Annotated in this window: 110 protein-coding genes; 56 read left to right on the forward strand and 54 right to left on the reverse strand. The window is 73.3% G+C overall.

The features are described from left to right. Positions 1–203: 203 nt before the first annotated feature. Together thrS and ACTJK8_RS20265 are read left to right on the forward strand one after the other, a co-directional pair. Positions 204–2,231, forward strand: a complete 2,028-nt coding sequence (gene thrS, locus ACTJK8_RS20260) for a threonine--tRNA ligase (RefSeq protein ID WP_012318903.1) — start codon at positions 204–206, stop codon at positions 2,229–2,231. Between the two features lie 289 nt (positions 2,232–2,520). After that, positions 2,521–3,591 (forward strand): sensor domain-containing diguanylate cyclase, encoded by a 1,071-nt coding sequence (locus ACTJK8_RS20265; RefSeq protein WP_012318902.1) that lies wholly within the window; start codon positions 2,521–2,523, stop codon positions 3,589–3,591. Here the strand turns inward: ACTJK8_RS20265 and ACTJK8_RS20270 are convergent. From ACTJK8_RS20270 to ACTJK8_RS20290, 5 genes are all read right to left on the reverse strand, one after another. Then, a complete protein-coding gene (locus ACTJK8_RS20270; protein ID WP_012318901.1) occupies positions 3,549–3,974 on the reverse strand; it encodes a hypothetical protein in 426 nt (141 codons plus the stop codon). The genes ACTJK8_RS20265 and ACTJK8_RS20270 overlap by 43 nt on opposite strands. An 85-nt stretch (positions 3,975–4,059) precedes the next feature. Then, a complete protein-coding gene (locus ACTJK8_RS20275) occupies positions 4,060–4,293 on the reverse strand; it encodes a DUF6894 family protein (RefSeq protein ID WP_012318900.1) in 234 nt (77 codons plus the stop codon). A 141-nt stretch (positions 4,294–4,434) separates the two neighbouring features. Further along, entirely contained in the window at positions 4,435–4,689 is a 255-nt protein-coding gene (locus ACTJK8_RS20280; RefSeq protein ID WP_012318899.1) for a hypothetical protein, read from the reverse strand. Between the two features lie 52 nt (positions 4,690–4,741). Next, entirely contained in the window at positions 4,742–4,927 is a 186-nt protein-coding gene (locus tag ACTJK8_RS20285) for a hypothetical protein (RefSeq protein ID WP_012318898.1), read from the reverse strand. Between the two features lie 34 nt (positions 4,928–4,961). Then, on the reverse strand, positions 4,962–5,213 hold the full coding sequence (locus ACTJK8_RS20290; protein ID WP_440762424.1) for a hypothetical protein: 252 nt from the start codon (positions 5,211–5,213) through the stop codon (positions 4,962–4,964). 273 nt (positions 5,214–5,486) lie between these two features. Here ACTJK8_RS20290 and ACTJK8_RS20295 point away from each other — a divergent pair, with 273 nt between their 5' ends. From ACTJK8_RS20295 to ACTJK8_RS20315, 5 genes are all read left to right on the forward strand, one after another. Next, positions 5,487–5,954 carry a MucR family transcriptional regulator gene (locus ACTJK8_RS20295; RefSeq protein WP_012318896.1) on the forward strand — a complete coding sequence of 156 codons (468 nt, stop codon included), beginning with the start codon at positions 5,487–5,489 and terminating at the stop codon, positions 5,952–5,954. Between the two features lie 255 nt (positions 5,955–6,209). Next, entirely contained in the window at positions 6,210–6,485 is a 276-nt protein-coding gene (locus ACTJK8_RS20300; protein WP_012318895.1) for a hypothetical protein, read from the forward strand. 118 nt (positions 6,486–6,603) lie between these two features. Continuing rightward, on the forward strand, positions 6,604–6,978 hold the full coding sequence (locus ACTJK8_RS20305; protein WP_012318894.1) for a hypothetical protein: 375 nt from the start codon (positions 6,604–6,606) through the stop codon (positions 6,976–6,978). A 285-nt stretch (positions 6,979–7,263) separates the two neighbouring features. After that, positions 7,264–7,446, forward strand: coding sequence for a hypothetical protein (locus tag ACTJK8_RS20310; RefSeq protein WP_012318893.1), 183 nt, complete (start codon positions 7,264–7,266; stop codon positions 7,444–7,446). Positions 7,447–7,688: 242 nt separating this feature from the next. Then, positions 7,689–7,988, forward strand: a complete 300-nt coding sequence (locus tag ACTJK8_RS20315; protein WP_012318892.1) for a PilZ domain-containing protein — start codon at positions 7,689–7,691, stop codon at positions 7,986–7,988. Between the two features lie 87 nt (positions 7,989–8,075). Here ACTJK8_RS20315 and ACTJK8_RS20320 read toward each other — a convergent pair whose 3' ends face one another. Beyond that, positions 8,076–8,294, reverse strand: a complete 219-nt coding sequence (locus tag ACTJK8_RS20320; protein WP_210383195.1) for a hypothetical protein — start codon at positions 8,292–8,294, stop codon at positions 8,076–8,078. 97 nt (positions 8,295–8,391) lie between these two features. Between ACTJK8_RS20320 and ACTJK8_RS20325 the strand changes: the two genes are divergently transcribed. From ACTJK8_RS20325 to ACTJK8_RS20335, 3 genes are all read left to right on the forward strand, one after another. Next, the gene (locus tag ACTJK8_RS20325) at positions 8,392–8,574 is read left to right on the forward strand and encodes a hypothetical protein (protein WP_012318890.1); all 183 of its coding nucleotides are present in this window, start codon (positions 8,392–8,394) and stop codon (positions 8,572–8,574) included. Between the two features lie 97 nt (positions 8,575–8,671). Continuing rightward, positions 8,672–9,160, forward strand: coding sequence for a phasin (locus tag ACTJK8_RS20330; RefSeq protein ID WP_024830294.1), 489 nt, complete (start codon positions 8,672–8,674; stop codon positions 9,158–9,160). Positions 9,161–9,266: 106 nt separating this feature from the next. Then, entirely contained in the window at positions 9,267–9,485 is a 219-nt protein-coding gene (locus ACTJK8_RS20335; RefSeq protein WP_274852435.1) for a hypothetical protein, read from the forward strand. 51 nt (positions 9,486–9,536) lie between these two features. Here ACTJK8_RS20335 and ACTJK8_RS20340 read toward each other — a convergent pair whose 3' ends face one another. Beyond that, complete coding sequence (locus ACTJK8_RS20340; RefSeq protein ID WP_012318887.1) at positions 9,537–9,788, reverse strand: hypothetical protein; 252 nt, start codon at positions 9,786–9,788, stop codon at positions 9,537–9,539. A 425-nt stretch (positions 9,789–10,213) separates the two neighbouring features. Between ACTJK8_RS20340 and ACTJK8_RS20345 the strand changes: the two genes are divergently transcribed. Then, complete coding sequence (locus ACTJK8_RS20345; protein WP_012318886.1) at positions 10,214–10,441, forward strand: hypothetical protein; 228 nt, start codon at positions 10,214–10,216, stop codon at positions 10,439–10,441. Between the two features lie 28 nt (positions 10,442–10,469). Here ACTJK8_RS20345 and ACTJK8_RS20350 read toward each other — a convergent pair whose 3' ends face one another. From ACTJK8_RS20350 to ACTJK8_RS20360, 3 genes are all read right to left on the reverse strand, one after another. Further along, a complete protein-coding gene (locus ACTJK8_RS20350; RefSeq protein WP_440762425.1) occupies positions 10,470–10,811 on the reverse strand; it encodes a hypothetical protein in 342 nt (113 codons plus the stop codon). 163 nt (positions 10,812–10,974) lie between these two features. Next, a complete protein-coding gene (locus tag ACTJK8_RS20355) occupies positions 10,975–11,223 on the reverse strand; it encodes a hypothetical protein (RefSeq protein WP_012318884.1) in 249 nt (82 codons plus the stop codon). A gap of 79 nt (positions 11,224–11,302) precedes the next feature. After that, the gene (locus ACTJK8_RS20360; protein WP_440762426.1) at positions 11,303–12,301 is read right to left on the reverse strand and encodes a hypothetical protein; all 999 of its coding nucleotides are present in this window, start codon (positions 12,299–12,301) and stop codon (positions 11,303–11,305) included. Between the two features lie 207 nt (positions 12,302–12,508). Here ACTJK8_RS20360 and ACTJK8_RS20365 point away from each other — a divergent pair, with 207 nt between their 5' ends. The 4 genes from ACTJK8_RS20365 to ACTJK8_RS20380 all read left to right on the forward strand — a co-directional run bounded on the left by ACTJK8_RS20365 (position 12,509) and on the right by ACTJK8_RS20380 (position 15,980). Further along, the gene (locus ACTJK8_RS20365) at positions 12,509–14,563 is read left to right on the forward strand and encodes a hypothetical protein (protein ID WP_440762427.1); all 2,055 of its coding nucleotides are present in this window, start codon (positions 12,509–12,511) and stop codon (positions 14,561–14,563) included. 85 nt (positions 14,564–14,648) lie between these two features. Beyond that, positions 14,649–14,918, forward strand: coding sequence for a hypothetical protein (locus tag ACTJK8_RS20370; protein ID WP_012318881.1), 270 nt, complete (start codon positions 14,649–14,651; stop codon positions 14,916–14,918). Positions 14,919–15,002: 84 nt separating this feature from the next. Then, positions 15,003–15,203: a hypothetical protein gene (locus ACTJK8_RS20375; protein WP_012318880.1), complete on the forward strand. Its 201-nt coding sequence runs from the start codon at positions 15,003–15,005 to the stop codon at positions 15,201–15,203. A 75-nt stretch (positions 15,204–15,278) separates the two neighbouring features. Continuing rightward, a complete protein-coding gene (locus ACTJK8_RS20380) occupies positions 15,279–15,980 on the forward strand; it encodes a YidB family protein (RefSeq protein ID WP_127991139.1) in 702 nt (233 codons plus the stop codon). Positions 15,981–16,250: 270 nt separating this feature from the next. Here ACTJK8_RS20380 and fabF read toward each other — a convergent pair whose 3' ends face one another. The 4 genes from fabF to fabD form a co-directional block, all read right to left on the reverse strand. Beyond that, positions 16,251–17,513, reverse strand: coding sequence for a beta-ketoacyl-ACP synthase II (fabF, locus tag ACTJK8_RS20385; protein ID WP_012318878.1), 1,263 nt, complete (start codon positions 17,511–17,513; stop codon positions 16,251–16,253). Positions 17,514–17,696: 183 nt separating this feature from the next. After that, positions 17,697–17,936 (reverse strand): acyl carrier protein, encoded by a 240-nt coding sequence (locus ACTJK8_RS20390; protein ID WP_007559070.1) that lies wholly within the window; start codon positions 17,934–17,936, stop codon positions 17,697–17,699. A gap of 332 nt (positions 17,937–18,268) precedes the next feature. After that, complete coding sequence (gene fabG / locus ACTJK8_RS20395; RefSeq protein ID WP_012318877.1) at positions 18,269–19,006, reverse strand: 3-oxoacyl-[acyl-carrier-protein] reductase; 738 nt, start codon at positions 19,004–19,006, stop codon at positions 18,269–18,271. A 30-nt stretch (positions 19,007–19,036) separates the two neighbouring features. Continuing rightward, positions 19,037–19,981 (reverse strand): ACP S-malonyltransferase, encoded by a 945-nt coding sequence (fabD, locus tag ACTJK8_RS20400; RefSeq protein WP_440762428.1) that lies wholly within the window; start codon positions 19,979–19,981, stop codon positions 19,037–19,039. Between the two features lie 342 nt (positions 19,982–20,323). Between fabD and rpoZ the strand changes: the two genes are divergently transcribed. The 3 genes from rpoZ to ACTJK8_RS20415 all read left to right on the forward strand — a co-directional run bounded on the left by rpoZ (position 20,324) and on the right by ACTJK8_RS20415 (position 24,205). Next, positions 20,324–20,734, forward strand: a complete 411-nt coding sequence (gene rpoZ / locus ACTJK8_RS20405) for a DNA-directed RNA polymerase subunit omega (RefSeq protein WP_010685409.1) — start codon at positions 20,324–20,326, stop codon at positions 20,732–20,734. A 205-nt stretch (positions 20,735–20,939) separates the two neighbouring features. Beyond that, complete coding sequence (locus tag ACTJK8_RS20410; RefSeq protein WP_012318875.1) at positions 20,940–23,201, forward strand: RelA/SpoT family protein; 2,262 nt, start codon at positions 20,940–20,942, stop codon at positions 23,199–23,201. A 362-nt stretch (positions 23,202–23,563) separates the two neighbouring features. Further along, a complete protein-coding gene (locus ACTJK8_RS20415) occupies positions 23,564–24,205 on the forward strand; it encodes a LabA-like NYN domain-containing protein (RefSeq protein ID WP_012318874.1) in 642 nt (213 codons plus the stop codon). Between the two features lie 4 nt (positions 24,206–24,209). Here the strand turns inward: ACTJK8_RS20415 and ACTJK8_RS20420 are convergent, their stop codons facing one another. The 3 genes from ACTJK8_RS20420 to dapA all read right to left on the reverse strand — a co-directional run bounded on the left by ACTJK8_RS20420 (position 24,210) and on the right by dapA (position 26,303). After that, a complete protein-coding gene (locus ACTJK8_RS20420) occupies positions 24,210–24,779 on the reverse strand; it encodes a peroxiredoxin (protein WP_029361152.1) in 570 nt (189 codons plus the stop codon). A 135-nt stretch (positions 24,780–24,914) separates the two neighbouring features. Further along, complete coding sequence (gene smpB, locus ACTJK8_RS20425) at positions 24,915–25,388, reverse strand: SsrA-binding protein SmpB (protein ID WP_012318872.1); 474 nt, start codon at positions 25,386–25,388, stop codon at positions 24,915–24,917. Between the two features lie 15 nt (positions 25,389–25,403). Beyond that, entirely contained in the window at positions 25,404–26,303 is a 900-nt protein-coding gene (gene dapA / locus ACTJK8_RS20430) for a 4-hydroxy-tetrahydrodipicolinate synthase (protein WP_024830302.1), read from the reverse strand. A 200-nt stretch (positions 26,304–26,503) separates the two neighbouring features. Here dapA and ACTJK8_RS20435 point away from each other — a divergent pair, with 200 nt between their 5' ends. Both ACTJK8_RS20435 and ACTJK8_RS20440 read left to right on the forward strand, forming a co-directional pair. Continuing rightward, entirely contained in the window at positions 26,504–28,870 is a 2,367-nt protein-coding gene (locus ACTJK8_RS20435) for a lytic transglycosylase domain-containing protein (RefSeq protein ID WP_059409884.1), read from the forward strand. Positions 28,871–29,167: 297 nt separating this feature from the next. Next, complete coding sequence (locus ACTJK8_RS20440) at positions 29,168–30,154, forward strand: catalase family peroxidase (protein ID WP_440762429.1); 987 nt, start codon at positions 29,168–29,170, stop codon at positions 30,152–30,154. A gap of 98 nt (positions 30,155–30,252) precedes the next feature. On the opposite strand, the gene ACTJK8_RS20445 is transcribed toward ACTJK8_RS20440, so the two are convergent. Both ACTJK8_RS20445 and ACTJK8_RS20450 read right to left on the reverse strand, forming a co-directional pair. Further along, positions 30,253–30,507 carry a hypothetical protein gene (locus tag ACTJK8_RS20445; RefSeq protein WP_012318868.1) on the reverse strand — a complete coding sequence of 85 codons (255 nt, stop codon included), beginning with the start codon at positions 30,505–30,507 and terminating at the stop codon, positions 30,253–30,255. Positions 30,508–30,592: 85 nt separating this feature from the next. After that, positions 30,593–31,171 carry a thermonuclease family protein gene (locus ACTJK8_RS20450; protein WP_012318867.1) on the reverse strand — a complete coding sequence of 193 codons (579 nt, stop codon included), beginning with the start codon at positions 31,169–31,171 and terminating at the stop codon, positions 30,593–30,595. Positions 31,172–31,283: 112 nt separating this feature from the next. Here ACTJK8_RS20450 and ACTJK8_RS20455 point away from each other — a divergent pair, with 112 nt between their 5' ends. Genes ACTJK8_RS20455 through ACTJK8_RS20465 form a run of 3 tightly spaced genes read left to right on the forward strand, consistent with a single transcriptional unit; the run spans position 31,284 to position 33,628 of the window. Then, on the forward strand, positions 31,284–31,607 hold the full coding sequence (locus tag ACTJK8_RS20455) for a PepSY domain-containing protein (protein ID WP_440762430.1): 324 nt from the start codon (positions 31,284–31,286) through the stop codon (positions 31,605–31,607). A 12-nt stretch (positions 31,608–31,619) separates the two neighbouring features. After that, a complete protein-coding gene (locus ACTJK8_RS20460) occupies positions 31,620–32,288 on the forward strand; it encodes a response regulator transcription factor (protein ID WP_116655554.1) in 669 nt (222 codons plus the stop codon). Next, positions 32,285–33,628, forward strand: coding sequence for an ATP-binding protein (locus ACTJK8_RS20465; RefSeq protein ID WP_440762431.1), 1,344 nt, complete (start codon positions 32,285–32,287; stop codon positions 33,626–33,628). The genes ACTJK8_RS20460 and ACTJK8_RS20465 overlap by 4 nt, the downstream gene beginning before the upstream one ends. A gap of 194 nt (positions 33,629–33,822) precedes the next feature. On the opposite strand, the gene cysC is transcribed toward ACTJK8_RS20465, so the two are convergent. The 7 genes from cysC to ACTJK8_RS20500 form a co-directional block, all read right to left on the reverse strand. Continuing rightward, complete coding sequence (gene cysC / locus ACTJK8_RS20470; RefSeq protein WP_127992835.1) at positions 33,823–34,491, reverse strand: adenylyl-sulfate kinase; 669 nt, start codon at positions 34,489–34,491, stop codon at positions 33,823–33,825. Positions 34,492–34,574: 83 nt separating this feature from the next. Beyond that, the gene (locus ACTJK8_RS20475; protein ID WP_440762432.1) at positions 34,575–35,696 is read right to left on the reverse strand and encodes a hypothetical protein; all 1,122 of its coding nucleotides are present in this window, start codon (positions 35,694–35,696) and stop codon (positions 34,575–34,577) included. A gap of 548 nt (positions 35,697–36,244) precedes the next feature. Continuing rightward, positions 36,245–36,949, reverse strand: coding sequence for a methionine biosynthesis protein MetW (gene metW / locus ACTJK8_RS20480; protein WP_058606767.1), 705 nt, complete (start codon positions 36,947–36,949; stop codon positions 36,245–36,247). A gap of 29 nt (positions 36,950–36,978) precedes the next feature. Continuing rightward, positions 36,979–38,184 carry a homoserine O-acetyltransferase MetX gene (gene metX, locus ACTJK8_RS20485; protein WP_020095220.1) on the reverse strand — a complete coding sequence of 402 codons (1,206 nt, stop codon included), beginning with the start codon at positions 38,182–38,184 and terminating at the stop codon, positions 36,979–36,981. A gap of 171 nt (positions 38,185–38,355) precedes the next feature. Beyond that, positions 38,356–38,535 (reverse strand): hypothetical protein, encoded by a 180-nt coding sequence (locus ACTJK8_RS20490; RefSeq protein ID WP_012318859.1) that lies wholly within the window; start codon positions 38,533–38,535, stop codon positions 38,356–38,358. Positions 38,536–38,631: 96 nt separating this feature from the next. Next, the gene (locus tag ACTJK8_RS20495) at positions 38,632–38,799 is read right to left on the reverse strand and encodes a hypothetical protein (protein ID WP_020095222.1); all 168 of its coding nucleotides are present in this window, start codon (positions 38,797–38,799) and stop codon (positions 38,632–38,634) included. A gap of 185 nt (positions 38,800–38,984) precedes the next feature. Continuing rightward, on the reverse strand, positions 38,985–39,281 hold the full coding sequence (locus tag ACTJK8_RS20500; protein ID WP_024830311.1) for a hypothetical protein: 297 nt from the start codon (positions 39,279–39,281) through the stop codon (positions 38,985–38,987). A 192-nt stretch (positions 39,282–39,473) separates the two neighbouring features. Between ACTJK8_RS20500 and ACTJK8_RS20505 the strand changes: the two genes are divergently transcribed. Further along, positions 39,474–40,589: a pyridoxal phosphate-dependent aminotransferase gene (locus tag ACTJK8_RS20505; protein ID WP_029359391.1), complete on the forward strand. Its 1,116-nt coding sequence runs from the start codon at positions 39,474–39,476 to the stop codon at positions 40,587–40,589. Further along, positions 40,582–41,523 carry a prephenate/arogenate dehydrogenase family protein gene (locus ACTJK8_RS20510; protein ID WP_012318855.1) on the forward strand — a complete coding sequence of 314 codons (942 nt, stop codon included), beginning with the start codon at positions 40,582–40,584 and terminating at the stop codon, positions 41,521–41,523. Before ACTJK8_RS20505 ends, ACTJK8_RS20510 begins: the two co-directional genes overlap by 8 nt. A 13-nt stretch (positions 41,524–41,536) precedes the next feature. Here the strand turns inward: ACTJK8_RS20510 and msrA are convergent, their stop codons facing one another. Further along, positions 41,537–42,277, reverse strand: coding sequence for a peptide-methionine (S)-S-oxide reductase MsrA (gene msrA / locus ACTJK8_RS20515; RefSeq protein WP_058606757.1), 741 nt, complete (start codon positions 42,275–42,277; stop codon positions 41,537–41,539). 161 nt (positions 42,278–42,438) lie between these two features. Between msrA and trpB the strand changes: the two genes are divergently transcribed. Continuing rightward, positions 42,439–43,680 (forward strand): tryptophan synthase subunit beta, encoded by a 1,242-nt coding sequence (trpB, locus tag ACTJK8_RS20520; RefSeq protein WP_012318853.1) that lies wholly within the window; start codon positions 42,439–42,441, stop codon positions 43,678–43,680. A gap of 63 nt (positions 43,681–43,743) precedes the next feature. Here the strand turns inward: trpB and ACTJK8_RS20525 are convergent, their stop codons facing one another. The 3 genes from ACTJK8_RS20525 to ACTJK8_RS20535 form a co-directional block, all read right to left on the reverse strand. Then, complete coding sequence (locus ACTJK8_RS20525; RefSeq protein WP_012318852.1) at positions 43,744–44,139, reverse strand: type II toxin-antitoxin system VapC family toxin; 396 nt, start codon at positions 44,137–44,139, stop codon at positions 43,744–43,746. Between the two features lie 11 nt (positions 44,140–44,150). Beyond that, complete coding sequence (locus ACTJK8_RS20530) at positions 44,151–44,393, reverse strand: type II toxin-antitoxin system VapB family antitoxin (protein WP_012318851.1); 243 nt, start codon at positions 44,391–44,393, stop codon at positions 44,151–44,153. A gap of 126 nt (positions 44,394–44,519) precedes the next feature. Further along, the gene (locus tag ACTJK8_RS20535; protein WP_051252308.1) at positions 44,520–44,831 is read right to left on the reverse strand and encodes a helix-hairpin-helix domain-containing protein; all 312 of its coding nucleotides are present in this window, start codon (positions 44,829–44,831) and stop codon (positions 44,520–44,522) included. Positions 44,832–45,217: 386 nt separating this feature from the next. Between ACTJK8_RS20535 and ACTJK8_RS20540 the strand changes: the two genes are divergently transcribed. Beyond that, positions 45,218–47,134: an ABC transporter ATP-binding protein gene (locus ACTJK8_RS20540; RefSeq protein ID WP_440762433.1), complete on the forward strand. Its 1,917-nt coding sequence runs from the start codon at positions 45,218–45,220 to the stop codon at positions 47,132–47,134. A gap of 118 nt (positions 47,135–47,252) precedes the next feature. Continuing rightward, complete coding sequence (locus tag ACTJK8_RS20545; protein WP_024830314.1) at positions 47,253–48,152, forward strand: cell envelope integrity EipB family protein; 900 nt, start codon at positions 47,253–47,255, stop codon at positions 48,150–48,152. A gap of 9 nt (positions 48,153–48,161) precedes the next feature. On the opposite strand, the gene ACTJK8_RS20550 is transcribed toward ACTJK8_RS20545, so the two are convergent. Then, positions 48,162–48,464, reverse strand: coding sequence for a DUF3572 domain-containing protein (locus tag ACTJK8_RS20550; RefSeq protein WP_306419171.1), 303 nt, complete (start codon positions 48,462–48,464; stop codon positions 48,162–48,164). Positions 48,465–48,538: 74 nt separating this feature from the next. Between ACTJK8_RS20550 and ACTJK8_RS20555 the strand changes: the two genes are divergently transcribed. The 5 genes from ACTJK8_RS20555 to ACTJK8_RS20575 all read left to right on the forward strand — a co-directional run bounded on the left by ACTJK8_RS20555 (position 48,539) and on the right by ACTJK8_RS20575 (position 53,662). Further along, positions 48,539–48,910, forward strand: a complete 372-nt coding sequence (locus ACTJK8_RS20555; RefSeq protein WP_012318846.1) for a response regulator — start codon at positions 48,539–48,541, stop codon at positions 48,908–48,910. 170 nt (positions 48,911–49,080) lie between these two features. Then, positions 49,081–50,454 carry a PleD family two-component system response regulator gene (locus tag ACTJK8_RS20560; RefSeq protein ID WP_012318845.1) on the forward strand — a complete coding sequence of 458 codons (1,374 nt, stop codon included), beginning with the start codon at positions 49,081–49,083 and terminating at the stop codon, positions 50,452–50,454. Between the two features lie 131 nt (positions 50,455–50,585). Then, the gene (locus tag ACTJK8_RS20565; RefSeq protein ID WP_029359389.1) at positions 50,586–51,806 is read left to right on the forward strand and encodes a DUF2252 family protein; all 1,221 of its coding nucleotides are present in this window, start codon (positions 50,586–50,588) and stop codon (positions 51,804–51,806) included. A gap of 165 nt (positions 51,807–51,971) precedes the next feature. Further along, positions 51,972–52,934, forward strand: a complete 963-nt coding sequence (locus ACTJK8_RS20570; protein WP_058606970.1) for an acetyl-CoA carboxylase carboxyltransferase subunit alpha — start codon at positions 51,972–51,974, stop codon at positions 52,932–52,934. After that, entirely contained in the window at positions 52,931–53,662 is a 732-nt protein-coding gene (locus tag ACTJK8_RS20575) for a DUF1796 family putative cysteine peptidase (protein WP_440762434.1), read from the forward strand. The genes ACTJK8_RS20570 and ACTJK8_RS20575 overlap by 4 nt, the downstream gene beginning before the upstream one ends. Before the next feature lie 72 nt (positions 53,663–53,734). Here the strand turns inward: ACTJK8_RS20575 and ACTJK8_RS20580 are convergent, their stop codons facing one another. Next, a complete protein-coding gene (locus tag ACTJK8_RS20580) occupies positions 53,735–53,986 on the reverse strand; it encodes a hypothetical protein (protein ID WP_053621358.1) in 252 nt (83 codons plus the stop codon). 464 nt (positions 53,987–54,450) lie between these two features. On the opposite strand from ACTJK8_RS20580, the gene ACTJK8_RS20585 reads away from it, so the two are divergent. Then, positions 54,451–55,965, forward strand: coding sequence for a L,D-transpeptidase family protein (locus tag ACTJK8_RS20585; RefSeq protein ID WP_440762435.1), 1,515 nt, complete (start codon positions 54,451–54,453; stop codon positions 55,963–55,965). A gap of 4 nt (positions 55,966–55,969) precedes the next feature. Here ACTJK8_RS20585 and ACTJK8_RS20590 read toward each other — a convergent pair whose 3' ends face one another. From ACTJK8_RS20590 to ACTJK8_RS20630, 9 genes are all read right to left on the reverse strand, one after another. Then, positions 55,970–56,143 (reverse strand): YqaE/Pmp3 family membrane protein, encoded by a 174-nt coding sequence (locus ACTJK8_RS20590; RefSeq protein ID WP_012318839.1) that lies wholly within the window; start codon positions 56,141–56,143, stop codon positions 55,970–55,972. Positions 56,144–56,256: 113 nt separating this feature from the next. Then, the gene (locus ACTJK8_RS20595; protein WP_440762436.1) at positions 56,257–57,873 is read right to left on the reverse strand and encodes a c-type cytochrome; all 1,617 of its coding nucleotides are present in this window, start codon (positions 57,871–57,873) and stop codon (positions 56,257–56,259) included. A gap of 21 nt (positions 57,874–57,894) precedes the next feature. Continuing rightward, on the reverse strand, positions 57,895–58,266 hold the full coding sequence (locus ACTJK8_RS20600) for a hypothetical protein (protein WP_012318837.1): 372 nt from the start codon (positions 58,264–58,266) through the stop codon (positions 57,895–57,897). Continuing rightward, complete coding sequence (locus ACTJK8_RS20605) at positions 58,266–58,763, reverse strand: TspO/MBR family protein (RefSeq protein ID WP_012318836.1); 498 nt, start codon at positions 58,761–58,763, stop codon at positions 58,266–58,268. Before ACTJK8_RS20605 ends, ACTJK8_RS20600 begins: the two co-directional genes overlap by 1 nt. Beyond that, positions 58,760–59,986, reverse strand: a complete 1,227-nt coding sequence (locus ACTJK8_RS20610; RefSeq protein WP_012318835.1) for a geranylgeranyl diphosphate reductase — start codon at positions 59,984–59,986, stop codon at positions 58,760–58,762. The genes ACTJK8_RS20605 and ACTJK8_RS20610 overlap by 4 nt, the downstream gene beginning before the upstream one ends. Before the next feature lie 4 nt (positions 59,987–59,990). Next, the gene (locus tag ACTJK8_RS20615) at positions 59,991–61,529 is read right to left on the reverse strand and encodes a BCD family MFS transporter (RefSeq protein ID WP_245297689.1); all 1,539 of its coding nucleotides are present in this window, start codon (positions 61,527–61,529) and stop codon (positions 59,991–59,993) included. Further along, positions 61,529–62,413 (reverse strand): chlorophyll synthase ChlG, encoded by an 885-nt coding sequence (gene chlG / locus ACTJK8_RS20620; RefSeq protein ID WP_012318833.1) that lies wholly within the window; start codon positions 62,411–62,413, stop codon positions 61,529–61,531. The genes ACTJK8_RS20615 and chlG overlap by 1 nt, the downstream gene beginning before the upstream one ends. Positions 62,414–62,795: 382 nt before the next feature. Further along, positions 62,796–64,241: a transcriptional regulator PpsR gene (gene ppsR, locus ACTJK8_RS20625; protein WP_012318832.1), complete on the reverse strand. Its 1,446-nt coding sequence runs from the start codon at positions 64,239–64,241 to the stop codon at positions 62,796–62,798. A gap of 29 nt (positions 64,242–64,270) precedes the next feature. Beyond that, entirely contained in the window at positions 64,271–65,161 is an 891-nt protein-coding gene (locus ACTJK8_RS20630) for a cobalamin B12-binding domain-containing protein (protein WP_043073611.1), read from the reverse strand. 317 nt (positions 65,162–65,478) lie between these two features. Here ACTJK8_RS20630 and bchF point away from each other — a divergent pair, with 317 nt between their 5' ends. The 16 genes from bchF to ACTJK8_RS20710 all read left to right on the forward strand — a co-directional run bounded on the left by bchF (position 65,479) and on the right by ACTJK8_RS20710 (position 83,956). Next, positions 65,479–65,985 (forward strand): 2-vinyl bacteriochlorophyllide hydratase, encoded by a 507-nt coding sequence (bchF, locus tag ACTJK8_RS20635; RefSeq protein WP_012318830.1) that lies wholly within the window; start codon positions 65,479–65,481, stop codon positions 65,983–65,985. Beyond that, on the forward strand, positions 65,982–67,256 hold the full coding sequence (locus tag ACTJK8_RS20640) for a ferredoxin:protochlorophyllide reductase (ATP-dependent) subunit N (protein WP_053621343.1): 1,275 nt from the start codon (positions 65,982–65,984) through the stop codon (positions 67,254–67,256). Before bchF ends, ACTJK8_RS20640 begins: the two co-directional genes overlap by 4 nt. A gap of 4 nt (positions 67,257–67,260) precedes the next feature. Beyond that, a complete protein-coding gene (gene bchB, locus ACTJK8_RS20645) occupies positions 67,261–68,859 on the forward strand; it encodes a ferredoxin:protochlorophyllide reductase (ATP-dependent) subunit B (RefSeq protein ID WP_024830327.1) in 1,599 nt (532 codons plus the stop codon). Continuing rightward, positions 68,834–72,538 (forward strand): magnesium chelatase subunit H, encoded by a 3,705-nt coding sequence (locus ACTJK8_RS20650; RefSeq protein ID WP_440762437.1) that lies wholly within the window; start codon positions 68,834–68,836, stop codon positions 72,536–72,538. Before bchB ends, ACTJK8_RS20650 begins: the two co-directional genes overlap by 26 nt. After that, a complete protein-coding gene (gene bchL / locus ACTJK8_RS20655) occupies positions 72,535–73,428 on the forward strand; it encodes a ferredoxin:protochlorophyllide reductase (ATP-dependent) iron-sulfur ATP-binding protein (RefSeq protein WP_024830329.1) in 894 nt (297 codons plus the stop codon). The genes ACTJK8_RS20650 and bchL overlap by 4 nt, the downstream gene beginning before the upstream one ends. Further along, entirely contained in the window at positions 73,428–74,183 is a 756-nt protein-coding gene (gene bchM / locus ACTJK8_RS20660; protein ID WP_012318825.1) for a magnesium protoporphyrin IX methyltransferase, read from the forward strand. The genes bchL and bchM overlap by 1 nt, the downstream gene beginning before the upstream one ends. Continuing rightward, entirely contained in the window at positions 74,180–75,607 is a 1,428-nt protein-coding gene (locus ACTJK8_RS20665; protein ID WP_012318824.1) for a BCD family MFS transporter, read from the forward strand. Before bchM ends, ACTJK8_RS20665 begins: the two co-directional genes overlap by 4 nt. Before the next feature lie 18 nt (positions 75,608–75,625). Further along, positions 75,626–76,405 carry a photosynthetic reaction center subunit H gene (gene puhA / locus ACTJK8_RS20670; protein ID WP_012318823.1) on the forward strand — a complete coding sequence of 260 codons (780 nt, stop codon included), beginning with the start codon at positions 75,626–75,628 and terminating at the stop codon, positions 76,403–76,405. Then, the gene (gene puhB / locus ACTJK8_RS20675; RefSeq protein ID WP_012318822.1) at positions 76,402–77,052 is read left to right on the forward strand and encodes a photosynthetic complex putative assembly protein PuhB; all 651 of its coding nucleotides are present in this window, start codon (positions 76,402–76,404) and stop codon (positions 77,050–77,052) included. Before puhA ends, puhB begins: the two co-directional genes overlap by 4 nt. An 11-nt stretch (positions 77,053–77,063) precedes the next feature. Then, positions 77,064–77,564: a photosynthetic complex assembly protein PuhC gene (gene puhC, locus ACTJK8_RS20680; RefSeq protein ID WP_012318821.1), complete on the forward strand. Its 501-nt coding sequence runs from the start codon at positions 77,064–77,066 to the stop codon at positions 77,562–77,564. Beyond that, entirely contained in the window at positions 77,564–77,860 is a 297-nt protein-coding gene (locus ACTJK8_RS20685; RefSeq protein WP_012318820.1) for a hypothetical protein, read from the forward strand. The genes puhC and ACTJK8_RS20685 overlap by 1 nt, the downstream gene beginning before the upstream one ends. Then, positions 77,857–78,945, forward strand: coding sequence for a magnesium-protoporphyrin IX monomethyl ester (oxidative) cyclase (gene acsF / locus ACTJK8_RS20690; protein ID WP_059409497.1), 1,089 nt, complete (start codon positions 77,857–77,859; stop codon positions 78,943–78,945). The genes ACTJK8_RS20685 and acsF overlap by 4 nt, the downstream gene beginning before the upstream one ends. A gap of 1 nt (position 78,946) precedes the next feature. Continuing rightward, positions 78,947–79,741 carry a putative photosynthetic complex assembly protein PuhE gene (gene puhE / locus ACTJK8_RS20695; RefSeq protein ID WP_440762438.1) on the forward strand — a complete coding sequence of 265 codons (795 nt, stop codon included), beginning with the start codon at positions 78,947–78,949 and terminating at the stop codon, positions 79,739–79,741. Between the two features lie 112 nt (positions 79,742–79,853). Then, positions 79,854–81,071, forward strand: a complete 1,218-nt coding sequence (hemA, locus tag ACTJK8_RS20700; RefSeq protein WP_440762439.1) for a 5-aminolevulinate synthase — start codon at positions 79,854–79,856, stop codon at positions 81,069–81,071. Positions 81,072–81,248: 177 nt separating this feature from the next. Then, positions 81,249–82,259, forward strand: coding sequence for a magnesium chelatase ATPase subunit I (bchI, locus tag ACTJK8_RS20705; RefSeq protein ID WP_440762440.1), 1,011 nt, complete (start codon positions 81,249–81,251; stop codon positions 82,257–82,259). Next, positions 82,256–83,956: a magnesium chelatase subunit D gene (locus ACTJK8_RS20710; RefSeq protein ID WP_029359373.1), complete on the forward strand. Its 1,701-nt coding sequence runs from the start codon at positions 82,256–82,258 to the stop codon at positions 83,954–83,956. The genes bchI and ACTJK8_RS20710 overlap by 4 nt, the downstream gene beginning before the upstream one ends. A 31-nt stretch (positions 83,957–83,987) precedes the next feature. Here ACTJK8_RS20710 and ACTJK8_RS20715 read toward each other — a convergent pair whose 3' ends face one another. Beyond that, positions 83,988–84,134, reverse strand: coding sequence for a hypothetical protein (locus ACTJK8_RS20715; protein WP_012318814.1), 147 nt, complete (start codon positions 84,132–84,134; stop codon positions 83,988–83,990). A gap of 210 nt (positions 84,135–84,344) precedes the next feature. Here ACTJK8_RS20715 and bchO point away from each other — a divergent pair, with 210 nt between their 5' ends. The 5 genes from bchO to ACTJK8_RS20740 all read left to right on the forward strand — a co-directional run bounded on the left by bchO (position 84,345) and on the right by ACTJK8_RS20740 (position 89,789). Beyond that, complete coding sequence (gene bchO, locus ACTJK8_RS20720) at positions 84,345–85,253, forward strand: alpha/beta fold hydrolase BchO (RefSeq protein WP_024830333.1); 909 nt, start codon at positions 84,345–84,347, stop codon at positions 85,251–85,253. Between the two features lie 101 nt (positions 85,254–85,354). Then, entirely contained in the window at positions 85,355–86,140 is a 786-nt protein-coding gene (locus tag ACTJK8_RS20725) for a gamma-glutamyl-gamma-aminobutyrate hydrolase family protein (protein WP_012318812.1), read from the forward strand. A 294-nt stretch (positions 86,141–86,434) separates the two neighbouring features. Next, entirely contained in the window at positions 86,435–87,187 is a 753-nt protein-coding gene (gene gntA, locus ACTJK8_RS20730) for a guanitoxin biosynthesis heme-dependent pre-guanitoxin N-hydroxylase GntA (RefSeq protein WP_024830335.1), read from the forward strand. A gap of 43 nt (positions 87,188–87,230) precedes the next feature. Then, positions 87,231–87,827, forward strand: coding sequence for a DUF1989 domain-containing protein (locus ACTJK8_RS20735; protein WP_012318810.1), 597 nt, complete (start codon positions 87,231–87,233; stop codon positions 87,825–87,827). Between the two features lie 222 nt (positions 87,828–88,049). After that, positions 88,050–89,789 (forward strand): methyl-accepting chemotaxis protein, encoded by a 1,740-nt coding sequence (locus ACTJK8_RS20740; protein ID WP_029359369.1) that lies wholly within the window; start codon positions 88,050–88,052, stop codon positions 89,787–89,789. A 102-nt stretch (positions 89,790–89,891) separates the two neighbouring features. Here the strand turns inward: ACTJK8_RS20740 and ACTJK8_RS20745 are convergent, their stop codons facing one another. The 3 genes from ACTJK8_RS20745 to ACTJK8_RS20755 form a co-directional block, all read right to left on the reverse strand. Beyond that, complete coding sequence (locus ACTJK8_RS20745; RefSeq protein WP_012318808.1) at positions 89,892–91,145, reverse strand: cytochrome P450; 1,254 nt, start codon at positions 91,143–91,145, stop codon at positions 89,892–89,894. A gap of 134 nt (positions 91,146–91,279) precedes the next feature. Beyond that, positions 91,280–92,551 (reverse strand): NAD(P)/FAD-dependent oxidoreductase, encoded by a 1,272-nt coding sequence (locus ACTJK8_RS20750; RefSeq protein WP_029361726.1) that lies wholly within the window; start codon positions 92,549–92,551, stop codon positions 91,280–91,282. After that, positions 92,551–92,796 (reverse strand): ferredoxin, encoded by a 246-nt coding sequence (locus ACTJK8_RS20755; RefSeq protein WP_012318806.1) that lies wholly within the window; start codon positions 92,794–92,796, stop codon positions 92,551–92,553. The genes ACTJK8_RS20750 and ACTJK8_RS20755 overlap by 1 nt, the downstream gene beginning before the upstream one ends. A 257-nt stretch (positions 92,797–93,053) precedes the next feature. On the opposite strand from ACTJK8_RS20755, the gene ACTJK8_RS20760 reads away from it, so the two are divergent. After that, positions 93,054–93,665: a hypothetical protein gene (locus ACTJK8_RS20760; RefSeq protein WP_076727728.1), complete on the forward strand. Its 612-nt coding sequence runs from the start codon at positions 93,054–93,056 to the stop codon at positions 93,663–93,665. On the opposite strand, the gene ACTJK8_RS20765 is transcribed toward ACTJK8_RS20760, so the two are convergent. The 9 genes from ACTJK8_RS20765 to ACTJK8_RS20805 all read right to left on the reverse strand — a co-directional run. Continuing rightward, positions 93,632–95,404, reverse strand: a complete 1,773-nt coding sequence (locus ACTJK8_RS20765; protein ID WP_440762441.1) for a class I adenylate-forming enzyme family protein — start codon at positions 95,402–95,404, stop codon at positions 93,632–93,634. The two genes, ACTJK8_RS20760 and ACTJK8_RS20765, sit on opposite strands and share 34 nt — an antisense overlap. After that, a complete protein-coding gene (locus tag ACTJK8_RS20770) occupies positions 95,401–96,171 on the reverse strand; it encodes an SDR family NAD(P)-dependent oxidoreductase (protein ID WP_440762442.1) in 771 nt (256 codons plus the stop codon). The genes ACTJK8_RS20765 and ACTJK8_RS20770 overlap by 4 nt, the downstream gene beginning before the upstream one ends. 148 nt (positions 96,172–96,319) lie before the next feature. After that, positions 96,320–97,096: an SDR family NAD(P)-dependent oxidoreductase gene (locus tag ACTJK8_RS20775; RefSeq protein ID WP_440762443.1), complete on the reverse strand. Its 777-nt coding sequence runs from the start codon at positions 97,094–97,096 to the stop codon at positions 96,320–96,322. A gap of 2 nt (positions 97,097–97,098) precedes the next feature. Beyond that, on the reverse strand, positions 97,099–98,157 hold the full coding sequence (locus ACTJK8_RS20780; protein ID WP_024830342.1) for a phosphotransferase family protein: 1,059 nt from the start codon (positions 98,155–98,157) through the stop codon (positions 97,099–97,101). Then, entirely contained in the window at positions 98,154–99,389 is a 1,236-nt protein-coding gene (locus ACTJK8_RS20785; RefSeq protein WP_440762444.1) for an acyl-CoA dehydrogenase family protein, read from the reverse strand. The genes ACTJK8_RS20780 and ACTJK8_RS20785 overlap by 4 nt, the downstream gene beginning before the upstream one ends. 296 nt (positions 99,390–99,685) lie before the next feature. After that, positions 99,686–101,191, reverse strand: a complete 1,506-nt coding sequence (locus ACTJK8_RS20790; protein WP_029361515.1) for an ATP-binding cassette domain-containing protein — start codon at positions 101,189–101,191, stop codon at positions 99,686–99,688. Then, entirely contained in the window at positions 101,188–102,108 is a 921-nt protein-coding gene (locus ACTJK8_RS20795) for a branched-chain amino acid ABC transporter permease (protein ID WP_012318798.1), read from the reverse strand. The genes ACTJK8_RS20790 and ACTJK8_RS20795 overlap by 4 nt, the downstream gene beginning before the upstream one ends. A gap of 257 nt (positions 102,109–102,365) precedes the next feature. Then, the gene (locus ACTJK8_RS20800) at positions 102,366–103,241 is read right to left on the reverse strand and encodes a branched-chain amino acid ABC transporter permease (RefSeq protein ID WP_012318797.1); all 876 of its coding nucleotides are present in this window, start codon (positions 103,239–103,241) and stop codon (positions 102,366–102,368) included. Positions 103,242–103,260: 19 nt separating this feature from the next. Further along, on the reverse strand, positions 103,261–104,371 hold a 1,111-nt coding region (locus ACTJK8_RS20805; protein WP_440762445.1), incomplete at its 5' end, for an ABC transporter substrate-binding protein.

Here is a 104,371-nt window from a genome sequence, read left to right on the forward strand (position 1 = left end):
CTCGTGCGGTCTCCCGGGCCATGCCCCCGGCGCCCAGGCGCGCGGGGACGATCACGCGCGTCGGAACGGCGGGCGGGGGCCAGGGATGCGTGGAGTTGCACCGCACCGTTGTTCCCTCGCCCGAGAAATCGGTCTACACGGCCGCTCCCTCGAAATCGCTTACCTGCCCCGTATGCAGGACTGAGCCCGGAGACGCGCGCACCATGCCGATCCTCACCTTCCCCGACGGCAACACGCGGGAGATCGCCGCCGGCACCACCGGCCGCGCCGTGGTCGAGGGCATCGCCAAGTCGCTGGCCAAGCGCACCGTCGCCATGGCGCTCGACGGCACGGTCGCCGACCTCGACGACCCGATCGACCGCGATGCCCGCATCGAGTTCCTGGACCGCACCGACCCGCGCAGCCTGGAGTTGATCCGGCACGACTGCGCGCACGTGCTCGCCGAGGCCGTGCAGGCGCTCTGGCCGGAGACGCAGGTCACGATCGGCCCGGTGATCGAGAACGGCTTCTACTACGACTTCCACCGCGAGACCCCGTTCACGCCCGAGGACTTCCCGAAGATCGAGGCGAAGATGCGCGAGATCATCGCGCGCGACGCGCCCTTCACCAAGGAGGTCTGGACGCGCGACGACGTGCGCGGCCTGTTCGCCGGCAAGGGTGAGGGCTTCAAGGTCGAGCTGGTCGACGCGATCCCGCCGGGCGAGGACCTGAAGATCTACCGCCAGGGCGACTGGTTCGACCTCTGCCGCGGCCCGCACATGACCTCGACCGGCAAGGTCGGCACGGCCTTCAAGCTGATGAAGGTCGCGGGCGCCTACTGGCGGGGTGATTCGAACAACCCGATGCTGACCCGCATCTACGGGACGGCCTGGGCGAACCAGGCCGACCTCGACGATTACCTGCACCGGCTGGAGGAGGCCGAGCGCCGCGACCACCGCCGGCTCGGCCGCGAGATGGACCTGTTCCACTTCCAGGAGGAGGGCCCGGGCGTCGTCTTCTGGCACGCCAAGGGCTGGACGATCTTCCAGGAGCTGATCGCCTACATGCGCCGGCGCCTGCGCGGCGACTACGCCGAGGTGAACGCCCCGCAGATCCTCGACAAGGCCCTGTGGGAGACCTCCGGCCACTGGGGGTGGTACCGGGAGAACATGTTCGCCGCGCAGTCCGCGGGCGAGGAGGCCGAGGACAAGCGCTGGTTCGCCCTCAAGCCGATGAACTGCCCGGGCCACGTGCAGATCTTCAAGCACGGCCTGAAATCCTACCGCGACCTGCCCCTGCGCATGGCCGAGTTCGGCATCGTCCACCGCTACGAGCCGTCCGGCGCCATGCACGGGCTGATGCGCGTGCGCGGCTTCACGCAGGACGACGCCCACGTCTTCTGCACCGAGGACCAGCTCGCCGACGAGTGCCTGAAGATCAACGACCTGATCCTCTCGACCTACGCGGATTTCGGCTTCGACCAGATCGTCGTGAAGCTCTCGACGCGGCCCGAGAAGCGCGTCGGCTCCGACGCCCTCTGGGACCACGCCGAGGACGTGATGACCCGCGTGCTGGCGCAGATCGAGGAGCAGTCCGGCGGGCGGATCCGGACCGCGGTCAACCCGGGGGAGGGCGCGTTCTACGGGCCCAAATTCGAGTACGTGCTGCGCGACGCCATCGGCCGCGACTGGCAGTGCGGGACCACGCAGGTGGATTTCAACCTGCCCGAGCGGTTCGGCGCCTTCTACATCGACGCCGACGGCGCCCGGAAGCCGCCCGTGATGGTCCACCGGGCGATCTGCGGCTCGATGGAGCGCTTCACCGGCATCCTGATCGAGCACTTCGCCGGGCACTTCCCCCTGTGGCTGGCGCCGGTCCAGGTCGTGGTGGCGACGATCACCGGCGAGGCCGACGCCTACGCCCGCGACGTCATCCGCACCCTGGAGCGCGCGGGCCTGCGGGTCGAGGCGGATCTGCGCAACGAGAAGATCAACTACAAGGTCCGCGAGCACTCGCTGGCCAAGGTGCCGGTGCTGCTGGCGCTCGGCCGCCGCGAGGCGGAGGAGCGGACGGTCTCGATCCGGCGGCTCGGCAGCCAGCAGACCCGCACGCTGCCGCTGACCGAGGCCGTGGCGGCCTTCGTGGAGGAGGCGACCGCGCCGGACATCCGCCGCGCCGAGGCGGTCGCCGCGACGGTCCCGACCAGCGACACGGTGCTCGACGCCCACCACGACCGGCACGACGCGCCCTGACGGGGCCTCCGGAAGACGTCGTCCCGGCGCCGCGCGGCGGCGCCCGGGACGACAGCGCGGATCCACCGCGTCGAGGCCGGGTTCGAGCCGGCGACCGACAGAGTTCGCGTGTCGGGATCGCGGTCTCAACTTGCGGATGGTCAATCTCGGCGTGGATCGCTCAACGCGCACAACTTTCGTCAAGGTTGGCGAAAGGAATCCCATTCTATGAAGGCCGGAGACTAATTTCCGAGCCGGCTCGATCCGGCAATCGCCCGACGACGCTGTCGGGCGCTTCGGGGGACCGGCCATGGCGGCGGAGGCGGGCAGGGCGGCGACGAGGCTGGCGCGGCGCCACCGGCAGGTGGCCTGCGACCGGCGCCAGGACGGGCTCGGCCGCGGGCGCAAGCTCGGACCCGGCATCGTTCAGGCGCTGGATTCGCTGCCGCACGGCCTGTGCCTGTTCGATTCCGCCGACCGGCTGCTGTTCGTGAGCGACGGGTTCCGGCGCCTGTTCGGCCCGCCCGCGAGCCGGGTCCGGCCCGGCATGCACGCCCGGGCGGTGGGCGCGGCGAGCGCGGCGGGGGCCCTCCCGGCCGACCGGGATCCCTGCGGCCTCTGGGCGGCGCGCCGGCGGCTCCTCGCCCGGGGCGCGACCGACGCCGTGGTGCAGACGCTCGCGGACGGCCGCCAGATCGCGATCACGCTGCACCCGCAGGCCGGCGGCGCCTGGACCGCCCTGTGGGAGGACGTGACCGAGCGCTGCCGGGCGGAGTCGCTCCTGCGCTACATGGCCCACCACGACCCGCTGACCGGCCTGCCGAACCGCCGCCTGTTCGCGGCCCGGCTCGAGCGGACCCTGGCGGACCTCGACGGCGCGCCCTGCGCGCTGCTGTGCCTCGACCTCGACGGCTTCAAGCCGGTGAACGACCGCCACGGGCACGCGGTGGGCGACGCGCTCCTGCGGCAGCTGGCCGAGCGCCTGCGGGCGGCGCTCGGCGCGGGCGATTGCGCCGCGCGGCTCGGCGGCGACGAGTTCACCATCCTGCTCGGCGACGCGGCGCCGGCGCCGGCCCTCGGCTTCGCCCTGCGCCTCCAGGCGCGCCTCGCCGAGCCGTACGATCTCGGGACCGGATCGCCGATCCGCATCGGCGCGGCGATCGGCGTGGCCTGCGCGCCCCTGCACGCGATCCGGGCGCAAACCCTGGTGGAGCGGGCGGACGCGGCGATGTACGCGGCCAAGCGCCTCGGCCACCCCTACCTGTGGGACGACGCGCTGGGTCCGGGGCCGGCGGATCCGGGCAGGGCGCCGCCGGCCTGCGGCGGCCGGGACGGCGCTCAGCGCGCCTTCTCGTGCTCCGCGAGGCCCACGGCCCTGTAATCGTAGGTCGGGAAGAACTCGGTGCGGTAGGCCCCCCAGGCCGTGTCCTCGAGGACGCGGTTGACCTCGCGCAGGCGGGACGCGGGCAGCCGCAGGACGATGATCTGCCCGATCCCCATGACGACGTTCCAGGAGACGACCTCGATCCCCGGCGGCGGGAAGGCCTTGTAGAAGCCCTGCTTGGCGAGCTGCGCGTTCAGCTCCGCCAGCGGGCGGGACTGGTCGTGGCGCAGGAAGACCGTCAGCAGCACGGCGTTGTCGGCCGTCGCCGCGGCGGAGCCGGGGGGCGGGGGCGGCGCGGTCTGCGCCACCGCCTGTCCGGCGGGACCGAGCAGCAGCAGCGCCGCCGCGAGCGGGGCTGTCAAACCTGTTGAACGTCGCATGCGATCTCCTGGCCTTCCCGTGCGCCGGCCGTCGTCAACGCGCCCGGGCGCCGGACTTTCCCGCCCCGCCCCGTCAGCCGCCCCGTCAGCCGCCCTCGACATCGTAGGAGAGCCGCAGACGCAGGCGGACCGCGCCCTGCTCGTCGCGCACGGCGATCACGTAATCCTGCCGCTCCATCGGATCGGTCAGGCCCTGCGCGAGCCGGGTCAGGATGCGCACCGCCTGCGCCCGCGCCGCGGCGAGATCCGGAAGATCGAAGCCGTCGCGGTCGCGAACCAAGTTGGCGCCGTCGTGGAGGTCGATGAAATAGCGGGGCACGGATACGAGCTCAGCGAGCGCCGGAGCTCGCAAGGATCAATCTCCGCTGTTTCTACGTAGTTTCCCGGGGGCCGCAATCCGAGGTCGCCCGTGTCGCACCCCCAGACGCGGCCGGTTGTGAGGCCGGGCAGGCGGGCGGCGTCAGCTCCCCAGCAGGCTCTCGGCGAAATCGTCCGGAACGGTCCCGAACTGGCCGAGGATGGTGACGCCCTCGAGCTCCCCGGTCTCGTCGTCGGCCACAACCTTGAGGGCCGCGGCGCCCGGCATGCGGGCGGCCAGCGCCTCCGCCTTCTTGAGGGCACCGAACTCGCTCTGTGCGGGCTCCTGGCGAGCGGGCCGCAGGCGGTTCCGGTGCAGCTCGAACGGCTGCACGAGGTAGGTGGTCTTCAGGGTCATTCCGGCGTCCTCGGCGCGGCGCGCGGTCGCGAACAGACCGCGGCGCGGTCCGCTACAGGCTGCGGGTGGTCACCCCGAGGGCGAGCAGGGCGTAGGCGCCGATGAAGAACCACTGCCGGTGCGCCACGACGGTTTTTCCGACCATCGGGATGCGCGTGTAAAGGCTGGCGACGGCGAGGCCGATCAGCACGGCCGACACCAGGAACGTGAGCAGGCGCGGGGCGGAGAGCGTGGGCATGCCCCATGCTCCGCCCGGTACGCTTACCGAACCGTTACCGGTCGAGTCCGGGCACGAGCGGGCGATACGCCGTCAACGGCCCCTGCGTCCCGGGAAGCAGCCCGACCTCGGCGAGCCAGAGGACCATGATCGCCCCGGCCAGCAGCGTCGCGAGCGAGGCGAGACGCCCGGTGCACCGCCGCAGGACGAACATGGCGACCACGACGGCCAGCAGGGCGACGAGGAGGGCGAGCATCAGCATGGTGGCGCCATGCCACGGCCGGGCCGCCGCGTCACCGCGGTTCACGGCGGAACACACCACCGGCCCGGCCGCACCGGGCTCGAGACCGCCAGATGCACGTTCTGGTCGTTCCGCAGAGCGGAAACTCTACCGCAGTCGATAGGCCGCCTCGAGAGGCGCTCGGAAATACTCCGCCGCAAATCGCCAGGAATAGCTGTCCGCTCTCCGCGACGGGCACCCCAATCATGCACGGGATGCCGCCCACCAACGCTTTTGTAACTTGCATTCAGCGCTCAAAAGTAGCAGATCGCGGGCGAGGGGCACACCAGGAATCTTGCAGTGACAGAAGAAACCACAGGGCCCAACTCCAACTTCATCGAGCTGGCGGGCGATATCGTCGCCGCCTACGTGTCGAACAATCCGGTGCCGGCCGCGGAGCTGCCGGCGCTGATCGCGCGGGTGCACGGCGCGATCAGCGGGCTCGTCACCGGGACCCTGACGGCGGAGATCGGCGCGGCTCCGCAGGCCGAGGTCGAGAAGCCGAGCGCGGCCCAGATCCGCAAGTCGGTTCGGCACGACGGGATCGTCAGCTTCATCGACGGCAAGACCTACAAGACGCTGAAGCGTCACCTGACCAGCCACGGCCTGGACCCGCGCAGCTACCGCGATCGCTACGGCCTGCCGGCCGACTATCCGATGGTCGCCCCGAGCTACGCCGAGCAGCGTTCCGCCCTCGCCAAGGCGATCGGCCTGGGCCAGCCCGGCGCCATGGCCGAGCGCGAGCGCAGGGGCCGCAAGGCCGCCTGAGGACGAAGACCTCCGAGGGTGCCCCGCTCGGGGCACCCTCGCAACGACGCGTCGCAGGGCCCGGCGCGTCGCGCGGCCGCCGGCCTCCCCCCGGATCGGGGGAGCGGACCGCCGCGCGGCCCGAAACCGCGCCGAGACCGTTGCATCGTCGCCACACGCGCCCAGGACATCGCGCGACACGGACAAGCTGCCACACTCTGCACAAAGCTGATGCGCACGCCGGGGCCCGAGGATGCTACCGAAGGGTTCGGCGAGATGAAGCGAGAGCAGACGATGACGAGTTCGGTCGTGCCGTTCCCGGCGCATATCGCGCCGGCGGTCGTGGACGAGGACACCGCGTCGATCATCGCCGTGTTGCAGGATCAGTTGGCACTGGCCCGCGAGGGCCGGCTGCGCTCGGTGGCGGTCGTCTCCGTCTCGGCGGACGGCGAGGCGATCGGCACGCAATGGTCCTGCAAGGGCTCCGATATCAGCAACCTGATCGGCAAGCTGACCGTCCTGACCCACGACCTGATGGCCGCCCGCAAGTGAACGACCGGCGCTGACAGGCACGCCCGCGGGATCCTCCGCGCACGCTGCGGGGTGGCACGGTCCGCGCGGTGCGGCGCTCCGGACTCGGGTCCAGCCTCGGACCGAAGGAATGCCCCGGATGACTCGCGCCCTCCTGTTCGCCGCCCTCCTGGCCACGGCCGTCCTGCCGGGCACAGCCCGGGCCGCCGAGGAGGCGGACGACACCAAGCGTGCTGAGACGATCCAGGGGCTCGTGCGGATCGTCGGCGCGCAGGCCGGCATCGTCCTGTATTGCCGCAAGCTCTACACCATCGACGACACGGTTTCCGAAGGCCTGTCCCGCACGGTGCGCCGAGCCCTGGACGCGGCCCTCGGCCGCCCGCGCGCCAGGAACGCCATCGCCGAGGAAGGCCGGCGGGTCGCGGGCGAGATCGCCGCGGTCGGCGCGGAGCAGTGGTGCGCCGACCAGCGCGACATCCTGAACACGGACGGCGTCCGGGTGTTCATCGACTGATCGCGTCGGCTTCCGTTCCTGCGGGCCGGTCCGGGCGGTCAGCCGGCCGATGCCCCTCGGGAACGACAACCCCAGCGGCGGCGCGCGCCGCGAGGCCCGCGCCCCGTCAGATGAAGGCGGCATTCCGGCCGTTGTTCCGCAGTGCAGAACAGATTAGCGCCTTGTTCACCGCGTCCTCGTCTGTCATGCTCCGATGACGGAAGAGCCTGAACAGATCAAGCCGGTCGCACTCGTCCGTTTACAAGAGCCCTCAAGGGCCGAGAGACCGGCGCAGAGGGAAACGCCATGTCTCGTCCAATACTTCTGGCCCTCGCTCTCGTCGTCTGCGGGGCCGCCGTCACGCTGTTCGCCTTCCTGCGCGCACCCCAGTCGCGGGAGTTCGCCGGGTGGGACGTCGCCTTCATGGGCGGCATCGGGGCCGTCGCGCTGGGCTTCCTCACCACCCTCGTCGAGGTCGTGACCGGGTAGGTCGCGTCCGCGGAAGGCCCCGGGCCGCCGAGCGGTCGGACCGAGGCCGTCCCGTCCCTGCGGATCCGTCGCCCCCGTCGACCGGCGGGTGGCGGGGCTCTGCGCATCCGGTGCCCGACCGAAACCGCATATAGAGCTCAGAATTCACAGGGACGCGGGCATCCCGACAATTCGAGGCATTTCGCAAACCGCCCTTGAACCCGGGTGACCGATCCTGTCGGGCAGAGGTTCTCGAGGCGGTGATGTTCGAACGACGCAGCGCTCCACGCACGCTTCTCAACGAGACCGGCAGCATCTCGGTCGACGAGCATCGAAGCTTGCCCTGCATCGTCTACGACCGGTCCGCCGGCGGCGTGCGGGTCGCGCTCCCGGATGCCGAGATCGTCCCGGACAGCTTCATCCTCAGCATCGACGCGAGCAGCGAGATCCTCGTCTGCCGCGCCATCTGGCGCAAGGCGGAGGAGATCGGGGCCACCACCGACATCCCCGAGACGGCGCGGTCGGGCCGGGCGAATCTCTGGCGCGAGCTCGAACCGACCTGACAGCCGCCTCGGCGGTTCACGCGGCGGGCGGCGCGGCTCCTGTCATCGACGGACTCGGCCGGCAGCGGCGTCGCCGTCCGACGCGCGTCACTCCCAGTCGATGTTGAGCGAGCGCTCGAAGGCGGCCGCCGACAGCTCCTTGCCCTTCGGATCGGCGACCGTGATCTCGCGGAAGCCGCGCCGGGCCAGCTCCCAGGTCTTCTCCATCGCCTGCTCGTCCGTCCCGCAGGCGAACGTCATGACGCGACCGGACGGATCAATCCCCTTGACGGTGAACACACCACTCTCCCTGCTCGCGCCTCCCATATAGAGTCGCGATCCGAAACGCGCCTCCCGCCATCGTGACGAAGCCGCGGGACCCGCACCCGCGCCGTCGCGTTGGCTGCAGGCAGGAAGAGACCGCATGACCCGCGCAGGCGAGACCGCAACCCCGACGCGCCCCGCTACGGACCCGGTCGAGGCGGGCGAGGTCCCGACGGAGCGCGGTGACAGGGCGGCCACGGTCCCGACCGACGATCCCGAGGTCGGCCTCGCGCAGAAGGGCAGCGGGGAAGAGGCGGTCGTTCGGCGCGAGACGGAGATCTGACCGGTCGCGCCGGTGCGCGGGCGGTCCCTGGACGCCGGCGCTTGTGCGGCGCACAAACGGGGGCCGCACCCGGATGGCGGCCGACAGGAGACCGTTCATGGCACAGATGTCGAGCTACGAGGTCCCGACCCAGATCCGCGACCTCGCCGAGACCAGCGTCGAGCAGGCCCGCAAGGCCTTCGGAAGCTTCATCGGAGCGGCGCGGCGCGCCTCCGAGACGGCGCACGATACGGCCGATCTCGCGCGGACCAACGCGCAGGCCCTGTACGCCCGCAGCCTCGACCACGCGGAGCAGAACATCCGCGCCGCCCTGGATCACGCGCAGAAGCTCGCCGCGGCCGGGTCGCTCCCGGAGGCGGCCGCGATCCAGGCCGAGTACGCCCGCGAGCGCTTCGCGGCCCTGCAGGCGCAGGCCCAGGAGGTGGGCAGCCTGGCCCAGAGCGCGTTCCAGCAGGGGGCCGAGCGCGCCCGCGCCGCTCTGCAGCAGGGCGCCGATGCGGCCCGCACGACCCTCGAGCAGGGGCAGGATGCGGCCCGGGACGCGGCGGCCGCGGCACACGAGGCCTCCGGGGCGGCGTCCCACTGAGCGGAACCGCCGAGCGCCCCCTGGGCGAGTGGCCGGCGGCCCTTCGCGGCGCTGCTGGCCGTGTTCGGACGCGGAGTTGGAAATGATGTACGGGGAGGTTGGCCGCTTGACGGATGAGAGTCTGCGGCTGGGCCTGAGACAGGCCGAGAACGCCGTCCTGCTGGTTCTGGCGGCGCAGTACGCGTGGGCGGATCTGTGGTTCGAGGGGTACCGCGCGGCGGGGACCGCCCTCAGCACCGAGCTCGATCAGCGGGCGCGGACGCGGCGCTTGATCCGTCGCGGCGTGGCACCTTCGGTGGCGTCGCAGGAGTTGCACATCGTCTGAGCTATGGCCGGGGACGGAGCCGCCCGAGGGGCTCCGTCCCCGGCAGCGGGCTCAGCGGCTCGCCTCGACGGACGCCTGGACCATCGGCCGGCGGAGGGACGAGACCGTCCGGCCGACGGTCGCCGGCGCGGCGACGGGCTGGGGCGTGGTGGTCAGATCGTGGATCGCGCGGATCTGCTGGGCGGGCCGGGCCTGATCGCGATAGAGCGGCGGCGTCAGGTGCAGGCGGTCGTCGGCGGCGGCGAGACCCGTGAAGGCCGCCGAGGTGAGCGCGGCCGACGCGAGGATGAGGATCGTGCGCATGGTGCGTCTCCGGTTCGATCGCGGCGTCGACCGCGGGATGCGATCGACCAGCGCATGAGACCACGGATTTGTGCAGCGCGGCATGCAAATTGCGCATTGCACCATATCGCCATGACGGCACGGTATTGCAGTGTTTCCCGGGAATTCCCAGCCGCGAATTCAGGCCCCGATCCCGCGCGCCATGCATTCGATGCAAATGAACTAAACTTCCATGGGCGCGTTCTCAAATCAAACTTGAGAAGCGCGTCATTTGTTTTTCGCGCGGGCCACCGGATCGACCGAAACCGTCGGGCGAGCGCGAGCATTGTTGGCGTCGCGGCCCGTGACACGAATCGGAGACCTCGACGCCAGATCCGCGTCACACAGGCACGCTAGAAGACCGCACAACCCGCGCAGGCACCCTGCGAAGCACCACGAGAGCGCCGATGACGCCCTCCGACCTCGACAGACGAGCCGAACTGACCATCTGGCCCAAGGGCGCGCCCGGCCACGCCGCGGAGGGGCGGCCCTTCGCGACCCTGCGGGAAGCCCTCGCCGTCGCGATCGCGGCGATCGAGTCCGGCGAGGCCCAGCCCTGGATCATCACCGAGGCCGGCGACATCCTCTCGCCGCGCTGGATCCAGGCGAATTCCCGGTCGCGGGCGCCGCACTAGCCGGCGCCACGCCGGGCGCGGAGCCTGATCAGCAGCCGATGCAGATGTCGCGGACCACGTGCTGATGCCGCTGGCCGGTGCGCTGGTTCGGGAGCTGTCCGTCGAGCGACGAGAAGCCGCTGCCCAGGACCCGGAAGCGGCGCTCGACCGCTGGCTCGGAAGCGGCCTTGACCGGAGCGGGGGCCGGGGCCGCCGTAGGGGCAGCCGCCGGTGCGGGCGCTCCGTTGGCCATGCCGGGATCGGGCAGGGTCAGGGCCATGCCCGGCGACGGCGGCACCTGCGCGAACTCGCCCGCCCGGCCCGGCAGGGGCGCGGCGACCAGAAGCGCGAGGACCGGGGCCGCGACGACGCGCCGGTTCAGCGGATGCATCACACTCTCCTGCCTCGGGAGCCGGCACGCCACGGACCCCGTGCCTCTGGGCCATCGCCGGATCGGCCCCCGTCCCGATGACGGGAACGGCGCCGATCCCGGTTGTGCGCGGCGGAGCGGGGCGCCGCCACTCATCCATTCGGCGGAGCGTGCGCCGGGCGGCTCAGTAGGCCCGACCGTAGAAGGGCTGCGAGACCGGGCGATAGCGGTCGCTCACCGGCCACGTGTAGGGCTGCTCCTTGCCGGTGCGAAGGTCCGAGCGGAACTTCGGCTCGTTGAAGCCGATCCCGTGCAGGCCCGCCGCGCCCTTGGCACCCTGGGCCTTGGGCCCGGCATCGCGCGCCAGGGCAGCGCCCGAGACGCCGATAACGAGAGCGGCCGCGAGCGAGACGCGGCCCAGCATGACGTTCATCTCTGTCTCCTGTCCCGGCCGAGGTGCCGGCACAGAAGGAACGGCAGCGGTTCGGCCCGGTTCCGGGCCCGGAGGCCGGTCAGAACCCCTGGCCGAGGCAGGCTTCGGCGAAGGGCCCGCCGCAGAGGTCGCCGGTCCGGACCGGCGCGGCCGCCGCGCCGCCGATGCCGGCACCACCGACCGCCCCGCCGCCGCTCGGCAGGGTGCGGGCCGCCTGGGCGGGGTCGTCCGCGGGCAGCCCGGCAGCCCCGGCGATCGCGGCGCCGCCCGTGCCGGCGCCGCCCGCCCCGGATGCCGTCACGGCCGTGGTCCCGCCGACGGCCGTGACGGTCCCGAGCCCGAACAGCCCGAACAGCCCGCCGCTGGACAGGGTGACACCGGTCGCGCCGATGCCCGACGCGGTGCCCGCGCCGCTGCCGAGACCTGTCGACGCGGCGGCGGCGGACGAGCCCGGCGCGAGCGAGGATCCGGCAATCCCGGCGGCGTTCAGGCCTGTGCCGAGCCCGGTGCCCAGACCGGTGCCCAGACCGGCGCCGGCGCCCAGGCCGGAGGTGAGGCCCGCCCCGCTCCCGAGCCCGCCCGTGCCGGGGATCGACGTCAGGACGCTCCCGGTGGCCGAGCCCGAACCCGTGCGGGACGCGCCGCTGAGGCCGCTGCGGAATCCGGTGGCGCCGATCGTCCCGCCGGTCCCGGGGGTCGTACCGGTGACACCGGCACCGCCGGTCGCGGTGGATCCCAGGCCGCCGAGCTGGCCCGCGCCGCCCGATCCGGCGGTCGTCGTACCGAGCGTCGTCCCGGCCGACAGGCCGGCCGACGAACCGATGCGGCCGCCACCTCCGCCCCCGCCGCCGCCGAAGCTGAGCTGACCGGCATTCACGAGGCCGCCGGTCTGCGCCGAGACGGTCGGGAAGGGGCCGGTGGTGGAACTGCCGCCCAGGCTGAGCTGGCCGGGATTGGCGATGGGGGTGATCGGCTCCAGCGCGGCCCCACTCGGCACCGTCGCGGTGGCCGAGAGGCTCTGCGCCCCGGCCGGGACGGCGATCAGCAGCAGCAGGGCGGCGGCGAGGATGGACCGCATGGCACGCTCCTCAGGCGGAGGGACGGTGGCAGAAGCCGGGACGGAATATGGCTCGGAAACCGGAGGGCGTCCGGCCGGTTCCGGCGGCGCGGGGACGCGGCGCGGGCTTGGCCGGCGGGAGAAAGGAGGCTGCCGGCCTTCATGCTGCCGGAAAGGCGGTGTGCTCTCGGCCCCGGATCCGCCCGACCTGCGCCCGAACCTGCGACCGTGCCGTTGCCCGAAATCCTCGCCCAAGGCCTGCGCAGTGCCGGCTGGCTCGCCGGCCTGCCGGCCCTCGCGCTGATCTGGGCGAGCGCGACCCTCTACGCCGCCCCGCGGATCGCCGACGGGCTCGAGGCGGAGGGCGCGGCGATCGCCGCCGGCACGGCCACCGCCACCGGCGAGCCGTGGCTGCGCCTGGAGGCCAGCGGGCGCGACCTCGTGGCCGCCGGCGAGGCCCCGGACGTCGCCGAACGCGCCACCGTGCTGTCCCGCCTCGCGGCCCTCGACGGCCCGCGCCGCATCGTCTCCGAACTCGGCATCGTGGAGACCGCCGCGCCGTTCCAGTGGGCGGCGATCCGCACGGGTCAGAACCGGATCGCCCTGGAGGGGAGCCGCCCGGTGGAGATCGGCCGGCGGGCGCTGGAGGCGCGGATCACCGGCGCCCTCAATCCCGGCACCGGTCTCGACGACACCGCCAGGGCCGCCCGGGGCGCGCCGCCGGATTTCGCCAGCGCGGCCGCGTTCCTGGCGGCCCGGCTCTCCGGCCTCGCCAAGGGCGGGCGGGCGGCGCTCAGCGACACGGTGCTCAGCCTGTCGGGCGAGGCCCTCGACGTGCCGGCCTACGAGGCCCTGCGGGCGGCCCTGTCGGACCCGCCAGAGGGATTCAGCGTCGGGCGGGTCGAGATCCTGCCGCCCCGGGTGGCCGCGTACCGGTTCGCCGTGGAGAAATCGGCCCGGGGCATCGTCCTCGACGGCTTCGCCCCCTCGGCGGCCGACCGCGAGGCCGCCCTGCGCGCCGCCACCGAGGCCGCCGCGGGCGGCACCGTGGAGGACCGGCTCCTGGCCGCCCGGGGGCTCGACCCGGCGATCGACCCGAAGGGCCTCATCGCCTTCGCGTTCAGGCTCGCCGAGCTGATCCAGTCCGGGCAGGTCGTGTTCCAGGACGGGGCGGTGTCGGTGACCGGCGACGCCATCGACGGGCAGGCGCTCCCCGACGCCGAGGCGCTGATGCGCGACGGCCGGCCCGCCGGCGTGGCGGCCGGGCGGGTGGCGCTCACGGCGCGGCCGCTCTCGCCCTACCGGGTGGCGATCCGCCGGACCGCCGACGCCGTGACCCTCACCGGCCACCTGCCGGACGCCGCGACCCGGGAGCGGGTGCTCGCCGCCCTGCGCCCGCGCCTGTTCCGGGAGCCGGTGATCGACCGCACCCGCCTCGCCGACGGCGCCCCGCCGGATCTCGGGGACGCGCTGGCCGCCGCCGCCCCGCTGGTGACGAATCTCGCGGACGGAACCGTCTCGGTCTCGGACCGCGCCCTGACGCTCACGGGCGAGAGCCTCTACCGGGAGGGCGCCGCGCGCACCCCGGACCGGCTCGCCGAGGCGCTGCCCCCCGGCTGGACCGGGCGGGCCAGCGTCACGGCCCGGGACGCGGCGGAGCGGCGCGATCCCGCCACCTGCCGCACCGACTTCGCCGCCGCCCTGGCGGGGGCGGACCTGCACTTCCCCGCGGGCGGCGCCGTGCTGACGCCCGCCTTCTACCCGACCCTCGACGCGCTGGCCGCCCTGGCGAAGACCTGCCCGTCGCTGCGCGTCGCGGTCTCCGGCCCCGCCGACCCGGTGAGGCCGCCCGCGACCCCGGCCGCCGGGCCGTCGCCGGGGGAGGGCGCGGCCGCCGAGCCGACCCGGGTCGCCGACGCCGCCAAGCCGGAGGTTGCTGCCAAGCCGGCCCCGGCCGCTCAGGACACCGCGACGCATACGGTCAAGGATGCGGCCAAGGACGCGGCCAAAGATCGGGGCAAGGACGCGGGCAAGGACCGGGGCAAGGACCGGGGCAAGGCCGAGACCGGCAAGGCGAGTACGGCCAGGAAGGAGCCGGCCGCGCCCGGCAAGGCGGCGGCGAAGAAGCCCGCCGAGGCCCCCGACGAGCCGCCGGCCGACCTGCCGCGCCTGCGCGCCCAGGCGGTGGTGGAGTATCTCCTCCAGGCCGGAGCCCGGCCGGATCAGGTCGCGGCCGGTCCGGACGGGCCGGCCGGCCCCGTCGTCTTCGCGCTGCTGCCGTGAGGGACATCCGCTCCGCCGCGCGCCCGCCAGCCGGGCCGCGCCCATCCGCGCGCCACCATCGCGCCCGCAGGGAGGCCGGACGGCCGTGACGCTGCTGCTCGCCGGATTCTGGCCCGGACTCGCCGGGGCGGCCGCGCTCGGCCTCGTGGTCGGCGCGCTGGTCGGCTGGCCGGACCGGCTCGCCGTCTCGCTGGGCCTCTGCGTGGTCGCGGGGCTCGTGGCCGCGGCGGCGATCGCCGGGTTCGTGCCGGGCCTGCCCGGCCTGTGGCTCGATGGCGCGGCCCTGATGCTGCCGGTCTACTGCGCGGCCTGCCTGCTCGGGGCGCTGGGACGTCGCCTCGCCGGCCGGACCTGACGGCGCGGGAACCGGTCCGCCCCCCGGCCGCGTTTTTCCGGCAGAAGGGCCCCGAGGGCCCGCCCCGAACCCGGAGAGGCCGCGATGCCCAGGACCGTCGACAGTCCCCAGCCCGCGCGACGCCGCGCCGTCCGCCTGCCGCGCCCCCGCGCCGGCGCCGCCGCCACCGGCCTGTTCCTGGCCGGACTGATCCTCTCGGCCGCGACGGTGCCGCTGGTCGAGCCCGCCGACGCCACCACCGGCGGCGGCACCGCCCAGGCCGCGCTCGCGACGCCGGCCCGCTGAGCGAGGCAACCCGCGCCCGCCCCGGATTGTTGTTCGGCCGGGCCCGTCCGGCCCGGTTCTGCGGGGGAGACGCGCATGGGACTGCTCGAATCGGCGATCGGCGGCGTGCTCGGTCAGGTGTTCGGCGGGCAGAAGCAGGGCTCCGGGGGCATGTCGCCCCTGGTCAAGGCGCTGCTGATGCTGCTGCTGGCCAAGGGCGCCAGCGGCGGCTTCGGCGACATCTTCGGCCGCGGGCGCCAGGGCGAGCCCGGCCCCGAGGCCGACCGCTCCGGCGGCGCCGGACCCTACGGGCGCGATCCCGGCCAGCACCCCGCCGATGCCGGCGGGCGCCGCCCCGACGACGGCGGCGATATCGGCGGCTGGGACCAGTACGGCGGCCGCCGCGAGGGCGGCCCGGTGGACTCGTCCCTGCCGCCCGGCGACTTCTCGGACCTCTCCGGCATGCTCGACGGCCCCGGCGACGCCCCGCCGCCGAGCCGCGCCGCCCCGGACGGGCAGGGGGATCTCGGCGGCCTCGACGGGCTGGTCGACCGGTTCCGCCAGGGCGGCCTCGGCGACGTGATCGAGTCCTGGATCGGCCACGGCACCAACCGCCCGGTGGCCCCGGACCAGCTCGCCCGGGCGCTCGGCCCCGACACGGTGGACACCCTCCAGCAGCAGACCGGGATGGACCGCGAGACGCTTCTTTCTCAGTTGGCCCAGGCGCTGCCGGAGGTGGTGCACACGCTCACGCCGCAGGGACGGGTGCCGGGAGCGGATGAGCGGCGGGGGTGGTAGCCGGACGCCGGATCGGGTGCCGCGCGGCGCGCCGGACAGGGGATTCGATCACGACCCCATCCTGAAGGGCCGGGGCGCCGCGCCGGTCACGATGCCCTCCGTCGAGGCGGCCGCGCAGTCTGCCAGGATGCGCGCGGGATCCCGCTCACAGCGCGATCACCCGATCGAAGCCCCCATTCCGGACGTCAGCGCGCTGACGGAACCTGCGGAAGACTTTCCGAAGACTTCGCGAAGATTTGCGGAGCGTGTCGGAGTTGGACGGCGACGCGCCTAAGCGACCCGCCGCATCACCAGCGACGCGTTCGTCCCGCCAAATCCGAACGAGTTCGACAGCACGACATCCACCTGCTTCCGCTTCGCCTCGAACGGCACGAGGTCGATCTTGGTCTGGACGGAGGGGTTGTCGAGGTTGAGCGTCGGCGGGATGACGTTGTCGCGCAGGACGAGGATCGAGAAGATCGCCTCGACCGAGCCGGCGGCGCCCAGCAGGTGGCCGACCGAGCTCTTGGTCGACGACATGGTGGCGTTGGCGGCGGCGTCGCCCAGGAGGCGCTCCACGGCCTTCAGCTCCAGCTCGTCGCCCATGGGCGTCGAGGTGCCGTGGGCGTTGATGTAGCCGATCTCGGACGGGGAGATGCCGGCGCGCTTCACCGCGGCGGTCATGCAGCGGAAGGCGCCGTCGCCGTCCGGGGAGGGGGAGGTGATGTGGTAGGCGTCGCCCGAGAGGCCGTAGCCCACCACCTCGGCGTAGATCTTCGCGCCGCGGGCCTTGGCGTGCTCGTACTCCTCCAGCACCACGATGCCGGCGCCCTCGCCCATGAGGAAGCCGTCGCGGTCGCGGTCGTAGGGGCGCGACGCCTTCTCGGGCGTGTCGTTGAAGCCCGTGGTCAGCGCCCGGCAGGCGGAGAAGCCCGCGATCGACAGGCGGTTCACCGGCGACTCGGCGCCGCCCGCCACCATCACGTCGGCGTCCCCCAGCGCGATCAGGCGGCTCGCGTCGCCGATGGCGTGGGCGCCCGTGGAGCAGGCCGTCACCACGGCGTTGTTCGGCCCCTTGAGGCCGTACGCGATCGAGACCTGGCCGGAGGCGAGGTTGATGATCCGGCCCGGGATGAAGAACGGCGAGATCCGGCGCGGGCCCTTCTCGTGCAGGGTCACGGAGGCGTCGTAGATGCCGCCGATGCCGCCGATGCCGGAGCCGATCAGCACGCCGGTGGCGCACTGGTCCTCGTGGCTCTTGGGCGCCCAGCCGGCATCCTTCAGCGCCTCGTCGGCCGCCGCCATCGCGTAGACGATGAACGGGTCGACCTTGCGCTGCTCCTTCACCTCCATCACGAGGTCGGGGTTGAAGGTGCCGTCGGTGCCGTCGCCGAAGGGGACCTGCGCGGCGATCCGGCAGGGCAGGTCGGCGGATTCGAAGCCGCGGATCGGGCCGGCGCCGCTGTCGCCCGCGATCAGCCGGCTCCAGGTGTGCTCCACCCCGCTCCCCAGCGGCGTGACCATCCCCAGACCCGTGACCACCACCCGCCGCATGTGCCCTGTCCCGTCTTGAGGCGCCGCCCCGCCGGCACCGCCGCGGTCGCGCATCGTCCTAACTCGCTCGGAGGCGGAATCGGTCCCTGCGGGACGCCTCGCGACTCCGAGCCTTGAAACGCGTAACGGCGCGGGGGCTGTCTCGCCTCACCCGCGCCGCGTCAAACCCGCTCCCCGGCGCCTTCAGGCGGCGGAGTTCTTCTCCAGGAACTTCACGGCGTCGCCGACCGTCTGGATGGTCTCGGCAGCGTCGTCCGGGATCTCGACGTTGAACTCTTCCTCGAAGGCCATGACCAGCTCGACGGTGTCGAGGCTGTCGGCACCGAGGTCGTCGATGAAGTTGGCGCTCTCGACCACCTTCTCGGGCTCCACGCCCAGGTGCTCGACGACGATCTTCTTCACGCGCTCAGCGATATCGCTCATCGGTCTTCCGTCCTCGTCCTTCTGGTCTGTCAGTCTTCTCGGGGTGGTGCCGTGGCCGCGTCGCGCCCTTGCGGGCTTGTTGTGACGGGCCGGTGTCCGATCGCGCGTGCTTCTGAGGTGAACCGGCGCGTGAGCCGGGACGCCCCCGCCGGAGGGCCTTGGACTGAAAACCCGCAGAACCGTCAACCCCCTGTACGGCTGCGGGGCGTGGTAGCACAGGGTTCCCGCCCTGGCGAGGGCCCGTTCAGAAAGCCTTCATGGGTGTGGCACTTGCGTGTCGGCGGGGGTGATTCGCGCGCCGTTCGCGCCGGTCGGGAGCCGGTATACGCGCCCTAGTACATGGCCATCCCGCCATTCACGTGCAGCGTGTGGCCGGTGACGTAGCCCGCCTCCGCGGAGGCGAGGTAGAGGCAGGCCGCCGCGACCTCCGCGCCCTCGCCGAGACGGCCGGCCGGCACGCGGGCGAGGATGCCCTCGCGCTGCTTCTCGTTGAGGGCGTCGGTCATGGGCGAGCTGATGAAGCCCGGGGCGATGCAGTTGACGGTGATTCCCCGCGAGGCGACCTCGGCGGCGAGCGCCTTGGTCATGCCCACGAGGCCGGCCTTGGCGGCGGCGTAGTTGCCCTGGCCGGGATTGCCGGTGCTGCCGACCACCGAGCCGATGTTGACGATCCGCCCGGAGCGGCGGCGCATCATGCCCTTCACGGCGGCCCGCGACAGGCGGAAGGCGGCGGTGAGGTTGACGGCGATCACCTGCTCCCACTCCTCGTCCTTCATCCGCATGAAGAGGTTGTCGCGGGTGATGCCGGCATTGTTCACGAGGATGTCCAGCGGACCGATCGCGGCCTCGGCGGCCGGGACGAGACCCTCGACCGAGTCCTTGTCGGAGAGGTCGGCCGCGACGGGGCTCGCGCGCTCGCCGAGCTCGGCGGCGAGCGCCTCCAGGGCCGCGGGCCGCGTGCCCGAGAGCGCCACGGTGGCCCCCTGCGCGTGCAGGGCCCGGGCGATCGCCTGGCCGAGGCCGCCGGTCGCGCCGGTGACGAGGGCCTTGCGGCCGGTGAGGTCGAACATGCGGGACTCCGTCGGATCAGAGCGCGCGGATCAGAGCGCGAAGGCGGCGACGTCGGCGGGGGTGCCGATTGCGGCGGCGCTCGCCTGGGGGGCGATGCGCTTGACGAGGCCGGTCAGCACCTTGCCGGCGCCGAGTTCGTAGAACCGGTCGACGCCGGAGGCGGCCATGGCGGCGACGCTCTCGCGCCAGCGCACGGTGCCGGTGACCTGCTCGACCAGGGCCGCGCGGATCGCCTCCGGATCGGTGACCGGGGCGGCCGCGACGTTGGCGTAGAGGGTGACGCGCGGGGCCGCCAGGGTGACGGCGGACAGCGCCCGGGCCATGGCCTCGGCGGCCGGGGCCATCAGGCGGCAGTGGAACGGCGCCGAGACGTTGAGCATCACGGCGCGCTTGATGCCGCGGCCGGTGGCGATGCCGACGGCGCGCTCCACGGCCGGGCGGTCGCCGGAGAGCACCACCTGGCCGCCGCCGTTGTCGTTGGCGACGTCGCAGACCGCGCCGTCGCCGGCCTCGTCGGCCGCCGCCTCGGCGACGGAGCGGGCGGCCTCGAGGTCGGTGCCGATCAGCGCCGCCATGGCGCCGGCGCCCGGCGCGACCGCCGCCTGCATGGCCTCGCCGCGCAGGCGCAGAAGCTTGGCGGCGTCCGCGACGGTCAGGCTGCCGGCGGCCGCGAGCGCGGCGTACTCACCGAGCGAGTGGCCGGCCACGCAGGCGACGTCGCGCGCGAGGTCGAGGCCGCGCTCGGCCTCCAGCACGCGCAGCACCGCGAGGCTCGCCGCCATCAGGGCCGGCTGGGCGTTGGTCGTGAGGGTCAGCTCCTCGACCGGCCCCGCGAACATCAGCCGCGACAGGTTCTGGCCCAGGGCGGCGTCGACCTCGTCGAGCACGGCCCGGGCCTGCGGGAAGGCCTCCGCGAGGTCCCGCGCCATGCCGACCGCCTGGCTGCCCTGGCCCGGAAAGATGAATGCGCGCATGTTGCGTCCTGATCGCCGGCGCCGTGCGGCGCGCGAACGCCGCCCGTGTCGGCCGAAACTCTGGAATGGCGCGCGCACTCGCACCCGCGGCCCTGGGTGTCAACAATGCGCCGCACCATGACGCCGCAGCACGATGCGCGTCGGCGGCGCGCCTCGGAGGGGCGCTGGGGCCCCGGGGGCGACCGGACCGGCATGCTCGTCGGACGCTCGCCGGACGCGCGCCGGGTTCGCGCCGGGCGCGCGCCCTGCGCAACCCGCTGTGCTTGTTGCACAACGGCATCCGGTGTAGAGTGGGCCCATACCCGACATCCCCCGTCGCTCAAGCCCAAGGAGCCGCCCCGCATGGCGCGCGTCACCGTCGAAGACTGCATCGAGAAGGTCGAGAACCGCTTCGAGCTGGTGCTGCTGGCGAGCCACCGAGCCCGCCTCCTGGCCGCCGGCGCCCCGCTGACCATCGACCGCGACCGCGACAAGAACCCGGTCGTGGCCCTGCGTGAGATCGGCGACGAGACGATCACGGCCGACGACCTCAAGGAGCAGCTGATCCACTCGATGCAGAAGTACGTCGAGGTGGACGAGCCCGAGGCCGAGACCGTGCCGCTGCTGTCGAGCTCGCCGGCCGCCGCCGCGGTGGCGCCCCAGTCCTCCAGCGACGACGCGGCGGTCCAGTTCGACCGCATGAGCGAGGAGGACCTGCTGCGCGGCCTCGAGAACCTCGCCCCGCCGGTCGAGACCGACGACGAGGGCGAGTGAGCCTGGGAACGTGGGCCTGGATGCGCGCGACCTGACCGAGACCGGACCCGGCGGAGACGCCGGGTTCTCTCGTTCCGTGGCCGGCCCGCCGGCACCCGGCGCGGCCGCGCCGCCGGAGGCCGGCGCCGTCCCGGCCGTCGCGGAACAACCGCGCGTGATCCCGGCCCCGCGCACCGCCCCGGACGCGCCGGCGCCGTCCCGGCGGATGATGCGCCAGTACGAGCTCGTCGAGCGGGTCAAGCGCTACAACCCGGCCGCCGACGAGGCGCTGCTCAACCGCGCCTACGTGTACGCCATGCAGGCGCACGGCACGCAGAAGCGCGCCTCGGGCGACCCCTTCTTCGCCCATCCCCTCGAGGTCGCGGCGATCCTGACGGATCTCCACCTCGACGACGCCACCATCGTGGCCGCGGTCCTGCACGACACCGTCGAGGACACCGAGGCGACGCTGGAGGAGATCCGCCGGCTGTTCGGCCCGGAGATCGGCGCCCTGGTCGACGGCCTGACCAAGCTCAAGCGCCTCGACCTCGTCTCCAAGCAGGCCGCGCAAGGCGAGAACTTCCGCAAGCTGCTGCTCGCGGTCGCGGCGGATGTCCGCGTGCTGCTGGTCAAGCTCGCCGACCGCCTGCACAACATGCGCACCCTCCAGCACATGCGCGACGACAAGCGTCGCCGCATCGCGCAGGAGACGCTCGACATCTACGCGCCGCTCGCCGGCCGCATGGGCATGCAGGAGCTGCGCGAGGAGCTGGAGGACCTGGCCTTCCGCAACCTGGAGCCGGAGGTCTACGCCACCATCACGCAGCGCCTGACGCGGCTCTCCGCCAAGTCCGAGAGCGTGGTCGAGACCATCGCGCAGGTGCTCACCGAGAAGCTCGGCGCGCAGGGGATCACCGCCGAGGTCAGCGGCCGGCAGAAGCGCCCGTTCTCGATCTGGTCGAAGATGGAGCGCAAGTCCGTCGCCTTCGAGCAGCTCTCCGACATCTTCGGCTTCCGCGTGGTCGTCGACACCGTGCAGGACTGCTACGCGGCTCTGGGCATCGTCCACACCAGCTGGCCGATGGTGCCGGGCCGGTACAAGGACTACATCTCGACCCCGAAGCAGAACGATTACCGCTCGATCCACACCACGGTGATCGGGCCGAAGAGCCAGCGCGTCGAGCTGCAGATCCGCACCCGCGCCATGGACGACATCGCCGAGTACGGCATCGCGGCCCACGCGCAGTACAAGGAAGTCGGCGCCGAGCTGGTCAAGGACCCGGCCCGCGCCGAGGGCAGCGTGCATCCCCGGCTCGCCGCCGAGAGCGGTGCCTACCAGTGGCTGCGCCGGACCATCGAGCTCCTCGCCGAGGGCGACAGCCCCGAGGAATTCCTGGAGCACACCAAGCTGGAGCTGTTCCAGGACCAGGTGTTCTGCTTCACCCCGAAGGGCCGGCTGATCGCCCTGCCGCGGGGCGCGACGCCGATCGACTTCGCCTACGCGGTCCACACCGACGTGGGCAACACCGCGGTGGGCGCCAAGATCAACGGCCGGATGGCGCCGCTCCTGCACGAGCTCGCCAACGGCGACGAGGTCGAGATCAGCCGCTCCGACGGCGCCTCGCCCCCGGCGGCCTGGGAATCCCTCGTGGTGACCGGCAAGGCCCGCGCGGCGATCCGGCGGGCGACCCGCACCGCCGTGCGCCGGCAATATGCCGGCCTCGGCCGCCAGATCCTGGACCGGGCGTTCGAGCGCGCCGCCAAGACCTTCTCGGAGGACAAGCTCCGGGGCGCCCTGCCGCGGCTCGCCCGCGCCACCACCGAGGACGTCTTCGCCGCCGTGGGGCGGGGCGAGATGTTCTCGGGCGACGTCGTCCGCGCCGTGTATCCCGACCACCGCGACGAGCGCCGGCCCTCCGCCGCGCAGGGCGCCGCCAGCGGCGCGGGCCGGCTCGTGCGCTCCTCCGACCAGACCATGCGGCTGACCTTCCCGGGGGCCGAGGGCGGCAAGGAGGGGGAGGACGCGGATCGCAGCGACGCCATCCCGATCCGCGGCCTCGCGGGCGACCTGCCGGTGACCTTCGCGCCGAACGGCGGCGCGGTCCCGGGCGACCGGATCGTCGGCATCCTGACTCCCGGCGTCGGCGTGACCGTCTACCCGATCCAGTCGGCGGCGCTCGCGGCCTTCGACAACGAGCCGGAGCGCTGGCTCGACGTCCGCTGGGACACGGAGGCGCTCGGCGGCGAGCGCTTCCCGGCCCGGCTGGCGCTCAAGTCGATCAACGAGCCCGGGGTGTTCGCCCAGATCGCCCAGGTGATCGCCGACCACGACGGCAACATCGACAACATCTCGATGAAGCGGCGCACCCAGGACTTCACCGACATCACCATCGACCTGTCGGTCTGGGATCTCCAGCATCTCAACGCCATCATCGCCGAGCTGCGCGGCAAGCGCCCGGTCAACAGCGTGGAGCGCGTGAACGGCTGAGGCCGAGAGTCGCGGGGCCCGGTGGATCTGAGGTTTACAGGATCAACTTCCGTAAACCGTCTTCTTCATGATGAATCCCTGGCGCGGCCAATTATTCCCGACCACGGATTGAGTTTTTCAGGCCCGCACAATCTCGTGCTCTGCTTGACACGGACCCGTTTGAATCGAATGGTCCGGCGCCCGGGGCGGCGGTCGCGCGGATCTCCGACCGCGCCGGTCCACCCCGGAGTGCAGAGCGTGGCGGCCGCGATCGCGGAGCACCGTCCTCGACCGCTCGTCCCGGCCATTCGCCCCGGGCGAACCCTGACCGATTGTTCAGACGATTTCCTGTCACCCACGATTTTTCGGGATCTGACCTGTTCATGCCAGCGACCCAGCGCAGCGCCATCTTCATCGACGGCGCCAACCTCTACGCCACCACCAAGGCCCTCGGTTTCGACATCGACTACAAGAAGCTGCTTAAGGAATTTCAGTCGCGGGAGAATCTCCTGCGGGCATTCTATTATACGGCCATGATCGAGGATCAGGAATATTCGTCGATCCGGCCGCTGATCGACTGGCTCGACTACAACGGCTACCGCGTCGTGACCAAGCCCGTGAAGGAGTTCACGGACTCGATGGGGCGGCGCAAGTACAAGGGCAACATGGACATCGAGCTGGCGATCGACGCCCTCGAGCTCAGCCCGCACATCGACCACATGATCCTCTTCTCGGGGGACGGCGATTTCCGCTCCCTGGTCGAGGCGATGCAGCGGCGCGGCGTGAAGGTGACGGTGATCTCCACGATCCAGACCCAGCCGGCGATGATCTCGGACGAGCTGCGGCGGCAGGCCGACGAGTTCGTCGACCTCGCGAGCCTCGCGGGCCGCATCGGGCGCGAGCCCGGCGAGCGCCCGGCCCGGGCCTCCGGGGAGGCGCCGACCCGCTACCGCGGGGAGGGCCGGGCCAATCCGGGCCTGGAGAACCGCTACGGCATCCGCCAGCCGGAGTCCGAGGCGGAGTAGCGCCTCAGGCGCCGGCCGCGTCGAGCCAGTCGAGGACCTGCCGGGCGCTCCGGTCCGGCGGGAAGACCGGGTAGAACAGCTGGCTCACGACGCCGTCGTCGATCACCAGGGTGAGGCGGCGCAGCAGCACGTGGCCGCCGGCCTCGAAGACCGGCAGGCGCGCCGCCATCGCGAAGGCCCGGTGCGGATCGGCCAGCAGCGGGAAGGGCAGGCGCAGGCGCTCGGCCGCCTCCCGCTGGTAGGCGCTCGTCTGGGTCGAGAGGCCGAAGACCTGCGCGACGCCCCGGGCCTTCAGGTCGCCGTGGTGATCGCGGAAATCGCAGGCCTGCGGCGTGCAGCCCCGGGCGCCCGGGATCGCGTCCCAGTCGGGCGTCAGGCCCGGCTGACCCGGCTCGCCGGTGCGCGGGTAGGCGTAGGCCACGGTGCGGCCCGGCAGCCGCGCCAGCGAGACCGTGCGGCCGTCCGTGGCGGTGAGCGCCACGTCGGGCAGGCGCATCCCGCCCAGATGGTCGGCCGCGCCGTCGTCGACGGGGACGGGCAGGTCGTCGGGCAGGGCGTCGTGGGTGGACGGCATGGATGTCTCCTCCCGGCTCGGCGCACGGCCGCGGCACCCGTCATCGCGAGCGGAGCGATCCAGAGGCGCACCGCTCGCCGACGTCGCGACACCCTGGGTCGCTCCGCTCCGCTCCGCTCGCGATGACGCCCGGCCTCAGCCCCGGTCCCGCATCAGCCGCGCCCGGTCGCGCTGCCAGTCGCGCTCCTTGACCGCCTCGCGCTTGTCGTGGGCCTGCTTGCCCTTGCCCAGACCCAGCTCGACCTTCGCCCGTCCCTTGTCGTTGAAGTAGATCTTCAGCGGCACCACCGTATAGCCCTGGCGCTGGGTCGCGCCGATCAGCTTGTTGATCTGGCGGCGGTGCAGCAGCAGGCGGCGCGGGCGCTTGGTGTCGTGGTTGAAGCGGTTCGCCTCCAGGTATTCCGGGATGTAGGCGTTGAACAGCATCAGGTCGGTGCCGGAGGGTCCGGCATAGGCCTCGCCGATCGTCGCCTTGCCGCCGCGCAGGGACTTCACCTCGGTGCCGGTCAGCGCGATGCCGGCCTCGAGCGTGTCCTCGATCGTGTAGTGATAGCGCGCGGCGCGGTTGTCGGCGACGATGCGCCGACTGGGCTCCGGTTTCGGGGCCATGATGCGTGACTTCCCTCAGTCGACCAGCAGGCCGGCGTGGCGCAGGGCGTCGTCGACGATGCGCTTGGTGGGCTCGGTCACCGGCACGAGCGGCAGGCGCAGCTCGTCGGTCATGTGGCCGAGCCGCGACAGCGCGTACTTCACCGGCGCCGGGTTGGCCTCGGCGAACAGGCCCGTCTGCAGCGGGAACAGCCTGTCCTGGAGGGTCAGCGCCTTGGCGTAGTCGCCCGCGAGCGTCGCCTCCTGGAGGTCGGCGCAGAGGCGCGGGGCGACGTTCGCCACCACCGAGATGCAGCCGTGGCCGCCGTGGGCGTTGTAGCCGAGCGCCGTCGCATCTTCGCCCGAAAGCTGGATGAAGCTGTCGCCCATGGCCTGACGCTGCTGGCTGACGCGGTCGATCTTGGCGGTCGCGTCCTTCACGCCGGCGATGTTCTTCAGCTCGAAGAGCCGGGCCATCGTCTCGACGCTCATGTCGATGACGGAGCGCGGCGGGATGTTGTAGATGATGATCGGAATGCCGACCGCATCGTTGACGGCCTTGAAGTGGGCGTAGAGGCCCGCCTGCGTCGGCTTGTTGTAGTACGGCGTCACCACGAGGACGGCGTCGGCGCCCGCGCGCTCGGCGTGCTGCGCCCGCTCGACCGCCTCGGCCGTCGAGTTGGAGCCCGCGCCCGCCACGACCGGCACGCGCCCGCCCGCCTCGTCGATGCAGGCCTCGACCACCCGGTCGTGCTCGGCATGGGTGAGGGTCGGGCTCTCGCCGGTGGTGCCGGTGGGCACGAGGCCGTGGCTGCCCTGCTCGATCTGCCAGCGCACGAACTTTCGGAACGCGGCCTCGTCGAAGGCCCCGTCGCGGAAGGGCGTCACAAGCGCGGTGAGCGAGCCCCGCAGGCGGCTCCCGGTCATCTCGGTCATCTCAGGCGTCCCAAAGGGTCCCAGCTGGGATTTCGGCGGTCTCGGCGCCGCGCGTGGTCCGCATCGTGCGGGCACGGACCGGCAGACATAGGCGGTCGCGTCACGGCGCGCAAACAGATCGTGGCGACGGTTAACGCGATCTTAATGGTCACAGCCCGATCCTCGACCTTTCCCGCTCCGGTGATCAGTAGGGGGGAATCGTGATCCGACCCGCGGCCTCGTCTCCGGCCTCGAAGCGCACGTCCCTCACCGCCGCCGCGCTCGTCGCCACCGTCGGCGTCGCGCTGGCCGGTCAGGTCGGCACGGACGCGCCGACCGCGGCGGCCCTGGCGGCGCCCGCGTCGCAGCCGAGCTCGCAGCCCGCCTCGCAGCCGACCCCGCCGGCGAGCGACGCCGCCCTCTCGACCGCCCAGGTCCGGGGCGCCCAGGCCGCGAAGGCCGCCGACCCGGTCGCGGCCGACGCCCTGAAGCTCGACCCGGTCCACGCCTCCGGCGGCGACGACAAGGGCGAGGAGCCCGCCCGGACGCTGCCCGCCGCGGCCTCGGCCTACGCCTCCGCCGACCCCGACGCCCCGGTGGCCTTCCCGCTGCCCGACGCCGCCGTCACCCCGGCGGCCCCGGTGCCCGAGGTGCCGGACCCGGCGCGGCCCAAGATCTCCGGCGACACCGACCCGACGCTGCTGCGCGGCGCCATCGACCTCTACCGCAAGGGCCGGGTCGCCGACGGCGACCGGATGCGCGACGGCTTCACCGACCCGGCCGCGCGGGCGCTGCTCGAATGGGTGGCGATCCGCGCGGGCGCCGGGATCGGCTTCAACCGCACCGTCGCGTTCGTCCGGGCCAACCCGGACTGGCCGGCGGGCCCGCTGCTGCGCCGCCGGGCCGAGGAGGCGCTGCTCTCCGAGCGGAAATCCCCCGCGGTCGTCAGGGCCTACTTCGCCACGGCGAAGCCGTCGAGCGCGCCGGGCAAGTTCGCCCTGGCGCTGGCCCTGCGCGCCGACGGCTGCGAGGCCGACGCCGCCGAGATGGTCCGCGACCTCTGGCGCACCGAGAGCTTCGGCCGCAGCCTCGAGGCCAAGGTGCTCGACGCCTTCCCGGACGCGCTGACCCGTGTCGACCACCGCTACCGGATGGAGCGGGCGCTCCTGAAGGACGACTGGGAGAGCGCCGGCCGGGCGGCCGGCTACGCGGGCGGCGGTTACGCCAGCCTCGTGCGCGCCCGCCGGGCCGTGGAGGACAAGTCCTCCGGCGCCGCGGCCGCGCTCGCCGCCGTGCCGCCGTCGCTGCGCGGGGACGCCTCCTACATCTTCTCCCGGGCGCAGTATCTCCGCCGGGCCGACAAGCCCGAGGCCGCCGCCGCCGTGCTCGCCACGGCGCCGAGCAACCCGGACGTGCTGGTCGACGGCGACGAGTGGTGGATCGAGCGCCGGATCGTGGCGCGCAAGCTCCTCGACCTCGGCGATGCCAAGACCGCCTACGCGGTGGCGAGCCAGCCGGCGGCGCGCTCGCCCGAGAAGCGCATCGAGGCCGAGTTCCACGCCGGCTGGATCGCGCTCCGCTTCGCCGGCGATCCCGCCGCCGCCGCGCAGCATTTCGCGCAGGTGGCGGCGATCGCCGAGAGCCCGATCTCGGTGGCGCGGGCCGCCTACTGGCAGGGACGGGCGGCCGAGGCGCTCGGCCAGTCGGAGGAGGCGAAGCGCTTCTACGAGCGCGCCGCCCTGCAGCCGATCGCCTATTACGGCCAGGTGGCCCGGGCCCGGCTCGGCCAGACCAGCCTGCCCCTGCGGGCGCCGGCCGACCTCGAGGGCGCGGAGCGCCAGGCCTTCGACGGGCGGCTCTCCATCCGCGCCCTGCGCCTGCTCGGCGAGGCCGGGATCAAGGAGCTGGCCCTGCCGCTCTACATCGACGCCGCCCGGGACCTCTCGGACCCGCGCGAGCTCCAGGCGCTCGGCGACCTCGCCACCGACATGAAGGACGCCCGCGCCCTGGTGGCGATCGGCAAGCTCGCGGTCCAGCGCGGCCTGCCGCTCGACGCCCACGCCTACCCGACGATCGGCATTCCCACCTACGAGACCTTCACGGCGGTGCCGCAGGTCGAGCGGGCCATGGTCTACGCCATCGCCCGCCAGGAGAGCCAGTTCGACCCGCGGGCGCAGTCGGGCGTCGGCGCCCGGGGGCTGATGCAGATGATGCCGGCCACCGCCCAGCGCACCGCCCGCCGGGTCTCGACGGCGTTCGACGTCGACCGGCTGACCAGCGACCCCGCCTACTGCGCCAAGCTCGGCCAGGCCCATCTCGGCGAGCTGATGGAGGATTGGCGCGGCTCCTACGTGCTCGCCTTCGCGTCCTACAACGCGGGCGGCGGCAACGTGAAGAAGTGGATCGACGCCTACGGTGACCCGCGCAAGGGCGACGTCGACGTGATCGACTGGGTGGAGCGCATCCCGTTCACGGAGACGCGCAACTACGTGCAGCGGGTCATGGAGAACCTGCAGGTCTACCGCTCGCGGCTCGACAGCCGCAGCGCCCTGCTGATCGAGGGCGACCTCCACCGCGGCGCGCGGTAGGTCCTGGGCACGAGGCGCCGGCCCCTCGCGCGCGCGGCAGAGGTGGCGCGCGCGGCAGCGGCGGCGCGACAGAGGGCGCGCGGGGAGCCTCGCGGCGCGCGGCGGGAGTCGGCACCCGCTCGACGGACGAGCCCCTCCCGTCCGCGCCGCGGCCGCGCGAGGCCGACACCCGATTTTCCCACACCCCGCTGCGCAGCGGCATAGCTTTTGGTTGTGCCCTCGTTGCCTGGCTCCCTAGAAGATGGGCCGGTCCGCATTGATCGGCTCCCGTGAGCCCGCGCTGCCGAGAGGTTCCCCATGCCGCGTTCGAGATCGGGTTTCGCCCTCCTGCTGAGCACCGCGCTCGCGGTCGCCGCCCCGGCCCTGGCCCAGGAGGCCTCCACCGCCGAGCAGACGATCGACGTGATGAACACGCTGTTCGGCAAGCATCCCGGGGCGCGGGCCAACCACGCCAAGGGCGTCGTCGCCGAGGGCAGCTTCACCCCGTCACCCGAGGCGGCGAAGATCAGCAAGGCGTCCCTGTTCCAGGGGCCCGCGGTGCCGGTGACGGTCCGGTTCTCGGACGCCACCGGCGTCCCGACCATCCCGGACGGCGCCGCCGACGCCAACCCGCACGGCCTCGCGCTCAAGTTCAAGCTGAGCGACGGCTCCGAGATGGACGTCGTCACCAACGCGCTGAAGTACTTCCCCGTCGCCACGGGCGAGGAGTTCCGCGACCTCCTCAAGGCCGCCGCCGAGAGCGGCCCGACGGCCGCCCATCCGACCGCGCTGGAGCGCTTCGCCGCCGCCCACCCGGCCGCCGCCACCGCGGGCGGAACCGCCAAGACCCCGTCGAGCCTCGCCCGGCAGACCTACAACGGCGTCAACGCCTTCATCCTGGTGGACGCCGCCGGCAAGCGGCAGCCGTTCCGGTTCCGCTTCGTGCCGGTGGAGGGCGAGGAGATCCTCGCCCCCGATGAGGCGGCCAAGCGCGACCCGAACTTCCTGATGGCCGAGATCGGCCCGCGGGTCGCCAAGACTCCGGCGAAGTTCCGGATGCTGGCCCAGCTCGCCGAGCCGGGCGACCCGACCAACGACGCCACCAAGCCCTGGCCGGACGACCGCAAGACCGTCGATCTCGGCACCGTGACGGTGAGCAAGGTCGTGCCCGACAGCGCCGAGGCCGAGAAGGCGCTGCTGTTCATGCCCAACAACCTGACCGACGGGATCGAGGTCTCGGACGACCCGCTGATCGACGCCCGCGTCCAGGCCTACGCGGTCTCGTTCAGCCGCCGCTCGCAGTAGCGCGGTCCGGCCGGACGGGATTTCCGGCTCGCGTCCTCACCCTGAGGCACCCGCCTCAGGATGAGGTCGAGGGTGGGCGGTCGCCCGGACCGGGCGGATCAGCGGCCCGTCCCGGCCTTCGGGGCTGACGGCGCCGTCGCGCCGCCCGGCTGCCCCTTGCCCTCGACCGAGCCCGTGCGGGCGCCGTCCCGGGTGGAGCCGGTGCCGCTGAGGCCGCCGGCGCCCATGCTGGTCGTGGGCGCGCCGGCATCCTTGCGTCCCTCCGCCTTGCCCGGCCCCCCGGCGGCGTGCGCGGTCCCGGCCGCGCCGGCGAGGAGGGCGGCGAGCAGCGTCGTACGGGTCAGGATCCTCATGGGGCCTCCGCGGTTCCACCTGCGCCCGGGCGGGCTTGCCGGTCCAACCGGGCGCGCCCGGGAGCGTTCCCGCGCCGGCGGGGCGTCACCCGTCGGCGCGCAGGCTCGCGGCGGCGCGGCGGCCCCGCCGCTCGGCGGGATCCTGGAACACCCCCGACCACAGGCCGATGCGGCGTCCCCAGGCCCGGTCCGCCGCGGGCGCGTAGTCCGGCGCGACGTCCCGATCGGGCAGGGCGAGGCCCTGCGCGACCATCCAGGCGCCGAGATCCGCGTCGCCGACCCGGCAGAGCGCCGTGCTCGCGTCACCGCGCGGCTCGCAGGCGACGGCGGCCCCACCGATCCGGTCGGCCAGCGCCCGGGCGGCGTCCCGGCCGCACGGGTAGGGCCGGTCCCGGGCATCCGCGCAGGTCGCGTCCGCCTCCGGCGCGGCGATCCCGAACAGGCTGACCTGACGCGCGCCGACGCGCAGCGTGCCGGCGTCGATCACCTGGGCGGGGCCGCGCAGGATCTCGCCGGCCCGGGCGGGGGCATGCCAGGGCAGGCCGCCGATCAGGAGCGCGGCGAGGAGCGGCAGGCGCGAGCGGCCGCCCCTGTCGTCCGGGCAGAGGAGGGTGCCGGCGAGGCCGGCCGCGCAGGCGAGGAGGATACCGACGAAGAGCGACATGGTCTCAGGTCTCCGAAAGGGCTATGGCCGCCCTTGTGCCGAAGTCCCGCCCCGCGACCCTGACGCCGCCTGTCAGCGTCCCGTCAGGCGGCGCCGACTAGCCTGCGCCCGCATGAGCCCGTTCCCGCCCCGCCGCGCCCTCATTCTCGCCCTCGGCCTCGGCCTGCTGGCCGCCCTCGCGGGCGGGCCCGTGCACGCCTCCGAGGACGCCGACCGGGCCCGCCGGGCCCTGGAGAGCGGCGCGATCCGCCCCCTCGACGCGGTGCTGGCGGCCGCCCGGGCGGCGGTGCCGGGAGACGTCGTGTCGGTCGACCTCAAGCACGACGACGGGCGCTGGCTGTACAAGCTGCGCATCCTCGGGGCCGACGGGAAGCGCCGGACCGTGAAGGTCGATGCCGGCACGCTCAAGATCCTGGACGAGGACGACGATGATTGAGGGGGCCGGCCCGTGCGCGTCCTGATCGTCGAGGACGAGCCGCGCATCGCCGCCGACATCCGGCAGGGGCTGGAGAGGGCCGGCTACGTCGCCGACGTGGTGGCGGACGGCGAGGCGGCATGGTTCCGCGCCGAGACCGAGACGTACGACGCCATGGTGCTGGATCTCGGCCTGCCGCGGCTCGACGGGCTCGGCGTGCTGCGCCGCCTGCGCGCCGCCGAGGTGGCCCTGCCGGTCCTGATCCTCACCGCGCGCGACGGCTGGCGCGAGCGCGTCGAGGGCATCGACGCCGGCGCCGACGACTACCTCGCCAAACCGTTCCGGATGGAGGAGCTGGTGGCGCGTCTGCGGGCGATCCTGCGGCGCACCGCCGGGCATGCCTCGCCCGTGCTCCGGGCCGGCACCGTGGAACTCGACACCCGCACCCGCGCGGTCAGCGTCGACGGCCGCCCCACCGAGCTGACCGCTCTGGAATACCGGCTCCTCGCCTTCCTGCTGCACCGGCCGGGGCAGGTCGTGCCGGCGGGCGAGCTGCTCGACCATCTCCACGGGGTCGGGACCGAGCGCGAGGCCAACGCCCTGGAGGCGCTCCTGACGCGCCTCCGCCGCAAGCTCGGGCCGGGAGTGATCGAGACCCGGCGCGGCCAGGGCTACCTGATCGCCGGACCGGGCGGATCGTGAGGCGCGATTCCCTCCGCCTCCGGCTCGGCCTCGCGGCGTCCGGCCTGATCGCGCTGGCGCTGGTGCTGGCCGGGATCGGCCTCACGCTGATCCTCGACCGGGTGCTCGACGCCCGCACCGTCGAGGAGCTGGACCGGACCGCCAAGCTCATCGCCGGGCGGGTCGGCCTCGCGCCGGACGGGGCGCCGACGCTCTCGCGAGACCTGCCGGACCCGCGCTTCGCCACGCCCTACGGCGGCCTGTACTGGCAGGTCGAGGCGGGGTCGCACCTGCTGCGCTCGCGTTCCCTCTGGGACAAGAGCCTCGACCTGAGCCGGGCCGGGGCGGGCGCGCAGGCCCCCGCCACCCTCGACACGGCCGGGCCCGACGGCGGCCGACTCATCGCGGTGGTGCGGCCGCTGCAGATCGGTGCGCAGGGCTCGGAGACCGCGCTGCGGGTCGCGGTGGCCGAGGACCGGCGCAGCCTCGCGGCGAGCCGGAGCACCTTCCTGCATCTGCTGATCCCGGCCCTGATCGCCCTGTTCCTCGTGCTGACGCTGGCGATGGGCCTGTTCGTGCACCGGGCGCTCGGCCCGTTCCGGGTGCTGCAGGCGGAGCTCCTGGCGGTCCATGCCGGGCGGCGGGCGCGGCTGCCGGAGCATTTCCCCGACGAGGTCCGGCCGCTGGTCGCCGACCTCAACCGGCTGCTCGACGCGCAGGAGCGGGCCCTGGTCCGCGCCCGCGCCGCCGCCGCCGACATGGCCCACGGCCTCAAGACGCCGCTGGCGGTGCTGGACGCCCTGGCGCGCCGGACCGGGCCGGCCGACCCGGCGCTGGCGGCCGAGATCGCCGAGCAGGCGCGGGCCATGGGCGGGCAGGTCGAGCGGGCGTTGGCCCGGGCGCGGGTCGCCGCCGCTGGCGACCTGCGGCGGCGCTCCTGCCGGGTCGCCCCGGTGGCGGAGCGCCTCGTCGCGACCCTGCGGCGGCTGCCGGAGGGCGACTCCCTGGAATGGACAGTGGCGGTGCCCGAGACCCTCGCCTATCCGGGCGAGGAGGGCGAGCTGATGGAGGTGCTGGGCAACCTCCTCGACAACGCCCGCAAGTGGGCGCACCGGCGGGTCCGCGTCACCGGGACGGCCGCCGGCCGCCCGGGCCTCGCCGTCGAGGATGACGGCCCCGGCATGAGCGCCGCGGCCATCGCGGGGATCGGGCGCGGCCAGCGCTGGGACGAGAGCCGGCCGGGCACCGGCTTCGGCATCGCCATCGCCCGCGACGTCGCCGAGGCCGCGGGCGCCCAGCTCGATTTCGGCCGCTCGGAGATGGGGGGCCTGCGGGCGGACCTGCGCTGGCCGGGCGGGTAGGGCCACGGGCGCCGCTGGCGGGCGCGACCTGCCCCCTCTCCCGTTCGGGAGAGGGTCGGGGTGAGGGACCGGATGCTTCAGGACGGAGCACGCCGTCGACGCGCATGAACGGTGCGCCTATTCCGGACAGACCTGATCCCTCACCCTGTCCCTCTCCCGAACGGGAGAGGGGACCCGCGTCCAGTCCCGGATCGTCAGCGCGGCCGCGACCCATCCGCAGCTCTCGCGGCGGCCCGGCTCAGCCGCATCAGCCGCGCGCTCAGGGCGCGGGCGCAAGGCCCGGTGCCCCGGCCCTCGGTGGCGATCGTCAGATCGGGCCGCTCCGGCGCCTCGTAGGGCGCCGAGATGCCGGTGAAGCCCGGGATGCGGCCGGCGCGGGCCAGACGGTAGAGGCCCTTCGGGTCCCGGGCCTCGCACAGGCCCAGCGGCGTGTCGACGAACACCTCCAGGAACGGGATGTCGCCGGCGATCCGGCGGGCGAGCGCCCGGTCGGCCCGGTAGGGCGAGATCAGCGAGACGATCACCACCGTCCCCGCCTCGGCCATCAGCCGGGCCACCTCGGCGGTGCGCCGGACGTTCTCGGCGCGGTCCTCCGGCGAGAAGGCGAGGTCGGCGTTCAGCCCGTGGCGCAGGTTGTCGCCGTCGAGGACCGCGCTGTGCCGGCCGCCCGCGACCAGGGTCCGGTCGGCCTCCGCCGCGAGCGTCGACTTGCCGGCCCCCGACAGGCCGGTCAGCCACGCGATCACCGGCACCTGGCCGAGGCGCGCCCAGCGCGCCTCGCGGGCCTGGAGGGGGTGCCAGCTCACGGGACCCGGAGGGAGACCCGTCGAGACCGTCTGCGGGATCGTCTGCGGGACGCACATATCCACCGCCTGGGGCTCCACCACCTGGGGCAGCGTCCGCGAAGGCGGCCGCCGGTTCTCGGACATCGACACGGGCGCGGCCCCTAGGGCACGCGCCAGACCGGGTAGCCGAGGGCCTCGCCGAGGCGCTCCCGGCACTCCTCCAGGACGTGGGCCGTCCGCCGCCGCCACGCGGGCGGGGACCGGAAGGCGGCCTGCGCCGCCGCCGCCCGCACCAGCGCCTCGACCGCGGCCTCCGTCTCCAGCGCGACCGGCCCGGCGGCGAGCTCGTTCGGCGGCGCGGCGGGCGCGGGCGCGATGACCGCGTCCCAGCTCTGCCCCCAGCAGGCGGCGGCGAAGCGCGCGTTCCCGGCCGCGTAGCGCGCCGCGACGCGGGCCAGCCCCTCCGGCGCGTCGCCGCGGAACCGCTCCGCGTCGAGCCCCCGCGCCCAGGCCCAGTCGTCGAGGATATGGCCGAGCAGGCGGCGATGCCCGGTCACCTGCCGATGCACGCCGAGCCGGTACAGGCGGCGCGACGCCTCGACCGCGACCGGCCCGGAACTCCGGTTCGTGCGGTAGGCGAGGTCGGCCGGGCCGAGGAGCGGCGCGAGGCGCTCGCCCAGGCCCAGCCCGTCGACCAGCCGCGCCAGCAGCGGCGCGTCGGACCGTCGGTCGCGGTAGGGCAGGGCGGTGACGCGCCCCGCGGCGGCGCGGCGCCAGGGCTCGAGCCGTTCCGCGTAGTCGTAGCGCCGGGACCCGCCCTCGGAGCGCAGGAAGCCGCGGAACGTGCGGCCCTCGGCGACGACCTGGGCCCGCAGGGCGTAGGCCGAGGCCAGCTGCTCGGCCTGCGGCTTGACCACCAGCGCCGCCTCCAGGGCGAAGCCCCGGCGCGCGAAGAGATCTGCCAGAATCTCGGGCACGCGCCAGAGCGGGCGCTGGACGGAGAAGTCCTCGTAGGAGAGCAGGACCGTGTCGGCCGGCGTGGCGGCGAGGATCGCGTCGAGGCGCGCGAGGGCCTCGCGGCGCTCCGCGGCGCCGCGGCGCCGGTCCAGCGCCTGGCCGAGCCGGTAGTGATTGACGTCGTCGCTCCCGGGCGCGCCCGGCGGGGCGAGGTTCGGGTAGCAGATCCCGGCCGAGGCGAGGCGGGGGCGCAGGCGGGCCAGCACCTCCTGGAAGGCGGTGGAGCCGGTTCGCGGCATCCCGATGTGAACGATCGCGCGGCGCACGTGTCCTGTCGACCCTGCTGGAATTCGCGGTTGCGGCAAGTCTTCCGCGCAGCCGGACACAGTCCACGACCCCTCGTGGACGCGCACGTCTCGGGAAAACGCCAAACGAATCCGTAATCACGGTCCGATCACGGGAACGCGATCGGAAATAGCCAAGCTCCGTTTCTGGTCTATTTCAGGCTGCTGTCGGCAGCGCCGGGCCGGGGCGCGGCGGGTGCCGGGGAGAGACAGCGCCGTGCGGCGACCCTCGAGCGCCGGACACCAGCGGCGCGATGCTGGGGCCGCTTCCGATCGTGTTGCAACGGTTGGGAAGGACGAAGACCCCGGTCGAGACATCCGCGCCATGCCCCCTCTCCCGCACGGGAGAGGGTTGGGGTGAGGGACAAGACGCTTCGAGGTCGAGCGAGCCATCACGGCGCGACGGGGGTGTGCCTCGTCCGGACAGAGCTGATCCCTCACCCTGTCCCTCTCCCGCACGGGAGAGGGGCCCCGCGCCTCGTCCGGCACGGGCTCGACGCGCCACCGCCTCGCCTTGATCGGGAGCGGCGCTAGGGCCCGGGATCCTCGCGCCGGAGCAGGAACACGCCCTGCGCGCCGAACAGGTTCCAGACCCACCAGGGCATGGAGAACCGCATCGGCCGGCCGCGGGCGTCCAGCGCCGTGGCGTGCTCGATCCGGGCGCCGATCAGGCGGCACAGGCCGACGAAGTCGCGGATCGTGCAGTGGTGGATGTTGGGCGTCTCCCACCACGCGTCCGGCATGATCTCGGTGACCGGCATCCGGCCGCGGAAGGCCAGCTCGGAGCGCACGCGCCAGTGCCCGAAATTCGGGAACGAGATGATCACCTGCCGGCCGATGCGCAGCAGGTGCTCCAGCACCACCCGGGGATTGCGGGTCGCCTGGATGGTCTGGGACAGGACCACCACGTCGAAGGCGCCGTCCGGGTAATTGGCGAGGTCGGTGTCGGCGTCGCCCTGGATCACCGACAGGCCCCGGGCGAGGCAGGCGTTCACGCCCTCCCGGGACAGCTCGATCCCGCGCCCGTCGATGCCGCGGCGGTCGCGCAGCAGCGCCAGCAGCGAGCCGTCGCCGCAGCCGATGTCGAGGACCCGGGCGCCGGCCGGGACGAGGCCGAGCACGACGAGGTGGTCGACGCGGGCGCCGCCGCCCTCGGCCGCGTGGGGGAGGGCGTCCGCGCTCTCCCAGGGGGCGCCGTGCCGGATCCTGCCCAGGGGCAGCTTGCCGAAGGTCATCTTGCCGGACCCGCCGCTCGCCATCCGCGTCACAGCCCGCGCGCCCGGGCGGCGGCGTCGATGAAGCCGCGGGCCGCGGAGAACATCGCCGGCTCGTCGAGCAGGAACGCGTCGTGGCCCTTGTCGCTCTCGACCTCCACGAAGGCCACCGGCGCCGCGGCGGCGTTCAGCGCGTGGACGATCGCCCGCGAATCGCGGGTCGGGAACAGCCAGTCCGAGGTGAACGAGATCACGCAGAAGCGGGTCTTGGTGCCCCGGAAGGCGTTGGCGAGCACGCCGCCGTGGTCCTCGGCGAGGTCGAAATAATCCATCGCCCGGGTCAGGTAGAGGTAGGCGTTGGCGTCGAACCGCTCGACGAAGCTCAGGCCCTGGTGGCGCAGGTAGCTCTCGATCTGGAAATCGGCGTTGAACGAGAAGGTCGGCGCCGTGCCGCCCTGGAAGCGCCGGCCGAACTTCCGGTGGAGCGCCGGCTCGGACAGGTAGGTGATGTGCGCGCCCATCCGGGCGACGCCGAGCCCCTTGGCGGGGCGCGTGCCCGCCTCGAGGTAGCGCCCGTCCGCCCAGGCGGGGTCGGCCATGATCGCCTGGCGGCCGACCTCGTGGAAGGCGATGTTCTGCGCCGAGTGGCGGGCGCCGGTGGCGATCGGCATCGCGGCGAAGACGCGCTCGGGATAGAGCGCCGCCCATTGCAGCACCTGCATCCCGCCCATCGAGCCGCCGATGCACAGGAACAGGTCCCGGATGCCGAGATGCTCCAGCAGCATCGCCTGGGCCCGGACCATGTCGCGGATCGTCACCAGCGGGAAGTTCAGCCCGTAGGGCCGCCCCGTCGCCGGGTCGATCGAGGCCGGGCCGGTGGAGCCCATGCACGAGCCGATGACGTTCGAGCAGACGACGAAGTAGCGGTCCGTGTCGATCGGCTTGCCGGGGCCGACCAGCGTCTCCCACCAGCCGGGCTTGCCGGTCACCGGATGGGTGTGGGCGAAGTACTGGTCGCCGGTGAGGGCGTGGCAGATGAGGACCGCGTTCGAGCGCGCGGCGTTGAGGGTGCCGGCGGTCTGGTAGGCGATCTGGAACGGCGCGAGCTCGACGCCCGCGTCGGTGAGCAGCGGCGTGTCGGCGGCGAAGCGCGCCACCGGGCTCCTCGGGTCGAGCGCCTGCGAGCGCTCGGACGCGCGCCGCGCCGGCTCGTCGATCGGGTCCGGCCTCAGGGCCGTGTCCGTTTGGGTGTCCATGGCGGGTCTTGACGACCGTGTATCGGTTCGGATCCGAACCGGGAGAGCACGGAATCGCCTGACGCGCCGCACTCGCCCGACGCGGCCAGCCCCGCCGAGGTAATGCGCGGGGCGCCGAGCGTCAACGCGGGCCGGCCGGCGGCCCCTGCCGGGCGAGGCCGGCGCGACCGCTCACGCGATCGGCGCGGCCATCACGGCGAGCCCCAGGGCGGGCAGGCCGAGCGCGAGGGCCGCCCGGACATCGAGCCGGTCGGCGCGGACGCCCGCCCGCCAGTGCCGGCTCGCCGCGCTCTCGATCAGGATGCCGGTGAGCACGAGACCGCAGCCGATCAGGGCCTGCATCGAAACCATGGAAACCTCGCCCAGCCAGCCGCAGATCCTGGCGCCGCACGGCCCGGCACGCACCGGGTCGACGCTGGGAAATTCCGTCCGGTGGCCGACGGTTCCTCAGCGCATGGCGGCCGCGCAGGCCGCGAAGACCAGGGCGGCGCCGGCGGCCGTGATGCAGCCGTTGGCCCAGGGCGCCGCCTCGGCACGGCGCAGGCGGCAATCCGCGGCGACCGACACGAGGATCCCGATCAGGAAGAGGCTGCAGGGGATCAGGTCACCGGGCATCGTCGATCCATCCAGGGGCATGCGGGGCGGGGCACGCCCGACGCGCCCCTGTTCTCCCGGTTCAACAGGCCGAAACGTGGCGAGTGCCCCGCGGCATTTGCGCGTCGCCGATTTGCCGCGGCGCCCCGGATGGATCGAACCGGCGGGAGCGCGTCGATCAGAGCTCGGCGATCAGAACTCGGCGATCAGAGCTTGGCCGAGGCGGGCCGCGTGTCGAAATCCTCCGGGCCCAGATCGAGGAGGTCGTTCGGGGTCTCGGTTCGGTCGTAGGCCTGGCTCGCCGCGGCCTCGATCACCGCCTGATTGCGGGCGAACAGCTCCAGGGGGGCGAGGTCGGCGCCGCCGCCGAACTGCTGGCGCAGCACCGGAACCGGGACCTCGACCGCGATCACCCGCTGGCCGTTGGTCATGGCGAAGCGGATCAGCGAGTCGTCGGCGGGGAGGATGTGGGCGCCGCCGTCCAGGTAGCGTTCGAGGGGCATGCGGGAGATCCTTCGCGTTGGGCGCCTGTCGGCGGAGCGCCGGCATACAGCCACGACTCCGTGGGGCCGGACAAGTCGCCACGGCGGGATCGGGCCGGCGCCGGAGGAGGCGGGCCCGGGTTCACCGGAGGAGGAAATGCTGTAGACGGGCGCGGAACCGATCGAACCCCGCGCATCCCGAGTCGCACTGCAATGTCCGCCCCCCGACCCGCCCGTCCGGAACCGCGTCCCGGCGTCCTGGCGATCGACACCTACGTGCCCGGCAAGAGCGGGCGGCCCGGCGGCGGCAAGGTCTACAAGCTGTCCTCCAACGAGACGCCCCTCGGCCCGAGCCCGGCGGCGCTCGCGGCGCTCCACGCGGCGACCGCCAAGCTCGAGACCTACCCGGACGGGCGCGCCACCGCCTTGCGCACCGCCATCGCCCGGCGCTACGGGCTCGATCCCGAGCGGATCGTCTGCGGCGCCGGCTCGGACGAGCTCCTGTCGCTGCTGGCCTACGCGTATTGCGGGCCGGGCGCCGAGGGCATCTACTCCGAGCACGGATTCCTGGTCTACCGGATCGCCATCCTGGCCTCGGGCGGCGAGGCGGTGGTCGCGCCCGAGCGCGACCTGACCGTCGACGTCGACGCGATCCTGGCCCGGGTCACGGACCGGACCCGGATCGTCTACGTCACGAACCCCAACAACCCGACCGGCACCTACCTGCCCTTCGACGAGATCCGCCGCCTCCACGCCGGCCTGCCGCCGCACGTGCTGCTGGTGATCGACGGCGCCTACGCCGAGTACGTCCGGGCCAACGACTACTCGGCCGGGCTCGAGCTGGCGCTCGAGGCCGAGAACGTCGTGATGACCCGCACCTTCTCGAAGATCCACGGCCTCGCCGCCGTCCGGATCGGCTGGATGGTCGCGCCGTCCCACGTGGCGGACGCGGTCAACCGGATCCGGGGCCCGTTCAACGTCTCGGGCCCGGCGATCGCCGCGGGCTCGGCGGCGATCGCCGACGAGGCGCACATGGCGGCGGCCGCCGCCCACAATTCCGAGTGGCTGCCGAAGCTCACCGCGGGCGCCCGCGCCCTCGGCCTGGAGGTCACGCCGAGCGTCGCGAACTTCCTGCTGATCCACTTCCCCGACGCGCCGGGCCGCTCGGCGGAGGACGCGGACGCGTTCCTGACCGAGCGCGGCCTCATCACCCGGCGGGTCACCGCCTACGGCCTGCCCAACGCCCTGCGGGTGACGGTGGCGGGCGCCGAGGCGAACGAAGCCTTCCTGGCGGCGCTCGGCGACTTCGTGCGGGGCCACCATGGCTGAGACATCCGAGGGCGTCCCCGCGATCGACCGCCTCGCCATCGTCGGCCTCGGGCTGATCGGCTCCTCGATCGCCCGGGCGGCGCGGCGCTACGGCCTCGCCCGCACCATCGTGGCGGTGGACCGGGACGAGGCCGTGCGCGCCCGGGTGCGCGACCTCGGCATCGCCGACGTCGTCACGGGCGACCCGGCGGAGGGGGCCGCCGGCACCGACCTCGCGATCCTGTGCGTGCCGGTGGGCGCCATCGGGGCGGCGGCGGCCGAGATGGCGCCTTACCTCAAGCCCGGCGCGATCGTGTCGGATGTCGGCTCGGTGAAGGGTGCCGTGGTGGCGGCGGTCCGGCCGCACCTGCCCGACGGCGTCGCGCTGGTCCCCGGCCACCCGATCGCCGGCACCGAGTTCTCGGGCCCGGACGCGGGCTTCGCGACCCTGTTCCAGGGCCGCTGGTGCATCCTGACCCCGCCCGAGGGCACCGACCCGGCCGCGATCGAGACCGTCCGCGCCCTGTGGGCGGGGATGGGCGCCGACGTCGAGACGATGAGCGCCGAGCATCACGACCACGTGCTCGCCATCACCAGCCACCTGCCGCACCTGATCGCCTACAACATCGTGGGCACCGCGGCCGACCTCGAATCGGCGACGCAGTCCGAGGTGATCAAGTTCTCGGCGAGCGGGTTCCGCGACTTCACCCGCATCGCGGCGTCGGACCCGACCATGTGGCGGGACATCTTCCTCAACAACCGCGACGCGGTGCTGGAGATGCTCGGCCGGTTCAACGAGGACCTGTCGGCGCTCGCCAAGGCGGTGCGCTGGGGCGACGGCGACGCGCTCCACGCGATGTTCACCCGCACCCGGGCGATCCGGCGCAGCATCGTGGCGCAGGGCCAGGAGACCGCGGCCCCGGATTTCGGCCGGCCGCGGCCGCCGGAGGAGTAGGGACCGCCGGCGCTCACGCCGGCGGGCGGTTGACCAGCACCGGCTGCGCCGCCGTCCGCTCCGGGAACAGGTGCTTCAGGGCTTCGAGCTTCGGCGCGTCGTTGGCGGCGATGTACGGGTGCCCGGGATGCAGGACCATGAAGTCCTGGTGGTACCCTTCCGCCGGGTAGAAGGCCGCCCCCGGCTCGATCCGGGTGGCGACCGACCGCCCGTAGGTCTTCGCCCCGTCGAGCTGGGCGATGTAGGCCCGCGCCACCCGCGCCTGGTCGGCATCCTGCGGGAACAGCGCCGAGCGGTACTGGCGCCCGGCATCGGGCCCCTGGCGATCCACCTGGGTCGGGTCCAGCGCCACCGAGAAGAAGATCCGCAGGAGTTCGTCGTAGCGGATCGCGGCCGGGTCGTAGGTGACCGACACGGCCTCGGCGTGGCCGGTCCCGCCGCCGCTCACGGTGCGGTAATCGGCCTCCGCACGGGTGCCGCCGGCGTAGCCCGACACCGCGCTCGTCACCCCGCGCACGTGCTGGAACACCCCCTGCACGCCCCAGAAGCAGCCGCCCGCGAAGACGGCCACGCGCGGCCCCGGCGGCTCGGCGGAGCGGGTCGCGGCCTCCGGCAGGCGCCGGGGCGCCTCCTCGGCGAAGGCCGGCAGACGCGGGAACAGGACGGCCCCCGCGAGGCCGAGCCCGAGGGCGGCCCCGAGGAGCGGGCGGGCGAGGGGACGGGAAAGGGGGCGTACCGTGTCGCGAAGTGCCATGCTGACCTCCTTCGGCCTCCGTGCCGGCCTCCTGGCGGAGGCTGACAGCCCGTTCGTCCCGGCACCCGTTCCGGTTACGCGCGCGGCAGGCCGCATTGCGGTGGCGGCCGCATGGGTCTAGGCACCCCGCAAATCATCGCTTCGCCCGCAGGATCCGTCCCGTGACCATCGCGCCCGAGCCCAACTCCTTCCGCACCGGCCCCGACGAGCGCGGCCGCTTCGGCATCTTCGGCGGCCGCTTCGTCGCCGAGACGCTGATGCCGCTGATCCTCGAGCTCGAGGCGGCCTACGAGACGGCCAAGAAGGATCCGGCCTTCCAGGCCGAGATGGAGAGCTACGGCACGCACTATATCGGCCGGCCGAGCCCGCTCTACTACGCCGAGCGCCTGACCGAGCACCTGCGCGCCAAGGCGCCGGCGGGGCAGGGCGCCAAGGTCTATTTCAAGCGCGAGGAGCTGAACCATACCGGCTCCCACAAGGTGAACAACGTGCTGGGCCAGATCCTGCTGGCCCGCCGCATGGGCAAGCCGCGGATCATCGCCGAGACCGGCGCCGGCCAGCACGGCGTCGCCACCGCGACGCTCTGCGCGCGCTTCGGCCTCAAGTGCGTCGTCTACATGGGCGCGGTCGACGTCGCCCGGCAGGCGCCCAACGTCTTCCGCATGAAGATGCTCGGCGCCGAGGTGGTCCCGGTGGAATCCGGCACCAAGACCCTCAAGGACGCCATGAACGAGGCGCTGCGCGACTGGGTCACCAACGTCGCCGACACGTTCTACTGCATCGGCACGGTGGCGGGCCCGCACCCGTACCCGGCGATGGTGCGCGACTTCCAGTCGGTGATCGGCCGCGAGACCCGCGAGCAGATGATCGCGCAGGAGGGCCGGATCCCGGACTCCCTCGTCGCCTGCATCGGCGGCGGCTCGAACGCCATGGGCCTGTTCCACCCGTTCCTCGACGACCGCGAGGTCGAGATCTTCGGCGTCGAGGCCGCGGGCCACGGCGTCCAGTCGGGCCTGCACGCGGCCTCGCTGACCGGCGGCAAGCCGGGCGTGCTGCACGGCAACCGCACCTACCTGCTGATGGACGGGGACGGCCAGATCGCCGACGCCCACTCGATCTCGGCCGGCCTCGACTACCCGGGCATCGGCCCCGAGCACGCGTGGCTGCACGAGATGGGCCGGGTCACCTACCTGTCGGCGACCGATTCCGAGACGCTGGAGGCGTTCAAGCTCTGCTCGATGCTGGAGGGGATCATCCCCGCCCTGGAGCCGGCCCACGCCCTGTCCAAGGTCCTGGAGCTCGCGCCCCAGCGCCCGGCCGAGCACCTCATGGTGATGAACATGTCGGGCCGCGGCGACAAGGACATCCCGCAGGTGGCCGAGATCTTCGGCACGAAGATCTGAGGACGCGCGGCGGCGGTCCTCCGCCCGCCGCGCCCCGCCTGCCCCGCGCGCGCACCGTCGGCCTCAGGCGGTCTCGATGTCCGTGAGCGGGAAGTCGTTGCCCTTGTAGAGCAGCGGGACGCCGTGGGCGCGGGCACAGGCGTAGGCGAAGCAGTCGCCGAAGTTCAGGCCGGCCGGGTGCCGGCCCTTGCCGAAGCGGTCGTAGGCGTCCAGCGCACCCGCTTCGGCCTCCGGCGGGACGGCCAGGATCTCGATGCCGGCGAGGTCGAGATAGGCGTGCACCGCCTCGCGGGCGGCCGGGACCGGGAGATCGAGGTGGCGCGCCACGGCCACGCCGGTTTCCCAGACTGCCAGGGGCGACGTCACGCGGCGCAGCGCCCGCTGAAGCCGGGCCGCCAGGGCCGCCGCATCCGTTTCGTCGGTGAGGATCGCCGTGAGGGCCGACGCATCCACGAACATCGGGTCCCGCCTCAGGTGCGCTCGTACAGACCGTCGATGAACGCCGCGTCGGCGGGCTTCCGGTCCGGACCGGCGCGCTCGTGCAGGGCACGGACGAAGTCGGCCGTCCGCGCGACGAGATCGGGCCGGTTCGTCTGGCGGGCGATCTCGTTCTGAAGCGCGCGGCGCACCGCGTCGGTCTTGCTCGTGCCCAGCAGCGCCATGAGCTGGGTCGCGAGCGCGTCGACCTGCGGATCCTTGACGTAGAGCGGCATGCGCGGACCCCTGGGATATCCCGCACAGCGCTAATTTATATCCTCGGACGCCGCAAGACGGAGCGGGCCGGAGCGGGTCGCGGGGCCGCGGCCTCACCGAACGCTCACCGCACAGTCACCGCACAGTCACCGCACAGTCACCTGATCCTTGATCTTCTCGTAGACTGACCGGCTGAGCACGCGCTTCGACAGCAGCTGCTCCACCGACGTGTAGGGCCGCTTGGCGACGATCGCCCGGCCGATGGCGCCGCCGCCGCGCAGGCGGTTGAGATCCGCCACCGAGGCGGTGTTGAGATCGAGGATGGCCAGGGCCCGGGGACCGGCGCTGTCCTCCGCCCGGTCGACCTCGTCCTGACCGGCCGGCTCCTGCGCCGACGGCCCGGGCTGTGCCTCCCGCGGGGGCGGCTCGGCGGGGAAGGCCGTCGCGTCGGAGGGCATCTGCGTCGGCGCCGGGGCGCCGCCGGACGGGGCGGGGGCGGGGGCGGGCTGGACCGCCGCGGGCGGCGCGGGCGATGCAGCCGGCGGGGGCGGAGCCGCCGGAGCCGGCTCGACGCGCCGCACCGTCGCCGAGGGCTGGGGGGCCGCCGGTGTTTCCGGAGCGGACGCGGGCAGAGTCGCCGGTCCGGGTGCGGGGCTCGGCAGCAGGGCCTGCACCACCGCCGCGAGGATGCCGGCAATGATGAGGAGAACCGAAACTCTGAGAATTGCAGGACCGCTGAGCACGCACCACTCGACGAGGATTAAAACTATATGCATCTACAGTTAATGCTGTCCTTGCGCCTCGTCCAATCCACGTCCGAAACCCGGCCGGTCATCCCCAGGGGATGAGCGGGCCCGCGCCGCGGCCGGGGGCGGGCCCGCGCCAGCGCCTCCGCGAGCGACTCGCTGGGCGCCTCGGTGGGCGCCTGGGCGAGCGCCTGGGCGAGCGCGTCGGCGCCCTGCGCTACCTGCCGACCCTGTTCCGGGAGATCGCCGCCGCGAGCCCGCGCCTGCTGGCGGCGAGCCTGTCGCTGCGCCTCGTGGCGGCCTGCCTGCCGGTCCTGACCCTCTACCTCGCCAAGCTGATCCTCGACGGGATCGTGGCCGAGCACGCCCGGCCGGCGCCGGAGGCGGGGCTCGCGGCGTGGTTCGCCGATCCCGGCCGGGCGCGGCTCGCCGGCCTCGTCGCCGCCGAGCTCGGCCTCGCCCTGCTCTCGGACCTGACCGGCCGGCTCACGAGCCTCGTCGAGACCGTGATCGGCGACCTCTACGCCAACGCGGCCTCCCTGCGGCTGATGGCGCACGCCGCCGAGCTCGACCTCGCGCAGTTCGAGGACAGCGCCCAGCAGGACCGGCTGGAGCGGGCGCGCCGGCAGGTCAGCGGCCGCACCGGCCTCATCGGCACGGTGTTCGGCCAGCTGCAGGGCCTCCTGACCCTCGCGACCCTGGCGGTCGGGGTCGCGGCCTTCACGCCCTGGCTCGTCGTGCTGATCGCCGCAGCCCTGGTCCCGGCGGTGCTCAACGAGTGGCACTTCACCAAGGCCGGCTATCGCCTCGCCTGGATCCGCAGCCCGGAGCGGCGGCGGATCGACTACCTGCGCTACCTCGGCGCCAGCGTCGAGACCGCCAAGGAGATCAAGCTCTTCGGCCTCGCGGGCTACCTCACCGGGCTCTACGCCGCGGTGGCGGGGCGGCTGCTGGCCGAGAACCGCAACCTCGCGGTCGCCCGGGCCGGCTGGGGCTTCGCCTTCGCGAGCCTCGGGACGCTCGCCTACTACGCCGCCTACGCGGTGATCGTCTGGCGGACGGTGGCGGGCGCCTTCTCGGTGGGCGACCTCGCCTTCCTGGCCGGCGCCTTCCAGCGGCTGCGCGGCGGCCTGGAGGGGCTGCTCCTCGGGCTGACCCAGATCACCGGGCAGGCGCAGTACCTCGAGGATTTCTACGCCTTCTTCGCGATCCGGCCGCAGATCCGCTCGCCCGCCCGGCCCGTGCCGGTGCCGCGCCCGATCCGGGAGGGGCTGGTCTTCGAGGGGGTCGGCTACCGCTATCCCGGCACGCAGACTTTCGCGCTGCGCGACCTCTCCTTCGCGGTCCGCGCCGGGGAGACGGTGGCGCTGGTCGGCGGCAACGGCGCCGGCAAGACCACGATCGTCAAGCTGATGACCCGGCTGTACGACCCGCACGAGGGCCGCGTGCTCCTCGACGGCGTGCCGCTCGCCGTCTACGACCTCGACGAGTTGCGGGCGCGGATCGGGGCGATCTTCCAGGACTTCGTCCGCTTCGACCTCACCGCCGGGGAGAACGTCGCGGTCGGCCGGATCGAGGCCGCCGACGACGCGGGCCGCATCGCGGCCGCGGCGGCCCGGGGGCTCGCGGCCCCGGTGATCGAGCGCCTGCCCGGGGGTTACGCCCAGCCGCTGGGCAAGCGCTTCGCCGGCGGCCTCGACCTCTCCGGGGGCGAGTGGCAGAAGGTCGCGCTGTCCCGGGCCTACATGCGCGAGGCCGAGATCCTGATCCTGGACGAGCCGACCGCGGCCCTCGACGCCCGGGCCGAGCACGACGTCTTCGCGCGGTTCCGGGAATTGTCGGCCGGGCGGACGGCGGTGCTGATCTCGCACCGCTTCTCCACCGTGCGCATGGCCGACCGCATCCTCGTCCTGGAGGGCGGCCGGGTGCTGGAGGAGGGCAGCCACGCCGCCCTCATGGCCCGCGGCGGCCGCTACGCCGAGCTGTTCACCCTCCAGGCGGAGGGCTACCGGTAGGCGGGCCGCGGCCGCCCGGCGCCGCCGCGTCCCGCAGGCGCGAGGTCCCGCGACGCGGCCCAAGCATTGCCCGATTCCGTCAGCCTGCTATCTGCGGCGGACCGAACCGGGGTTGTCCATGCGCCTGCGCCTCTCCCACCTGCTGACGGCCGGCCTTCTCGTCTGCGCCGGGCCCGCCCGCGCGGCCCCGCCGGCCGGGCCCGAGCCGGAGGCCAAGCCGCCGGCGCCCGAGATCGTGCTCGCCAACCACCGCGCGGTCTACGACCTGTCGCTCGCCGAGGGCGGCGGCACCCGCTCGGTGGAGAGCGCCCGCGGGCGCATCGTCATCGATTTCCGGGGCGACGCCTGCCGCGGCTACACGATGCAGACCCGCCAGGTGACGGAGCTGTCCTCCGGCGAGACCGGCGCGCGCCTGTCCGACATGCGCAGCACCACCTTCGAGGGCGGGCAGGGGCGCGAGTTCCGGTTCAAGACGACGACGCTCACCAACAACAAGCCCGCCGCCCCCGTGGACGGGACCGCCTCCGAGCAGGGCGACGCCCTGACGGTGAGGCTGAAGGGCGGCCCGAAGCCGTTCACCGTGGAGGGGCCGGTCCTGTTCCCGAGCGAGCACATGCGCCGCCTGATCGAGGCGGCGCGGGCCGGCCAGTCGACCCTCGCGGTCAAGGTCTTCGACGGCTCGGACGACGGCCGGAAGGTCTACGACACCTTCGCGGTGATCGGCCACGCCGCGACCGGCCCGGCCCCGGCCGCCGACTCGACCCGCGACAAGCCCCTGCGCGAGGGCTCGCTGGCCGCCATGCCGCACTGGCCGGTCCGCCTCAGCTACTACACCGAGGGCGCCGGGGAGCGCACGCCGATCTACACCCTCGGCTTCGACCTGTACGAGAACGGCGTCAGCGGCGCGCTCAAGCTCGATTACGGCGACTTCGCCATCCTGGGCGACATGACCGCCCTCGACATCGACGCCAAGGCCGGGCGGGCCGACAGGGAGGCGGGGAAGGGCTGCACGCCCTGAGGGCCCGCCTCACGCCCACTCGTCGTCCGGCCGCGGCGACAGCCTCTGCCAGGCCGCGGCGATCCGCTCCGGCTTGATGCCGAGGCCGTTCGCGCAGGCGACGAGCACGTTCTCGTCACCCATCACGTGGTCGAGCACGCCCACCAGGAAGGCGGGCTCCCGGGCGCTCGCGCGGAGCGTGTCGGGGCTCAGGCCGCTCGCCGCCAGGAAGGGCAGGAGACGGTCGTCGTCCCCAGCGATCCACAACAGAACGTCCAGGGCGAGCCGTTCGGCCGACTCATCCCCTTGAAGAGGTTTGCCATTCATCAACATGTGAACGCTACAAAGGTGACGGAGGGGCTTCACGGCCCGCTAATCATGATCGGCGCGCACCGGGACAACGGATCATGAAGAAGACGGTGCTGATCGTCGAGGACAACGAGTTGAACATGAAGCTGTTCAACGATCTCCTGGAGGCGAACGGCTACGCGACGCTCAAGACCGCCCACGGCATCGAGGCGATCGAGCTGGCGCGCGCCCACCACCCCGACCTGATCCTCATGGACATCCAGCTCCCCGAGGTCTCCGGCCTCGAGGTGACGAAATGGCTCAAGGAGGACGACGACCTCAAGGGCATCCCGGTGATCGCCATCACGGCCTTCGCCATGAAGGGCGACGAGGAGCGGATCCGCGAGGGCGGCTGCGAGGCCTACCTGTCGAAGCCGATCTCGGTCGCGAAGTTTTTGGCAACGGTTCGGGCCTATCTTGAACCGCGTTGACGCCGGCGAGGCGTGCCGTTGAACCGGCCCCCCGGCCGCGCCGGGCCGGGGGGCCGGTTCAACCGTCCGTCCCGTCGTGTCCGCCCCGGCCCCGGCGGCCGACCGGCGGCGCGCACCCACGGCACACGGCGCCCGGTCCGGGCCGCTCACCCGCGCCCTGACGAGGAAGCATGTCGGCCCGTGTCCTGATCGTCGACGATCTGTTCCCGAACGTCAGGCTTCTGGAGACGAAGCTCGGCCTGGAATATTTCGACACGCTCGCGGCCATGAACGGCCGGGACGCGATCGCGATCTGCGAGAAGGGCCTCTGCGACCTCGTCCTGCTCGACGTGATGATGCCCGGCATGGACGGGTTCGAGGTCTGCCGGCACCTCAAGAACAACCCGCTCACGGCCCATATCCCGGTGGTGATGGTCACGGCCCTCGACCAGCCCGCGGACCGCCTGCGCGGCCTCGATGCCGGGGCCGACGACTTCCTGACCAAGCCGGTGGACGACACCGCCCTGTTCACGCGGGTGCGCAGCCTGGTGCGGCTCAAGGCCGTGACGGACGAGCTGCGCCAGCGCGCGCTCGCCTCCCGCGAGTTCGGCATCGGCGATCCCCTGGCGCTCGCCACCGCCGAGACCGGCCTCGACGCCCGGATCCTGCTGATCGAGGACCGTCCCGGATCGGCCGAGCGCCTCGCCGGGGCCCTGCGCCAGCACCACGTCGTCACGGTCGAGCCCGACCCGCAGGAGGCCCTGCGCCGCGCCGCCGAGGAGACCTTCGACCTCGCCCTGGTGAGCCTCGACCTCACCGGCTTCGACGGCCTGCGCCTGTGCAGCCAGCTCCGGTCCCTCGACCGGACCCGGGCGATGCCGCTGATCATGCTCGCCGAGGAGTACGACCGCGCCCGGGTGGTCCGCGGCCTCGATTTCGGCGTGCACGACTTCCTGATGCGGCCGGTCGACCGCAACGAGCTGATGGCCCGGGTCCGCACGCAGGTGAAGCGCAAGCGCTTCACCGACGCGCTCCGCGGGGCGATGCAGGCCTCCCTGCAGATGGCCGTGACCGATGCGCTCACCGGCCTGCACAACCGGCGCTACCTCGACAACCACCTCGGCACGCTGTTCGGCGACGAGGCCGCCCGCCGGGCGAACCTCGCCGCGCTGATCCTCGACATCGACCACTTCAAGGGGATCAACGACAGCTTCGGCCACGAGGCCGGCGACGAGGTGCTGCGCGGCTTCGCCGAGCGCGTCCGCCAGCACACGCGGCCCATCGACATCGTGGCGCGCTACGGCGGCGAGGAGGTGGTGGTGATCCTGCCGGAGGCGGGCCTCGTCGAGGCGCAGGGCATCGCCGAGCGCATCCGCGAGCGCGTCGAGGCGGTGCCGTTCACCGTGCAGCGGGCGAGCCGGACCGTGTCGGTGACGGTCTCGATCGGCGTCGCCGTGCGCCGCGGCGACGATCTCGGCCCCGCCGACATGCTCCGCCGGGCCGACCTCGCCCTCTACCGGGCCAAGGCGGCGGGCCGGAACCGGGTCGAGTCGCAGGCGGCCTGACCGGCGGCCTGACAGGAGTCCCCCCGCGTCAATCCGCGCGCCCGCGCGCGCGGATGAAAAGGCCGGCCTCGCCGTGTTATCGGTTCGGCCGGCCCGGCGAGGCCGGCGGAGCGGCGCGCGGGACCGAACCCATGGACATGCAGGTACCGGCACGATCCGGCCGCGACGCGAGCGTGCTGAACCACCGCCGCCTGTGCAAGATCGCCTCCTCGCCGCACGCCTACGTCCGCGGCAGCACGGCGCGGTTCTACGAGCTGCTCGCCGGGATGCCGGCCGGCACCCTGCCCGAGGGGCCGCCGGTCTGGATCTGCGGCGACGCGCATCTCGGCAATCTCGGCGCGCTCGCCGGCCCGGACGGCGGGATCGACATCCAGATCCGCGACCTCGACCAGACCGTCGTGGCGAACCCGGCCTTCGACCTCGTCCGGCTCGCGCTCTCGCTGGTCACCGCGGCGCTCAACGCGACCCTGCCGGGCATCGTCACCGCCCGGATGATGGACGCGATGGCGGACGGCTACGCCGACGGGATCGCCGATCCCGAGGGGGCCGAGCGGGGCGTCGACCCGTCCGAGATCGTCGTCACGACGAAGCGGCGGGCGCTCGGCCGGCGCTGGCGCCACCTCTCGCGCGAGCGGCTGAAGGGCAAGGCCGCCCGGCTCCCGCGGGGCAGCCGGTTCTTCGACCTCGACCCCGACGAGCAGGCGTCGCTGACGGCGCTGGTCCGCGACCCGGAGATCCGCCGCCTCGTCCTGGCGCTCGGCAGCGCGGCCGACGGCGCCGAGATCCGGCTGCTCGACGCCGCCTACTGGATCAAGGGCTGCAGCTCCCTCGGGCGCCTGCGCTACGCCGCCCTGGTGGAGGTCCTGGGCGGCGACCGCCCGCAGCTCGCCCTCCTCGACGTCAAGGAGGCCGTGCCGCACCTCGCGCCGGCCGCCGCCGGGATCGCGGTGCCGCCCGACCACGCCGAACGCGTCGTCGCGGGCGCGCGGGCGCTGTCGCCCAACCTCGGAGACCGGATGGTCGCCGGCCATGTGGGCGACCGCGCCGGCGGCACGCCCGTCACGGTCCGCGAGCTGCTGCCGCAGGATCTCAAGATCGACGCCGAGCAGTTCTCCCGCGGCGAGGCGGTCCGGGTCTCCCGGCACCTCGCCGCCATCCTGGGCCGGGCCCACGGCCGCCAGATGGGCGCGGCCGACCGCCGGACCTGGATCGACGCCGTGCGGGCGCCGGGGCCGGGCCCCGACGCCCCCGGCTGGCTCTGGTCGGTGGTCACCGACCTGATGGGCGCGCACCAGCGCGGCTACCTGGAGCATTGCCGCCGGATCGCCCGCGAGGCGCGGGACGCGGCCTGACGCCCGATCGCCGCCCGACACCGCCCGACGCCGCCCGACACGGCGTGCCTCGACCCCGGCGCGGGGCGCATCCGCCACGACGCCGGTTGACACCATCCCCGCCATCGCCAACACCTCGCGCCCGCCGCCTCTCGCGCGGCGGACCCCGGGAAGACCTGTGATACGATGGCGGTGACGCGCACCTACCTCGACTTCGAGAAGCCGGTGGCCGAGCTGGAGGCCAAGCTCGAGGAGCTGCGCGCCGTGAGCGCGCGCGACGGCGCGGTCTCGATCGCCGAGGAGGTCGGCCGGCTCGAGGCCAAGGCCGGCCAGGCGCTCGCCGAGATCTACGCGAATCTCACGCCCTGGCAGAAGACCCAGGTGGCCCGCCACCCGCAGCGGCCGCACTTCGTGGACTATTGCGACGGGCTCATCACCGAGTTCACCCCGCTGGCCGGCGACCGCAGCTTCGGCGAGGACGAGGCGATCCTGGGCGGGTTCGGCCGGTTCCGCGGCCGGCCGGTCCTGGTGCTCGGCCAGGAGAAGGGCGCCACCACCGAGGCGCGGCTGCGCCACAATTTCGGGATGGCCCGGCCCGAGGGCTACCGCAAGGCGGTCCGGCTCATGGAGACCGCCGACCGGTTCGGCTTAGCCGTCATCGCCTTCGTGGACACCGCCGGCGCCTATCCGGGCATCGAGGCGGAGGAGCGCGGCCAGGCCGAGGCCATCGCCCGCTCGACCGAGGCCTGCCTCGCGCTGGGCGTGCCGAACGTCGCCGTGGTGATCGGGGAGGGCGGCTCGGGCGGCGCCATCGCGCTCGCCACCGCCAACCGGGTGCTCATGCTGGAGCACGCGATCTACGGGGTGATCTCGCCGGAGGGCGCCGCCTCGATCCTGTGGCGCGACCAGGGCCGCGCCTCCGACGCCGCCACCGCCATGAAGATCACCGCCCAGGACCTGCTGCGGCTCGGCGTCATCGACGGGATCATCCCGGAGGCCACCGGCGGGGCGCACCGCGACCGCGAGGCGGCGATCCGGGCCGCGGGCGACGCCGTCGCCGACGCCCTCGCCCAGTTCGACGGCCTCTCGCCCGCCGAGATCCGCGACCGGCGCGCGGAGAAGTTCCTGGCGATCGGCCGGACCCTGTGAGCGAGCCCGGGGCGACGGGGGGCCTGTTCGGCGCGCTCGGCCGGCTGCTGGGCCGGCGCGACGCGCGGGAGCCGGGCCGGCACAACCACGTCTCCCTCGGCTGCAATTGCCAGATGGCGCACGTCCTCAAGACGCTCGACCTGCGCCAGTGGTCGGGGCCCCTCGACTGGATCTTCTCCATGCCCGGCATGGCCCGGGACTGCCTCGCCGACGACTTCGCCGCGCTCGTCGACCGGGGCCAGCTGGAGAGCATCCCGGAGGCCGAGCGGCGCGGCCCCGGCATCTGGCGCGGGCGCCACCGCCTCTACCGGGAGCGGCACGGCCTCGAGTGCGTGTTCAACCACCACGACCCGGCGACGAGCGAGGCGGACTACGCCTTCCTGACCGAGGGCGTGCGCCGGCTGCGCCGGGCCCTCGACACGCCGGGCACCGACAACCGGCTCTGGATGATGACCCATCTCCACACGCCCCGGGACGTGGTCGAGGCGATCGACGACCTGCTCGGGCGGCGCGCCAGCCGCAACCACCTGACCTTCGTGCAGCTCGAGACCGGGCACCCGCGCATGGCGGTGGTCGAGGCGGTCGACCTCCGGCCCACCCTGCGCTGGCTCACCGTGCACACGCCCTCGGAGCCGGTCGGCCTGCGGCTGGCCGACCCGGCCGACGACGCGGCGCTGGTGGCGATCATCCGCGCCGAGGCGGCGCGGCGGCCGGCGCTGTTCGCCTGAGCGGCCGCCCGGGAGCGACGTTGCGGGGGCAACGTGGCCGGGGCGACGGCCGGTCGGCGCCCGGGGCGGCCGTCAATGGGCGGCGCGCGACAGGGCAACGATCGCGCCGACGATGACGATCGTCTGGACGCCGATCGAGCCGATCACCCATTTCATGATGTCGACCTTCGCTTCGGCCAGATCGGTCTCGGTGACGCGGTTCGTCAGATCGGAATCCCGACTCTCGCGGATCGCCGCGGCGATCGCCTCGGCCTGATCCTCGGACAGGCCGGTCGCCCGCAGGCGACGGACGAGGGCGTGCGTGTCGAGCGAGAGGGCCGTCATGGGCGACGTTCGCGTGTTCGAGCCGTCCGGGTCGATCGGCCGAATCCGGATGGCAGCCTCCGCGACCGTGGCGCCCTCATCCCGCCGGGGCAAGCAGCTCGAAGTCGGGCGCCCGGCGCGGTCACGCGCGTCCGCTCCGCAGGGAGTCCACCGGTACGCGCACCGGGCCGGCAGGACGGACCGGGGGCCGGACCGCGGGCCGGACCGCGGGCCGGACCGCGCACGCGCACCGCCTGTCTCGCCGCGCGGCCCTGCGGCTCGAACGGCGCCGGCCCGCGACCCCGCCGCGGCGCGCTGTGGATAGGGTGCATCCGCCGGCTCTCCACACCGGAGAACAATCCAGTGTTGCAGCCGGGTCCTTGCGGTAAGGAAGGCGCAAGCTTAACGAGCCTATTGGGTTGGGGAGTGGCACCCGACGCGGCCAGCAAGGCCCGCGGGCGCGCGTAAGACGATCGAGGTTCCCCATGACGGCGCGTCTCGCGACCGCGCGACTGCTGGCGGCGGCGTCCCTGCTGGCCCTGTCGCTCGCCGCCTGCCAGGACGGTTCCGGGATCAACGGCCCGAGCGCGCGCAGCCTCGCGCCGATCGCCCCCCAGACCGTCGCGCTGATGCAGTCCAAGGGGATGCAGCCCTCCGACCCGATCCTGATCCGCACCTTCAAGAAGGAGGCGGAGATGGAGATCTGGAAGCGGGGGAGCGACGGCCGCTACGCCCTGATGAAGACCTACCCGATCTGCCGCTGGTCCGGCCAGCTCGGGCCGAAGACCCGCGAGGGCGACCGGCAGGCGCCCGAGGGCTTCTACACGATCACCCCGGGCCTGATGAACCCGAACTCCTCGTACTACCTGTCGTTCGACACGGGCTTCCCGAACGCCGTCGACCGGGCCAACGGGCGCACCGGCAAGTACCTGATGGTGCACGGCACCTGCTCGTCGGCGGGCTGCTTCGCCATGACCGACGCCACCATCGCGGAGATCTACGCCGTCGCCCGCGACGCGTTCATCGGCGGCCAGCGCAGCTTCCAGTTCCAGTCCTACCCGTTCCGGATGACGGCCGAGAACATGGCCAAGTTCCGCAACGACCCGAACATCGCCTTCTGGCAGAACCTCAAGGAGGGGTCCGACTATTTCGAGGCCCTGCACGAGGAGCCGAAGGTCGGCCAGTGCGGGACCAAGTACGTGTTCGGCGGGGCCGACGCGGCCGCCGGCGCGTGCCGGCCGCACGTCGACCCGCTGGTGGCCGAGAAGAGCGCGCACGACGCCCGCGCGGTCGCCGACCTCGTCGCCAAGGGCACGCCCGCGGTGCGGGTCGTCTACCAGGACGGCGGCCAGAACCCGGTCTTCCGCCCGCAGAACGCCAGCGCCTTCGCGAGCCTCGGCGGCACCGAGACGGTGCTGCCCTACGACGCCAAGGAGTACGGCCGGCACAATCTCGGCGACGTGAGCCGCCCCGAGACCCTGGCGGCGGGCCCGCAGGAGATCGAGGTCGGCCCGAAGGGCCGGCCCACGATGCTGGCCGGCGCCGAGCCGGAGGCGCCCGCCCGGGCCGCGAAGGCCGGCGGCAAGGGGCACGGGCGCGAGCCGGCGGCGCCCGCGGCGCCCACGACCCTCATGGCGAACCGCGCCGATCCCGGCGCGCAGGTCGAGACCACGGCGGCCCTGCCCGACAAGCCCGCCCGGATCGCCGTCGCGGACGCGGACGGCGATGCGAGCAGCTACCAGAAGCTGTTCGGTCAGCTCTTCGCCAAGGACAAGCCGGCCCCGGCGGCGCCCCCGGCCTCTCCGGTCGACGCCGCGGCGGCGCCGGAGCCGGCGAAGCTCGCCCACGCCGCCGAGACGGCCGCGCCGCGGGCCGCCAAGGCCCACGCGGTGAGGACCGCCAGGGTCGAGGCGAAGGGCGACGGGAAGGGGAAGGGTGACGGGAAGGCGGAGGCGAAGCCCGCCCTCCGGAAGGGCGAGCCCGAGGGCCGGAAGCCCTGACGGCTCAGACCAGCGGACGGTCGCGGTTCATCAGCCACAGGGCGTGGACCGTGCCGGGCAGCCAGCCGAGGATCCACAGCAGGATGTTCAGCAGGAACTGCAGACCGAAGCCCGTGGTGACGAGCACGGCGATCGGCGGGAAGAAGATCGCGAGCAGGATGCGGACGAGGCTGGACACGGGGACTCCGGGCGCGAGGTAGGCACGTCCCGGCTCCAACGGCACACGGTTTCATCCGTTCCGCCCGATCCGGCCGCGACAGCCCCGGCCTGCCGGGGCCGCGCGGCGGCGCCTCAGTTCTTGGCCGGCGGCGTGGTGGCGGAGGGGACGTTGGCGGCCTGCTTCTCCGGGTGCTTCACCTGGCTGTAGGCGACGTTGGCGAAGGTGCCGATCACCGCGGGCCAGCTCGGCTTGCCGTATTGCGGGTCGTCGCGGCCGACCTTGCAGAAGGCCGTGGTCAGGCCGTTGACGATGTCGTCGTCGGTGACGCCGGTCGGCTCCGCCTTCACCTGCTGGACCAGCCGGGCGAGGGTCGGGACGAAGTCCTGCTGCTTCAGTCCGGTCAGGCTCGCCTGGATGCCGAGCTTCTCGAAGGCGGCCTTGAGCTTGTCCTGCTCGATCTCCGCGCAGGGGGCGGTGCCGGCCAGCATGGTCCGGGTGGCGGCGCGCGCCTCCGAGGCCTTGTCGCCGGTCACCGGCGGCGCCCTGTTGCCCCAGGAATTGCGGATGTAGTCGGTGACGTTCTTCACCTCGACATCGGTCATCTGCTGGCCGATCGCCACCATCGGGGCCAGCCCGCTCTGGGCGGCGAGGCCGCCGTAGATCACCCGCAGCACCGTCTCGGGCCCGTCGGACTGGACCGAGGTGTTGCCGGCGAGCGCCGGGACCGCGCCCTCGATGCCCTTGCCGTCGGGCTGGTGGCACGAGGAGCAGTAGGTCAGGTAGGTGGAGGCGCCCGGCGCGTCGGGCGTGTCGAAGGCCGTGAGGTCCTTCGGCTTGTAGGTCTGCTTGGCCGGCACGGTGCGCAGGTACGCGACCATGGCCTTGAGGTCCTCCTTCTTCACCTTGGAGAGGGATTCCATGATGGTCTGGCGCATCGGGCCGGCGGCGACGCCCGGCCGGTCGCCCGGGGCGGTGCCGGTCTTGAGGTAGGTCACCACCTGCTCGTCGGTCCAGGCACCGATGCCCTGGTGGCCGTCCGGGGTGATGTTGGGGGCGTACCAGCCGTCGATCACGCCGCCGCCGAACCGGCCCGCGAAGCTCGAATTGCCGACCAGCTTGTTCTCGTTGTGGCACATGGCGCAGTGGCCGAGGCCCTCCACCAGGTAGGCGCCGCGGTTCACCTCGGCGCTGGCCTTCGGGTCGGGCTTGAAGCGCTCGTCGGTGAAGAAGGCCGTCCGCCACGTCACCAGCGCCGTGCGGACGCTGAACGGGAACGGGATCTGGCTCTCCTGCCGCTTCTCGTTCACGGCCGGGACCGATTGCAGGTAGGCCCAGATCGCCTGGGTGTCCTCGTCGGTGACCTTGGTGAACCAGCCGAACGGGAAGGCCGGGTAGAGGTAGCCGACGTTCTTGCTGTAGCCGTGCCGGAACGCCTGGTCGAAGTCGGCGTAGCTCCAGTTGCCGAGGCCGGTCTCCTTGTCGGGGGTGAGGTTGGGGGTCATGATCACGCCGAAGGGCATGTTCAGCGCGTAGTTGCCGGCGAGGTACTTGCCGCCCGGCGCCGTGTGGCAGGCCGCGCAGTCGCCCATGGTCACGAGATACTTGCCGCGCGCGATCTGGTCGGCCGACCCGTCCTGCGCCAGCGCCGGCGCGGCCGGGAACAGGCTCGCCAGGAACAGGCTCCCCAGGATCGGCGCCGTCCGGATCGGCGGCAGGCGGCCGGAGGAGAGGGCTCTCGTGCGCTGCATGCCGCGTCTCCCATCCCGAGTTTAGAGCTGTTTGAGATTTGTGACGCGCGTGAACGCGGCCGTTCGAGGCGTTGTTCCGGGCGGCGCCGGGCTGCGGCGATGTGCCGTGGCGGACCGGAAGCGCAGGCCGAGATCGGCCAGATGGGCGGCGAGCCCGGCGAGCATCCACCCGGCGACCGCGACGAAGCCGGCCCCCGCCAGCGCCGCCCGCAGGGCCAGCATCAGCGCGGCGCCGGAGGCGAGCGTGGCCAGCAGGGACGGCAGCGGCGGCCCGCCCCGGCGGCTGAGCCAGGCGAGGACGAGGGCCTCCAGGGCGACGAGCAGGAGGATCCCGTCGACGATCCGGCCCGAGGCGAAGGCGGCGGCGAGGGCGGCGGCGAGCGGCGGCTCCATCACGCCGGCTCCCCGAAGGGCGCGTTGAGGCGCACGATCCGCAGGTTCAGGCAGGCGGCGACGCTGACCCAGGCGAGGTAGGGCAGGTTCATGAGGCCCGCCGCGACGGAGATCCGGCCGGTGACCAGCACCAGCACGGCGATCGACAGCCACAGGGCCGCGACCTCGGCGAGCGCCCAGTCGGGCCGGCGGAACCGGAAGAACAGCACGCTCCAGGCGATGTTGAGCACCCCGTTCACCGCGAAGGCGGCGATCAGCACGCCCCGGGCGACGGGGTCGGCCGCGCCGCTCCAGGCGAGGACCGCCGAGGTGGCGGTCAGCGCGAAGATCACCGCCCAGACCGGCCCGAAGGCCCAGTCCGGCGGCTTCCAGGCCGGGACCCGCAGGCGCCGGTACCACGTGTCCGTCGTGGTCGCGAGGCCGCCGGCCACGGCCACCAGCACGGCGGCGGCGGCGGCCACCGCGGGCGGCCCGAGATCGGCGAGGCCGAGGCTCACGGCGAGACCCAGCGGAACAGGTGGGCGAGGTCCTTGAAGAAGATCCGCGCGTGGGCGGCGGGCTTCGCGCGGACCAGCTCCTTGTTCATGTAGCTGTCCCAGGTGAGCTGCTGGACGTCCTTGTCCCGGCAGATCGAGACGAAGCGCTCGCGCAGACCGTCGCTGCGGTACCAGACCCACTGCATCATCCCGAGGATCCAGAACACGCGCCCGTGCAGCTTCATGAACCGTCTTCGCGCGCGCCCGAGCGCCCGGGCATCGCCGGTCTCGAGGAAGGCGGCGGCGGCCTCGGCGGAGAGGCGCCCGCCCAGCATCGCGTAGTAGATGCCCTCCCCGGAGGCCGGGGCGACGACGCCGGCGGCATCGCCCGCCAGCAGCACGTCGCGGCCGTTGTCCCAGCGCTTCAGCGGCTTGAGGGGGAGGGGGGCGCCCTCGCGCCGGACGGTCTCGGCCCCGTCGAGGCCGGTCGCCACCCGCAGAGCGCGGATCGAGGAGCGCAGGGAGAAGCCCTTCCGGGCGCTGCCGGTGCCGATGCTCAGCGTGTCCCCGTGGGGGAAGATCCAGCTGTAGAAATCCGGCGAGTGGCGGCCCTGGTAGTAGACGTCGCAGCGGGTCGCCTCGACCGACCCGGCCCCGGGGGCGCCGGCCTCCGGCACCCGGAGGATCTCGTGATAGGCGAAGACCTGCCGCATCCTGGCGTGGCCCGGCACCTCCGCGCGGCCGACCGGCGAGCAGGCGCCGTCGGCCCCGACGACGAGGCGCGCCCGGACGGCGTGGCGGGCGAGGCCGGTCCCCGCGCCGGTGGTGAAGTGGACGAGCGGCGGCCCGTCGTCGGGCCGGGTGATCCGCTCGAAGGCGGCCGCGCGCAGGTCGGCGCCGGCCTCCGCCGCCCGGGCGCGCAGCCACGGGTCGAAATGCTCGCGGTCGACCATGCCGACGAAGCCCTCGCCCACCGGCATGTCGACGGTCTTGCCGCTCGGCGCCACCATCCGGGCCGAGCGGATCTTGGCGACGAGGAGCGCGTCGGGGATCGCGAAGTCGCGGATCAGCCGCGGCGGGATCGCGCCGCCGCAGGGCTTGATCCGCCCGGGCTTGTCGAGGAGCAGCACCGCGTGGCCGGCCCGGGCGAGGTCGGTCGCCGCCGTGGCGCCGGCCGGCCCGCCGCCGACCACCACGACGTCGTAGCTGTCGCGGCCGGGGCCGCCGTCGTCCAACCGGGCCATGGCCTCACCTCGCGCTGAAGGCAGGATCGAGCGGCACCGGGTCCGGTGCCGGGGCTGAGTCGAGCCGGGCCGCCAGGACGACCGCGACGAGGAACAGCAGCCCTTCCGCGGCGAACACCGCCGCGTAGGCCTGGACGGGTTCGGCGGTGACGAGCCGGACGGCGTCGACCGCCACCGCTCCGAGGAAGCCGCCGGCGCCGAAGGCGACGCCCTGCGCGGCGCCCCAGACGCCCATGCGGGTGCCGCGCTCCCGCGCGTCGCCGCGGCCGGCGAGCGCCATCATCGAGCCGATGGCGGCGACCGCGTAGGCGCCGTTGGCCACCCCGAGGGCGAAGACCGTCGTGCGCAGGGGGAAGTCCGATCCCGCCGCCGCGCCGCTCGCCAGGGCGAACAGGGCGGCGGCCGAGCCGGCGCAGCCGATCCCGATCCAGAGCCGCAGGGACGCGAGGGCGGTGCCCCGGGCGAGGAGCGTCACCGCCGCCACCAGCAGCATGCCGGCGAGCACGCCGCCGTGCTGGAGGCCGGCGAGCTTGGTGGTGGCGCCGGGGGTCATCGCGAAGACGAGGCCGGCATAGGGCTCCAGGATCAGCTCCTGGGCGCTGTAGGCCAGCATCGACACGAAGACGAAGACCGTGAAGGTCCGGGCCACGGGGTCGGCCAGCACCCGGGCCAGCACGGTGAAGAACGGGCGGCGGGCCTCCGCGGGCTCGGGGGCCCGGACCGGCAGGCGGCGCTCGACGCCGGCGAGCGCGAGCGCCGCCACGCCGAAGGCGACGAGCGAGACCGTGCCCGAGACCGCGACGAGCCGCGGGCCGGAGAACGGGTCGAGGAAGTGCCCGGCGAGCGGCGCCGTGACGGCGAAGCCGACGATCATCATCACCCAGACGACGGTGGCGGCCGCGCCCCGCCGGGCCGGCGCGACGCCGCCCGACAGCAGGACCAGGAGGGAGGTCCCGGCCGCGCCGACGCCCATGCCGACGCACAGGAACGAGAGGGCGGCGAGCGCCAGCCCGAGGGCGAGGTTCTCGGCCGCCAGCGCGGTGCCGCAGGCGGCGCCGAACCCGCCGAGGCAGAGGGCGGCCATGCCGCCGACGATCCACGGGGTGCGCCGGCCGCTCCGGTCGGACCCGTAGCCCCAGCGCGGGCGCAGGACCTGCACGGCGTAGTGCAGGGCGACCAGCAGGCCCGGCACGAAGGCGGGGAGCGCCAGTTCCACCACCATGACCCGGTTGAGGGTGGCGGTCATCAGCACGACGACGCTGCCCAGCGCGGTCTGGACGAGGCCGAGGCGGACGATCTGGGGCCAGCCCAGGCCGTCGGCCGCGCCAGGCTGCTCGGGCACCCGCCCACGAGAACCGCGACGCGCCCCCTCTCCCGTGCGGGAGAGGGTTGGGGTGAGGGTCGAGAACTCTCCGGATCGAGCGCGCCCCTCACCCTGTCCCTCTCCCGCACGGGAGAGGGGACCCGCGCCCGGCCCTGAAACCGGCTGCGCAGCGGAGGAACCGAGAGCCCCCGTACGGCGCGCGCGCGACTCGATCCCCATCACGCGCCTCCCACCAGCGGGCGCAGCGCGAAGGCCGCGACCAGCATGCCGAGGACGTAGAGCGTGGTGCCGGTGCCGTTGTACCAGATCGCCCGCTCCCGGGGATTCTCGAGGAACCGGGCCATCAGGGCGACCTGGCCGGCGAGGAGCGCCGCCACGAGGCCGGCGTGCCAGTAGCGCTCCCAGCCGGCGAGGAGCGCGATCACCGCGACCTGCGGCAGGGCCATGACCAGGCAGGCGAAGCGCGCGGCGCGCGCGGAGCCCATCTGCACCGGCAGCGACAGCAGCCCCATCCGCCGGTCGCCCTCCACGGACTTGAAGTCGTTGAGGGTCATGATGCCGTGGGCGCCGGCCGCGTAGAGCAGCGCCACCAGGAGCACCCGCCGGTCGGGCAGGGCGGCGGCCATGACGGCGGCGCCGGTGAACCAGGGCAGCCCCTCGTAGCAGAGCGCCACCGCGGCGTTGCCCCACCAGCCGTTCCGCTTCAGCCGCACGGGCGGCGCCGAGTAGACCCAGGCGAGCGCGAGCCCGAACAGGGCGGCCCCGAGGATCCAGGGCCCGAGGGCGGCGGCCACCGCCAGCGACAGGGCCGTCCAGGCGAGGGCGAGGTAGAGCCCCCAGCGGCCCGGGATCCGCCCGGACGGGATCGGCCGGTCCGGCTCGTTGATCGCGTCGACGTGGCGGTCGAACCAGTCGTTGGCGGCCTGGCTGGTGGCGCAGACCAGCGGGCCGGCCAGCAGGATGCCGGCGGCGATCACCGGCCACTGGCCGCTGGCCGGCTGGCCCGAGGAAATGACCCCGCAGGCGAAGGCCCACATCGGCGCGAACCACGTGAGCGGCTTCAGCAGCTCGATGACTGCGCTCGGGGCGGGCGTAGCGGTCATGGCGGGAGGCTAACGGGGCCCGCCCGAGTGTCAAGACAGATTTACACGACGCGACCACGTGTGCGCGACGTTTGTCGGATCAATACAGCGGTGGCCCAGAAATACATTATCCGAAACACCTGGGAACCGCGGCGGCGGACCCGCCCGGCGCGGGCGGGTCCCGGCGCGACGGCGGCGCTCCGGCGGCGCCCCGGGCGCTCCCGGCGCCCCTCGGACGCGAGCACGATTCCGGGATCCTCGAGCCACTCGGCGCCCGGCTCAGGCACCCGGTTCCGGCACCGGGTTCCGGGCCGACGCGGCGCGCCCGCGCGGGGCTCCGGCAGGCCGGGCGGGGATGAACCGGACAGGACCCGCGGCCGGCCGCGCCCCGGGGCGGGGGCCGTCAGGCCTCCTCGACCGGGCCGTCGAGGTCGCCGACGCCGTAGCGGCGCATCTTGGCGTAGAGGCCCTGCCGGCTCAGGCCGAGCATCTCGGCCGCCGAGGCCCGGTTGTCCCGGGTGATCCGCAGCGCCGCCTCGATGCAGAGCTTCTCGATCAGGTCCGTCGTCTCGCGGACCAGGGTCTTCATCGAGACCCGGCCCACGAGCTCGGTCATCTGCTCCACCGAGCGGGGCACCTCCCGACCGACCCCGGGACGTCCCTCGGCGATCCGCCGCGGGCCCGACCGGATGGCGAAGCCCAAGCAGGGGCGGGTCCCGGCCACCGACACGGCGGCGACCTCCACGTCCTCCATGCCGCCGTAGGCGCCGCGGACGACGGTGGCGAAGCGGCGCACGGCGCCGTGGTCGACGAGGGTCGCGAACAGCGCCTGCGCCTCGGTCTCGTCGCGGCCGAGCCAGTGGTCGAGGGTGCGCCCGCGGGCCTGGCCCACGGTGGCGAGCTGCGCCAGCTCCAGGAAGGCGGCGTTGGCCATCAGGACCCGCCGCGCCGAATCGGTGACCACGAAGCCCTCCGGCATCGCCTCGATCACCGCGGCGGTCGGCGCCTCCTGGTCGGGCCCGGCCGCCGCGGCCGCCGGGTCGGCGGCCAGCTGCAGCAGGGCGCTCGCGCCGCCCTCGCCCCGGAACAGCGAGGCCGAGACCGTGACCTCGCCGCGCCCGTGCTGGAGCGCCGCCCGGATCTCGCCCGCCTGCCCGGTCGCCCGCAGGGCGGCGAACTGGGCCTCCAGGGTCCGGGTGCTGGCGGGGTCGAACAGCTCGACGGCGTCCTGCCCGGCGATGCGCTTGGCCGGGCGCCCGAGGAGGCGCGCCGCCGCCGGGTTGGCCTCGGCCACCCGGCGCGTGCCGGCATCGACCACCAGCACCGGCTCGCCGGAGATCTGGAACAGCAGCCGGTAGCGGGTCTCGGCGGCGCGGAGCCGGTCGTAGTCCCGCTCCAGGGCCTGCTGGGTCTCGACCAGCCGGCGCTGCAGGGCCGCCACCGCCCGCATGTCGCGCCCGAGCACGAGGATCGGGCCGCCCTCCGAGGGCCGGATCGACGCGTAGCGGATCGGCAGGTCGGCGCCGTCGGGCGAGGGGTGGTTCACCTGGCGCCAGCGGGTGATGCCCTCGGTCCCGGCATCCCGCAGCAGGGCGTCGATCTTCGGGCGGCTCTCCACCGTGACGGTGTCGATCCAGCGCCGGCCCAGCCAGCCCGCCACGGTCTCGGCCGCGAGGTCGGCGCCGACCGCGGCGTCCCGAATCACCCCGTCGGCGTCGATCACCAGGGAGAGGTCCGCGGACGCCGCGACGATGCGCCCGACCGCCTCGCCCTGGAGGAGGCCGGCCACCTGCTGCAGGGCCGCGGGCGGCGACTGCGGGGAGGGGCGGGGCTGAGGGGTCACGGTCACCGCAATGTGATAGTCGGTTTGAGGCCTTTTCAGCAGGCCAATGCCTGTCTGTCCAGCAAAGCTTCCGCCGCGGCGGGCGCGAGGCACGCGTCCGACGCGCAGGCATCCGCCCCGACGATCCCCGCCTCGCCGCCGTGGCGCGCGAAGAAGGGGCCGCCGACCAGCACCCGGACGTCCCGGTTGCGCGAGTCGCGGCGCACCTCCGCCACCGTCGCCGTCAGGACCGGCAGCAGGACGTCGCAGGAGAGCGACAGGCCGACCACGTCGAACCAGTCCGACCGGAGCAGGTCCAGGGGGTCGACCCCCGGCCCGGGCACCGCGGTGGTCACGTCCCAGCCGGCCTCCCGGAAGAAGCTCGCGACCAGGGACAGGCCGAAGACGTGGGTCTCGCCCGGGCAGGGCAGCAGCAGGACGCTGCGCCCGTTGGCCGGGACCGATTCGCTCTCCAGCTCGGCGCAGAGGCGGCGGCTCACGGCGTGGAGCCGCCCGAGGGCCTCGGTCACCGCCAGGAAGTCGCAGGCATCCTCCTCCCAGAGGGCGCCGAGATGCCGGGCCGCCGGGGCGAGCAGGTCGAGGAGCAGGCGCGCGAGCGGCAGGCCGCCGTCGCGCAGGGCGTCCACCCGGGCGTCGAGGTCGACCGGGCCGGCGGCCAGGAGCAGGGCGCTGAAATCGGCGATCTCCCGCGCGCTCGGCGCCCGGTCCGCCGGGACGGCGCGGCCGGCGGGCCGGTGGGCGAGCATCAGGCGGGGCAGGATCTCCGCCTCGACGACCTTGGCGAGCGCGTCCGGGACGGGCCTGTGCAGGTCGGACCAACCGAGGGCAGTGTCGCGGAACACGGGAAGACCATCGCTCACGGGGCTGCAGCCGGCCGCGGACGGACCGTAATCAAGACGGCCACCGAAATGCCTCCAGTTTCCCATCGGCATCCTCCCTGAGACGACCCCGGCCCGGAAGGGCCGGCGGATCCGCTCGCCTGCTCGGTGTGGCGTTGCTCGCCCGTCTATTCTTCGCGTCCGCCAGTTCCTGGATCTGACAAGCCAAACGGCGGCAATCTCTGCCGTCTCAGTTGACGATACGCTTCCTGGCCATCTTGGCAATGATCTTATTCGAAGAAAAAATATCCCTCCCCGTGTCATACCGCAGAAGCGTCAAGCGCACTTGACACTTCCGGGACCCCCGCCCTAGCCTCTGTCAACGACGGAGCCTCTGGCGCCGCCGACCAGCAGGGAGCGGATGCATGGGTCCCGAGGACCGGCCGGCACGACCGCTCTACACGCCCGCCGAACGGCGCCGGCGCGATTCCTCGCCCTGGACCCTGGTCCAGGGGGTTCTGGCGCCCCTCCAGTTCGCGATCTTCCTGATCAGTCTCGCCCTGGTGCTGCGCGCCCTGGCCACCGGTGACGGCGCGCGCGCGGCCGAGATCTCGGTCGTCGTGAAGACCGTGGCCCTCTACGCAATCATGGTCACCGGTTCGATCTGGGAGAAGGTCGTGTTCGGACGGTGGCTCTTCGCACCCGCCTTCTTCTGGGAGGACGTGGTCAGCATGCTGGTGCTGGCCCTCCACACCGCTTACCTCGCGGCCCTCGCGACGGGCGCCCTGAGCGGGCAGGCGCTGCTGCTCCTCGCGCTGGCGGCCTACGCGACCTACGTGGTCAACGCGGCCCAGTTCCTTCTGAAGCTCCGGGCCGCGCGCCTGGAGGGGGCCGGCAGCCGCGCACCGCGTCTCGCGGAGGCGCTGCCATGAACGCCCCCCTGGCCCACCCGCCGCCCTGCGGCGGCATCGAACTGCGCCAGGAGCACGGCCAGCGGGCCGTGTTCTGCGGCCTCACCGGCATCGTCTGGCTGCACCGGAAGATCCAGGACGCGTTCTTCCTCGTGGTCGGCTCGCGCACCTGCGCGCACCTGATCCAGTCGGCGGCCGGGGTGATGATCTTCGCCGAGCCGCGCTTCGCCACCGCCATCATCGACGAGCGCGACCTCGCCGGCCTCGCCGACGCCAATGAGGAGCTCGACCGGGTGGTGACCCGGCTGATCGAGCGCCGGCCCGACATCAAGCTTTTGTTCCTCGTGGGCTCCTGCCCGTCCGAGGTGATCAAGCTCGACCTGTCCCGGGCGGCGCAGCGCCTGTCGGGCCGCCTCGCCCCCGTGCGGGTGCTGAACTATTCGGGCTCCGGCATCGAGACGACCTTTACGCAAGGTGAGGATGCCTGCCTCGCGGCGCTGGTGCCGGACCTGCCCCGCGAGGCAGAGGCAACCGCGTCGTCGCTCCTGATCGTCGGGGCGCTGGCCGACGTGGTGGAGGACCAGTTCCTGCGGATGTTCGCCGCGATGGGCATCGCGGATGTCCGGTTCCTGCCCGCCCGCCGGGCCGGCGCCATGCCGGCGGTCGGGCGCGGCACCCGCTACCTGCTGGCCCAGCCCTTCCTGACCGAGACCGCCCGCGCCCTCGAGGAACGCGGCGCCCGCCGGCTCGCGGCCCCGTTCCCGCTCGGCGCCGAGGGCACCACCGGCTGGCTGCGGGCCGCCGCCGAGGCGTTCGGCGTCTCCGGGGAGGCGTTCGACCGGGCGACCGCCGCGGGCCGGGCCCGCGCCGAGACCGCGCTCGCGCCCCACCGCGAGAAGCTCGGCGGCAAGCGGGTGTTCTTCTTCCCCGACTCGCAGCTGGAGGTGCCGCTCGCCCGCTTCCTCGCCCGGGAACTCGGCGCGGAGCTCGTGGAGGTCGGGACGCCCTACTTGCACCGGGGACATCTCGCCGCCGAGATCGAGTGGCTTCCCGCGGGCACACGCGTGACCGAGGGCCAGAGCCTCGACGACCAGATGGACCGCTGCCGGGCGGCCCGCCCGGACCTCACGGTCTGCGGCCTCGGCCTCGCCAACCCGCTGGAGGCGGAGGGGCTGTCGACCAAGTGGTCGATCGAGCTGCTGTTCACGCCGGTGCAGGGCTACGAGCAGGCCGGCGACCTCGCCGAGCTGTTCGTGCGCCCGCTCCGGCGCCGTGCCCTGCTGGAGGTGTAGCGCCATGCAGCTCACCCTCTGGACCTACGAGGGTCCGCCTCACATCGGCGCGATGCGCGTCGCCACGGCGATGTCCGGGCTGCATTACGTGCTGCACGCTCCGCAGGGCGACACCTACGCCGACCTGCTGTTCACCATGATCGAGCGGCGGGACGCCCGCCCGCCCGTGACTTACACGACCTTCCGTGCCCAGGATCTCGGCCGCGACACCGCCGAGCTGTTCAAGGAGGCGGTCGCCGCCGCGCACGCACGGTTCCGGCCCCAGGCCATGATCGTCGGCGCCTCCTGCACGGCCGAGCTGATCCAGGACGATCCGGGCGGCCTCGCCAAGGCCCTCGACCTTCCGATCCCGGTGATCCCGCTGGAGCTGCCCGCCTACCAGAAGAAGGAGAACTGGGGCGCGTCGGAGACCTTCTACCGGCTGGTCCGCGCGCTCGCCGGGGCTCCGGCCCCGCGCCCGGCGCGGGAGCCCGGGCGGCGCCCGCTCTGCAACATTCTGGGTCCAACGGCGCTGGGCTTCCGCCACCGGGACGACCTGATCGAGATCCGCCGGCTGCTCGATACCCTCGGCATCGCCGTGAATGTCGTGGCGCCGCTGGGGGCCACGCCCGCCGATCTGGGCCGGCTCCGGGACGCCGACTTCAACGTCGTGCTCTATCCCGAGACGGCCCGCTCCGCTGCGGACTACCTGAAGAAGGCCTTCGGGCAGCCGTTCACGCAAACCATCCCGATCGGCGTCGGCGGCACCCGCCGGTTCGTCGAGGAGGTGGCGGGCCTCGCCGGGATCGACCCGGCGCCGGTGCTCGACGGATCCGGCTCGCGGCTGCCCTGGTACTCCCGCTCGGTCGATTCGACCTATCTCACGGGCAAGCGCGTCTTCGTGTTCGGCGACGCCACGCACGCCATCGGCATCGCCCGGGTCGCCGCGAAGGAACTCGGCTTCACCCTCGTCGGGCTCGGCACCTACGGCCGCGAGTTCGCCCGCGAGGTCCGCGCCGAGGCGGCCGCGCACGGTATCGAGGCGCTGGTCACCGACGACTACCTCGACGTCGAGGCGGCGATCCGCGCGGCCGCGCCGGAACTCGTCCTCGGCACCCAGATGGAGCGCCACGTCGCCAAGCGGCTCGGCATCCCCTGCGCGGTGATCTCCGCGCCGGTCCACGTCCAGGACTTCCCGGCGCGCTACGCCCCGCAGATGGGCTTCGAGGGCGCCAACGTCCTGTTCGACACCCTGGTCCATCCGCTGATGATGGGCCTCGAAGAGCACCTCCTCGGCATGTTCCGGGAGGATCCCGAATTCCACGACGGCGTCGGCCCCTCGCATCTCGGCGGCAAGTCCTTCGGGACTCCGGCGGACGAGGCGTTCGAGGCCGCGGAACGGGCGCCGGCTGACACCCCTCCGACGCCGGCGCCCGTTCCGATCCTGCTTGAGCGGCCGGCCGCGACCGCGTGGTCGCCCGAGGCCGAGAAGGAGCTGAAGAAGATCCCGTTCTTCGTGCGGGGCAAAGCACGCACGAACACCGAGACTTTCGCGCGGGAGCGGCACCTGCCGCTCATCACCCTCGAGACCCTCTACGATGCCAAAGCGCATTACGGCCGCTAGGCCGCCGATCCGCGTCGTCATCGTCACGCTCGACAATCACTTGGCGAGCGCGGTGGAGCGGGCGCGCCTGCGCCTCCGGTCCGAGATGCCCGGGCTGGTGCTGGGCTTCCACGCGGCCGCCGAGTGGGACAACGATCCCGCGACGCTGGCGGCCTGCCGGGCCGACATCGCGCAGGCCGACATCGTGCTCTCGGCCATGCTGTTCATGGACGAGCAGGTGCGGGCGATCCTGCCGGCGCTGGCGGCCCGGCGCGCGGCCTGCGACGCGATGGTCGGCTGCCTCTCGGCCGGCGAGGTGGTGAAGACCACGAAGCTCGGCCGCTTCGACATGAGCGGCACCAAGCGCAGCGCCCTCGACTTCCTGAAGAAGCTGCGGGGCAAGCCGGGCCAGCAGGGCAATGCCGGCCGGCAGATGGCCCTGGTGCGCAAGCTGCCGAAGATCCTGCGCTTCATCCCGGGTTCGGCCCAGGACGTGCGCGCCTATTTCCTGACCCTGCAATACTGGCTGGCGGGCTCGGACGAGAACGTCGCCGCCCTGGTGCGCTTCCTCGTGCACCGCTACGCGGCCGGCGAGCGCGCCGCTTGGCGCGAGGGTCCGGCGGCGCCCGCACCCCTCGATTATCCGGAGACCGGTCTCTACCACCCGCGCCTCACCGGTCGGATCGGTGCCGACCCGTCGCGGCTGCCGCGCCTCCCGGGCGCCAAGGGCCGGGTCGGGCTCCTGGTGATGCGCAGCTACGTGCTCGCCGGCAACACCGCCCATTACGACGGCGTCATCGCCGCCCTGGAGGCGCAGGGCCTCGACGTGGTGCCGGCCTTCGCCAGCGGCCTCGACAACCGCCCGGCGGTAGAGTCCTTCTTCTTGGAGGACGGGCGCGCCAGCATCGACGCGCTGGTCTCGCTCACCGGCTTCTCGCTGGTCGGCGGCCCCGCCTACAACGACGCCGCCGCCGCCGAGGCGATGCTGGCCCGGCTCGACGTGCCCTACCTCGCCGCCCAGGCGCTGGAATTTCAGACCCTGGAACAGTGGGAGGCGGGTGACCGCGGCCTGTCGCCGGTCGAGGCGACCATGATGGTCGCGATCCCCGAACTCGACGGCGCCACCACCCCGATGGTGTTCGGCGGCCGCTCCGCGAATTCCGGCGCCGACAACGCAAGGGACATGCGGGTCCATCCCGAGCGCGCGGCCCGGCTCGCCGAGCGGGTCGCGCGACTGGTATCGCTCCGCCGGACCGCGAAGGCCGAGCGGAAGCTCGCCGCGGTGCTGTTCAACTTCCCGCCCAATGCCGGCGCCACCGGCACGGCGGCGTTCCTGTCGGTCTACGCCTCGCTGCTCAACACGCTGAAGGGCCTGGCGGCGGACGGCTACACGGTCGAAGTGCCGGAGAGCGTAGACGCCCTGCGCGAAAAAATCCTCGACGGCAATGCCAAGCGCTACGGCACCCAGGCCAACGTCCACGCCCGCATTCCGGCCGAGGACCACCTGCGCCGCGAGCCCTACCTCGCGGAGATCGAGGCCCAGTGGGGCCCGGCGCCGGGCCGCCACCAGACCAACGGCGCCGACATCTTCGTGCTGGGCGCGCAGTTCGGCAACGTCTTCGTCGGGGTCCAGCCCGCCTTCGGCTACGAGGGCGACCCGATGCGGCTGCTGTTCGAGCGCGGCTTCGCACCGACCCACGCGTTCAGCGCCTTCTACCGCTACCTGCGCGAGGACTTCAGCGCCGACGCCGTGCTGCATTTCGGCACCCACGGGGCGCTCGAGTTCATGCCCGGCAAGCAGACCGGCCTGTCCGAATCCTGCTGGCCGGAGCGGCTGATCGGGGCGCTGCCCAACGTCTACCTCTACGCGGCCAACAACCCGTCCGAGGGGACGCTCGCCAAGCGGCGCTCGGCGGCGACGCTGGTGAGCTACCTGACCCCGAGCCTCGCGGCGGCCGGACTCTATCGCGGGCTGCTCGACCTGAAGAGCTCGATCGAGCGCTGGCGCGGCCTCGGCCCCGAGGCGGGCGGCGAGCGCGAGACGCTGGCGCGCCTGATCCAGGACCAGGGCGCGGCGGTCGATCTCGTCGCCGCCGAGCCGACCTGGACCGGCGATCTGGAGGCTCGGGTCTCCGGCCTCTGGACCGCGCTGCAGGAGCTGGAGCAGACCCTGATCCCGCACGGCCTGCACGTGGTCGGCGCGGGCACGCCGGAAGAGGAGCGGGTCGATCTGCTCCTGGCGCTCGCCCAGTCGGCGCACGGCGTGCGGCCGGAGCGGGCCGGGATCGAGGCCCTCGTCACGGGGCAGGGGGTCGAGGCGGCGCTGACGGCTTCCGGCCTGCCCGCCGACGACGTGACCCGGGCGGCGTTCGCAAGTCTGGCGGAGACCGACCGGCTGCTGTCGCGCGACCACGAGGTTCCGGCGCTGCTGCGGGCGCTGGACGGCCGCTTCGTGCCGCCGGTGGCCGGCGGCGACCTGCTGCGCAACCCGGCCGTGCTGCCGACAGGCCGCAACCTCCACGGCTTCGATCCGTACCGCCTGCCCTCGGCCTTCGCGGTGGCGGACGGTGCCCGGCAGGTGGCCCGCATCCTCGAACGCTTCGCCGCGGACGGAAAACCCTGCCCGGAGAGCGTCGCCCTGGTCCTGTGGGGCACCGACAACCTCAAGAGTGAGGGCGGCCCGATCGCCCAGGCTCTGGCGCTGATCGGCGCCGCGCCCCGCTTCGACGGCTACGGGCGCCTGAGCGGCGCCGAGCTGATCCCGCTGGAGACCCTCGGCCGCCCGCGGATCGACGCGGTGGTGACCCTCTCGGGCATCTTTCGAGACCTGCTACCGCTGCAGACCAAACTCCTGGCGGAAGCGTCTTTCCTCGCCGCCACCGCCGACGAGCCCCTCGAACAGAACTACGTCCGCAAGCACGCCCTCGCGATCCAGGCCGAGCAGGGCTGCGATCTGGAGACGGCGGCGCTCCGGGTCTTCTCCAACGCCGAGGGCGCCTACGGAGCCAACGTCAATCACTTGGTCGACTCGGGCAACTGGGACGACGAGGCCGAGCTCTGCGAGACCTTCGCGCGCCGCAAGAGTTTCGCCTACGGCCGCACCGGCCGCCCGGCGCCGCAGCGGGCGCTGATGCAGGCGGTGCTCGCCTCCGTCGACATGGCCTACCAGAACCTCGACTCGGTCGAGGTCGGCGTCACCTCGGTCGACCACTACTTCGACGGGCTCGGCGGCATGGGCCGGGCGGTGGCCCGGGCCAAGGGCGAGTCGGTGCCGATCTACATCAGCGACCAGACCCGCGGGGAGGGGCGCGTCCGCTCCCTGGAGGAGCAGGTGGCGCTGGAGACGCGCACCCGGATGCTCAACCCGAAATGGTACGAGGGCCTGCTCGGCCACGGCTACGAGGGCGTCCGGCAGATCGAGACGCATCTCACCAACACGGTCGGCTGGTCGGCCACCGCCAACGCGGTCCAGCCCTGGATCTACGAGCGGATCACCGAGACCTACGTCCTCGACCCCGCCATGCGCGAGCGCATGGCCGCCTTGAACCCCACCGCCTCCGCCAAGGTCGCCCAGAGGCTGATCGAGGCGCACCGCCGCGGCTTCTGGACCCCCGACGCAGCGATGCGCGACGCCCTCGACCGGGCCGAGGAGGAGCTGGAGGACCGCCTGGAAGGCGTCACCGCAGGAGTGGCCGCATGAACATCGCGATCCGCAACCCCGTCGTGGCGCGAAAGGAGGAGGGGAGCCTTCAGGTCGCCCTCGATCCCGATCTCAGAATCGAGACCGCCAAGGTCTTCGCGGTCTACGGCAAGGGCGGGATCGGCAAGTCGACCACCTCGTCGAACCTGTCGGTGGCGTTCTCGAAGCTCGGCAAAAGGGTGCTGCAGATCGGCTGCGACCCGAAGCACGACTCGACCTTCACGCTGACCAAGCGCCTCGCCCCCACGGTGATCGACGCGCTTGAGGCGGTGAACTTCCACTCGGAGGAGCTGCGCGTCGAGGATTTCGTGGTCGAGGGCTACAACGGGGTGATGTGCGTCGAGGCCGGCGGCCCGCCCGCCGGCACCGGCTGCGGCGGCTACGTGGTCGGCCAGACGGTGAAGCTCCTCAAGGAGCACCACCTCCTCGAAGACACCGATGTCGTCGTGTTCGACGTGCTGGGCGACGTGGTCTGCGGCGGCTTCGCCTCGCCGCTCCAGCACGCCGACCGGGCGCTGATCGTCACCGCCAACGACTTCGACTCGATCTTCGCCATGAACCGGATCGTCGCGGCGATCCACGCCAAGTCCAAGAATTACGGCGTGCGACTCGGCGGCGTCATCGCCAACCGCTCGGCCAAGACCGACGAGATCGACCGGTTCAACGACGCGGTCGGCCTGAAGCGGCTGGCGCATTTCCCCGACCTCGACGTGGTCCGCCGCTCGCGGCTCAAGAAGTCGACCCTGTTCGAGATGGAGTCCTCGCCGGAGCTCGACGCCGTGACCGCCGAGTATATGCGGCTCGCCGAGACGCTCTGGGCCGGCGCCGAGCCCTGCGAGGCGCAGCCCATGAAGGACCGCGACCTGTTCGAGTTTCTGGGATTCGACTGATGGCCAGCGCCAGCTACGACGCCCGCCGGGGCGAGCTGACCACCTACTTCGACCGCACCGCGGTCGAGGCGTGGTCGCGCCTGACCTCGGACGCGCCCGTGAGCCGGATCCGCGCCACGGTGCGGGCCGGGCGCGACGCCATGCGGGCGACGCTGCTCTCCTGGCTCCCGGCCGATATGACCGGCCTGCGTTTGCTCGATGCCGGCTGCGGCACCGGGGCGCTCAGCGTCGAGGCGGCGCGGCGCGGCGCCGAGGTGGTGGCGATCGACGTCTCGCCGACGCTGATCGGGCTGGCGCAGGAGCGGCTGCCGGCGATCGCCGGCGCGGGGCGCATCGATTTCCGGGTGGGCGACATGCTCGATCCCGGGCTCGGGCGGTTCGATCACGTGGTGGCGATGGATTCGCTGATCCACTACCGCGCCGCCGACATCGCCCGGGCGCTGGCGGTCCTGGGTGCGCGCACGGACGGGTCGGTGCTGTTCACCGTGGCGCCGCGCACGGCCCTGCTGACGCTGATGCACGCGGCCGGAAAATTCTTCCCGCGCGGCGACCGCTCGCCTTCCATCGTGCCGGTGACCGAGGGTGGATTGCGGCGGCGGATCGCCTCGGAGAGCGCCCTGGACGCCTTCGCCTGGGCGCAGAGCCACCGGATCAACAGCGGGTTCTACCTGTCGAACGCGGTGGCGCTGACGCGCACCCTGCCGCCCCGCGCGGATCGGGGCGGGGGCCCGGTGCAATCCGGGATGCGGCCATGACCCCCACCCGCAAGCTCACCGCCGCCCTGATGCGCCTCGGCCCGGCGGTGCTGCCCTTCGCGGACGCCGCCACCGCCGAGCTGCCGCTCGGGCGGCTGCTCCGCCTCGCCCTGTTCCAGGTCACCGTCGGCATGGCCGCGGTGCTGCTGATCGGCACCCTGAACCGGGTGATGATCGTCGAGCTCGGCGTCCCGGCCTGGATCGTCGCGATGATGCTGGCGCTGCCGCTGGTCTTCGCCCCCTTGCGGGCGCTGGTCGGCTTCCGCTCGGACACGCACCGCTCGGTGCTGGGCTGGCGGCGCGTGCCCTACATCTGGTTCGGCACGCTGCTCCAGTTCGGCGGCCTCGCGATCATGCCGTTCGCCCTGCTCATCCTGTCGGGCGACACGACCGGGCCGCTCTGGGTCGGCGACCTCGCGGCGGCGCTCGCCTTCCTGCTGGTCGGCGCGGGCCTGCACACGACCCAGACCGTGGGGCTCGCCCTCGCCACCGACCTCGCCCCCGCCCATGCGAGGCCGAAGGTGGTGGCGCTGCTCTGCGCGGCCCTGCTGTTCGGCATGATGGCGAGCGCGGTGCTGTTCGGCCTGTTCCTGGCCCATTTCTCGCCCGTCCGGCTGATCCAGGTGATCCAGGGCGCGGCCCTCGTCACCATCATCCTCAACGGGTTCGCCCTGTGGAAGCAGGAGCCGCGCGATCCGAACCGGACGCGGACGGCGCCGCAGCGGGACTTCCGGTCCTCCTGGCGGGCCTATGCGGGGCAGGGCACCGCCCGGCGCCGCCTCGTGGCGATCGGGCTCGGCACGGCGGGCTTCTCCATGCAGGACATCCTGCTCGAACCCTACGGCGGCCAGATCCTGCACCTCTCGGTGGCGGCCACCACGGCGCTGACCGCCTTGCTGGCCGCCGGTGGCGGGCTCGGCCTGCTGGTCGCGGCGCGCTGGCTCGGCCGCGGGGGCGACCCGTTCCGCGTCTCCGCGGTCGGCGTCGGGATCGGGATCCTCGCCTTCTCGGCGGTGGTCTTCGCTGCCCCGCTCGCCTCGGCCGACCTGTTCGCCGCGGGCGTGAGCCTGATCGGACTGGGCGGCGGCCTGTTCGCCCACGGCACGCTCACCGCCTCGATGAACCGGGCCGGCCCCGAGGATACCGGGCTCGCGCTCGGCGCCTGGGGCGCCGTGCAGGCGACCGCGGCCGGCCTCTCGATCGCGGCGAGCGGCCTCGTGCGCGACGTGGGCGGCGCCATCGCCCAGTCGGGGGTGCTGGGCGAGGGCATGAACGAGCCGGCCATCGGCTACCTCATCGTCTACCACATCGAGATCGCCCTGCTGTTCGCCGCGCTGCTCGCGCTCGGACCGCTGGTGCGCGAGGACGCTCGGACAGAGGATCGGAACCGCATCGCCGACGGCCTTGCCGGCCGGACGGCCTAACATTCGGGGAGGACAGCCATGCCAACCGGCGCACTTACGGGTTACGTCGACGTCGCCCAGGTCGTGCTCTACGCCTTCTTCCTCTTCTTCGCGGGACTGGTCTTCTGGCTCCGCCGCGAGGACCGGCGCGAGGGCTATCCCTTGGAGAACGAGGCGGTCGGCCGGCGCAAGGCGGACGACCCGATCCTGATCCCGCGGTCCAAGGCGTTTCACCTGCCGGGCGGCGAGACGACCTACGCGCCGCAGGCGGTGCACGGCCGGGACGACATCGAGACCGGCATCCCGGCCCGCAAGGTCGAGCCCTGGCCGGGGGCGCCCTACGAGCGCACGGAATCGTCGCTCCAGGCCGGCGTCGGTCCCGGCTCCTGGGTGCTGCGGCACGACGTGCACGACCGGACCTGGGACGACGAGATCCGCATCGTGCCCCTCCGGGTGGCGAAGAACTTCGTCATCCACGAGGACGGCCCGAACCCGATCGGCATGACGGTGTTCGGCACCGACAGCGCCGTCGCGGGCGTGATCAGCGACGTCTGGGTCGACCGCGGCGAGTCGCTGATCCGCTACTACGAGGTCGAGCTCCCGACGGGCGGACGCCGGCTGATGCCGACCACGTTCTGCCGGGCCGGCGGTTTCACCAAGACGGTGACGACCGAGGCGCTGCTCGCGAGCCAGTTCGCCGACATCCCGACCACCCGCGATCCCGACAGCGTAACCTTCCTGGAGGAGGAGCGGATCATCTCGTATTTCGGCGCCGGCACGCTCTACGCGACGCCGGCCCGGGCGGAGCCCCTGATATGAGCGGCGACTTCCTCCCCGAAGGCACCCTGCGGGGTCTGCCCGGCCCGCTGCCGCCGGGCGAGCGCATCCTCTGGCAGGGCGCGCCGACCACCGCGGGCCTGCTGGTCCGAGTGTTCCACGCCCGCCTCGTGATCGCGTGGTTCTCTGTCTGCGCCCTGGCCTTCGGCCTCGCGGCGGGCTCGCCCGCGGCGGCGCTGAGGGTGGTGGCGCCGACCCTGGTGATCGGCGCCGGCGCCGTCGCGCTGCTCTGGCTGCTCGCCTGGCTCACCCACCGGACGACGCTCTACACGGTGACCAACCGCCGCGTCGTGCTGCAGGCCGGCATCGCCCTGCCGGTGACCCACAACCTGCCCTTCGCGCAGATCGAGACCGCGGCCCTGCGCGCCTTCACGGACGGCAGCGGCGACCTGCCACTGCGGTTGCAGCCGGGCCTCCGGATCGCCTACCTTCACATCTGGCCGCACGTCCGGCCCTGGCGTCTCGCCCGGACCGAGCCCATGCTGCGCTCCGTGCCGGACGCGGACGCCGCGGCGGCGCTGCTGGCACGCGCCCTCGAGGCCCATGCCGACGGCACCGCGCCGCCGGTCCGGGTGGCGCGTCTCGGCCGAGCGGACGAGAATCCCGGTCGCCTCGTCGCGGCCGAATAGGGAGGGGCACGATGGGCGAGCGGGCGGAGGGCGCCGGCCGGGCCACGGCATCGGCGGTCGCGGGACCGGCACCGGCGCTGCTGATGATCGGCGGCGGCGCGCTGATGGGCTTCACCATGCTGGCGGTCCTGATCGGCCGGAGCGAGAAGGTCGGCCTCGTCGCCCTGCCGCCCGCCAATGTGGTGGAACGGCTCGAATTCCGCGCCGAGGATCAGGTCGACGGCTCGATCGCCCTGCGGGACGTCGCCGACCGGCACATCGTGGCCTGGATCCGCCCCGGCGAGGACGGCTTCCTGCGCGGGACGCTGCGGGGCCTCGCCCAGGCCCGCCAGCGGGAGGGACTCGGCCCCGAGAAGCCCTTCAGCCTGACCCGCTACGACGACGGCCGCCTCGCGCTGGCCGACGAGGCCACCGGCCGCCGGGTGCCCCTGGAGGCCTTCGGGCCGACCAATGCCGGGGCCTTCGCCCGGCTGATGCCCGGGCCCGGCGCGCCCGCCACGGAGACGCGGTGATGGGCCTGTTCGGCAGCCGCACCGTCACCGTGCCCTGCACGGTCGAGATCGAGCAGACGCCCGAGAGCCTGCACGCGCACGTCACCCTCGACGCCGGCTTCGAGATCGAGCCCGGCGACGCGGTCCAGGTCCACGACGCGCCGACCTCGGTGCCCTACGGCGAGCGCCTCACCGTGCGGCGCACCGCCACGGTGACCAGGGCCGGCCCGCTGGAGCGGGCCTGGACCAAGCTCATCGCCCATCTCGAGCTGACCGAACTCTACGAGGTCAGCTTCTCCGAGAGGAGGAAGCTGTGAACGCACCCGTCCCGCCGCCCTCCGGCCAGCCCGTTCCGAAGACTCCGGTCAACGAGTCGACCCGGGCCGCCCAGGAGACGACCTTCCTGTCGCCCCGCTTCTACACGACCGACTTCGACGAGCTCGACCGGACCAACGTCGAGCCGGTACGCCGCGACTGGGACGTGCTGATCGCCGAGCTGCGCTCCGACCCGAACAAGCGCCACTTCACCCGCAACGCGGAGTTCGACTGCGACCTGTCGCGGATGGAGCCCGAGTTGCGGAAGGAGTTTCTGGACTTCTTGGTCTCTTCCATCACGGCAGAGTTTTCCGGCTGCGTGCTCTACGCGGAGATGCGGAAGCGGGCCAAGAACAAGGACATCAAGGAGCTGTTCGGCTTCATGAGCCGCGACGAGGCGCGTCACGCCGGCTTCATCAACGACACGCTGAAGGATTTCGGCATCGGCGTGGACTTGGGGTTCCTCACCAAGTCCAAAAAATACACGTTCTTCCGGCCGAAATTCATCTTCTACGCCACCTATCTCTCCGAAAAAATCGGCTACGCCCGCTACATCACGATCTTCCGCGAGCTGGAGCGGCACCCGGAGCGGCGCATCCACCCGATCTTCAAGTGGTTCGAGCTGTGGTGCAACGACGAGTTCCGCCACGGCGAGGCCTTCGCGCTGCTGATGCGCGCGAACCCGAAGCTGACGAGCGGCGTGAACCGCTACTGGATCCGGTTCTTCCTGCTCGCGGTCTTCGCCACGATGTACGTGCGCGACCATCACCGCCCGGCCTTCCACGCGGCGCTCGGGGTCGATCCCAGCGACTACGACTTCAAGGTCTTCCGGATCACCTCGGAGATCTCCCGCCAGACCTTCCCGCTGGAGCTCGACCTCGACAACCCGAAGTTCAAGGCGGGGCTCGACCGGCTGCTCGCCTGCTCCCGGGCGATCGCCGACGCCAAGGCGCGGGGCGGCCTCGTCGGCAAGGCCCTGCAGGGGTTCCACGCCGCCCGGGCGGCGGTGACCTTCGCGCGGCTGTATTGTCTCCCCGTCAAGGCCAACGTCCTGCCGGCCGACATCCGTCTCCAGCCGGTCTGGTAGCATGGGGACCTACGCCGCCCCGGTCCTGTACGCGGTCCTGCTCTGGTGGTTCTCCACCGGGCTGATCCTGCTGCTCGACCACGCCCCGCGGCGGACGCATCCGTGGAGCATGGCCGGGGCGACCCTGCTGCTCGCCGGCGCCCTGGTGGCGATCCGGTCCAGCGCCGCCGACACGAGCGCCACGGGGGCCTACACGGCCTTCACGGCCGCGCTCGTCGTCTGGGGCTGGCAGGAGATGAGCTACTACATGGGCTTCCTGTCGGGCCCGCGGCCGGTCGCCTGCGCGCCGAGCGTGCGCGGCCTCGACCGGTTCCTCGCCGCGCTCGCCACCAGCCTGTGGCACGAATTCGCCATCGTGGTCGGCGGCCTCGCGATCCTGGCGCTGGTCTGGGGTAGCCCCAACCGCTTCGCCCTGTGGACCTACGGCACGCTGGTGGTGATGAACCTCTCGGCGCGGCTCAACCTGTTTCTGGGGGTGCGCAACCTCCACGCCGAGTTCCTGCCGGACCATCTCGGCTACCTCGCCTGCTACCTGTCCCGGAAGCCGATGAACCTGCTGTTCCCGGTCTCGGTGAGCCTCGGGACCATCGCGGCGGCCCTGCTCGGGCGCGCGGCGCTCGGCGCCGACCTGCTGGAGCACGAGCTGATCGGCTTCACGGTCCTGACGACGCTGACCGCGCTCGCCACCCTGGAGCACTGGTTCCTGATGCTGCCGCTGCCCTCGGCGGAGCTGTGGCGCTGGAGCCTGCCCGCGCGGGCGCCCGGGGAAGCGGCCGGGCCGCCGGACCACGTGTAGGCCGAGGGATCATCGCGGGGCGACGCACGTCCACCAATCTGGAACTGGTCTTGTGCGAAGTCCGGTGTCACAGGCGGGATCAACCCGCAGGATTTGTTCGGGGAGAGGCGACATGGATTACGAGACCTTCTTCGAAGGCGAGATCGCCGGGCTCCACCGGGAGGGCCGCTACCGGATCTTTACCGACCTCGAGCGCCACGCGGGCAACTTCCCGCACGCCACCCACCACCACGCCTCCGGCACGCGGCCGGTCACGGTCTGGTGCTCCAACGACTATCTCGGCATGGGCCAGCACCCGGCCGTGACGGGGGCGATGCACGCGGCGATCGACCGCTGCGGCGCCGGGGCCGGCGGCACCCGCAACATCTCGGGGACGAACCACTACCACGTGCTGCTGGAGCGCGAGCTCGCCGACCTCCACGGCAAGGAGGCGGCCCTGCTGTTCACCTCCGGCTACGTGTCGAACTGGGCGGCGCTGGGGACCCTGGCGTCGCGCCTGCCGAACTGCGCGGTCTTCTCCGATTCCGAGAACCACGCCTCGATGATCGAGGGCATCCGGTTCTCCCGCGCCGAGCGCCACATCTTCCGCCACAACGACCCGGAGGACCTTAACCGCAAGCTCGCGCTGGTCGACCCGGCCCGGCCGAAGCTGGTGGCCTTCGAGTCGGTCTACTCGATGGACGGCGACATCGCGCCGATCGCCGAGATCTGCGACGTGGCCGAGGCCCACGGGGCGCTCACCTATCTCGACGAGGTCCACGCGGTCGGCCTCTACGGGGCGCGCGGCGGCGGCATCTCGGAGCGGGACGGCGTCGCCCACCGGCTCGACGTGATCGAGGGCACGCTCGGCAAGGCCTTCGCGGTGCACGGCGGCTACATCACGGCCTCCGAGAAGCTCTGCGACTTCGTGCGCAGCTTCGCCTCGGGCTTCATCTTCACGACCTCGCTGCCCCCGGCCGTCGCGGCGGGCGCGGCGGCGAGCATCCGCCACCTCAAGGAGAGCGGCGCCGAGCGCGCCCGGCATCAGGAGCGCGTGGCGAAGGTCCGGCAGGCCCTGGAGGCCGCCGACATCCCGACCATGCCCAACGACAGCCACATCGTGCCGGTGATGGTCTGCGATCCCGTGCTCTGCAAGGGGATCTCCGACACCCTGCTCGACGAGTTCGGCATCTACGTGCAGCCGATCAACTACCCGACCGTCGCCCGCGGCACCGAGCGCCTGCGGATCACGCCGTCGCCGCTGCACACGGACGCCGACATCGCCCATCTGGTCCAGGCGCTCACCACGATCTGGGGGCGGATCGGGCTCCGGCAGAAGGCGGCGGAGTAGGGCTTCCCTTCTCCGACCCACCCCCTCATCCTGAAGTGCCCGCGGCGGCGGGCCTCGAGGGAGGGCTCGGGCCGGCCGCGCGATCCCTGGAGTTCCCCTTCGAGGCCTTCGCCGCGCTCCGGCACCTCAGGATGAGGGGGGTGGGTCGGATGCCCCCCGCAGCGTCGAGTCACACCCGTGCCCACCTTTCCCTTCTCGGCCATCGTCGGCCAGGACGAGATGCGCCAGGCGCTGCTGATCGCGGCGGTGGACCCGGCGATCGGCGGCGTGCTGGTCTTCGGCGACCGCGGCACGGGCAAGTCCACGGCGATCCGGGCGCTGGCCGCCCTGCTGCCGCCGATGCGGGCGGTGGTCGGCTGCCCGTACAATTGCGATCCCGACGGCCCGGCGGAGAGCTGCCCGCACTGCGCCGAGGGTGGCCCGCGCAAGAGTCACAAGAAGCCGGTGCCCGTCGTGGACCTGCCGCTCGGCGCCACCGAGGACCGGGTGGTCGGCACCCTCGACCTGGAGCGGGCGCTCGGGGCCGGCGTGAAGGCGTTCGAGCCGGGGCTGCTGGCGCGCGCCAATCGCGGCTTCCTGTACATCGACGAAGTGAACCTCCTCGAGGACCACCTCGTGGACCTGCTGCTCGACGTGGCGGCCTCCGGGGTCAACACCGTGGAGCGCGAGGGCCTGTCGCTCCGCCACCCGGCGCGGTTCGTCCTCGTCGGGTCCGGCAACCCGGAGGAGGGGGAGTTGCGCCCGCAGCTCCTCGACCGGTTCGGGCTGGCCTGCGAGGTCGCGACCCCGAAGGACATCCCGACCCGCATCGCGGTTGTGCGCGCCCGCGACGCCTACGAGCGCGACCCGGAGGGTTTCTGCGCGGCGCACGCGGGTGGCGAGCGCAAGATCCAGAAGAGCATCCTGCTGGCGCGGGAGCGCCTGCCCGCGGTGACTGTCCCGGACGCCGCCCTGGAGCGCACGGCGCGGCTCTGCCTGGCGCTGGGCACCGACGGGCTGCGCGGCGAGCTGACCCTGATGCGCACCGCGCGGGCGCTGGCCGCCCTCGACGGCGCCGGGGCGGTGACCGACGACCACCTCCGGCGCATCGCCCCGGCCGCCCTGCGCCACCGGCTGCGTCGCAACCCGCTGGACGAATCCGGTTCCACCGCCCGGGTGGAGCGGGCGCTGGCGGAGGTGTTCGCGTGACGGGCGCGCGGCTTCTCCCTCCCCCCGCAGAGGTCGGAAGGCGTGCGCTCGATCTCTGGGCCGATGCCCGTCTCGCCGCCCGTCTGCTCGCCGCCGACCCGCATGGGCTCGGCGGCGCGGTGCTGCGCGCCTCCCCCGGCCCGGTGCGCGAGCGCTGGCTCGAGATCCTGAGGGCGGCGCTGCCGCCCGGAACGCCCTGGCGGCGCCTGCCGCCCGGCATCGGCGACGACGGCCTGCTCGGCGGCCTGGATCTCGCCGCGACCCTGGCGGCGGGCCGCCCCGTCGCGCGGGCCGGGCTGCTCGCGGAGGCCGATGGCGGGATCGTCCTCGTCCCCATGGCCGAGCGTCTGCCGCCGGGCACCGCGTCGCGGCTCGCGGCCACCCTCGATACCGGCACGGTCTCCGACCGCCGCGCCCGGTTCGGCCTGATCCTCCTCGACGAGGGCGTGGCGGACGAGACGGTCGCCGAGGCGCTGGCCGATCGCCTCGCCTTCCGGATCGACCTGAGCGGGCTCGGCCTGGCGGAGGCCGCGGCGGCCGAGCCAGAACCCGCCGCAGGCGCACCGGAGCCCGACCCGGTCGGCAGCCTCTGCGCCCTGGCCGAGGCCTTCGGGATCGCGTCGCTGCGCGGGCCGATCCTGGCAGCGCGGGTGGCGCGCGCCCTCGCGGGAGTCGGGCCGATCGACCAGGCGGCGATCGTGGCGGCCGGGCGCCTGGTCCTGGCGCCGCGCGCCACGCGCCTGCCCGCACCGGAGCAGCCCGCCTCCGAGACCGCGGAGGCGCCGCCGGCGGAGCCGCCCGAGCCGAACGAGGCGGAGGCGTCGGATCCGGCCGCCGCGGAGGCGCCCGACGACGTCGTGCTGGAAGCGGTGCGCGCCGCGATCCCGCCGAACCTCCTCGACCAGCTGCTGGCGGGCGCGCAGCGTCTCCCGGCCGCGAGGGCCGGCCGGGTCGGGCAGGCGGCCTCCGCCCGCACCGGGCGCCCTGTCGGCAGCCGGCGGGGCGACCCGCGGCGGGGACGCCTGGACCTGCTCGCCACCCTGCGGACGGCGGCGCCCTGGCAGGCGCTGCGGCGCGACCCGGAGGAGGCGCGCCGCATCGTGGTGCGGCGGGACGATCTGCGGATCCGGATCCTCAAGCAGCGGACCGAGACCACCACGGTGTTCTGCGTGGACGCCTCGGGCTCGGCCGCCCTGGAGCGGCTGGCCGAGGCCAAGGGCGCGGTCGAGCTGCTGCTGGCGGAGGCCTATGTCCGCCGGGACCGGGTGGCGCTGGTGGCGTTCCGCGGCGCCGGCGCGGATCTGGTCCTGCCGCCGACCCGCTCGCTCACCCGGGCCAAGCGGGGGCTCTCGGGACTGCCGGGCGGAGGCGGGACGCCCCTCGCGGCGGGAATCGACGCCGCGGTCGCGGTGGCGCTGGGCGTGCGCCGCGGCGGCAGCCGGCCGGCGATCGTGCTGCTGACCGACGGGCGCGCCAACGTCGCGCGGTCGGGGGAGGGGGGACGGGTCCGCGCGGGCGCGGAGGCCCTGCAGGCGGCCCGCGCGTTGCGTGCGGCCGGGCTGCCGGCCCTCGTGGTCGATACCGGCACACGGGGTGAGGAGGCCCGTTCGGTCGCGAGCGCGATGGGCGCCCGCTACCTGAAGCTGCCGCGGGTCGAGGCCGGTCAGATCAGCGCGGCGGTGCGGGCGGCGCTCTGAGTGCCGCGCGCGTCAACCTCGGGCCAGGGTGTCAGAGGTCGCCGCCGATGCCGCTGTCGGCGAGGCGCTGGTGGTGGGCGAGCCAGGAGTTCAGCATCTCGCGCACGATGGCCTTGAGGCTCCAGCCGCCGGAGACGGGGGCGGCGATGTTCTGGGTCGAGGAGGTGAAGAGGATCATGGCCTTCTCCGAAGTTGGCGAACGCGTCTTGTTCTTGCTCGCCCGTGATATGCCGCCGCTGTTGCAGCGCAGCAATCGATCTCCGCTCACCGGTGGCATGCGGCCGCCGCATGGGATTGTTCAGTGTTACGAAATACTTCCGGCCATGAACGATAGCGCCGCCGCCTCCCCCGGATCGCCCGGCGATGCCGCAGTGCAGGATACGGGCCCATGCTGACCGGTCTCGACGCGGAGCGGCCGGACTGGGCCGTGGAGGGCCGGGACTGGCCCCATCGGGAGGCGAGCCGCTTCGTGGAGGCGGCCGGCCTGCGCTGGCACGTCCAGGAATTCGGGTCTCCGGACGCCCCGACATTGCTGCTCCTGCACGGGACCGGGGCGGCCACGCACTCGTGGCGCGGGCTGGCGCCGCTCCTCGCGCGGGACTTCTTCGTGATCGCCCCGGACCTGCCGGGCCACGGCTTCACGGATCCGCTGCCCGACGCTGACCTGTCCCTGCCCGGCATGGCCCGGGCCGTGGCGGGCCTCGTGGCGGCGCTCGGCCGGCCGCCGGCCCTGGCGGCGGGCCACTCGGCCGGCGCCGCCGTCCTCGCGCGGATGTGCCTCGACGGCGCCATCGCGCCCCGGTTGCTGGCGGCCTTCAACGGCGCCCTGGCGCCGCTGCCGGGGGCGGCCAACCTGCTGTTCCCCAGCATGGCGCGGCTGCTGTTCCTCAACCCCTTCACCCCCCGCATCTTCGCCTGGACGGCGGACCGGTCCGCGGCCAAGCGGCTGATCGAGGGGACCGGCTCGCGCCTCGACCCGGAGGGCGTCGACCTGTACCGGCGGCTCTTCGCCCGGGCCGGCCATGTCCGCGGGGCGCTGGGCATGATGGCGAACTGGGATCTCGCCGGGCTGCACCGGGCGCTGCCCGGCCTCGCGACCCGGACCCTGCTGATCGTCGGCGGCGACGACAAGGCGATCCTGCCGGACACCGCCTTCGCGCTGCGCGATCGCCTGCCCGACGCCCGCGTCCGCCTGATCCGCGGGCTCGGCCACCTCGCCCATGAGGAGGCGCCCGAGCGCGTGGCCGAGGTGCTCCGCGCCGAGGCTTCGGACGCGGGTGTGCTGTCGCCGCCGTGAGCCGCATAGGACTGGCGCCGGCCTTGCGTGGGTCGTAGAGCCTGCCGCGGAGCGCGGCGGCCGCCGCGCGGCCAGGACAGGATCGAGGAGCAGCCGGGACGATGACGAGACCCGTGATCGGCGTCATCGGCAACGCGCGCCTGATCGACAGCCGCTTCCCGGCACAGATCGTCGGCGAGAACAACATGCGGGCGGTCGCCGCGGTGGCCGGCGCCCTGCCGCTGATGTTCGCCGCCGTCCCGGCGATCACCGACCTCGGCGACCTCCTCGACACCGTGGACGGCGTCCTGCTCACCGGGGGCCGCGCCAACGTCCACCCGGCGCGCTTCAACACCGAGCCCTGCGCGGCGCACGAGCCCTACGACGAGGATCGCGACGCCGTGGCGCTGCCGCTGATCGAGGCCTGCGTGGCGCGCGGCGTGCCGCTGTTCGGCATCTGCCGCGGCTTCCAGGAGATGAACGTCGCCTTCGGGGGCAGCCTGCACCCGGAGATCCGCGATCTGCCGGGCCGGCTCAACCACCGCATGCCGCGCCTCGAGAACGGCGAGATCCACCCGGACCTGGAACTGATCTTCGCCGACCGTCACGAGGTCAGGCTGGCGCCCGGGGGCACCTTCGCCCGCCTCCTGGAGCGCGAGACGATCCGGGTGAACTCCCTGCACGGCCAAGGTATTCTGGAGCCGGGCGGGCGGATCGTGGTCGAGGGCATCGCCGAGGACGAGACGGTCGAGGCGATCCGCGTCCGCGACGCGGCGGACTTCGCGCTGGGCGTGCAGTGGCACGCCGAGCACGACCCGGCGACCAACCCGATCAACCGCGCCCTGTTCGAGGCCTTCGGGGCCGCCGCGGCGACGCGGCACCGGGCGCGAACGGCCGGGCGGGCCTGAGCTTCCGCCCGGCGGATCGGCCCAGTCCAGGCGGCCCTCGCGGCAGCACAGCGCCGGAGCGGTGCCAGTCCGGCGAGTCTTTCCTGCCTTAACCTATGTTTATCCGGCACGCCTGATCCACGGAATATTGGCTGATCGGCGGAGCACAACTTACCCGCGTTCAGCCGGATTCACCTTGTCCCCCGGACGACCTGTCGCAGGACGGAACAGCGGCCGCCCGGTGGTGTTGCCGGAGTCCCGAACAGCGGCCGCCTCGCGTCGAGGCCGGCCGCACAGAGACCGGGCAGGACCCGCATGCATCTCCCCCGCGACGACCGAGAGCACCCCCGTGCCGAGGCCTTCCGCGACTTCATCCGGAATCCGCCCTTCCCCTGCGTGGGCGCCAAGTCGGCCCTGTCCCGCGGGCGGATGCGGATCGTGGTGGCCCGGGACATCACCTCGGGTTGGGACGACATGCGGATCTACCCGGCGCTGCTCGCCTTCGTGGCGCAGTACCGCGCGCAGCCCGACCTGTTCCAGAGTTTCGCGGTCGTGTTCGAGGGTCCGGGCGATCTCTCGGAGGAAGCGTTCGAGCGGAATCTCTGGGCGCGCGCGCAATCCCTGACCGACAAGGATGCCTGGCTCGGTCAGCCCCACGATGCCCGCGTGGCCGAGGATCCCGACAACCCGCACTTCTCCCTGAGCTTCGGCGGCGAGGCGTTCTTCGTGGTCGGGCTGCACCCGCAGGCGAGCCGGCCGGCGCGGCGCTTCTCGTCGCCGGTCCTGGTCTTCAACCTGCACGCGCAGTTCGAGCGGCTGCGGGCGGAGGGGCGCTACGAGAAGCTGCGCGCCGCGATCCTGGAGCGCGACGAGGCCCTCGCCGGCAGCGTGAACCCGATGCTGGCGCGCCACGGCGAGGCCTCGGAGGCGCGCCAGTACAGCGGCCGCGCGGTCGACGCGGACTGGCGCTGCCCGATGAAGGGCCGACCGGCACCGGCCCCCGAGGCGCGGGACTGGCACCCGCCGGTCCTGCCCTTCGACCGCGGCCTGCCGGGCAGCGGCGCCTGAGCCGGCCGGATCGCGGGCCTCGAACGGAGTGAGCCAACCCACCATGTGCCAAGACGACGTGCAGACGATCGAGCCGCGCTCCGGCGTCGCCTTCACCCTCGAGCGGGGTCAGCGCCTCACGGTGATCGACCCGTGCGGGGAGCAGGTGGCCGACCTTCTCGCCTTCAACCGCCACGATACGGGGGAGGTGATCTCGTCGGGCCGGACCCTCGACTACGCCAGCCGGATCTACCTGACCACCGGAGACCCGCTCTACTCGAACCGCTCCAACATCCTGCTGCGGATCGTCGAGGACACGGTGGGGCGGCACGATTTCCTGCTGACGCCGTGCTCGTCCGACACGTTCCGCATCATCTACGGCGACACGAACCCGCATCGCGGCTGCTTCGGCAACCTCGCGGCGGCGCTCGCCCCCTACGGCATCGCGCCGGACGCGATCCCGGTGGCGTTCAACTGCTTCATGAACGTGCCGGTCGACGGCGCGACCGGGGCGCTCACCGTGGCGCCGCCCCTCAGCCGGGCAGGGGACCGGATCGTGTTCGTGGCCGAGACCGACCTGATCATCGGGCTCACCGCCTGCTCCGCCCTGCAATCCAACAACGGCAGCTTCAAGCCGATCCACTACAGCGTCAGCGCGTAGCTGCAGGCCGTCAAACGGCCCGGCCCGGCCCCGATACTAATCTGTGTAAACCTCTAGACTGAACCGCATTCGCTGACTTGGCACCGATATTCGCCTCCGAAGTGCCGGCTAACGGCCTCACATCTTTGCGATTTACTAACCCGATTGCACGACGCTGATGCGGTGCAGCGCCGACGGCGAGTCCATGCCGGCCGGCCGAACGCCTCCTCTTCCGGTGCTCGGATGACCCCCACGCAGACCAGCCGCCCGCCCGCCGACCGTGCCGCGCCGTGGCAGGGCCTCGCCGATCTCCGGCTTCGCCACAAGCTCGCGGCCGTGATGGCCCTGGTGCTCCTGGCCATCGGCGCCCTCAGCGCCCTGAGCTTCGTCGACATGCGCGGCTCGGCGCTCGAGGACCGCGCCCTGATGACCAAGCGCCTGACCGAGGTCGCGCAGAGCCTGCTCGTCCACTACGAGGCGCAGGCCCGGACGGGCCAGATGCCCGTCGCCGAGGCGCAGAAGGCCGCGCTCGCGGCGATCACCGCCCTGCGCTTCGGCAGCGAGGACTACTTCTTCGTCCTCGACGCCCAGGGCCACCTGATCGCCAACGCCTTCAACGCCAAGAACGTCGGCAAGCAGGTGCTGGACCAGACCGACGTCCCGGGCGGGAAGCGCTACTTCGCCGAGATGGTCGAGACCGCCAAGCGCGACGGCTCCGGCTTCGTCGACTACATGAAGCCGCGCGCCGGCGGGTCCGTGCCGGTGGAGAAGGTCGCGAGCGTGCAGATGTTCAAGCCGTGGGGCTGGATCGTCGCCACCGGCCTGTACCGCGACGACGTCCACGCGGCCGTGCGCGACCGGGCGATCACCCTCGGGCTCTGGTCGGCCGGCCTCGCCCTGCCGATCCTGGCGCTGCTCCTGCTCGTCGGCAACGGCCTGTCGCGCCCGATCACCCGCCTGACCGCGGCGATGCGCGGCCTCGCGGACGGCGACCTCGCGGTGACGGTCGCCGACCAGCGCCGCGGCGACGAGGTCGGCGCCATGGCGCGCGCCGTCCAGGTGTTCAAGGACGCCCTGATCGCCAAGCGCGCGGCCGACGCGGCCGCCGTGACGGAGAGCGAGGCGAAGATGCGCCGCGCCCAGATGCTGGACGACGTCACCGCCCGGTTCGACGCGCAGGTCAGCGCGCTGACGCAGGGCCTGTCGGCGGCCGCGGTGGAGATGGAGGCCACGGCCCGGGAGATGACGCGCACGGCCGCGCGGACCACCGACCAGTCGGTGCGCGTCGCCGCGACCTCCGAGCAGACCTCCAGCAACGTGCAGACCGTGGCGGCGGCCAGCGAGGAGATGGCCGCCTCGATCAACGAGATCGCGTCCCGCGTCGCCCAGTCCTCCGCGATGGCCGACCGGGCCGGCACGGACGTGGCTCAGACCAACGCGCTGATGCAGGTGCTCTCCCGCGGCACGGACCAGATCAGCGAGGTGATGGGCCTGATCGCCGGGATCGCCGGGCAGACCAACCTGCTGGCCCTCAACGCCACCATCGAGGCCGCGCGCGCCGGCGAGGCGGGCAAGGGTTTCGCCGTGGTGGCGGGCGAGGTGAAGGCGCTGGCCTCGCAGACCGCCCGGGCGACCGAGACCATCGCGACGCAGATCGCGGCCATCCAGAACGAGACGCGGCAGGCGGTGGAGTCGATGCGGACGATCGGGGGCACGATCGAGGAGATGCGCACGGTCGCGCTCAGCGTGGCCGCCGCCATGGAGGAGCAGGGCGCGGCGACGAGCGAGATCGTCCGCAACGTCACGCAGGCGGCGCAGGGCACCCAGGCGGTGAGCACCGACATCGCCGACGTCCGGCAGGCGGCCCGCGAGACCGGCGCGGCCTCCGATCAGGTGCTGAGCGCCGCGCAGGAACTGGCCCGCTACTCGACGAGCCTCGGCCAGGAGGTCGCGACCTTCCTCGCTGCCGTGAAGGCCGCCTGACAGCGGAGCGCCGGGCCGGCCGGGGCGGGCTGAGGCGGCGACCCGGCCGCAGATCGTCCGGCCCCCCGTCTCGGCGGCCGCCCGGCCTCGCGGCCCCTCGGCTCACGCGATCCCGTCGATCGCCACCCGCAGGTGCTCCGGACCGCGCAGGGCGGCGCCCGGCCGGTAGGGCGGCGGGTCCTCGATGAGGCGCGGCGCCTTCAGCCGGCGGGCGAGGGCGGTGAGCGCCGCCTCGGCCTCGAACCGGGCGAGCGGCGCGCCCACGCAGTAGTGCAGGCCGCCGCCGAACCCGAGATGGCGGGTTCCGGCGCGGTCCGGGTCGAACCGGTCGGGATCGGGGAAGACGGCCGCGTCGCGGTTGCCGGAGGCCAGCAGCAGCACGAGATCGGCCCCCTCGGGGACCGTGACCCCCGCGATGTCGATGGGCGACAGGGTCCGCCGCGTCCGGAACTGCACCGGCGGCTCGTAGCGGAGCAGCTCCTCGATCAGCCGCGGGGCCCGGAGCGGATCCTGCCGCAGGCGCTCCAGCTCGTCCGGATGCCGCAGCAGGGTCAGCAGGCCGTTGGTGATCAGGTTCACGGTGGTCTCGTGCCCGGCGACCAGCATCAGGATCGAGGTGGCGATCAGGTCGTAATCGCCCATCTTCACGCCGGCCGGGGTGGCGTGGTTGGCGAGGCCCGACAGCATGTCGTCCTGCGGGTGCCGGCGCTTCTCCTTGATCAGGTCGCCCATGTAGCCGCCGATCGCGTCGAAGGTCCGGCTGTTCGCCGCGCGGATCTCGGGGTCCGACAGGCTGTCGGGCTCCAGCGCGGTGGCGAGCTGGGTCGCCCAGCCGTGGAATTTCGGCTCGTCCTCCCGGGGCACGCCGAACAGCTCGCAGATCACCGTCACGGGCAGCGGGTAGGCGAGGTCGTCGACCGCGTCGATCTCCCGGGCACCGCATTTCTCGTCGAGCAGGTCGGCCACCAGCCGGTCGGAGCGGGCGCGCATCGCCTGGACGCGCTCGCGGGAGAACTGGTGCATCACCGCCGAGCGCAGCGCGTCGTGGTCCGGCGGGTCGCGGAAGATGAAGACCCGGTGCCGGTCCATCATCCAGTCCTTGAGCGGCTTCACGATCAGGTCGGTGAGGGGGTTGCCGGTGCGGGGCCGGTCGGCCGGCGGCAGGGTGTCGGAGCTGACCCGCGGGTCCTGCAGCAGGCGCGCGATGGTGCCGTGGCTCGCCGCCACCCAGGTGCCCGCCTCGGTGCCGTCATCCTGGCGCGAGACGGGATTCTCCCGCAGCTTCGCGTAGACCGGGTAGGGGTTCGGCCGGTTGGCGAAGTCCTTGACCTGATCGAGGAGGGTGGCGTCGGGCATGCGGTCTCCTTCACACATCGACCCGGACGGCGGCCACCGGCCTTCGGGACAGATGCCGCGACAGCAAAGGCTTCGCGCATCGTGGCGGTTCCGCATCCGGGTCCGCGTCGTCCGCGCGACGCGGTCGGGCGGTCCTAGGCGAAGCCCGGCTCGAAGACCGTGACGCCCTTCGGTCGGTCGGTCGCGGCGCCCTCGGGCGGGAACGGCGCGCGGGCCTCGACCAGCTCGGCATGGGCCGGCAGCCAGCGGGCGGAATCCACCGAGACCGCCGCGATGCAGCGCCCCGCGCGGCCGTAGGTGGCGACGAACCGGCCGGCGGCCGCGTCGCCCTGCGTGATCGCCACCGCGTCGGCGCCCTCGGTCAGGCCGACGGACTTCACCACGAGGTCGCCCTGCGTCGACCAGAAGGTCGGCAGGGCGCCGTAGGGCGCCCCGGGCTCCGCGCCGGCGAGGAGCCGGCCGGCATGGACGCCCTGCGCCACCGCGTGGCTCCAGTGCTCCAGGGCGACGCGCCGGCCGTCGTAGAGCGGGTGGGGAAAGCGCGCCACGTCGCCGGCGGCGGCGATGCGCGGGTCGGGCCTGCCGTCGGTATCGAGGACGTGGCCGCGGGCGTCGCAATCGACCCCGCCCGGATCCGCCGACAGGCCGGCCCCGTCGAGCCACTCGGTGTTGCGCACGGCCCCCAGGGCGATGACGGCGATGTCGGCCGCGAGGCTGCTGCCGTCGACGAGATGGGCGCGAACCAGCCGGCCGTCCCGGCCCTCCAGCCACTCGACCTCGCGGCCGCACCGCAGCGCGACGCCGTGGCCCTCGTGGATCGCGCCGATGAACGCCCCGACGGTGCTGCCGAGGACGCGGCCCAGCGGCGTCGGGCCCGGCTCGACCAGGGTGACCGGCAGGTCGAGCTGCCGGCACAGGCTCGCGACCTCGCAGCCGATGAAACCGGCGCCGATCACCAGCACGTGCTTCGGGCCGGCGGCCAGCGCCCGCCGCAGGGCGGCGGCGTCGTCCCGCCCGCGCAGGGTGAAGACGCCGGCGAGGCGGCCCTCGTGCGGATTCGCCCAGGGCCGGGCGCGGGTGCCGGTGGCGATGAGCAGGCGGTCGTAGGGGAGGATCCGCCCGTCCGCGAGGCTGACCGTGCGCGCCTGCCGGTCGAGGCGCTGCGCCGCGCTGCCGAGCTGCCACTCCGCCGCGAGGGCGCCGATTCCCGGCAGGGTCGTGGCCTCCGCCGGGATCGCGCCGGTGAGGACGTGCTTCGAGAGCGGCGGCCTGTCGTAGGGAAAATGGGGCTCATCGCCGACGATCGTCAGAGGGCCGGAGAAGCCCGCTTCGCGCAGGGCCTCGGCCCCGCGCAGCGCCGCGAGGCCGGCGCCCACGATCAGGACACGCCCGGACTCCCACGCCATCAGGCGCCCCGCTCCGGATCCTCGACCCGGATCGCCTGGACCGGGCAGGCGACGCGCGCCCGCTCGATGTCGTCCCGGTCCCGCGCGGCGGGGGCGGGATCGTAGAACAGGGCCTCGTGCCCCTCGATGCGGAAGTGCCGCGGCGCCGCGTAGCAGCACTGGGCGTAGGCCTGGCACAGGTTGAGGTCGACGCTCACCCGAAGGCCGGGTGGGTGACCGGAGGACGCATCGGCGGGGGCGGACATGGCGGAGCAACCGCGCGCGGCGCCGCGGGTTCCGCGGGCCTTCGTCGCGGGCCTCGGTCGCGGGTTCCATCGCTGGTATCGCCGCCGCCGGTCGTCGGACGGCCCGTCCGCGTCCGGCGCCGGCCGTCATCCGTATTAAACGTGTTTCGGCGATCCTGGTGGAAATGCAGCGACGCGATTCCCCTGCGCGGCGGTTCGATCTATTGTTGCGCTGCCCCGCGGATCTGTCCGAAACCCCGCGATGACAGGAGGGCGCCATGCCGCACGGTGCGCGAACGAGCCTCGCCGCCCTCATGCTGGTCCTGGGGATCGGTGGCGCCTCCGCCGAATCCGTCGCCACGACCTGGACGGACCCGCCGGCCCACAAGGCCGCGTCCCCGAAGGCGCCGGCCGCGGACCCGAAGGCGGCCGCACCGGCGCCGTCCGCCTCGACCCAGGCCGCGACCCCCGCCGCCGCGACCGAGACCCGGGCGGCCCCCGCCCGGCGGAAGGCCGTGGCCGCGCGGCGCGCGCCGGAGCGGAAGACCGCCCGCGCGGCGTCGGCGCCCAAGCGGGTCGCCGCCGCGCGCCGCGCCCGCGTCGCCGCCGCGCCGGCCCGGACCGTCCGGGGCGCCCCGCAGGTCGTCGCGGCCGCGCCGCCGCCCCCGGAAGGCTACGCCCGCTACCGGGCCTACAATTACGGGCCGGGCTACGGCTACGGCTACGGCTACGCGCCGGGTTACGCGTCGGGCTACACCGACGACCGCCTCGACCGCCTCAGCAGCGCCCAGGCCGCCGGCTACGTCGTCGTCCACCGCCGGACGGTGCAGTTCCCCGACGGCCGCACCCTGCGGGTCTATCGCCCGGACGACGAGGGCGAGCCGTTCTGACCTGAACCGGCCGCGAACACCGCCCGCAGGGGCGCCCGCAGGATCTTCCCGGCGGGGTTGCGGGGCAGGAGCCCGTCCCAGATCTCGATCCGCACCGGCACCTTGAACGCCGCGAGCCGCTCGGCCGCGAAGGCGCGGATCGCCTCCGGGCCGGTCTCGGCGCCCTCGGCCAGCACCACGATGGCGCCCGGCTCCTCGCCCAGCGTCGGGTGGGGCACCGGCAGCACCACGGCGTCGATCACGTCCGGATGCGCGTAGAGGGCGTTCTCGACCTCGCCGCAGTAGATGTTCTCGCCGCCGCGGATCAGCATGTCCTTGATCCGGTCGACGATGGTCAGGAAGCCCTCTTCGTCGGTGCGGGCGAGGTCGCCGGTGCGCAGCCAGCCCTCGGAGAGCACCTCCGCGGTGGCCGCCGGGTCGTCCCAGTAGCCGCGGACCACGTTGGGGCCCTTCGCGCAGAGCTCGCCGATGCTGCCCGGCGGCAGCGGCTCCCCGAGGGGATCGACGATCCGCACCTCGCAGACCGGCAAAGGCGGGCCGCAGGATTCCGGGTGGGCGAGGTAATCCTCGCCCTGGTGGTGGGTGAAGGTCGCCGAGGTCTCGGTCATGCCCCAGCCGGTGCCCGGGACGACCCGCGGCAGGGCCTCGCCCAGCGCCCGCACGAGGTCGCCGGCCGCTGGAGCGCCGCCGTAGGTGACGCCCTCGAGGGTCGGCAGGGGCCGGCCGGCCTCCCGGGCCGCGGTGGCGAGCTGCCACGCGATGGTCGGGACGCCGCCCGCGCTGGTGCAGCCCTCGGCCTCGATCAGGTCGAGGGCCGCGTTCGCGTCCCAGCGGTGCATCATCACCAGCCGGTGGCCGCCGTAGAGGGCCGCCCCGAGGCTCGCGTGGCAGCCGGTGACGTGGAACAGCGGGATCACCAGCAGCGCCGCCCGCTGCGGCGCGGCCGGGTCGGGCTTCGGCGGCGCCTCGCCCCGGCGCAGGGCGCTGCGCGCCGCCGAGTAGGGGTAGGCCATCACCGTGGTGGCGGCCGCCCGGTGCGTGCCGACCGCGCCCTTGGGCCTGCCGGTCGTGCCCGAGGTGTAGAACAGGGTCGCGTCGTCCTCCGGGTCGAGGGCGATGTCGGGCAGGGGCAGGTCGGGCAGGGCGCCCCAGTCCCGGACTGGCCCGAGGATGTCGGCGAGCGGCGTCGCCCGGGGGTCCGGCGCCGTCCGCGCGGTGAGGACCCGCTCCAGGGCCGGGCATTCGGGCAGGTGCGGGGCGATGCGGTCGAAGCGCTCGCCGTCGGCGATCAGCACCCGCGCGCCCGAATGCTGCAGGCCGTAGGCGAGTTCGGGCCCGGTCCACCACGCGTTGAGCGGCGTCGCGATCGCCCCGGCGAGCAGCGCGCCGAAATAGCTCACCGGCCATTCGGGCAGGTTGCGCTGCGCGATGGCGACCCGGTCGCCCTTGCGCACGCCGGCCTCGACCAGGGCCCGCGCCAGGGCGGTGGCGGCGCGGGCGAAGCCCGTGAAGGTCACCCGCTCGTCGCGGTAGACCACGAAGGTCTTGTCCCCGTGGCCGCGCGCGATCTTGAACAGGTCGCCCAGCGTCGGCGGGGCCTTCTCCCAGATCCGGGTCGGCACGCCCCGGATGGCGATGGTCGTGATGGCGAAGGGCGCACCCGGGGCGGTGAGCCGCGCCTCGGCCTCGCGGAAGGGCAGGGCCGGCCAGCCGGCGGGGATGCGGGGATCGGGGCTCATCGGGCGATGGTCACGCCGCCGTCGATCACGAGCGCCTGGCCGGTCACGAACCGGCCGGCCGCCGAGGCCAGGAACACGGCGGCGCCGGCGATCTCGTCGGGCTCGCCGATCCGGCGCAGGGGGGCGGCGTCCGTGGTGGCGGCCAGCATGGCGGGATCCTCCCACAGGGCGCGGGCGAAATCGGTGCGGATCAGGCCCGGGCACAGGCAGTTCACCCGCACGTTGGCGGGCCCGTACTCCACCGCGTAGTTGCGGGCGAGCTGGAGGTCGGCGGCCTTCGAGACGTTGTAGGCGCCGATCACGGGCGAACCCTTGAGCGCCCCGATCGAGGAGACGATGACGATCGCCCCGTCCCGCCGCGCCACCATGCCGGGGGCGACCATCTGGATCAGCCAGTGGTTCGACAGGACGTTGTTCTCGAGGATCTTTCGGAACTGCGCGTCGGAGATGCCGGCCAGCGGCCCGTAATAGGGATTGCTGGCGGCGTTGCAGACCAGAACGTCGACCGGCCCGAGCCGGCTCTCGGTCTCGGCGACGAGGTGTTCCAGCTCGGCCTTCACCGAGATGCTGGCCGGGATCGCCACGGCCCGGCCGGCGCCGTGGGCGGCCTCGATCTCGGCGACCACCGCCGCGCAGGCCTCGCGCTTGCGCGAGGAGATCACCACGCGGGCGCCGTGCTCGGCCATCCGCAGGGCGATCGCCCGCCCGATGCCCCGGGACGAGCCGGTGATGAGGGCGACCTTGCCGGTCAGGTCGAACAGGGACATGGCGAGACTCTGCGCTGCGTGAAGCGGCGAACGGCTTCCAATCTTGGTTCGCGGATCGTGATGGTCGCGACGCGTCCCCTCTCCCGTGCGGGAGAGCGGACCCGCGCCTCATCCGGCCATCGGTGGGATAGCCCGGAGCCGCCCATCCTCACGCCCCCGCCCGCATCGACCGGCGCAGCCGCGCCATGCCGGCGAGCCAGCGCTCGGGATCCTCGGCCCGGCGGCGGGCGTACTCCGCCACCTGCGGATGCGGCAGGATCAGGAAGCGCCCCGACGCCAGCCCGTCGAGGGCCGCCTCGGCGACGACCTCCGGCGTCAGCACGCCGTCGCGCGACGCGGCGCTGGCTTCCCCCAGCATGGCGGTGTCGACGCCCTGCGGGCACAGGGCGGCGACCCGGATCCCGTCCTCGGCATGGGCGATGGCGATATGCTCCAGGAAGGCGAGCGCCGCGTGCTTGGTGGAACCGTAGGTGGCGCTGCCGATCTGGCTGAGCAGCCCCGCCGCCGAGACCGTGCCGAGGAACGCGCCGCCGCCCCGGGCGCGCCAGAGCGGGACCAGCACCCGCGCCGCGTGGACGTGGCCCATCACGTTCACCGCGAAGGCACGCGCCCAGCTCTCCGGGTCGGCGGAGGTGGCCAGATCCGGATCGGGGTCGCGCTCCAGGAGGCCGGCGTTGGAACAGTACAGCGCGACCGGGCCGATCTCGGCCTCGATGCGCGCCAGGATGGCGGAGACCGCCACCGCATCGCCCACGTCGAGGGCGAAGGCCCGGCCGCCGAGTCCCGCCGCCACCGCCTCCGCCCCGGCCCCGTCCCGGTCGAGGGCCACGACCGTCGCGCCCCGCGCCCGTGCGGCTTCCGCGAGCGCCCGGCCGATGCCCCGGGCGGCCCCCGTGACGGCGACGACGCGGCCAGCGAGGTCCATGCTCACGCCCCCGCCCGCTCGGCGAAGCCCCAGGCCGCGGCGGCGAGTTTCGGCACCCGCGCCGCCATCGCGGCGGCGTGCTCGCTCGCGGCGTTGCCGGCCTTGGCGCGGGCCGCCACGCCCTGGAGGATGCCGACCAAGCGGAACAAGTTGTAGGCGAAGTACCAGTCGAGATCGGGCAGGTCTTTGCGATCCGACGCCCGGCAGTAGAGCGCCACCGCCTCGTCCCGCGTGGGGATGCCGAGCGCCTGGAGGTCGAGCCCGCCCAGCCCGCTGCGCCCGTCCGCCGGCAATGCCCACTGCATCAGCAGGTAGCTGAAATCGGCGAGCGGATCGCCCAGCGTCGACAATTCCCAGTCGAGCACGGCGCTGACACCGCCATCTGGCGAAAAAATCAGGTTGTCGAGGCGGTAATCGCCGTGGACCACGCAGGCGCCCTGCTGCTCCGGCACGGTGCGGGGCAGCCACGCGATCAGGCGCTCGACATCCTCCAGCCGCCCGTCCTCGGCGGCGCGGTACTGGCGGGTCCAGCGGTCGACCTGCCGGGCGAAGTAATTGCCGGGCCGGCCGTAATCGCCGAGCCCCGCCGCCTCCGGGTCGATGGCGTGGAGGCGCGCCAGCGTGGCGATCATGCCCGCGTAGTGGCGGTGGCGGGCGTGGGGATCGAGGCCCGGCAGGGCGCCGTCCCAGTGCACGGCGCCGTCGACCGCCTCCATCACGTAGAAGGCCGCACCGATCACCTCCGGGTCCTCGCACAGCGCGAAGGGGCGCGGCACCGGAAACCCCTCGCCGTAGAGGGCGCCGATCACCCGGAACTCGCGGTCCACGGCATGGGCGGAGGGGAGGAGCGCGCCGAACGGCTTTCGGCGCAGCACGTAGGCCTGACCCGGCGTGTCGAGCCGATAGGTCGGGTTCGACTGGCCGCCGCGGAACTGCTGCACGGTGAGCGGGCCGGCGAAGCCCCGGACGTGCTCGGCCATCCAGGCGGCGAGCTTCGCCTCGTCGATCCGGTGGCGCGGCTCGACCGGCTTCACGCCGGAGAAGATTTCGGCGTCGCTCATGCCCCCTCCCGGGCATTGGTGTAGCGCCCGAATTCCAGCCGGGCGATCGAGCGATTGTGGACCTCGTCGGGCCCGTCGGCGAGCCGCAGGGTGCGGATATGGGCGTACATTTTGGCGAGACCGAAATCCTCCGAGACGCCGGCCCCGCCATGGGCCTGGATGGCGTCGTCGATCACCTTCAGCGCCACCCGCGGCGCCGCGACCTTGATCATGGCGATCTCGAGCTTGGCGCCCTTGTTGCCGACCTTGTCCATCATGTCGGCGGCCTTCAGGCAGAGGAGGCGGGTCATCTCGATGTCAATCCGCGCCTCGGCGACCCGCTGCTCCCAGACCGACTGCTCGCTGATCCGCTTGCCGAAGGCGACCCGGGACACGAGCCGCCGCGCCATGGCCTCCAGCGCCACCTCGGCGGCCCCGACGGTGCGCATGCAGTGGTGGATGCGGCCCGGCCCGAGCCTGCCTTGCGCGATCTCGAAGCCGCGCCCCTCGCCGAGGATGAGGTTCCCGGCCGGGACGCGGACCTTCTCCAGCACCACCTCGCCGTGGCCCTTGGGGGCGTCCTCGTAGCCGAAAACCGGGAGCAGGCGCTCGACGCGCACGCCCGGCGTGTCCATGGGCACGAGGATCTGCGATTGCTGCCGGTGGCGGGGGGCCTCCGGGTCGGTCTTGCCCATCAGGATCGCGATCCTGCAGCGCGGGTCGCCGACGCCGGTCGACCACCACTTGCGGCCGTCGACGACGTAGTGGTCGCCGTCGCGGCGGATCGCTGTCGCGATGTTGGTGGCGTCCGAGGAGGCGACCTCCGGCTCGGTCATCAGGAAGGCCGAGCGGATCTCGCCGGCCATCAGGGGCTTGAGCCACCGGTCTTTCTGGGCCGCGGTGCCGTAGCGGTGCAGCACCTCCATGTTGCCGGTGTCGGGCGCCGCGCAGTTGAACACCTCCGAGGCGATCCCGACCCGGCCCATCTCTTCGGCGCACAGCGCGTAGTCGAGGTTGGTCAGGCCGGCGCCGCGATAGGCGTCGGTGTCGTGCTCGGGGGAGGGCGGCAGGAACAGGTTCCACAGGCCCTCGGCCCGGGCCTTCTCCTTCAGCCGCTCCATGGTGGGCGAGGGTTCGCGGCTCTCCGCGCGCTCGGCCGCCACCGCGGCGGCGGCCGGCAGGATCGCGTCTTCGATGAAGGCGCGGACGCGGGTCAGCCAGTGGGTCTGGGAGGGGGAGAGGGTGAAATCCACGGTGTCCGCTCCCTAGGGTTTCTCTGCCGGGCGAGCGCACCGAGCTTGCATGCGCCGGCTGCCCGCCTTCCCGTTGCCTTCACCCACGGCGCGACGCGCCCCCTCTCCCGTGCGGGAGAGGGTTGGGGTGAGGGACGAGAAGCCACAGGATCGAGCCCGCCCTTGTCGCGCAGTCAGATCGAGCCCTCTCTGGACAGACCTGATCCCTCACCCTGTCCCTCTCCCGCACGGGAGAGGGGACCCGCGCTCCGACCCAAATCGAACCTAGATCTTGATCGACCCGGATCACGCCCCCCTCACAGATAGGCCGATCCCATCTCGCTGGCGAAGCGCTGCGGCGGGCCCTCCCAGACGATCCGCGCCTGTTCCAGCACGTAGACCCGGTCGGCGTGCGGGAGCGCGAAGGTGACGTTCTGCTCGCCGAGCAGCACCGTGATCGGCGTGGTCTGCCGCAGCTTCTCCAAGGCCTTCGACAGCAGCTCCAGGATCACCGGGGCGAGGCCCAGAGTCGGCTCGTCGAGGATCAGGAGGCGGGGCCGCATCATCAGCGCCCGGGCGATGGTCAGCATCTGCTGCTCGCCGCCTGACAGGGTGCGGGCGCTCTGCGTCTCGCGGTCCTTGAGGATCGGGAACAGCTCGTAGAGCCACTCCCGCTGCTTGGCGCTCTCGGCCTTCGGGAAATGCTGGCCGCCGAGGTCGAGGTTCTCGCGCACGCTGAGGTCGCCGAACAGCTCCCGGGTCTCGGGCACCTGGACGATGCCGGCGCGCGCGATGGCGGCGGGCTTCATCCGGGCGAGATCCTGGCCGTCGAACCGGATCGTGCCCCCATGCGGGACGAGGCCCGAGATCGCGTTGAACAGCGTGGTCTTGCCGGCGCCGTTCAGGCCCACCACCGAGACGAACTCGCCCTCGTGGACGTGGATCGAGGCGGAGCGGAGGGCCTGCGCCTTGCCGTAGAGCACGTCGACATTCTCGACGGTCAGTAGCGAGTCGGGCTTGAACGCGGCTTCCGGCCGGGCCGCCGTCTCGATGCTGCCGCCGAGATAGACCCGGCGGACGGTCGGGTCGGCCATGACGGCTTCGGCCGAGCCCTCGGCGATGCGCTCGCCGAGATACATGGCGAAGACCCGGTCCACGAGGGCCGCGACGCTCTTCACGTTGTGGTCGACGAGGAGCACGGCCTTGCCCTCGTCGCGGAAGCCGCGGATCAGCTCCGAGAAGGCCGCGACCTCGCCGCCGGTCAGGCCCGCGAAGGGCTCGTCGACCAGCACCACCCGGGGGTCGCGGGCGATGGCCTTGGCGAGCTCCAGCCGGCGGAGATCCGCGAAGGGCAGGGTGCCGGGCCGCCGGTCGACGACGGCGCCGAGGCCGACGCGCTCGGCGATCTCCTTGGCGCGCCGCGCCACGTGGGGGTCCGCGGCCAGCCGGATCAGGCTGTCGGGCAGGAGCGCGAGGCTGATGTTTTCGAGAACCGTCTGCCGCTGGAGCGGCCGCGCGTGCTGGAACACGAGGCCGATCCCAGAGCGCGCCACCCGGTGGGCCGGCATCCCGCCGATCTCGGCGCCGTCGAGGCGGATCGAGCCGGCGCTCGGCCGCTCCAGCCCCATGATCAGCTTCATCACGGTGGATTTGCCCGAGCCGTTCGGGCCGATCAGGCCCAGGATCTCGCCGGGCCGCAGGTCGAGGTCGATCCCCTTGACGGCGACGAGGCCGCCGTAGCGCTTGGTCAGGCCGCGCACGGTGAGGCAGGGCTCGGCCCGAACGGGGGACACGGCCGGCGGGGGCGCCACGGCGACGGTCATCGGGCGCTCCGGAAGGAGGCGAGGCCGAGCAGCCCCGAGGGCACGAACAGGATCACCAGCAGCGCCACCGCCGAGACCACGAAGGTCGAGAGGCCGCCGAGCGGCCGCAGCAGCTCGCCCGCCGCGATCAGGAACACGGCGCCGAGCGCCGCGCCCACGATGGTGCGGCGGCCGCCGAGCACCGCCGCGATGATCACCTGCACGCCGACCGAGGTGTTGATCAGCGTGCCGACCGAGGCGGTGCCCATGTAGAAGACCACCAGCCCGCCCGCGAGGCCCGAGAAGGCGGCGCTGACCGCGAAGGCCGCGAGCTTGTGCTTGGCGACGTTGAAGCCGAGCGCCCCGGTCACCACCGGGTCCTGGCCGGCGGCCTGGAGGATCAGCCCCGCGGGCGAGCGCGCGATGGCCGTGAGGATCAGGCCGGAGACCGCCATGAAGCCGAGCGCCAGCCAGTAATTGGTGTCGGCGTCGATCGAGATGACGTCCGGCACGGTCAGGCCGATCTCGCCGCCGGTGAGGCCGGAGAACACCACGATCATGTTCTGCAGGAGCAGGACCGCCACCAGGGTGATCAGCCCGAAATAGGGGCCGCGGACCTTCAGCGCCGGCAGCGCCAGGGCGAGGCCGCCGACCACGGCGAGCACGGTCCCGGCCGCGAGGCAGTAGGGGATCGGCAGCTCGTAGCGGTTGTTGAGGATGCCAGCGCCGTAGGCCCCGAGGCCGATCAGGAAGGTCGGGCCGAAATTCACCTCGCCGGCGAAGCCGAAGAGCAGGTCCCAGGCCATCGAGAACACGCCGAAATAGTAGGCGATGGTCAGGAGGCCGAGGATGTAGCCGGAGACCCACCAGGGCAGGGTGGCGGCGGCCAGGACGGCGAGGACCGCGATCCAGAAGCCGGGGGTGGTGAGGAGCTTCATGGATTAGCCAGACCGGGACCGACTGCGAGGGATCCGATTGCCCGAAGCGATGCGGGCACGGCGCGGGTCCCCTCTCCCGTGCGGGAGAGGGTCAGGGTGAGGGATCAGGTCTTGCAGGACGAGGCGCGACCGGAATGCCCGGGGATGGGCTGCTCCATCCGGAGCCTCCTCATCCCTCACCCCAGCCCTCTCCCGCTCGGGAGAGGGGGTGCGTCGCGCTCTGCCGCCGGCGTCGATGCCCCACTCCGATTCCATCATCACCGCCGCCCCAGCAGGCCCTGCGGGCGCAGGTACATGACGGCGACCAGCAGGAGCAGGGCCGGGATCACCCGGTAGGCCGGCGAGATCAGGTAGGCGGTGGCGGTCTCCAGATACCCCACCACGTAGGCGGCGATCAGCGAGCCGGTGACGCTCCCCAGGCCGCCCAGCACCACGATCGAGAAGGCGCTCGCGGTGAGCGGCCCCACCGAGTACGAGGACACCCCCAGGAACATCCCGAGCAGCACCCCGGCGGTGCCGGCGAGCAGGCCGTAGATCGCCCAGACCGCCACGTAGATCTTGCCCATGTCGTGGCCGAGCAGCGTGACGCCCCGCGGGTTCATGGAGGCGGCGAGCAGGACCTTGCCGGCCCGCGCCCGGTTCACGAACAGCCAGAGGAGGCCGATCACGATCCAGCAGACCACCGCGGTGAAGACCTGGTTCCTCGGCGTCCGCACGCCCGCGATCTCGAAGACGCCCTCGACGATCGGCAGCACGGTCTTCGGGTTGTCGGTGAAGAAGTAGGCCACCAGCTCCTGGATCATGATCCCCCAGAGCAGCGTGCCGGTGAGCACGAAGATCTCCTTCTCCTCCCGCGGGATCGCCCGGCTGCGCTCGATCGGCGCGACCACCGCGAAGTAGGTGACCAGCGCGCCCGCGAGCCCGCACAGGATGCCGATCGCCGCGCCCGCGTAGGAGCCGAGCCCGAACAGCGCCGAGGCCGCCCAGGCCGCCACCGCAGCCATGACCATCAGGGCGCCGTGGGTCAGGTTGAGGACGCCCGAGACCCCGAAGATCAGGGTGAAGCCCATCGCGCCGAGCGCGTAGAGGGCCGAGATCGCGAAACCGTCGACGAGGATCTGGAGGCCGATCACCGCGCTCTCCCCGCTCGACCTACTGGACCGCCGGCTTGACCGCGGGGGGCAGGATCATGGTCCCGTTGGCGGTCGCGGCCGGCCAGATCGCCACCTGCTTGCCGTTCTGCCACTGCCCGAGGACGCTGGTCATCAGGCCCGGCCCGTACTGGATCGAGTGGGTGAACGGGTCGTCCTTGCCGTAGAACTTCAGGCGCCCGACGGTGCCGACGTAGTCGGTCTTCTCCAGGGCCTCGACCAGCTTGTCGGCCTCGGTCGAGCCCGCCCGCTTGATCGCCTCCGCCGCGTAGTGCGTGGCGTCGTACGCCATGTAGCCCGCGTAGGACGGCGCGCCGCCGAAGCGCTTGGTGAAGGCCTCGGCGAACGGGATCGTCTTCTCGGTCAGCGCCACGCCCGGCACCGCCACGCTGTCGAACAGCACGCCCTGGGTGCCGCCGTTGGTGTTGGCCCAGAAGGTCGAGGAGGTCGCCTGGCCGCTGATGCCCGTCATGGCGATCGGGACCTGCTGGTTCTGCCACTGCACGGTCGGCTGCACGCCGACATGGGCGATGCCGGTGACGATCAGGTCGGGCTTGGCCGCCTCGATCTTGTTGTAGATCGGCGTGAAGTCGCCCGTGTCCGGCGAGAAGCGGATGTGATCGACCACCTTCACGCCGATCTCCGGCAGGCACTTCTCGTAGCCGACGTCGAGCGGCCGGGTCCAGGCGGCGTCCTCGCTCATGATCGCGGCGGTCTTCACCTTCATCAGGTCGATCAGCAAGTCCTTGGTCGAGTCGCAGATCGACTGGGCCAGGGCCGCCGAGGTCAGGTAGCCGTGGAAGGTGTACTTGTTGCGGGCGTAGTCCTTGTGGACCGCGAGACTGATCTCGTTCGAGGCCGCGCCCGGCGTGATCATCGGCGTCTTGAGCCGGGCCGCCCAGGGCATCAGCGCCAGCACGACCTCCGAGATGTAGCTGGCGATGACGAGGTTGACCTTGTCCTCGGAGACCGCCCGCTGGAAGGCGCGGACCGCGTCGGAGGCGGAGGACTTGTCGTCGTAGGTGACGACCTGGATCTGGCGGCCGTCGACGCCGCCCTGGGCGTTGATCTCGTCGGCGGCGAGCTGGACGGCCTGCGGGATCGAGGCCCCG

The sequence above is a fragment of the Methylobacterium sp. 22177 genome, assembly GCF_052045615.1.
GTDB classification, from domain to species: Bacteria; Pseudomonadota; Alphaproteobacteria; order Rhizobiales; family Beijerinckiaceae; genus Methylobacterium; species Methylobacterium radiotolerans.

Bases quoted from the DNA above. Each gene is read 5' to 3' on its own strand.
- ACTJK8_RS20500 (WP_024830311.1), bottom strand. From the start codon at position 39,281: ATGCCCCTCGAACGCTACCTGGACGGCGGCGCCCACATCCTCCCCGCC.
- ACTJK8_RS20350 (WP_440762425.1), bottom strand. From the start codon at position 10,811: ATGCATCCGCTGAACCGGCGCGTCGTCGCGGCCCCGGTCCTCGCGCTT.
- ACTJK8_RS20685 (WP_012318820.1), top strand. From the start codon at position 77,564: ATGGGCCTGTTCGGCAGCCGCACCGTCACCGTGCCCTGCACGGTCGAG.
- ACTJK8_RS20600 (WP_012318837.1), bottom strand. From the start codon at position 58,266: ATGGAGCCGCCGCTCGCCGCCGCCCTCGCCGCCGCCTTCGCCTCGGGC.
- ACTJK8_RS20550 (WP_306419171.1), bottom strand. From the start codon at position 48,464: ATGTTGATGAATGGCAAACCTCTTCAAGGGGATGAGTCGGCCGAACGG.
- fabF (WP_012318878.1), bottom strand. From the start codon at position 17,513: ATGCGGCGGGTGGTGGTCACGGGTCTGGGGATGGTCACGCCGCTGGGG.
- ACTJK8_RS20580 (WP_053621358.1), bottom strand. From the start codon at position 53,986: ATGACGGCCCTCTCGCTCGACACGCACGCCCTCGTCCGTCGCCTGCGG.
- ACTJK8_RS20505 (WP_029359391.1), top strand. From the start codon at position 39,474: ATGTCCGCCCCCCGACCCGCCCGTCCGGAACCGCGTCCCGGCGTCCTG.
- ACTJK8_RS20305 (WP_012318894.1), top strand. From the start codon at position 6,604: ATGACTCGCGCCCTCCTGTTCGCCGCCCTCCTGGCCACGGCCGTCCTG.
- ACTJK8_RS20390 (WP_007559070.1), bottom strand. From the start codon at position 17,936: ATGAGCGATATCGCTGAGCGCGTGAAGAAGATCGTCGTCGAGCACCTG.
- ACTJK8_RS20265 (WP_012318902.1), top strand. From the start codon at position 2,521: ATGGCGGCGGAGGCGGGCAGGGCGGCGACGAGGCTGGCGCGGCGCCAC.
- ACTJK8_RS20585 (WP_440762435.1), top strand. From the start codon at position 54,451: ATGACGGCGCGTCTCGCGACCGCGCGACTGCTGGCGGCGGCGTCCCTG.
- ACTJK8_RS20765 (WP_440762441.1), bottom strand. From the start codon at position 95,404: ATGAGCCCCGATCCCCGCATCCCCGCCGGCTGGCCGGCCCTGCCCTTC.
- ACTJK8_RS20745 (WP_012318808.1), bottom strand. From the start codon at position 91,145: ATGCCCGACGCCACCCTCCTCGATCAGGTCAAGGACTTCGCCAACCGG.
- ACTJK8_RS20445 (WP_012318868.1), bottom strand. From the start codon at position 30,507: ATGAGGATCCTGACCCGTACGACGCTGCTCGCCGCCCTCCTCGCCGGC.
- ACTJK8_RS20610 (WP_012318835.1), bottom strand. From the start codon at position 59,986: ATGGCCCGGTTGGACGACGGCGGCCCCGGCCGCGACAGCTACGACGTC.
- ACTJK8_RS20300 (WP_012318895.1), top strand. From the start codon at position 6,210: ATGAAGCGAGAGCAGACGATGACGAGTTCGGTCGTGCCGTTCCCGGCG.
- ACTJK8_RS20770 (WP_440762442.1), bottom strand. From the start codon at position 96,171: ATGTCCCTGTTCGACCTGACCGGCAAGGTCGCCCTCATCACCGGCTCG.
- bchL (WP_024830329.1), top strand. From the start codon at position 72,535: ATGAACATCGCGATCCGCAACCCCGTCGTGGCGCGAAAGGAGGAGGGG.
- gntA (WP_024830335.1), top strand. From the start codon at position 86,435: ATGCATCTCCCCCGCGACGACCGAGAGCACCCCCGTGCCGAGGCCTTC.
- ACTJK8_RS20565 (WP_029359389.1), top strand. From the start codon at position 50,586: ATGGACATGCAGGTACCGGCACGATCCGGCCGCGACGCGAGCGTGCTG.
- cysC (WP_127992835.1), bottom strand. From the start codon at position 34,491: ATGTGCGTCCCGCAGACGATCCCGCAGACGGTCTCGACGGGTCTCCCT.
- bchF (WP_012318830.1), top strand. From the start codon at position 65,479: ATGGGTCCCGAGGACCGGCCGGCACGACCGCTCTACACGCCCGCCGAA.
- ACTJK8_RS20780 (WP_024830342.1), bottom strand. From the start codon at position 98,157: ATGAGCGACGCCGAAATCTTCTCCGGCGTGAAGCCGGTCGAGCCGCGC.
- ACTJK8_RS20540 (WP_440762433.1), top strand. From the start codon at position 45,218: ATGAGCGGGCCCGCGCCGCGGCCGGGGGCGGGCCCGCGCCAGCGCCTC.
- ACTJK8_RS20340 (WP_012318887.1), bottom strand. From the start codon at position 9,788: ATGCGCACGATCCTCATCCTCGCGTCGGCCGCGCTCACCTCGGCGGCC.
- dapA (WP_024830302.1), bottom strand. From the start codon at position 26,303: ATGACCGAGATGACCGGGAGCCGCCTGCGGGGCTCGCTCACCGCGCTT.
- metX (WP_020095220.1), bottom strand. From the start codon at position 38,184: ATGGACACCCAAACGGACACGGCCCTGAGGCCGGACCCGATCGACGAG.
- ACTJK8_RS20555 (WP_012318846.1), top strand. From the start codon at position 48,539: ATGAAGAAGACGGTGCTGATCGTCGAGGACAACGAGTTGAACATGAAG.
- ACTJK8_RS20490 (WP_012318859.1), bottom strand. From the start codon at position 38,535: ATGGTTTCGATGCAGGCCCTGATCGGCTGCGGTCTCGTGCTCACCGGC.
- ACTJK8_RS20310 (WP_012318893.1), top strand. From the start codon at position 7,264: ATGTCTCGTCCAATACTTCTGGCCCTCGCTCTCGTCGTCTGCGGGGCC.
- smpB (WP_012318872.1), bottom strand. From the start codon at position 25,388: ATGGCCCCGAAACCGGAGCCCAGTCGGCGCATCGTCGCCGACAACCGC.
- fabG (WP_012318877.1), bottom strand. From the start codon at position 19,006: ATGTTCGACCTCACCGGCCGCAAGGCCCTCGTCACCGGCGCGACCGGC.
- ACTJK8_RS20560 (WP_012318845.1), top strand. From the start codon at position 49,081: ATGTCGGCCCGTGTCCTGATCGTCGACGATCTGTTCCCGAACGTCAGG.
- ACTJK8_RS20345 (WP_012318886.1), top strand. From the start codon at position 10,214: ATGACGCCCTCCGACCTCGACAGACGAGCCGAACTGACCATCTGGCCC.
- ACTJK8_RS20360 (WP_440762426.1), bottom strand. From the start codon at position 12,301: ATGCGGTCCATCCTCGCCGCCGCCCTGCTGCTGCTGATCGCCGTCCCG.
- bchO (WP_024830333.1), top strand. From the start codon at position 84,345: ATGCTGACCGGTCTCGACGCGGAGCGGCCGGACTGGGCCGTGGAGGGC.
- thrS (WP_012318903.1), top strand. From the start codon at position 204: ATGCCGATCCTCACCTTCCCCGACGGCAACACGCGGGAGATCGCCGCC.
- hemA (WP_440762439.1), top strand. From the start codon at position 79,854: ATGGATTACGAGACCTTCTTCGAAGGCGAGATCGCCGGGCTCCACCGG.
- ACTJK8_RS20545 (WP_024830314.1), top strand. From the start codon at position 47,253: ATGCGCCTGCGCCTCTCCCACCTGCTGACGGCCGGCCTTCTCGTCTGC.
- ACTJK8_RS20665 (WP_012318824.1), top strand. From the start codon at position 74,180: ATGACCCCCACCCGCAAGCTCACCGCCGCCCTGATGCGCCTCGGCCCG.
- ACTJK8_RS20420 (WP_029361152.1), bottom strand. From the start codon at position 24,779: ATGCCGTCCACCCACGACGCCCTGCCCGACGACCTGCCCGTCCCCGTC.
- ACTJK8_RS20755 (WP_012318806.1), bottom strand. From the start codon at position 92,796: ATGTCCGCCCCCGCCGATGCGTCCTCCGGTCACCCACCCGGCCTTCGG.
- puhC (WP_012318821.1), top strand. From the start codon at position 77,064: ATGGGCGAGCGGGCGGAGGGCGCCGGCCGGGCCACGGCATCGGCGGTC.
- ACTJK8_RS20735 (WP_012318810.1), top strand. From the start codon at position 87,231: ATGTGCCAAGACGACGTGCAGACGATCGAGCCGCGCTCCGGCGTCGCC.
- ACTJK8_RS20285 (WP_012318898.1), bottom strand. From the start codon at position 4,927: ATGCCCACGCTCTCCGCCCCGCGCCTGCTCACGTTCCTGGTGTCGGCC.
- metW (WP_058606767.1), bottom strand. From the start codon at position 36,949: ATGACCTTCGGCAAGCTGCCCCTGGGCAGGATCCGGCACGGCGCCCCC.
- ACTJK8_RS20790 (WP_029361515.1), bottom strand. From the start codon at position 101,191: ATGACCGTCGCCGTGGCGCCCCCGCCGGCCGTGTCCCCCGTTCGGGCC.
- ACTJK8_RS20750 (WP_029361726.1), bottom strand. From the start codon at position 92,551: ATGGCGTGGGAGTCCGGGCGTGTCCTGATCGTGGGCGCCGGCCTCGCG.
- ACTJK8_RS20320 (WP_210383195.1), bottom strand. From the start codon at position 8,294: ATGGGAGGCGCGAGCAGGGAGAGTGGTGTGTTCACCGTCAAGGGGATT.
- ACTJK8_RS20410 (WP_012318875.1), top strand. From the start codon at position 20,940: ATGATGCGCCAGTACGAGCTCGTCGAGCGGGTCAAGCGCTACAACCCG.
- ACTJK8_RS20450 (WP_012318867.1), bottom strand. From the start codon at position 31,171: ATGTCGCTCTTCGTCGGTATCCTCCTCGCCTGCGCGGCCGGCCTCGCC.
- puhA (WP_012318823.1), top strand. From the start codon at position 75,626: ATGCCAACCGGCGCACTTACGGGTTACGTCGACGTCGCCCAGGTCGTG.
- ACTJK8_RS20650 (WP_440762437.1), top strand. From the start codon at position 68,834: ATGCCAAAGCGCATTACGGCCGCTAGGCCGCCGATCCGCGTCGTCATC.
- fabD (WP_440762428.1), bottom strand. From the start codon at position 19,981: ATGCGCGCATTCATCTTTCCGGGCCAGGGCAGCCAGGCGGTCGGCATG.
- ACTJK8_RS20630 (WP_043073611.1), bottom strand. From the start codon at position 65,161: ATGGGAAACTGGAGGCATTTCGGTGGCCGTCTTGATTACGGTCCGTCC.
- ACTJK8_RS20595 (WP_440762436.1), bottom strand. From the start codon at position 57,873: ATGCAGCGCACGAGAGCCCTCTCCTCCGGCCGCCTGCCGCCGATCCGG.
- rpoZ (WP_010685409.1), top strand. From the start codon at position 20,324: ATGGCGCGCGTCACCGTCGAAGACTGCATCGAGAAGGTCGAGAACCGC.
- ACTJK8_RS20330 (WP_024830294.1), top strand. From the start codon at position 8,672: ATGGCACAGATGTCGAGCTACGAGGTCCCGACCCAGATCCGCGACCTC.
- puhB (WP_012318822.1), top strand. From the start codon at position 76,402: ATGAGCGGCGACTTCCTCCCCGAAGGCACCCTGCGGGGTCTGCCCGGC.
- ACTJK8_RS20795 (WP_012318798.1), bottom strand. From the start codon at position 102,108: ATGAAGCTCCTCACCACCCCCGGCTTCTGGATCGCGGTCCTCGCCGTC.
- ACTJK8_RS20715 (WP_012318814.1), bottom strand. From the start codon at position 84,134: ATGATCCTCTTCACCTCCTCGACCCAGAACATCGCCGCCCCCGTCTCC.
- ACTJK8_RS20325 (WP_012318890.1), top strand. From the start codon at position 8,392: ATGACCCGCGCAGGCGAGACCGCAACCCCGACGCGCCCCGCTACGGAC.
- ACTJK8_RS20315 (WP_012318892.1), top strand. From the start codon at position 7,689: ATGTTCGAACGACGCAGCGCTCCACGCACGCTTCTCAACGAGACCGGC.
- ACTJK8_RS20725 (WP_012318812.1), top strand. From the start codon at position 85,355: ATGACGAGACCCGTGATCGGCGTCATCGGCAACGCGCGCCTGATCGAC.
- ACTJK8_RS20280 (WP_012318899.1), bottom strand. From the start codon at position 4,689: ATGACCCTGAAGACCACCTACCTCGTGCAGCCGTTCGAGCTGCACCGG.
- ACTJK8_RS20415 (WP_012318874.1), top strand. From the start codon at position 23,564: ATGCCAGCGACCCAGCGCAGCGCCATCTTCATCGACGGCGCCAACCTC.
- ACTJK8_RS20495 (WP_020095222.1), bottom strand. From the start codon at position 38,799: ATGCCCGGTGACCTGATCCCCTGCAGCCTCTTCCTGATCGGGATCCTC.
- ACTJK8_RS20760 (WP_076727728.1), top strand. From the start codon at position 93,054: ATGCCGCACGGTGCGCGAACGAGCCTCGCCGCCCTCATGCTGGTCCTG.
- ACTJK8_RS20570 (WP_058606970.1), top strand. From the start codon at position 51,972: ATGGCGGTGACGCGCACCTACCTCGACTTCGAGAAGCCGGTGGCCGAG.
- ACTJK8_RS20510 (WP_012318855.1), top strand. From the start codon at position 40,582: ATGGCTGAGACATCCGAGGGCGTCCCCGCGATCGACCGCCTCGCCATC.
- ACTJK8_RS20270 (WP_012318901.1), bottom strand. From the start codon at position 3,974: ATGCGACGTTCAACAGGTTTGACAGCCCCGCTCGCGGCGGCGCTGCTG.
- ACTJK8_RS20775 (WP_440762443.1), bottom strand. From the start codon at position 97,096: ATGGACCTCGCTGGCCGCGTCGTCGCCGTCACGGGGGCCGCCCGGGGC.
- ACTJK8_RS20525 (WP_012318852.1), bottom strand. From the start codon at position 44,139: ATGTTCGTGGATGCGTCGGCCCTCACGGCGATCCTCACCGACGAAACG.
- ACTJK8_RS20740 (WP_029359369.1), top strand. From the start codon at position 88,050: ATGACCCCCACGCAGACCAGCCGCCCGCCCGCCGACCGTGCCGCGCCG.
- ACTJK8_RS20615 (WP_245297689.1), bottom strand. From the start codon at position 61,529: ATGGGGATCGAGTCGCGCGCGCGCCGTACGGGGGCTCTCGGTTCCTCC.
- ACTJK8_RS20530 (WP_012318851.1), bottom strand. From the start codon at position 44,393: ATGCCGCTCTACGTCAAGGATCCGCAGGTCGACGCGCTCGCGACCCAG.
- msrA (WP_058606757.1), bottom strand. From the start codon at position 42,277: ATGGCACTTCGCGACACGGTACGCCCCCTTTCCCGTCCCCTCGCCCGC.
- ACTJK8_RS20535 (WP_051252308.1), bottom strand. From the start codon at position 44,831: ATGCCCTCCGACGCGACGGCCTTCCCCGCCGAGCCGCCCCCGCGGGAG.
- bchB (WP_024830327.1), top strand. From the start codon at position 67,261: ATGCAGCTCACCCTCTGGACCTACGAGGGTCCGCCTCACATCGGCGCG.
- chlG (WP_012318833.1), bottom strand. From the start codon at position 62,413: ATGACCGCTACGCCCGCCCCGAGCGCAGTCATCGAGCTGCTGAAGCCG.
- puhE (WP_440762438.1), top strand. From the start codon at position 78,947: ATGGGGACCTACGCCGCCCCGGTCCTGTACGCGGTCCTGCTCTGGTGG.
- ACTJK8_RS20440 (WP_440762429.1), top strand. From the start codon at position 29,168: ATGCCGCGTTCGAGATCGGGTTTCGCCCTCCTGCTGAGCACCGCGCTC.
- bchM (WP_012318825.1), top strand. From the start codon at position 73,428: ATGGCCAGCGCCAGCTACGACGCCCGCCGGGGCGAGCTGACCACCTAC.
- ACTJK8_RS20380 (WP_127991139.1), top strand. From the start codon at position 15,279: ATGGGACTGCTCGAATCGGCGATCGGCGGCGTGCTCGGTCAGGTGTTC.
- ACTJK8_RS20640 (WP_053621343.1), top strand. From the start codon at position 65,982: ATGAACGCCCCCCTGGCCCACCCGCCGCCCTGCGGCGGCATCGAACTG.
- ACTJK8_RS20355 (WP_012318884.1), bottom strand. From the start codon at position 11,223: ATGAACGTCATGCTGGGCCGCGTCTCGCTCGCGGCCGCTCTCGTTATC.
- ACTJK8_RS20455 (WP_440762430.1), top strand. From the start codon at position 31,284: ATGAGCCCGTTCCCGCCCCGCCGCGCCCTCATTCTCGCCCTCGGCCTC.
- ACTJK8_RS20375 (WP_012318880.1), top strand. From the start codon at position 15,003: ATGCCCAGGACCGTCGACAGTCCCCAGCCCGCGCGACGCCGCGCCGTC.